This is a genomic window from Ralstonia psammae, from assembly GCF_958405935.1.
Lineage (GTDB): Bacteria > Pseudomonadota > Gammaproteobacteria > Burkholderiales > Burkholderiaceae > Ralstonia > Ralstonia psammae.
In genome coordinates this window covers 57672-173014 of sequence record NZ_CATZBU010000004.1, presented here as the reverse complement: position 1 = coordinate 173014, position 115343 = coordinate 57672, and the positions used below count along the sequence as shown (strand labels likewise).

The following is a 115343-nucleotide window of genomic DNA, read 5'->3' as shown; positions in this document are numbered from 1 at the left end:
TGGTGTCATTGCGTCCCCACACTGCCAGCAGCGGCGGGCGGTGCGCGCGGAAGTACGCGTGCAGCGCCGGATACAGCGCCACGTTGCTGGCGTAATCCAGGAACAGATCCATCTGGATGTCGAGCTGCCCCGGTCGGCTCAGGAAGTATTGATCGAGAAGATAGCCATCCGGCGCCACGCGCGTCGGGTCCGGCACGCCGTCCAGGTATTGCCACTGCGTCATCTCGTCCGAAACGATCGGATGCAGCGCGCGGCGATGCGCTTCGTCCGGGTTGTCCCAATAAGCCTTGATCGGCGCCCACGGACCTTCACCCAGCCCCTCCTCATAGCCATTGCCGTTCTGCGTGACGATGGCGCTGATGCGCTCCGGATGCGCCATCGCCAGGCGCCAGCCGACCGGCGCGCCGTAGTCGAACACGTAGATCGCGTACCGCGAGAGGCCAATCGCCCGCGTAAAGCCGTCCGCCACGCGCGCGAGGTTGTCGAAGGTGTAGCGGAAACCGCTCGGCACGTGCGTCAAGCCAAAGCCGGGAAAGTCTGGCGCCACCACGTGATAGCGCTCAGCCAACTGCGGGATCAGGTTGCGGAACATGTGCGACGCGCTCGGAAAGCCGTGCAGCAACAGCACGGCCGGCGCATCGGCTGGGCCCGCCTCCCGATAAAACACGCGCACGCCTTCGACCTCCACCGTGCGGTGGCGCACAGCAGTGGGGGCATACGCATCGACAACCAGATCAGCGGCTCGGGCAGGGGCGTTCATGGCAAGGCTCCGGAGAGGGTTTCGGGAATGGGCAGCGAAACCATCGTAACCTTTGAAATACTATTTTGCAAGTTACATGAAATTTTCCCATCGCTCGCATGCCGATTTGTGATGCCAAATAAAAACGGGCACGCCGTCTGGCGTGCCCGCGCGGGAAACGATGCAGCAGGAAAACTCAGGTGAGCCGTTCGAGCGCCTGCGCGGCGATGCGCCGCGTGATGGCTTCAGCCGAGTCTTCCGTGGCCAGCCGGCCGGCTTGGCCTGACCACAGGTTGATGAAATCGCCCGAGCCGGTCGGCTCCGTCTTGGCACGCAGCGGCGCCAATGCACCACCGGCCGTGGGGAAGGCCGGGGCCAATGGGCTCATCGGGCCGATCTCACGCATCAGCCGGTTGACGATGCCGCGCGCCGGGCGGCCGGTGAACAGATTGGTGAGTGCAGTGTCGGCATCGGTTGCCTGCTTGAGCGCCGCGCGATGGATGGCCGATGTCTTGGCCTCCGGCGACAGCATGTAGGCTGTGCCGATCTGCACCGCCGATGCCCCCAGCGCCAACGCCGCCACCACCCCACGCGCATCGCCAATGCCGCCGGCGGCAATGATCGGTACCTTCACCGCATCCGCCACCTGCGGCACCAGCGCGAACGTGCCGACCTGCGATTCGATCGTCTTGGCAAGGAACATGCCGCGATGGCCGCCCGCCTCGTTGCCCATGGCGATGATGGCGTCCACGCCGCGCGCTTCCAGCCAGCGCGCCTCTTCCACCGTGGTGGCGGCAGAGATGACCTTTGCCCCCGCGGCCTTCACGCGGGCCTGCAACCCCGGCGCCGGCAGACCGAAGTGGAAGCTCACCACCTCCGGCTTCAACTCCTCCACCAGCGCGCAGGTGGTCTCGTCAAACGGCGCGCGGTTTGCGGCCGGCGCTTGCGCGTTCAGGTCGATACCGAACTCTGCGTAGTACGGCGCCAGATGGGCACGCCATTTGGCATCCCGCTCGGGGTCCGGCTGCGGCGGCGTGTGGCAGAAGAAGTTCAGGTTGACGGGGCCGCGCACGGCCGCCCGGAACTGCTCGACCTGCTGGCGGATCTGCTCGACGCTGAGCATCGCGCAAGGCAGCGAGCCGAGGCCCCCGCCGCGCGCCACGGCAATCGCCAGCTCCACGCCGGCCACACCAGCCATCGGCCCCAACACGATGGGCACTTCGATATTGAACAACTCCAGCACGCGTGCATCGGGCCATGCGCTCATGATCATCTCCGGCAAGGAACTTGGTCGACACATGGTAATGCGGTGGCCTTTTCACCGGATGAATCCGGCAAGACGCGCATGCAACAAGTAACTGGAATAGCTCATTAAATTGGTTACAATTCCAATCATCCGCTTTCTCGCAGACCGCCATGCCCTCACCCGCTGCCGCTCCCACCGATGCGCCCCTGCTGATCGCCGACGATCCGGTGCTGGACATGCTCAACACCGTGGCCAACGTCAACGGCCAGCCGCACGATTTCTGGCAGAACGACATCGATGTCTCCGATTGGCTGGTGCGCGCCGGCTGGCTCGCTGAGCCGGTGGCAGGCCGCTATCCGCCTGGCGTGCTGCTGGCCGTGGCGCGGCACCTGCGCGAAGTGATTCGCACATTGGTGGAGGCACGCAAGACGGGCCGGGCGGCCAGCGCCGATGCGCTCAACGTGTTCCTGCGCCAGGCGCCGAGCCATCCGGTGTTGGTGTGGGAAAACGGCACCCCGCGTGTCGAGCGCCTGCGCCCAACGGATTCCGTCGAGCAATGTCTGGCGCCGCTGGCCGAAGCCGCCGCGCACCTGCTCGCCGAAGGCGATTTCCAGCTCGTGCGCGTGTGCGAACACCCCGAATGCACGCTATGGTTTTACGACCGCACCAAGTCGCACAAGCGCCGCTGGTGCAGCATGGCGGTCTGCGGCAACCGCCACAAGGTGGCCGAATACCGCAAGCGCCAGCAGGGCTGATCGCACCTTCGCTTGTTGCAATGCTGGAACGCCGCGTCGCGGGCAGGCCGGCTGCGCACATGCGGCCCAGTTCGTAATCTGTTCTCCCGAAACATTCGCCCCTTCAGGAGAACAGCATGTCTCAAACCCGATCCACACCCACACAACGCCTGGCACACCGCACGGCCATCGTGACCGGCGGGTCGCGCGGCATTGGCGCCGCCGTGGCGCAGCGGCTGGCCGCCGACGGCGCTCGCGTGGCCGTGGTCTATCGCAACAACGCCGCAGAAGCCGACGCCGTGGTCAACACCATCCGCAGCACCGGGGCACAAGCCATTGCCGTACAAGCCGACGTGAGCGACGCGTCGTCCGTCGACGCAATGGTGAGCACCGTGCGCGAGGCTTTCGGCGCCATCGACATCCTCGTCAACAACGCGGGCATTCTGGAAAACCAGCCGGTGGGCAGCATCGATCTCGCATCGTTCGACGCGCAGTTCCGCACCAATGCCTTCTCGACGATTCTCGTCACGCAAGCGGTGCTGCCGCATGTGCCGGCACGCGGGGGGCATATCGTGAACGTGTCGTCGAGCCTGGTGTACCGCCCACGCGCAGGGCTGGCAGTGTATGCAGCAAGCAAGGCCGCCGTCAGCGCCCTCACCCACGCGTTTGCCGTAGAACTGGGCGCGCGCAACATCACGGTCAACGCCGTGGCACCCGCGCTCACGCGCACCGACATGACCGCGCCGATTCCCGATGAAGTCAAGGCGCGCATGCGCGAATCGACACCGATGGGCCGGCTGGCAGAGCCGGACGACATCGCCGACGCCATCGCCTTCCTGGCCTCCGACGACGCCCGCTGGATCACCGGCCGCACCCTGATGACCGACGGCGGCTTCATCTAACAACCCGCTTCTCCTACGGACGCCGGGCCAAGACGCCACCCCAGATATACAGATGGTGTGGCCGTACCCTGCCCTAGATGGCGCCTTGGATTTTTGTCGCGGGGAGGAAAAAGAGGGGAGGCTGTCTGAGCGCAGCGAGTTTGCCTCCCCTCCCTCCCCGTGACGAAAATCCAAGGGGAAGTCGCCATCTCGGGCGCGCCTTTCTTTGCTTACCTTTCTTTGGCAAGACAAAGAAAGTAAGTCGGCCCCGCGAGGGGCCGAAACCCACCAAAAACCAGCACGATCAAGCCGCGCCCAACAATTTACTCAGCCAACTGCTTCACAAGCCGATACAGAAACTCCCGCCCGTCATACAAGCGCGCGATCTCGATACGCTCGTCCAGCCCATGCGTGCGTAGGTCAGCCGGCTCGGTAAACAACCCCGACACGCCATACATCGGAATGCCGGCATTGCGCATGAAGCGGCTGTCGGTCGCGCCCGTGCTCATGGCGGGGATGACCGGCACATTCCACATCTGCTGCGTCAGCGCCTCCACCGTCTTCACCAAATCGCCATTGAGCGGCGACGCGGGGCTCGCGAGCGGCTTGTTGACGTAGCGCACGCTGATCTTCTCGTTGCCGATCACCTGCTTCAACTGGCGATCGATATCGGCCGGATCATCATGCGGCAGGATGCGGCAATTGACGGTCGCCTTGGCCGACTGCGGCAACGCGTTCTCGGCATGGCCGGCATTGACCATGGTCGCCACGCACGTGGTGCGCAACTGCGCGTTGTAGAACGGAATGGCCGAAAGCCGATCGATCGCGGCCTGGTCCGGCTTGCCGGTGCCCACCGAGCGCATGTCGTCTGCCAGTTGCCCCGTGGCCAGCGGCGCACTGCGTGCGAAGTAGGTCTGCGTCACGTCGGCCAGCTTGACGGGAAACTGATACGCCCCCAGCCGATCCAGCGCGGCTGACAACGCATAGATCGGGTTCGTCTTCGTCGGCACCGAGCTGTGGCCGCCCACGTCGCGCACTTCCAGCTCGTACGTCGTGTACATCTTCTCGGCGACCTGAATGCGGTGGAGCACCGGCTTGCCGTTGCGCAGTTCCCCACCGCCGCCTTCGTTGATGCCAAACTCGGCCTTCACCAGCTCGGGCTTGTTGTTGACGATCCAGTACGCGCCGTTGGTCGGCACGTCGCCGCGTTCTTCGTCAGTGGTCAACGCCAGGATGATGTCGCGCGATGGCTTGAAGCCCTCCTGTTTGAGCTGCCCCAGCACCGACACGAAGGCCGAGGCCATCGCCTTGTCGTCAATCGCGCCGCGCGCGGTGAAGTAGCCGTCGGTCTCCTGCAGCTTGAAGGGGTCGGTCTTCCAGTCTTCGCGCTTGGCCTCCACCACGTCAATGTGGGCAAGCAGCAGCATCGGCTTCTTGGCGCCGCTGCCCTTGAAGCGCAGCACCAGATTGCCCTTTTTCGGGAAGGGCTCGAGCACCTGCATGTCGGCGGCGGCAAAACCTGCATCGCGCAGGCGCTTTTCCATAGCATGCGCAGCCTTGGTGGTGTCACCGGCCGAATGCGTCGTGTTGATCTCGACCAGCTCTTTGTAGATGTCGTGGTAGCGCTGCTGCTCGGGCGTGAGCGTGACGGGCGCGGGCTTGCTGGCAGGGATGGTCTGAGCGAACGCGCCGGCGCTGCAGGCCAACACGGCCGCAGACACCAAGGCCCGAACGGGAACACGACGACACTGGAAACGCATGACACCTCCGGATAATCCTGATGGGAACCGGCTCATGGTCCGTAGCGGGCGGCTCGAGGGGCGTAGCAGAACCATGAGCGGACGCTGAATGCTCCGCATAAAACAAAGCGGGGCCGACCCGAAGGCCGACCCCGCAGTGTAGCGCCGCGGCAGCCAGTTAGCTGCCGGGGCAACCCATCAGGAATCGTGCGTTACATCGCCACGCGGAACACCGCCACAGCGCGGCGCAGTTCGTTCGCCTGTTCTTCCAGCGCCTGCGCAGCGGCAGCAGCCTGCTCGACCAGCGCTGCGTTCTGCTGCGTCACGTCGTCCATCTGCGTGACGGCTTGGTTGATCTGCTCGATGCCGGTGCTTTGCTCGGCCGAGCCCGCGCTGATCTCGCCCATGATGTCGGTCACGCGCTTCACGGCCACGACGATCTCTTCCATCGTCTTGCCCGCGCGCGCCACGAGCGTCGAGCCCGATTCCACCCGCGTGGCCGAGTCTTCGATCAACGATTTGATTTCCTTGGCGGCACCCGCGCTGCGCTGCGCCAGCGTGCGCACTTCACCGGCCACCACGGCAAAACCGCGGCCCTGTTCACCGGCACGCGCGGCTTCCACCGCTGCGTTCAGCGCCAGGATGTTGGTCTGAAATGCAATACCTTCGATCACGGCGATGATGTCGGTGATCTTGCGCGACGACTCGCTGATCTCGCCCATGGTGGTCACCACGTCCTGCACCACGGCACCGCCCTGCACGGCAATCTCGGAGGCGCTCACCGCCAGCGTGCTCGCCTGACGCGCGTTGTCGGCGTTCTGCTTCACGATGCTCGTCAACTCTTCCATGCTCGATGCGGTCTCTTCCAGCGAGCTGGCCTGCTCTTCCGTGCGCTGCGACAGATTGGTGTTGCCCGCGGCAATCTGCTGCGTGGCCGAGGCGATCGACTCGCTACCGCGACGCACCGTCACCACGGTTTCCTTCAGCTTGGCTTGCATCTGCTGCAGGCCCTCCATCAGCAGGCCCATCTCGTCACGCGAGTGGATGCGCACGTCGGTGGTGAGGTTGCCGCCCGATATCTCATGGAAGTGCACCAACATCTCTTCGAGCGGGCGCGAAATGGCGCGCGACAGCACGAAATAGCAACCGGCGGCCAGCACCAGCCCGATGGCAATCACGATGCCGAAAGTCCACAGCAGCCCGCTGAAGAACGACTGCGATGCCGCGTAGCCAGCCGAGGACACTTCCTCCTGGATCGCATTGAGGCGATCGGACTGCTCCGCATAGGTGCGGAACTGCGTCGGGATTTTTTCCAGCGCGAGCACGCGCGCGGCATCCTTGTCGCCACGGCGGAGTGCATCGATTGCGCCACCGATCCCTTCCTTGATGATGAGGCTGCGCTGCTTCCCGGCCTCGCCCGCGATGCGCTCTTCCTCAGGCGTCGAGAACGGCAGGGCCAGATAGTCCTTCCACGCTTTCTCGCTGTTCTGAATCTGCACTGCGACGCGGCCAAGCGCATCTGCGCTCTTGGCGTTATCGGGGTCGAAGATGGCGCGGTCCAGCGCGGTGCGTGCCTGCGCAAGCTTGGATTCGGCCTGGCCCAGAGCGCGCGTGGACGGAAGGTTATTGGAGAAGGTTTCCTTGAGCGCCGCGTTGGAGCGCAGGTTGCCGACCAATCCCAGCACGCCGACACCCGTCAGGAATACAGCCAGAACAAACAGCACCAGCGCCAGCCGTGCCTTGATGGAGAGCGTCTTCATATCTGTCGTGCGAAGTTGGGGAGCGTGAAGTGGTTCCTCTGAGGGAACTGAATTCAGCAAAACTAACGACAGATCCTCAACAATCTTTAACTACATTACGAGGGTTTCCCCGAAGAACAACGCCCGGTGCGACTCTTGGCTCACGCCTGCATGCGCACCATCAACGCGTTGTTCAGCGGCACGCCGCGCACCGTCACGGTCTGCCGCGCGACCACTTCAAACCCGTTGCGGGCAAAGAAGGGCTCGGCGCTCAGACTCACATGCGCTTGTACACGCGGCACGTCGCCCTGCGCGGCCACCCCGAGGATGTGACCCATGAGTTGTTGACCGATGCCTCGCCGCGCGTGCGTGCCTGATACAAAGAAGTGATCGATATAGCCGGTGGCCTGCAAATCGGCATAAGCGACGGGCCGCCCGTCGAGTTCAGCCACGAAAGGCTGGATGCGGCGGATGCGCTGATCCCACTGGGCAACGTCGTAGCGGGTGGGGGCCCAGGCTTCGCATTGCTCGGGGCTGTATTGACCGGCGGCCAGCCCATGCACGGCGGAATGGAAGATCGCGTGCAAGAGCGGCTCGTCTCCGGGTCGGAAGGCGCGGATGACAACGGGCGCGTGCTGAAGCGGTGCGTTCATGATCATTGCCCCGCGTGTGGCAAGTCCATCGACGCCAGCACATCCTTGATGTGCTGCGCTGCCTGCTGGGCATTTTGCGCGGCGGGCACGGGCGGCTGTTGATCGGTCGACAAGTTGCGCACGTGGTCGTCAATGCTGATGCCGGTGCCCAGCGGCGCCAACATCGCCGCGGATTCGTGCATTGCCCATTGAAAGTCGTTGAGCGGCGCGTTGCGGGCGGCCTGCAACCCGGCCGGATTCGCTGCCATGGCACGGGCGACGACGGGCTCGCGGTTGTCGTCAGGCGCACTCAGCTCCAGCACCTGGCCAAGGTCAGGCGCACCGGCATCGCGGGCGGTAAGCGGCGTCCGGATGTCATACCGCACGCGCAGCGTCTTGATGATGGCGGTGTGGTCGTACGGTTGCGCCGCGGTCGAGCGGAAAATCGTTCCCTTGGGAATCCACGGCGACACCACCACCGCCGGCACGCGCACGCCCAGCCGGTCGAACGCGAAAAGCTGCCCCGGCTGCGGCGGGCTGGGCGGCACCACGGCGGGCGGAGGCACGTGGTCGAAACAGCCACCGTGCTCGTCGAAGGTAATGACCAGCATGGTCTGATGCCACTTCGGCGAACTGCGCAGCGCGTTGTACACCTGCGCGACGAGCGCATCGCCGTAGCCGACGTCGTGCGGCGGGTGCATATCGTTGGGCCAGTCCAGATCGGCAAAGTAGCGGGGCTCGATAAAGCTGTACGAGGGCAGCTTGCCGTTGGACGCATCGTCGAGAAAATCGTCGAACAGGTGGAAGTGGTCCAGATGCAGCCACAGCCGCGTGAGCGTGAGCGACTGCGCAAAGTCATGGTAATAGACGGCCCAATCGTCGGGCGCCACGCCTTCGAGCGCGTTGAACAGCGTCGGCATCAAGTACGGAAAGTGGACCGGCGAGTTGTTCGGATAACCGTGCGCGGTGCCGGTGTGCACGAAGAACCGGTTGGGCCACGTCTGGCACGGCGCCGAGGCAAACCACGCATCGCACACGGCGTAATTGCGCGCCAGCGTGCTGAGCGCAGGCACCTGGTCGGGCGTGAAAAAATGCATGATGTCGCGCGGGTCGCCACCGTTCTTGGCGTAGTTGGTGGTGAAACCCTGCATGCTGGGCGTCTGCCCCAGCGGCATCTGCTGGCCGAAGAGCTGCTGGTTGATGTCGGTGAAAAGCTCGCCCGGGTCGGGGTTGGGCAGCGTCATCACGTTGGGCGGCGCGGGGGTCGTCCACACGCGGATCGGCTGGCCGCCGCCATCGGGGTTGGTCTCTTCGCCCGACAGACCGTCGAACTCCGCGCTCTTTGGATACAGCGTGCCGAACAGGTTGTCGAACGACCGGTTCTCCAACATCAGCACGACCACGTGCTCGATGACGCCCAAGCCTGCCATGGTGGCCCCCTCGTTTCGTTGCGTTGCTTCGTTTTACGGGGCCGTACAGGGCGGCGCCCTGCGGGTCACTATAGAAAAGAAACAAGGGGATTGGCATTGCGCGCGCCTACGGACGTACCGCGGGCAGCACACGCCACGCAATCAGCGCGCTGCTCGCCGCCACCAGCCACACCACGGGCCATGACGACCACGCCAGCACCTGGGGCAGGCACAGCGACGTGAGCCCGAGCGCCGCAAACGCGCCCGTGTTGCCCAGACCCAGCGCCGTGCCGGCCCGCTGCGCACCGGCCAGCGTGGCCAGCTCGGTATAGCCCACGCCATGCCACGCCGATACGCAGATGCCGCCCGCCACCACGGCCGCGACCAACGCAACACGCATGACCGACATATCGATCGACAGCGCCGACGTCATCCACGCCACGCCGGCCAGCGCGACGAACAGTGCGGCGCTCAATTGGGCGCACGCGAGCAGATAGGCCCGGCGATTGCCGTGGCGGTCGGTCCAGCGACCGCTCCACACGCGCATGACTGCCGCCCCGCCCTGCACCGCCGCCATGGTCAGGCTGAGCGTGAGCACGCTGGCGTGCGCAAAGTCGCGCAGGAACACCGTAGCGAAAGCGACGACCGCCCCTTGCGGCACACACAGCAGTCCAATGGCCAGGGCCATGCGCCACAGCGTCGGATCGCGCAGCGGCCCCGTGCCCGCTGGCGCGGCGGTCTTGGCAACCGCACCCACCGTATCCGGCGCGTCATGCACCCACAGCCATGTCAGCGCCGCAGTCAACACACACGCCGCCGCCAACACGCCATAGACAGCAGCAAACCCGGCGTGCGCGGCGAGGCTCGGCAGCACCAGCGCGCCAATACCGCCGCCCAGCGGTACGGCGGTCTGGCGGATACTCATGGCCAGCCCGCGCTCACCTTCGCGAAACCAGCCCATGACCGCGCGGCCGCTCGATCCGTTCACGCTGCCGCCCAGCAGGCCGACGCTCAGCATGCCGCCCACCAGCCATGCCAACGGCGGCACGTTGCCATGCAGCGGCGCCACGCAGCACGCCATCACGAACAGCGCCAGCCCGGTCAGGCCGAGCCCCGTCAGCAGCACCGTCCGATCACCCCAGCGGTCGGTCAGCAAGCCCCAGGGCAACTCGCTGATGGCGATGCCCAGCCCCAGCGCGCCCAGCGCCACGCCCAGTTCGGCATTGCCCAGGTGATACGCCGAGCGGATGAACACGGCGGTCGTCGGGATTCCCGAGAACGCTGCCGAAAAACTCGCATTGGCCGCCACACCCACGCCCAGCACCTTCCAGCGGTGATGGCGCGACATGGGGGTCGAAGTGGCCGGCAAGCACGTCGCGGTTGTCATGATCGTCTCTCCAGAAATGCGTTTGACAGCCGCAGTCTGGCGGAGCAACATTAGTCCTAAATGACGTTAATCCCTCATTTCAAGACATCATGCGCAGAATCGGCTTTTTGGTGTTTCCGGGCTGCAGCCTGCTCGATTTCACCGGCCCGCTGACGGCCTTTGACGTGGCGAACCGGCTTGCGCCGCAGCCGGCGTATCGGATCGACGTGCTGTCCGAAGGCGGCACACTGGTGCAGAGCGCGCCGGGCCTCGTCATGCAGACACAAGGCCTGGACGACCCGGCCTTCGACACGCTGATCATCTCGGGCGGCAACGGCCCGCGCGAGGATGCGTTCTCGCCCCGGCTGATCGCCTTCGTGCAGCAAGCGGCGCAGCACTCGCGACGCATGACGAGCGTGTGTTCCGGCGCATTTGCGCTGGCGGCGGCGGGCCTGCTCGATGGCCGCCGCGCGACCACGCACTGGCGCATGGCGGCGCTGCTGCAGCGGCGCTATCCGCGCGTGCAGGTGCAAAGCGACCACATCTTCATCCACGACGGGCCTGTGTGGACGTCGGCCGGCATCTCGTCTGGCATCGATCTGGCGCTGGCGCTCATTGAGGAAGACCTGGGCGTCGACGTGTCGCGTGCCGTGGCTCGCGAGCTGGTGGTCTATCACCGGCGGCCCGGCGGGCAATCGCAGTTCTCGACCTTGCTGGAGCTGGACCCGGCATCGAGCCGCATTGCGCGTGCGTTAGGCTATGCGCGCGAGCACCTGCATGAAGCGCTGGACGTCGACCGCCTGGCCGAAGTCGCCCACCTGAGCCGCCGCCAGTTCGACCGTGCCTTTGTGGCCGAGACCGGCCAGACGCCCGCCAAGGCCATCGAAAAGCTCCGTGCCGAAATCGCCCGGCCGCGCGTGGAAGCCGGGGATGAATCGCTGGAACAGGTCGCTCGCGCCGTAGGCTTTGCCGACCCGGAACGCATGCGCCGGGCGTTCATCCGCGTGTTCGGGCAGCCGCCGCAATCGGTGCGGCGCTCGGGGCGATCGGGACGATCCGGGCACACACGCCTGGTGGCCTAGCGCGCAGCCCCACCCCAATGCATCCGCTCCCCTGGCGCACTTGAAATCCGTAGCCCTGAATTTGCACCGATGTCAGACAATCAAGTCTTGCCCCTGCTCTACAGCTATCGCCGCTGCCCGTACGCCATGCGTGCGCGCCTGGCAATGCTGCAAGCCAATCGACGGTTCCAGACGTTCGAGATCGTCATGCGCGACAAGCCTGCCGAACTGCTGGCGCTGTCTCCCAAAGGCACCGTTCCCGTCTTGCGTTTGATAGACGGCACCGTGCTGGAAGAGAGCCTCGACATCATGCGCTGGGCGTTCGAAGCACCCGACCCCGAAGGCTGGTGGAGCCGCGCGCAATCCGACGACAACCTCGCCCTGCTGCGCACCAACGATGGCGAGTTCAAACGCCAGCTCGATCGCTACAAATACCCCGACCGGTATCCGCAAGAGAGCACACCGCGCGAGACGGCCCGCGCCCGGGCAACAGAAGCCCTGCTGATACCGCTGGAATCACGCTTGCAGGTTCAGCGCTATCTTGGCGGCGCAACGCCGTGCGCGGCCGATCTGGCGATCTTCCCGTTCGTGCGGCAGTTTGCAGCGGTGGAGCCGGACTGGTTTGCCGGCCAGCCTCTGCCGGCTGTGCAGGCCTGGCTGGCCGAATGGCTCACCAGCCGTCTGTTTGAAGTCTGCATGACGAAGCAACCGGTGCAGGCCGTTGCCGTGTTTCCCGAGTATCAGCATCCCAGCTGACCGACTGATCCACCGATGGAGGCGTGTCCACGATGAGCGAACCACAGCATGCATCACCCGACAGCACCGCAGCGCGTGTCGCCCTGTGGCGTGCCTTGCATGTGCACAGCGATGCACCACCGCACGTGCTGGAAGACGAGGTAGGCCTGAGGCTGCTTGCCCCCGAACCCGGCTGGCAACAACGCGGCGACATGGACCCGCAGTTCACGCGTCCGTTTCGCGCGTCCATTGTGGCGCGTGCACGCTTTATCGAAGACCTTGTCATCGAGCAAGCAGGCCGTGGTTTGAGCCAGTATGTGATTCTCGGGGCGGGGCTGGACAGCTTTGCGCAACGCCGGCCCGATGTGGCATCGCACATGACGGTATTCGAAGTCGATCAGCCCAGCCCGCAGGCCTGGAAGCGCCAACGTTTGGCAGCGCTGGGCTTTGGCATTCCACCTTGGCTGCGCTTCGTGCCGGTGGATTTTGAGGCGCGCGAATCCTGGCAGGCTGCGCTGGTCGCGGCGGGGTTTGACGTGAGCAGGCCGGCCATCGTGGTGTCCACGGGCGTGAGCATGTATCTGTCCAAGGAAGCGAATGCCGCTACGCTGCGGCAGGTGGCATCGCTTGCGCCGGGGTCGATGCTGGCGATGACGTTCCTCCTGCCGCTGGAGATGGCGGACCCGGACGTCCGCCCTGGCCTTGAGATGGCGGAGAAAGGCGCACGCGCAAGCGGCACCCCGTTCATCAGCTTCTTCAAGCCGCCCGAGATACTCGCGCTGGCCCGCGAAAACGGCTTTCGCGATGCACAGCACATCTCGGCCGACACCCTGACGCAGCGCTACTTTGCCAACCGCACCGATGGCCTGCGCCCGCCGCGCAATGCAGAGGAACTGCTGGTGGCGACGGTCTAGCCGCGCACGCGCCTACCGCTCGCGCAGCGGCCCGGGCAGCGCCTTCAGGCCAATCCACAGCACGCCGATGACCACGTTGACAGGCACGCTCAACGCGCTGGGCACGTAGAACAGCACCGACAGGCCCGGCGTGTTGAGCCCCAGTTCCAGCACGCCGCCCACCGCGTAACAGAGCACCCCGCACCACAGCCAGCGCCGCATGTAGGCCAGCAGCCAGTGCGCGTGCGCCTGGTTGAAACGCCAGGCGGCCGCCCGTTCGAACAGGTTGCCGCGGCTGGCGTCTTTGAAGAGCCAACCGAAGAAGAAATAGCGATACAGCAGGGTGCGAAAGGCGAGCTCTTGCATGATGGCTCCCTTGGCCAAACCAGCTTCAGGCAAGCAAGTTTGGCTCCAAAATCGCGCGGACGCCATGCCCTCCAGCGTCGGGTTGATCATGACGCACCCAGGCTGCCCCGCCCGCCTCTCAGCTTGCCAGTTTCTTGAATGTCTCGAGCACGGCCTCGCCCTTGAACGGCTTGACGATCCAGCCCTTTACGCCGGCGGCCTTGCCGCGGTCTTTCATGGCAGGGCTGCTTTCGGTGGTGAGCATGATGACGTTGACGGTCTTGTTGCCAAGCTCGCCGCGCACCTTCTCGACCATGGTCAGCCCGTCCATGTTGGGCATGTTCACATCGCTGATGATGAGTTTGACGCCGGGGTTCGCCTTGATCTTGGCCAGGCCGTCCTTGCCGTCTACGGCGGTGTCCACCAGCAGGCCGTGCTTCTTCAGAAAGCCGGCCACTTCGTCGCGTACGGTGCTCGAATCGTCGACAACCAGAATCTTGCTCATGACTCTTTCCTCGTTCTCAATCTTCCAGATCAAAACAATTCCAGCTCGCCGCCGGATTCAACCTCGTCGCTCACTTCGGCCACGAAATCCAGCGGAGCATGGGCACACACGCACACCGTGGCGTCCAAGCGCACCGTGTCGTTGATGGTGACCGCGTAAGCAGCCACGTAGCCCGGCTTGAGCACATCCAGATACGGCAGGCATCGCGCGCTCACCACATAGGGCGTGGACATGCCAAGGTCGGGAAACACCTGCAGCAGTTCCTGGTTGAGCGCGCCGCAGCACAGGTTGCCGATTTCCAGGCGCGCCTCCTCAAACGAACGTCCCGTGCCTTCGCCAGTGAAGTACGTGCGCGCGGCGTCGGACTCGTCAAAGCGCAGCACCAGCAGCAGGCGGAAGGCGATGGACGAGATGGTCAGGATCAGGGCGTCCTCACCGCTCGGGGTGTCGCCTTCGGCTGCGGTGCTGATATGGCAGGTGTCTTCCGCATGTCGGGCGAGCCGCGTCCGTGCGGCCTTGCGGAAGATGCGATCGAAACTGTCTTGTGCGTTGCTGCGGATCACGTCAGACCTGCCTAGTGAAGCTGGTTCTGGAACTGGCTGGCCAGCGCCTCAACGCTCGACAGCGACGCGGTGATCATCTTGCCGCCCGCCTGGATGTCCTGGAACGTGGCGGTCGTGGTCAGATCGTTCAGGTGCAGGCTGTTGCGATAACTCTTCGACAGTTCTTCCGAACGCGCAGCCAGCGCGCGCACCTCGCTGGCGACCACGGCAAAGCCGCGGCCCGCCGTGCCCGCACGCGCCGCCTCGATGGACGCGTTGAGCGAGACGATCACCACATGCCGCACGATGGATTGCAGTTCCTGATTCTTCGCGTGCATGTCGTTGTTCTGCTCCATGAGAGAGATCATCTGCTCGTGCCAGCGCTCGAACGTCAGCGCCAGGCCACGCAGGCGCGCTGCTTCTTCTGCAATCTGCCTGGCGCGGCTCGCCCACTGTTCCTTCGCTGTCGTGGCCGACTGCAATTCGGTACGCAGTTGCTCGATGACTTCCAGTTGATCGGCAGCGGCCTCACGCATCCGGGCGATGGCGGCCTCCAGTGCGGCAACCTCACGCGTACCCGCTTCCATCAGCGCGGCGTGCTTCGCAAGATCGGCCGACAGATCAGCGATGCGGCGATCGGCATCGTCCAAGGTGCGCGCCATCGCATTTACCTTCCGCAGCTGAATCAGCCCCATCAGCACGCCTGTGACCAAGCCGCCAGCGAGCACGGCCAGAACAATCGACCCCATCACGATGCTTCCTTATCCAGATCCACGCGTGCTGCGGGTTGCGCCCCAAGCGCTGCACTCACGCTGTCGACCGCAAAGCGTTCGGGCAGACACACCACGGTCTGGAACTGGCGGAACGCTGCTCCCTTTTTGTCGTCGGTAAAGCGCAGCTCGATGCGGCCATGCTCGCGCTTGATGAACTCCAGCACGGCGTCCATGCCGACGCCGCGTCCGGACACCTCTGTCACCTTCTCTGCAGTGGAGAAGCCGGGGCGGAAGATGTACTGCGCGATGTCTTCGTCGCTGGCGTGTTGGTCTGCGCCGATCCAGCCGCGCTCCACGGCGATGCTGCGGATGCGGTCCAGCGCCAGGCCGCGGCCGTCGTCGCACAGCGTGATCTGGAGCATGCCCTGGTCAACACCCACTTCGATCTCGATCGTGCCGGCTGCCGCCTTGCCGTGCGCGATGCGTTCGTCGGCGGGCTCGATGCCGTGGTCGATGGCGTTGCGCAGCAGGTGCATGAATACGTTTTGCAGGATGCCGCGCGCCTCGGTACGCACGCGGTAGCCGTTGTCGTCGATGCGCACGGCCACGGGCGCCTTGCCCAGCTCCTGAGCCAGCGACGGCAGCGATCGCAGCGCGCCGGACAACAGCGCGTCCACCGTCTCGCTGCCCAGCAGGCGCAGCCGTTGGTAGACGGCATCGCGCATCGCCGCGAGTTCATCCAGGCTATCCGGGTTGGCCGATTCCAGCAGACGCAGGCTTTCGTGAATGCGCGCCATCACATCGGGCGCGGCTTGCACGGCGTTGCCCGGTGCCGCATCGCCCTTGCGGCCCAGCTTCACCTCGTTGATGCGGGCGTAGTTCTCGATGGCCTCGCGCACGCGCATCAGCTCTTCCATCAGCCAGCCCTGATCCCACGTGTGCTCGCTGTCGGGTTCGCGCAGCGCGTGATAGGTCTGCTCGGTCTCGTGCACCACGTTGGTCAGGTGCTGCAGGTTGTACGTGCGCGCATTGCCCTTGATGGTGTGCATGTTGCGGAACAGTGCCGCAATGGCCGCGCTGTCCGCCTGCGAATACTGGCGGATGATCCGTTCGTTCTCGTGCACAAAGGTCGTGGAGCTGTCGATGAAGTGCTGGAACTTCTCCTGGCTTACCGCCAGGATCTCGCCAATCATCTCCAGGTTGCGGCGCTGCTCGCTGGCCTCGGCGGCCAACTTGCGCAGCTCCGTCACATCGCGCACGCACAGCATCAGGCGCAGGATTGTGTCGCTCTCATCGGTGATGGCCGACCACGACAGATCGAGCGTCTTCACGCGCCCATCCGGCATGCGCTTGTCCACCTCGCTCGCCAGCAGATGCTGGTTGAACGCAAAGTTGATGATGTCCTGCCCGAGGCACGCATCGAGCGCCGCCTCCACCTGCGACAGCGTATCGGCGCCCAGGCTGGTATCGGCAAAGATCAGCTCCATCAACTTGCGGCCGGCGATCTCCTGCGTCTCAAAGATCGATTCGAGGTAGACCGAGTATTCCTCGTGCACCACGCCGCCATCGACCACGGTCAGGATGCCCTGCTGCATGTTCTGCAGCATCGCCTGAATGTCGGCCGTCTTCTGCTTGAGCAGCGCGGCGTTCTCCTGGATCTTCTCGATCATCTGGTTGAACGCGACGACCGAGTGGCCGATCTCGTCCATGCGGCCCACCGGCACACGGCGCGTAAAGTCCTGGCTGGTGGCGATCTCGCTCATCTCGGCCTGCATGCGTGTGAGCGGGCGGGTAATCTGGCGATACAGCAGCATGCCGATGGCGGTGAGCAGCACGATGGCCACGCCGCTCACCACGCCGATGGTGGTGGCTGTGCCCGCAAGCTTGCCGTTCAGGCCGGCAATGGCTTCGTCCTTCTCGCGGTTCTTCTCGATGCGCAGCGTCTCGACAATCTTCTCCAGCACGTCGCGGTAGCTCGCCACGTTGGCAAACAGGAAGGCCTGTGCCAGTTCGTCCTTGCCGGCAAGCTTCATGTCGGTGGTCTGCTGGATGGCCTCGACGTAGCTGTCGACGCTTTCCTTGGCCTGCGCAACCAGACCTTCCTGCGCGTGGCTGTTGGCGCGCTTGGCCTGCACGTCCAACGCAGCCCGCAGCGCGGCTTCCTTGGCCTTGAGGTCGTCCCGGGCCTGCGCAACGATGTTCCCGTCCGGCGCATAGACCAGCACCATCGTCGCAAGCTGCACGTCCTTGACGAGCGATACAAGGTCAGCCGACGCCAGCGCGCTCGGCACCACGCCTTCCGTCACCTGGCGGACCTCGGCCGCGCTGCCGCGGGTCTGGTAGACCGCGTATCCGCCGATGGCCGCCAGCGCGACAAACATCAGCACCACCAGCAATGTAATGCGATGACGAATGGTCATTTGAAATTCTCTCGATTCAATCACGCCCCCCTGAAAGAAGGGTGCGTTCCAATATGCTTGCCTAAACATCGGAGGCGCAATTATTGAGGCCGAAATATGACCAATCGATGACTGCCACAGGCATCGTCGGGGCATTGCATCATTGCATGTCCGCATGCGGGCATAGCGCTTCACACCCGCACCAGGCTTGGATTCGCGGCAAAACCGGCGGCAATCTCTTTTCGCACCCCACTTAAGCGGGGGAATGACGAAGGAAGGCTAAAGTTATTTTTCGAATCGCCGTTTATTTTCCGCCGCGTTATTTCCGCTTTAATTTTTCCCGTGTATTTTTCTCCTTGATTTCAAATACAACAAAAAGCCCTTTCTCAGTTTTCCATCGACACCTCGAGCGTTATCCCGCAAGCCGGCGCCGAGTGGCTACCGGCCCGTGTTCCTGCCAGAATGTTCTGCTGGGTCCACCTGGAGGCAGCCACCCATGAAGAAGCGCACGCAGGACACCGCCGCACCCGCATCCGAGCTGATCGACGCACGCATTGCAGAGCTGAACGACTGGCGCGGCGAGATGCTCGCCCGCCTGCGCGCCATCATCCACGCGGCCGACCCCGACGTCGTGGAGGAATGGAAATGGAGCGTGCCCGTGTGGTCGCACACTGGCCTGATCTGCACCGGCGAGGCCTACAAGCAGACGGTCAAGATGACGTTTGCCAAGGGCGCCTCCGTGCCCGACCCTTCTGGCCTGTTCAATTCCAGCCTGGACGGCAACACCCGCCGCGCCATCGATTTCCGCCAGGGCGACAAGGTGAACGAGAAGGCGTTGAAGGCGCTCATCCAGGCGGCCATTGCCGTGAACAAGGCCGGCGCCAAGCGTTGACGAACGTGCAAGCGCGCGCGGGGCGGGCCGGAGCCGTTAACATACGGCCCGCCTGATCAACCAATGGAAATGGAGCAACCGCAGTGATTCAACCGACCAACGTATTCAAGGACAACCTCGCCAAACTGCCCGCCATTGACGGCATCGAGCGCATCGACCTGGTCGACGGCCAGGGCGCCGTGGTGGCCGACATCGAAAGCAAGCCGGGCAAGCTAGGTTCGGTGGCGGTGTATCACTACCTCCAGCAGACGTTCGGCCAGCTCGACGCCCGCGCCGCCGAGCACGGCCTGGCCGTCTTTGCCGAGCACACCATCGACGCACGCAACCGCCCCGGCGCCCACCCGAACGTGGACCGGTTGCTGGCCATCGCGGCCGGTGGGCCCGCCCTGCGCATCCACGTCGTCAAGGCTTGATGACGCATCGCTAATGCAGGCCGCAAGTAACGAGTGAACCACCTGTTCTCTCGCTGCACTGCACACAGCGGCATCAAGCGAAGCTGAGCACCGCGCACCCTGATTGCCAGCCATGGGCACGCGGCGTAGCATGAGGCAGCCCTTCTTCGGGAGCCGCCTCATGTCTGCCCAGCACGAAGACAAGGTCCGCCAGCACCTGGCGGATGCAGTGGCCCTGGCACGCGAACGCGCGCCCGATATTGCCAACCTGTTCGAGCCGTTCCTGCGGCACTACTACGGGCTGGCAGACCCCGAAGATGTCATCTCGCGCAGCGTGGCCGACCTCTACGGCGCGGCGATGGCGCACTGGCAATTGGGTCAGAAATTCGTGTCGGGGCAACCGCGCGTACGCGTCTACAACCCGAGCCTCGAACAGCACGGCTGGTATTGCGGCCACACGGTCGTCGAAATCGTCAACGACGACATGCCCTTCCTGTTCGACTCCGTGACCATGGAGATCAACCGGCAGGGGCTTGCGCTGCATTCGGCCTTCCACCCGGTCTACCGCGTACAGCGCGACGCGGCTGGTGTGCGCGTGGCGGTATCCGCCGGCGGCGGCGTACAGCGCCCGGCGGCCCTGGCGGGCGACATGCCCGACACACCCGCCGATGCGGACAGGGAAACCCACGGCGTTGCACGCTTCGAGTCGACCATCCACATCGAGATCGATCGGTTTTCCGAGCCGGAACGCCTGCAGGCTTTGCACGACGGACTGATCCGTGTGCTGGGCGACGTGCGCGCCACGGTGGAAGACTGGAAGCCAATGCTGGCCGCCGCCCGCACCGCCATCGACGCGCTGGCCGTACGCGCCGCACAACCCTCCACCGGTGACGTGGAACGTGCCGAGATTGCCGAAACGCAGGCCTTCCTCACCTGGATGCTCGAGCGGCATTTCACCTTCCTTGGCTATCGTGATTACGAACTCATCACGCAAGACGAGGGCCATTACCTGCGCGGCATACCCGGTACCGGCCTGGGCGTGCTCCGTGAAGCCCTGCGCGACACCTCCACGCCAGACACGACGCGCCTGGCGCCGGGCGCGGCGAAGTTCATCGACGCGCCCGAGCCCATCTTCCTCACCAAGGCCAATTCGCGGGCGACCGTGCACCGGCCCGGGTATCTCGACTACATCGGCATCAAACTGTTCGATGCCGACGGCCGCGTCTGTGGGCAGCGGCGTTTCCTGGGCATGTACACGTCGAACGTCTACATGGTGCCGGCTGAAGACATTCCGCTGGTACGGCGCAAGGTGGCCGACGTCATCCGACGCACGGGCTTTCTTCCCGACGGGCATCTGGCCAAGACGCTGGTCACAATCCTGGAGCAATACCCGCGCGACGAACTGTTCCAGATCGACAGCGAAGCCCTGCACGACATCGCGCTCGGCATCCTGCGGTTGCAGGAGCGCCAGCGCACGCGCCTGTTCGTGCGCCGTGATCCGTTTGACCGCTTCGTGTCGTGCCTCGTGTTCGTGCCGCGCGAGAAGTTCAACACCGACCTGCGCGTGCGCATCCAGGGGCTGCTGCAAGCGGCGTATCACGGCACCGCAGTGGAGTTCACGCCGCTGCTGTCGGAGTCGATGCTGGCGCGCATCCACATTACCGTGCGCACGCAGCCGGGCAACGTGCCCGAGGTGGACGTGGCCGAGCTGGAGGACCGGATCGTGCAGGCAGCGCGGCGCTGGCAGGACGACCTTGCCGATGCGCTGCTCGAACGCGGCGGCGAAGAGCGCGGCAACCGCCTGTTGCGCCGCTATGCCGGCGCCTTTCCCGCCGGCTTTCGAGAAGACTACGCCGCACGCCTTGCCGTGCGCGACATCGAACTGATGGAGCCGCTGCTCAGCGCCAATGGCACCGACAACGTGCTCACCATGCAGCTCTATCGGCCGCTCGAAGCGCCGCCCGGTGCGCTGCGCTTCAAGATCTACCGGGCCGGCCAGCCGACATCGCTGTCGCACAGCCTGCCGATGCTTGAACACCTGGGCGTGCGCGTCAACGAAGAGCGCCCCTACTGCATCGAACCCGCCGACGCCGCTCCCATCTGGATGCACGACTTCGGCATGGAAACCGTCGACGGCAGCGAAGTCGATCTGGACGAAGCCCGCGCCCGCTTTGAAGACGCCTTTGCGCGCATCTGGAGCGGCGAGGTGGAGAACGACGATCTCAACCGCCTCGTTCTGCAGGCCGGCTTGACCTGGCGCGAGGTGCGCATCCTGCGTGCGTATGCGCGCTACATTCGCCAGATCGGCTCGACCTTCAGCAACGCGTATATGGAGAGCGCGCTGAACGGCAATCCGTCGATTGCCCGGGCGCTGGTGCGGCTGTTCCTGGTGCGCTTCGACCCCGCTCTTGCAGAGGCCGAACGTGCGCGTGCGAGCGAAACGCTGCGCAAGCAGATCGACGAGGCGCTCGAAGACGTGCCCAACCTGGATGAAGACCGCATCCTGAGGCAGTTTCTTGGCGTGCTGGAAGCCACGCTGCGCACGAACTATTTCCAAAGCCTGCCGGACGATGCGCAGGGGCAGCCCAAACCGTACCTGTCGTTCAAGTTCGACCCGGCGCGCGTGCCGGGCCTGCCCGAGCCGAAGCCGATGTTCGAGATCTGGGTGTATTCGCCGCGCGTGGAAGGCGTGCACTTGCGCGGCGGCAAGGTTGCGCGCGGCGGCTTGCGCTGGTCTGACCGACGCGAGGATTTCCGTACCGAGGTGCTGGGCTTGGTCAAGGCGCAGATGGTCAAGAACACCGTCATCGTGCCGGTGGGCTCCAAGGGCGGTTTTGTCGTCAAGCAGCCGCCGCCGGCCAGCGACCGCGACGCCTATCTGGCCGAAGGCGTGGCGTGCTACCAGACCTTCCTGCGTGGGCTGCTTGACCTGACCGACAACTACGTCGATGGCCGCGTCGTGCCGCCGCGCGATGTGGTGCGCTACGACGAAGACGACCCCTACCTGGTTGTCGCCGCCGACAAGGGCACGGCCACGTTCTCCGATTACGCCAACGCCATCTCCGCCGAATACGGCTTCTGGCTGGGCGATGCATTCGCTTCCGGCGGCTCGGTGGGCTACGACCACAAGAAGATGGCCATCACCGCGCGTGGCGCATGGGAATCGGTCAAGCGGCACTTCAGCGAGATGGGCGTCGATACTCAGACGCAGGATTTCACCGTCGTGGGTGTGGGTGACATGTCGGGCGATGTATTCGGCAACGGCATGCTGCTCTCGCGACATATCCGCTTGCTGGCGGCGTTCGACCATCGGCATATCTTTCTCGACCCGTCGCCCGATGCGGCCACGAGCTTTGCAGAGCGCGAGCGCCTATTCAACCTGCCGCGTTCAAGCTGGGCCGATTACGACCGGGCGCTGATCAGCCCTGGCGGCGGCATATTCCCGCGCACGGTCAAGTCGATCACGCTCTCGCCCGAGGTGCGCGCCATGCTGGATGTGACGACCACCGAGATGGCACCGAACGACCTGCTGCACGCCATCCTCAAGGCGCCCGCCGATCTGCTCTACAACGGCGGCATCGGCACCTACATCAAGGCCAGCACCGAAACGCATGCCCAGGTGGGCGACCGCGCCAACGATGGCCTGCGCGTGGACGGCGCGGAACTGCGCTGCAAGGTCGTAGCCGAGGGGGGCAACCTGGGCTGCACGCAGCTCGGGCGCATCGAATACGCGCAGCAGGGGGGGCGCATCAACACCGATGCCATCGACAACTCCGCCGGCGTGGATTGCTCCGACCACGAGGTCAACATCAAGATCCTGCTGGGGCTGGTAGTGGCCGACGGCGAGATGACGCTCAAGCAGCGCAACACGCTGCTGGCCGAGATGACCGACGAGGTGGGCGAACTGGTGCTGCGCGACAACTACTACCAGACGCAGGCGCTGTCACTTGCGCGCACGCGCACGGCGCAGTGGCTCGACCCCGAGGCGCGGTTGATGCGGCATCTGGAACGCAGCGGGCGCCTGAACCGCGCGATCGAATTCCTGCCCGCCGATGAAGACATCGACGCCCGGCGGGCAAGCGGCGGTGGCCTGACGACGCCCGAGCGCGCGGTGCTGATGGCCTACAGCAAGATGTGGCTGTACGACGTGCTGCTCGGCAGCGATCTGCCCGATCAGCCTTTCGTGGCCGATGGTCTGCCGGCGTACTTTCCGCAGCCACTGCACACGCGCTGCGCTACGTCGATCCCCCGGCACACGCTGCGGCGCGAAATTCTGGCGACGATGCACGCCAACGCGCTCGTCAACCGTGCCGGCGTGACGTTCGTGCACCGCATGGCCGAAGAAAGCGGTGCGGAACCGATTGCCGTGGTGTGGGCAAGCCTCGTTGCGCGCGCAGTCTACCGGCTCGACGCGCTGTGGCAAGAAGTCGATGCCCTGGATGCGCAGGTGCCGCACGAAACGCAAACCACCTTGTTCACGGCGCTTGCGCAGTTGCACGAGCGCGCCACGCTGTGGTTCCTGCGGCGGCGTGTGACGGACGTACCGACTGCGGTCGAACATTTCCGGTCTGCGGTCGATGCGCTCGCACCCGAAATCGACGCGCTGCAAACGGAGGACTCTGCGCAGGCCGCCGCGCAACAGCAGCAGGTCTTTACCGAAGCCGGTGTGCCGGAAGCGCTGGCACGTGTGGCGACCGGCGTGCCGGCGCGCGTGTCGTTGCTCGACATTGCCGAAGTCGCGAGCGCCGGCGGCTGCGATGCGCGACTCGCCGCACGCGTGTACTTTGCCCTCGACCAGCCGCTGGGGTACGGATGGCTGCACGGGGGCATCCTCGGCCTGCCGACGCAAACGCATTGGCAGATGCTCGCGCGCGCAACGCTGCTTGAAGAACTGGGACAACTCCGGCGGCGGCTCACGCAATCGGTGCTGCAGGATGCGGCACCCGGCGCGGGCGCGGACACGCTCATCGACACATGGCGGGCAACGCGGCAGGAAGCGCTGGCGCGCTACAACCGCGTCATCGCCGACCAAGTGGTTGCCGGCTCGGCTGACCTGGCAATGCTGTCTGTGGGGCTCAAGGCACTGGCCGAGGTGGATGCGTGATGCCCGCACGCGCGAGGGCAGCCGCAAGATCATCCTGCATGCTGGGGGGGCTGAGCGCTCACGTCGCCATTGCATTAGTGAGCCGCTGCGTGAGCCGCGGCAGCCTTCGATTTCTGCGTGCTTGACAGCACCAGCGTGAGCACAGCCGAGAGTATGAGCAAGCCGGCGACGAAGTAGAGGCCACCTGCAAAGCTACCCGTCCGGTCCTTGATCCAGCCGATCATCGCCGGCCCAAAAAAGCCTCCAAGATTGCCGATCGAGTTGATCGTGGCGATGCCGGTGGCTGCCGCCGCTCCGGACAGGAACATCGTGGGCATGCTCCAAAGCGGTGGCTTGGCGCAACTGATCCCTACGTTCACAAGCGTGAGGGCCGCAATGAGGCCAACCACCCCGTTGGCACTGCCCGCAACCACCAGACCCACGGCGGCAGCAACGCAGGCGATCACGACGTGCCAGGTTCGCTCGCCTGTCCGATCGGAATGGCGCGACCAGAAGACCATTGCGATCACGGAGACGATCGGTGGAATGGCATTCAGCAGACCGACCTTCATTGACGACATGCCCAACTGCTTGATGATCTGCGGCGCCCAGATCCCAAGCGTGTAAAGACCAGCGGACGTACCGAAATAGATCAGAGCGAGGGCAATCACACGCAGATCGGCCAGGCCACGCACCATGCTGTGATTGGCGCTTGCAGCCTGATTGTTGGACTCCTCCTGCATGGCGTTGACCAGCCACGTACGTTCGTCTTCTTTCAGCCAGGACGCCTGTTCCGGGCGATCCGTCATGTAGAAGAAAACGACTACACCGAGGATGAGTGCAGGGATGGCCTCGAGGATGAACATCCACTGCCAGCCAGCCAACCCCAGGACACCGTGCATCTCCAGCAGTGCTGCAGAAACCGGGGAGCCCAGCGCGGTGGAGAGCGGCGCGGCAGCCATGAAGAACGCGGTGACGCCTGCCCGGTGTCGAGCCGGAAACCAGTAGCTCAGATACAGGATGATGCCCGGAAAGAAGCCAGCCTCGGCCGCTCCAAGGAGGAATCGGATGACATAGAAACTGGTTGTCCCTTGGACGAAAGCCATCGCCGCCGAGATGATCCCCCACGTGACCATGACGCGGGCGATCCAAAGGCGCGCCCCGACCTTGTGCAGCACGATGTTGGAGGGCACTTCAAACAGGAAATAGCCCCAGAAGAAAATGCCCGCTCCAAAGCCAAGAATCGATGCCGTGAAGCCCAGGTCCCCTTTCATCGTCAGGGCCGCAAAACCAATGTTGACCCGATCGATATAGGCGACGAAGTACAGCAGCATGATGAACGGCACAATGCGCCAACTGATCCTGCGCAGCGTGCGCTTCTCAATCTCGAGTTCCATTTTTGTCTCCTTGGTGCTTCTTACACGCCCTATCAGCGCGCGGGCTGGTTCTTGATCCAGCTCTCATCGCAACCTGCAGGGAAAAGGGGCTGTCCGATTCATGCGCGGTAAGAGGTGTGCGCTACGAATCAGCCTCCGCCTCAGCCTCGCGCCCTTGTCAGTCCGGCAAGCCTCACGGTTCCATGGGCGCCTCCGGACTGAGCACGTGTGCCGCCACGGTAGGCATCACTGAACCTGCGCGATGCGCAGCAGATTGGTCGTACCGGCAACCGTGAATGGCAGCCCTGCAGAGATCACGATAGGCTGGCCGCTCTCGCCAAAGCGCTCCTTGAGCACGGTGCGGCTGGCGAGTTCTGTCATCTCCAGCACGTCGATGACTTCGTGGCACAGCACCGCATGCACGCCCCAGGCAAGCGCCAGCCGCCGCGCGGTGGCCATGCGTGGCGTCATGCCCAGGATCGGCACCTCGGGGCGCTCCCGCGCCATGCGCAACGCGGAGTATCCGGAACTGGTGTATGCGACCGTGGCCGGCACCTTGAGCAGCCCTGCCACATGGCGCACTGCATAGCCGATGGCATCGGCGGTGTCTGCGCGCGGTGGCGTATGGGACGCCTGGATGGCGTCGTGGTAGTGGGGATCGGATTCGGTCCGCCTGATGATGCTGTCCATCATCTTCACGGCTTCAACGGGATAGCGCCCCGATGCCGATTCCGCCGACAACATCACTGCATCCGCACCATCGTAGACCGCGGTGGCAACGTCAGACGCCTCGGCACGCGTGGGGACCGGCGCCGTGATCATCGACTCCAGCATCTGCGTGGCAACGATCACCGGCTTGCCGGCCTTGCGGCACGCTCGCACGATCTGCTTCTGGATGGAGGGCACCTGCTCGGCGGGCATCTCCACGCCGAGGTCACCGCGGGCCACCATCACCGCATCTGCTTCTTCGATGATTGCTTCCAGGCTTTGAATTGCGGCAGGCTTCTCGAGCTTGGCAACGATGCTGGCGCGCCCCTGGACGATGGCCTTGATCTCCCGAATGTCTTCGGACCGCTGCACGAACGACAGCGCGATCCAGTCGAGCCCGAGTGTCAGGCCGAAGTCGAGGTCGCGGCGGTCCTTCTCGGTCAACGCCGACAGCGGCAACACGACACCCGGCACATTCACGCCCTTGCGATCGGACAGCGTGCCGCCATTGATGACGGTGGTCTCCGCAAAATCCACACCGCAGTTGTCCACACGGAGCCGGATCTTGCCGTCGTCAAGCAAAAGCTCGGTGTCCTTGTGCAGAGCCGCGAAGATTTCCGGATGCGGCAGGCTGACACGCTCGCACGTCCCGGGGGCGTCATGGTCGAGATCGAGTCGAAATGCGGCACCAGAGGTCAGTTGAACGGGACCATCCACGAAGGTGCCAATACGCAGCTTGGGGCCTTGCAAGTCAAGCAGGACCCCGATGGGGCGACCGCGTTCACGCTCGACAGCGCGGATCGTCTCCAAGCGTTTCCGATGGTCGTCATGCGTGCCATGACTGAAGTTCAGCCGGAAGACGTCGGCACCGGCCTCGAACAGGGCGTCAATGACGTCCAGGGTCGTACTCGCAGGGCCGAGGGTGGCCACGATCTTCGCGTTGCGCAGGCGTCTCATAGGTGTTGCTCCAGATCAGGGCGCGATAAGAATCGCGCGGAAATCATTCACGTTGGTCATCGTTGGACCGGTCACGACTGCATCGCCCAGTGCCTCAAAGAAACCGTGTCCGTCGTTGCAGGCCAGCGCGTCCAGCGGACGGATGCCCAGCCGCCATGCACGCCGCAAAGTGTCGGGCGTGACAATGGCGCCGGCGATTTCCTCCAGCCCATCGACGCCATCGGTGTCGCCCGCGATCGCGTGAATGCCAGGCTGTCCGCGCAGAGCGAGCGCGAGTGAGAGCAGGAATTCGACATTGCGCCCACCTCGTCCCTTGCCACACACGGTGACCGTTGTTTCGCCCCCCGAAAGCAACACGCACGGCACCGAGAACGGTTCACCGTGGCGGGCCACCTCCAGCGCGATGCCCCCCAGGACTTTGCCGACGTCGCGCGCCTCGCCTTCAATCGCATCACCCAGAACGTATGCGGCAAGGCCAGCTTCGCGAGCCACCCGAGCCGCTGCCTGTAACGCCATGCGGGGCGTGGCGATCAACCGGGTTTCGATGCGCGGCAGGCGTGCGTCGTCTGGCTTGATGGTCTCCGCTTCTTTCGAGGCGAGGACATCGCGGACTTGCGGGGGCAACGTCATTTCGTAGCGCCGGATGATGTCGAGCGCATCGGCCAACGTGGTCGCATCGGGAACGGTGGGTCCGGACGCAATGTCGACAGGATCGTCGCCAGGAACGTCGGAGAGCAGCAAATTGCAAACGCGCGCGGGATGACAAGCGACGGCCAGCCGCCCGCCCTTGATCGCCGACAGATGGCGCCGCACGCAGTTCATCTCCGTGATGGTCGCGCCAGATGCCAACAGCGCGCGGTTCACGGCCTGCTTGTCGGCAAGCGAAATGCCCGGCAGCGGCATCGGCAGGAGCGATGAACCGCCCCCCGAGATCAGGCAGACCACCAGGTCGTCCTCAGTGAGCCCGGCCACCAGCTCGAGCATCTCGTGTGCAGACTGATGGCCAGCAGCGTCCGGCACGGGGTGCGCCGCCTCGACAATGCGAATCTGTTTGCAAGGGACGGCGTATCCGTACCGCGTCACGACGAGCCCGCTCACCGGTGCGCCCCACGCTTGTTCGAAAGCGTGAGCCATCGCGGCCGATGCCTTTCCCGCTCCGATCACGATCATGCGGCCCTTCGGGCGTTGCGGCAGGTACGTGGGCAACGTCAGCGCGGGTTGCGCAGCGGCGATCGCGGCGTCAAACATATCGCGCAGCAGCTGACGGGCGGCGTCGTCGAGCATGTCTTTTCCAAACGGGTGAGTCAGCAGCGCACGCTGGCGCAGATGAGGCGAAGCTGGGTAACCGCGCTTGTCGCCATGCCTGATGCCGGCGGCACATCCGGGCAAGCGCATGCCGGTTCCTCGGTGGGCATAACGGCCACGCCATAACGCGCCGCATTGCGATCGCCCGTGTGGGTACAAAGCCCGCCGAACACGCGTCGAGTCATTGCTGTCTCCTGTCTGCTCTGTAGATGGCACACGCTTGGCAGCTCTTTTTCGTCTGCTTCAGTCACGAGGTGCTGTGCCACGACGGCGGGTGGCCGGCCGGAAAAGGCGGCCGCCCGCCTGACGGGCCAGGGTGTCTTCCTGGCCCACCCTGCTATCAGGCGGCTTTGGCCTGTCGGTTCGTAGCGAGGTATTCGCAGACCGCTTTGGTCACCTGCACAGTGGTGGCCTTGCCGCCCAAATCGCCGGTGTGCAGCGCGGGGTTGCCCGTCACCGCTTCAATGGCGGCCATGAGTTGACGCGCGGCTTCGGTCTCACCGAGGTGTTCGAGCAGCATGACGACCGACCAGAAGGTACCGACCGGGTTGGCCAGGCCCTTGCCCATGATGTCGAAGGCAGAACCATGGATCGGCTCGAACATCGACGGGTAGCGGCGCTCGGGGTCGATGTTGCCGGTGGGCGCGATGCCCAGGCTGCCCGCCAGCGCGGCGGCCAGATCGCTCAGGATGTCGGCATGCAGGTTGGTGGCGACGATGGTGTCGAGCGTAGCCGGGCGGTTGACCATACGGGCCGTGGCGGCGTCCACCAGTTCCTTGTCCCATTTCACATCGGGGAATTCCTTGGCGATCTGCACGGCGATCTCGTCCCACATCACCATGGCGTGACGCTGCGCATTGGACTTGGTGATGACGGTCAGCAGCTTGCGCGGACGCGACTGTGCGAGCTTGAAGGCGAAGCGCATGATGCGTTCGACGCCAGCGCGGGTCATCATCGACACATCGGTGGCGGCCTCGATCGGGTGGCCCTGGTGCACGCGGCCGCCCACGCCGGAGTATTCGCCTTCGGAGTTTTCGCGCACGATCACCCAGTCGAGGTCTTTCGGGCCACAGCGTTTGAGCGGCGCATCGATGCCGGGGAGAATGCGCGTCGGGCGCACGTTGGCGTATTGGTCGAAGCCCTGGCAGATCTTCAGGCGCAGGCCCCACAGCGTGATGTGGTCGGGGATCTGCGCATCGCCGGCGGAGCCAAACAGGATGGCGTCCTTGTGGCGCAGGGCGTTCAGGCCGTCCTCCGGCATCATCACGCCGTGCTGGCGGTAGTAGTCGCCACCCCAATCGAAGTTCTCGAATTCGAAGCGGAAGCCGGTGCCTGCGGCAGCCAGCGCTTCCATGACCTCCCGACCGGCCGGCACGACTTCCTTGCCAATGCCGTCGCCGGGGATGGTTGCAATGCTGTATGTCTTCACTGCGGTCTTCATGGGGGTGTCTCCTGAGGGGAACGGCTGCGAGTCGCCGTGGGGTGTGCTGCGATTCTCAGGCGTGGACACGGTTGCGGATCGGCTCTAAAGTTAATCCATTCTTAACTGTGAGTTAAAGGTAGAACGGTGTCGGCTCCTGGCGTCCAACCCGCAGAACTTGGCTTTTTCGTGGCGCTGGCCACTGCCGGCAGCCTGAGTGCGGCGGCGCGCAACCTGGGCATCACCACGCCCGCCGTCAGCAAGCGGCTGACGCAGATGGAAGCGCGTATCGGCATGCCGCTCGTTACGCGCACCACCCGGCGGATGAGCCTCACTTCCGAAGGCGAGGTCTTTCTGGAACGGGCGCGCCGCATCCTGGGCGAGATCGACGATCTGGACCAACTGCTCACGCAAGCCAAGGGGCGCCCCAGCGGCCTGCTGCGCGTGAATGCCACGCTCGGCTTCGGACGCATGCATATAGCGCCGGTCATCTCGGAATACGTGAAGGCCTATCCGGACGTGGACGTGCAACTGCAGCTCTCCGCGGATCCGCCGCCGCTGAATGAGGACCTGTTCGATGTGTGCGTGCGCTTTGGGGTGCCGCCCGACGCGCGCATCATCGCGCGCAAGGTTGCATCCAACCGACGCCTGCTCTGCGCCTCGCCCACCTACCTGCGCGAGCACGGCACACCCGTCACGCCGGTGGAGCTGGCGCGCCACAACTGCATCGGCATCCGCCAGGGCAGCGATGCCTATGGCGTGTGGCGGCTGACGTCAGGCAAGGGGGCCAAGCGCCGGACGGAATCCGTGCACGTACGCGGCAACCTCACCACCAATGACGGCGAGATCGCAGTGAGCTGGGCGTTGGAAGGGCACGGCATCGTCATGCGCGCCGAGTGGGATATCGAGCGCTACCTCAAGAGCGGTCGGCTCGTGCAGGTGCTGCCGCAATACGCAACGCCCGAGGCAGACATCTACGCCGTGTACCACCAGCGCCATCAGCTCTCATCGCGCATCCGGCTGTTCGTGGAGTATCTGGCGGGCAGGTTTGAAAAGATCCGTGTGGGATGACGCCCGGCTCGCTGGCGTTGCCATGTGCGAGCCCTCGGGCGCCAAGGTCCGCTGACGCGGGCACGTCACCCGCCGCCTGAGCTTTGCGCTCCGGCAGCGACCGGTTGCAGTGCAATAAGGAAGAACTGACTAGTGAGACGCGGCCACCGCGCGGCGGCCGCTGGGGCGAACGTGTCCGGAAGCCTTGAGCAGGATGTAGCCCTGCAGGGTTACCCGGGCATAGCAGTGGTCGGGGCCACGGCGCTCCAGCGTGACGAGCTGTCGCTCGATGAGCGCTTCCACATCGGCGCGATCCAGATCGTCGGATTCGGCACCGTCGTTGACGAGCAGCAGAACGGCAAATTCATGGGGACTCAGCACGGTTGGCTCCAGCTTTTCTGTTGGCCACGGTATGCAACCGTGACGGGGGGTGGGCTTGGTTTTTTCACTGACACCATGAGCACTGCAAGAGCCGCCGAGAACACCGAGAGAGAAGCAACTGGGCTTGCAGGAGAAGCCAGCATAGGCATGCCCGCAGCGGCATTCAAGAGGGCAAATCCCGTGCCTCGTGCGCCTAGCTCTCCGACCCCAGGGTCGATGATGGTGCGCCAACCGTTTGGCGTGCTGTACTGCGCACGGGCGGCAACGATTGCGCAAGGCGGAGAAGTCCGCCCTCGTCTATTTGCGCTAAATCAATTGCGCAAAAGAATGCGCCCCGGTGACTCGCATCACCGGGGCGCTGAGCGCCGCAATCTGGAGCAGCCTTACACGTCGTCGGCGACGATGTTGGCGCGGCGGCCGAAGCCGTGCAGCGGGTCAACGCGCTCAACGCGCTGGAGTCGCGCGTACGGATCCTCCAGTTGTGCATGCGCACCAAACGCATGCAGCGCGCGATGGCGTTCCGTCACCCGGTCCGCTGCTTGCACTGCAGCACGACCATGCACCATGGCCGTCACGCTGCCATAGTGACGGGCCATGCCCGGGCGCATCGCATACGTCTGGGCCGGCGATTGCGGCGATTGGGACGATTGGGGCGATTGCGGCTCGACCCAATCGTTACGGCCCAAGCGGCCGCGATAGCCAAAGCGATGGAAGCCCGCGGCATCGGCCGTCACCGCATCCACGGCCTTCACTACGTCGCGCGGTTGCTGTGCAGGTGCATCAACGCGTGCCAGCGAGGGCTCTTCGCGGCCCATGTTCTTCTTCAGCACGATCGCTTCGCTGACGGGGCGAGAGCCCAGTACCGGCTCTTCCGGGTCGTATTCCGGGCTGCGGTTAAACGGCGTGGGGGGCGTGGCGGTGCCTGCAGGTGCCGGGCGGCCCGCCCACTCCTGCCACGAGCGCACATGGGTAATATCGCCGTCATCGTCGTGATCGACCACCAGCAGGCGCGTGTTGCGCGGGCGATGCCAGGCGGGTTGCTGCGCATGCAACGCCGCACGCGATGCGCGGGCGGAAGCTTGAGCGGCTGCAGCCGGCGTACGCGCCATCCCGCGGCGGATGGCGCGGTCCAGCCGCGACAGGACCATCCACACCACGAGCACGCCGCCCATGCCGGCGATGATGTTGCCGTACATGCGCAGTTGCTCGAACGGCAGGCCGCTCGGGCCGACGCTGCTGATGGAGTACCCCACGTACAGGCCCAGCAGGGCCCAGATCGAGATCACGAGGACCGGCCGGAAGATGCGGAACCACAGCACGTGGTGCACGGTGCCGAAAACGCCCTTGTCCGAAAACGACTGCCGGATCGAGTTTCGTGAAACATCAATGACGAGCATGGTCATGGCGAATTCCCCTGTTGTTGTATGCCCCGGTCAGGGCTGGTCCAGCGGGCACGCGCACGCGTACGCTGGAAGGCGACGGCCGGAAAGCCGACCACCGTGGTGACAAGGTTCAGAATCCAGAACGCAACCGGATACCAGACCGTGTCGATGAAGTAGCGCAGGATGTTGTCGTCGTAGCGCCGGTCGATAAAGCAGCCGATCAGCAACTGCAGCACGCACGTGATGAAGAGCAGCGTGCCGTGCCAGCGTGGGAAGGCTTCCATGCGCCAATCGGGCGGCAGGCTGACGAAGAAGCCGAGCACTGACCACGAGATGACGAGCAGCATGCTGTACGCCCACACCACCGACAGCGCGTACTCAAAGAAGATCGGCCACATCATCGATTGCCGCAGGCTCAGCATGGCCGGTGCGTACTTGAACAGCGCCTGGATGCCGCCCTTGGCCCAGCGCAGGCGCTGCTTGTACAGGCCGCGGAAGGTCTCGGGCATCAGGATCCACGACAGCGCGCGCGGCTCGTAGCGGATCATCCAGCCACCCACCTGCAGCTTCCAGCTGATGTCGATGTCTTCGGTGAGCATGTCGCTACTCCAGTAGCCGACATCTTCAATGGCTTGCTTGCGGAACATCACCACCACGCCCGACACCGTGAGCAACCGGCCGTACACCTGCTGCGTTCGCTTGATGAGGCCCACGATCGACGAGAACTCACCCACCTGCATGCGCCCCAGCAAGGTGGAACGCGTGCGGATGCGCGGGTTGCCCGTCACCGCGCCAATGGTCGGGTTCTCCATCAGGTGTCGGATCATCCAGGCAATCGCATCCACATCCAGGATCGAATCGCCATCAATGCACATCAGGTACTCGGCGTCGGTCACCTGCGCGGCCGTGGTGAGGCCAATCGCCTTGCCCTGGTTGGACGACTGGTGGATCACCACCAGTTGCGGGTATTCCGCCGCCAGTTCGTTGAGGCGCTCGCCGGTGCGGTCGGAGCTGCCGTCGTTCACGGCGATGATGTCGTAGTTCGGATAGCGCATGCGTGCAAGGTGGCTGATCACCTCGCGCACATTGGCCTCTTCGTTATAGCAAGGCACGATGATCGACACCTTGGGGTAGCTCTTCACCCCGAGGAGCGCCAGCGGATGCCGCACGTTCTGCGTGCCCCGTTCGAGCAAGAAGTAATGCAGCAGCCCGCCGATCATCCAGAAATACGACATGAAGAACGGGTAGTAGAAGACGAAGCCCGAGATCCAGCGCTTGGCGATGAGTGCGTCCACCATCTCAGCCTCCCGCCTTGTTGGCGCGGGACGGCGCTGCCGCTTCGGTCGTCGCGGGCTGCTTGTCCGCACCGGCATTCGGCGGCTGGCTCTGCGGCAGAGCACTGTTGTCAAGCTTCTCGACGCTGCCCTTATCGCCGCCTGGCGGCTTGCGTGTCTCGATATACGTCTTGAGCGACATCACATCACGCAGCACCTCGGTATCGGGCCGGCCAGCAATGAAGTCGTCCGGGTAGTAGCCGTAGTTGAGGGCACCTGCCGTGCGCAGCGCACGCATCTGGTCACGCAGTTCGGTCGTCGGGATCGGCCTGTCCTGATTGCGCCAGTCCACCGCCTGCAGCTCGAAGATGGTCTTCTTCAGGCCGCCCTTGTGCTTGGCCACCGCGGCAGTCAGCTTCTTCATCCAGTCCTTCGGATCCTTGGCTTCTTCCATGTACGGCATGGCTTCGAGCGCCACGTAGTCGTACGCCTCCAGGAAGTCGTCATAGTTCTGCGCCGTCCAGGCCTCGGCCTTCGGATCAAGCACCGGCCCCGAAAAGATGTTGCGCGCCGTCAGCATGTCGCGGCCGTTCTGATAGCCCTGCGCCACCGAGATCAGCTCTTTCGAGAACGAGATCAGCGCAGCAGTCTTGGCCCGCGTCCACTTCTGCATCAGCTCGGGCGACTGGCGGATCTTGTTGATGTCACCCGGCAGGCCCATGGCCTCGTAGGCCTTGAGCGCGGCGGGGCTGGCATCTTCGTAGTCGTCGAGTACGCCGTCGTCGTGGAAGAGGATGCCGTCGATGGTGGCGTTCTTGGCCAGGTCTTCATAGATGTCGCTGATCATCTGGCGCGCCTGCGGATCGAACGGCGACAGTCGCGGCGGCTTGACCGTGCCCGGCTTCTGCGCAGCCCCCGGCAACGACTGCACCAGGTGCGTGGCCGCCGGATTGTTGGCCGGCAGCTTGAACGACAGCATCGGCAGCCATGCGTACACCTCGACCTTGGCGCGCGTCTTCAACTGCCACGACACCCGCGAGAACAGGTCTGCACGCATCGGCATGTGGCGGTTCGGGAAGTACACCGCATCCACCGCGCCGTTGCCCTTCGGATCGGCAAAGGCCTGCAGGTAGACCACGCGCGGCGCGAGGTCCTTGATACGGTCGATCAGCTTGCCGAGGTTGGCTTCCTGCTGTTTCGGGTCCGGGTCGTAGATGTAGTCCATGTCGACCTGCACCACGCGCTGCACGGGGTTGATCTCGCCGTGGTGGGTCACGGGCTCGCGCAGCGAGCGCTCAAGATCGCCGGTGTTGGTGTCGTAGCCCATCAGGCTCCGGCGGATGGCGGTCAGGGGCACGTCAGGCGTGTTCGGGCCCGGCTCCAGCGTGAGCATGTACTTCAGGCCCACGTTGGCGGCTTCCTGGTCGAGCATCAAGTTGTGCGCACCGTACGGCCACACCACGGTCTGCACCTTGGTGCCCACGTTCTTCTCAATGATGGCGATGCTGCGTTGCAGATCGTCGCGCACGCGTTTGCGGTACTCGTCATCGGTTTCATACCGGCCGAGATTGCGCAGGTATTGGTGCGTGCTGGCTGCCGGCATCTCGTTGCCCTGCGGGTTGCCCAGCGCACCGTGGTGCATGTCCTGCGTGTGGGTGGCGAACTCTGCCAGGCCCGAGGCCTGCATCTCGCGGATCTGGTTCCAGTTCATGAAGAAGTCCCGCGGAACGATCTGCTTGTCCGACAGCTTGACCTTGGCCCCCGGGGGCGCGTTGGTCCACTCCGTCACCAGACCGAACACGGCCGGGAAGCGGAACTGCTTGAGCAACGGGAAGACCTTCGTGTAGTGGCTTTCATAGCCGTCATCGAACGTCAGCAGGATCGGGCGCTTGGGCAGCGGCTTGCCGCCATGGCGCGCCTCGTCAATCTGCGCGAGGGTGACCGGGTGGTAGCCGTTGGCCTGGATCCAGCTGAACATGTTCGTCAGCATCTTGGTGTCGACGGCAAACCCGTCGGGCAACGTCTCGAAACTGGCGCGCAGATTGTCACGGATGTCGTGAAAGCACAGCACGCGGAAGGTCTTGCCGTCCTCCGGATCAGGCTTTGGCAGGAAGTCCACCTGGACGGCGGCGGCTGGGCGAACGGCAGCAAGCAAGGCCAACATCAGGGCCAGCGCCATCCTCGGTGCCATCCAGGTGATGAATCGTCGCAACGAAGGTAGTCGGGAATCTTGCATGGGCATGAGCGCCATCACAGCGGAATGTTGAGGTTCAGGTACAGGAACTTGCGGTTCTCGGGCTGGCCGTCGTAACGATGGCGCCCAAAGCCGATGCCGTAAGACACCTGCGTCTTGCGACTGATCTGCCACACGTGCTCGAGCCGCGCTTCGTACATCGGGCTGTTGCCGAACGACTGCTGGTTGTACATGCCGCCGGTCAGGTACAAGCGCTGCGTGAACGACTTGTCGGCATAGCGCCAGGGCGTCCACGACCAGATGGCCGTGGCCTGGCCGCTGTAGTCGCGTGACGGCGTGAAGTAGTTCAGGCCGGTCATGGTGTTGGTGCTCGTGTCGGCACCGAACAGCACGCCCACCGTGTGGCGCGGCGACGTAAAGACCTGCTGATAGAAATTCGCGGCCCAGCGCTTGCGCAGGTTGTCGTCGGTGTAACGCGACACGCCGTACGTGAGGGATGCGTAGCGCGTTTCATCCCACGTGTAGCGCACGTTTCCGCTGACGGTCTTGCCGGTCACGCCCACCTGGTACGCCTTGTAGGGCACTTCAAGGTCATCATTCGTGACCATGCCCGACACCTTCCAGTGATCGCTCGGGACCCACGTCGCATCCAGGGTGCCGCCCGTCTTGCCGGCCGCGCCCACGGACTGGTGCACCTCGCCGTTCACCTCGACACCGGTGTCGAACCACTGCAGGCCAGCGCCGTTGCGCACGCGGCTCTGCGATGCGCCGTCAAACTGCGCGCGGCCCGCAAAGTTGTGGAAGAACAGGCGATAGTGATCGGCAAACGGCCCGGTGTAGGCCTTGGTGTCGATGCCGTACTCGTTGTTGGCGAACACCGAATTGCCCTTGTCCGCCGTCGACTGAATGATGAGCTGCGGGCTCTGGTAGACGTCCAGATCCTTGCGCAGCGCACGCACCGAGCCGTTCTCCGGAAAGCGCTCGTCCAGCCCGCTGGCGACATCCTTGGCGGTCTTCAGATCGTCCAGCGCCAGCGACGAGCGGCCATAACCGGCCACCACGCTCAGGTCATCCGGGTGCTCAGCCAGCGCGGTCTTGTACATGTCGCGCGAGCGATACGGCTCGGTCTGCACCATGGCGCCGTCGGCACGTGCGCTGACGAGCGACGCGGCGAACGGTGCTTCGTGGCGCCACTTGTCCAGCTCGGCAATGCCCTGGTGCGTGCGGCCCGTCAGGATCAGGTACTGCGCTTCCAGACGTTTGATGCGCGAGTAATCCGGATTTGGCGTGCCGGCCTCCGGCGCCAGGCGCACGTATTCCGGGTTGTCGGCCTTCATCTTGTCGAGCAGCGCGCGGGCGTCTTCAAAGCGGCCCGTATCCAGCATGGCGTAGAACAGGCCTTCCTGAACGTCGCCGGTTTCGATCTCGCCGGGGCCCGCATCCTTGAGCGCACGGCTGTACGCATCGGCAGCCTTGTCAGGCGTATCGAGATACGCGTAAGCATCCCCCGCGGCCACACGCGTGTAGGCCGGCACCTTGCCCGTCTGCGCCATGGCTTCGTAGCGCTTGACGGCGTCTTTCATGCGACCGCGCGAAGCCAGTGCCACCACTTCGTCCGCCACGATCTCCTGGCGGAACTCTGCGTTCTCTGGCGTATCGGGCACCTTCTTGAGCAGCGCTTCGATCTCGGCCACTGCCTGATCGATGATGACGAAGCGTTCCGGCCCGTTGATGACCTTCAACTGCTGGCGCCCCCAGCGGATGCGTTGTGCGGCGGCGGCATGGTCGACGTGCCACGATTCGCTTTCCTTGAACCAGTCCGGGTGCTGGCGCAGGTGCTCTTGCGCCAGCGTGGCAGCGCCCTCGCGCGACTCGCGCAAGACCTCGTCGTGAAATGCCTGGCGGTCGGTCGGCATCGGGCCGACGGGCGCGTTGTCGGGCGCATTGCCGGTGGCGTGAGTGGCCGCTGCATTGGCCGCTTCCGGCGACACCGGTAGCGGTTCAAGCGCGCCCGGACCCTGAGCGTTCGGGCCCAAAGGCCTGACTGGGGCCTGAGCGGCCGCATCCGGTGCAGGCGCGCCCGGCGGCAGGATCACCGTGGGCGATGGCGGAGCAGCCGGGGGTGCCGCCTCAACAGCTGGCATCGGCGATGTGGCGGCCGGCGCGGTTGCCGGGGGCGATGTTGTGACCGAAGAATCGGCTGGCGGCACCGCCTGCTGCGCAACCAGCAGCGTGCTCGCCGGAGACGCCGGCACGGTATCACCGCCAGCGATGACGGTGGCGGATGCAAACGTGGCCGGGCCCTTGGCTGCGGCGTCGGCCAGTTGCGTGTCGATCAAGCGGCGCGTGGCCGCATTGGAAGCGTCGTCGATTGCAGCCTGCGCACACATCGGCACCGTGCCCACCACCACAACGGTGGCAGCGGCAATAGCGCAGCGGCGAGGGTGCCATGCCGCGGCCGCGCTGGTGCGCTCGGCCGGCAGGCTCCAAGAGATGGGCTCGTGGGTTGTCATTGTTGTCATGTCCAGTGGGCGGCGCGTGCAGGGCGCACGTCATCCGCATTGCATGAAGAAGCTGCCCGGGCCGAGTCAGCCGAGGCGCGCCGTACCGTTGGCGGTGCGCACCGGGGCGCGCATCGGCTTGGTAGGCGTCACGCCGGACACGCCCCCAAAGGCGCGTGTCATGGCGGCCCAACGGGATTCCGCGCCCGATTCAGCACCGGATTCAGCACCCGATGCGGCCACCGATGCGGTGGTCCGGTCAGGCGCCCCCGGCTGGGGGGAGGAAGGCACCATCACCGCGTCTCGGGCCGGTGTGCTGGCCTGGAGCGGATACGGCCCGCGTGCAGCGGTTTGCACGAACACGTCTGCGTGTTCCGCATTGCCAGACACCTGGACCGATGTCTGTGCAGATGCGGCGCTGGTCGTGGCGGCAGCCCCGCCCTGCAGTTCCAGCGGAATACCCAGGCGCATGGCGGCGTACACCGCTTCGCTCTTGTTGCGCACGTTCAGGCGTCGATACAGCGTGCACGCGTGCGTCTTGACGGTGGCTTCCGAAATGCCCAACAGGCGACCGACGCCCTTGACGGAGTGGCCGCGCGACAGCAGCACCAGCACTTCGTACTGTCGTAGCGAAACATTCAGCCGCTGCGCCGCTTCCGATGCATCAAGCGAGAGCATCGTCGTGGCTGCATTGGCCGCACGCGGCATCAGTGCCGGATACGACTGGCCGCCCGCCAGCACGAGCCGCAGCGTGGCCAGCAAGACCTCCGGCGATTGCGATTTGGCACAGTAGGCGTCCACACCGCACGTCATGGCGACGTGCGCCTCTTCAACAGACAGGCTAGCGGCCAGCAGAACCACATGGCTGGCCTCGCTGGTGTCGATGGCCTCGCGCAATTGGGCAGCGAATTGGCCAGCGCTTTGGCCAGCGTCGGTCGGGCCATCAGCCTCGTCCAAGCCGATGACGAGCAGATCGGCTCGTTCATCGCAAGCAGGCAGTTTGCCCGGGACGCCAGCAGGCAGTGCCGGGGCAATGACCTCCAGGCCGAGGGTGGGATGCGCGAGCAACTGCGCAAGCCCGGCTCGCAGCAACGGATGATTCTCCAGCAGGACTGCTTTCATGGTTTCCTCGTTTTCTTGTGAAGCGATTCCGGTCAAACGCGCGCAGGCCAGCCGCTGCGGGCGAGCACGCATATGACCGTCGAAACCCCGGGACCGTCCGAGAGAAGCGCCCTGCCGCCGGCCATGTGCCGGCGCTGGAGAAGCGAAGTGCGAATGCCGTGGGGACCGTGGGGACCGTGGGGACCAATCCGGTTCCGGATTCGCTTATTGGAAAAACATGTTCTGCATGAGGCGGAACCGCCTTGCGCATGCAGAGTGACCGCACGACATAGAGCAAGCATCGGGCCACGTCCGTGCAGCGCAACATCTGCTTACACTTGCGGCACAACTGAGGGCGTGCGGAAGGCGGCCGAAACCGGCACTGGCAAAGGATTACCGGGCAGCGGTATCGATTGGTGCGACGCCGCAATTTCACGCGTTTTCTGTAACGATTTAGTTACGAGTTCGCGGCGTGTGATGGAAAACCGATCATTCCGTCGGTTGTCCACTGAACGTTTTTACAACCTGTTTTAAAACTTACCGAGCGAGCGCGGCAGGCGCCACATCACGGGTGATGCGGCGCTGTGCAGATGACCGATGCGCCCCTTCAGGGCTTATGGCGCATGGCAAAGAGGAACAGGCTGTCGATGGCGCCCACCATGAAGATGAGGCCGGCAGCCATATGCAGCATCCAGGCACCATCGGCAAAGGGCAGTTGGATCGACGTGTGCGGAATGGCCGCTACCACGGCCGCGGCAACCGACGTGCGCAGCACCGGCACCCACCACGTGCGCTTGGCGGGCAGCGGGTCGTCACGGTGACGCGGCGCGGGATCGGGCGTCGAAGAAGGCATGCGGCAGGGACGGGAAGTGATGGCCATGCTGCATTGTTGAACACAACTGATCGAAGCGAAACAGAAAACAGCACCGTGGTATGCCCGCAATTCCCCTTATACCGCTGCCTAGGCGGGGTGCGCGGCCAGGTACGCAAGGTTCTGCAGCATGTCTGTCGTCATCTCCGCCAGACCGTATTCGGGCTTCCAGCCCCAGTCGCGCCGGGCAACCGAATCGTCGATGGAGTTGGGCCAGCTGGCCGCGATCTGCTGGCGAAAATCCGGCGCGTACGCCACCTCGAACGACGGACAATGCCGGCGGATCTCCGCCGCCAGTTGCTCCGGCGTAAAGCTCACGCCTGCCAGGTTGTAGCTGCCGCGCTCGCTGATGCGCTCGGCCGGCGCCTCCATCAACTCGATGGTGGCGCGCACGGCGTCGGGCATATACATCATGGGGAGCGCCTCGTCGTGCTCAAGGAAGCACGTATAGCGCTCGCCCTTCACGGCCGAATGAAAGATGTCGATGGCGTAGTCGGTCGTGCCGCCGCCGGGTGCGGTCTTGTACGAGATCAGGCCCGGATAACGCAGGCTGCGCACATCCACGCCGTGGTGCTCGAAATACCAGCGGCACCAGCCCTCGCCCGCCAGCTTGGAAATGCCGTAGACGGTCTTGGGCTCCATGATCGTGCTCTGCGGCGTGTTGTCCGCAGGCGTGGTGGGCCCGAACGCGGCAATCGAGCTGGGCCAGAAGATGCGTTCAAGCTGATGATTGCGCGCCGCTTCCAGCACGTTCAGCAGGCCGTTCATATTGAGCTGCCAGCCCCACGTGGGCGATTGCTCGGCGGCGGCCGACAGCGCCGCCGCCAAGTGATAGATCTGCGTGATGCCGTGGCGATCGATAATCTCGCGCAACTGGCCGCGATCGGTCACATCCAGCGTTTCGTGGCGGATCTGCGGGTGGCGGCCCCGGGGCACCATGTCGCTGGTCACGACGTTGCCGTTGCCGTAGCGCTCGGCCAGCGCGGCGGCCAGCTCCGTTCCCAATTGCCCGTTGGCGCCGATGATGAGGATGCGCGGCGCCGTTCCAAAATTCGCGCTGGTGCCTGTGCTCATCGGAGAATCCCCAGTTCCTTGCCGGCGGTTTCAAACGCCTTGAGCGCGGCATCGAGTTGCGTACGCTCGTGCACCGCGCTGATCTGCACGCGGATGCGCGCCTGCCCCTTGGGCACCACCGGGTAGAAGAAGCCGACCACGTACACGCCCAGCTCCAGCAGGCGTTTGGACAGCGCCTGCGCCTTCTGGGCGTCGTACACCATGATCGGCACGATGGGGTGGTCGCCCGGCTTGATATCGAAACCCAGCTCGACGATCTTGCGGCGGAAATACAGCGCGCTCTCTTCAAGCTTGTCGCGCAGCGCGGTGTCGGCTTCCAGCAGATCGAGCACCTTGATGGTTGCCCCGACAATGGACGGCGCCACGGTGTTCGAAAACAGATACGGCCGCGAGCGCTGGCGCAGCAGTGCCACCACCTCCTTGCGCGCACTCGTGAAGCCGCCCGACGCACCGCCCAGGCCCTTGCCCAGCGTGCCCGTGATGATGTCGATCTTGCCGAACACGCCCCGGTGCTCGTGCGAGCCGCGCCCGCGCTTGCCGAGGAAGCCCGTGGCATGACATTCGTCAATGCCGAGCAGCGCACCGAACTCGTCGCAGATGGCGCGGATTTCATCCAGCCGCGCGATGGTGCCGTCCATCGAGAACACGCCGTCGGTAAAGACGAGCTTGAAGCGCGCACCCGCCGCATCGGCTGCCTTCAGTTGCGCGCGCAGATCGTCGAGATCGTTGTGCTTGTAGCGATAGCGCTGCGCCTTGCACAGACGAATGCCATCGATGATGGACGCATGGTTCAGCTCGTCGCTGATGACAGCGTCTTCCGCTCCGAGCAGCGTTTCGAACAGCCCGCCATTGGCATCGAACGCCGAGCCATAGAGGATGGTGTCTTCCGTGCCGAGAAACGTCGCCAGCCGCGCTTCCAGCGTCTTGTGCAAGTCCTGCGTGCCGCAGATGAAGCGCACCGAACTGAGGCCAAAGCCATGCGTATCGAGCGCCTCGTGCGCAGCCTTCAGCACCTCGGGGTGCGACGACAATCCCAGGTAGTTGTTGGCGCACAGGTTGATGACCTCCTTGCCGTCAGCCGTGCGGATGACGGCGCCCTGCGGCGAGGTGATGATGCGCTCGGTCTTGTAGAGACCGGCTTCCTCGATCGCCTCCAGTTCGCGACGGATGTGCGCGTAAAAGGCGTCGGTGGAAGCATTGGCTTGCGTTGTCCCCATGGTGCTGCTCCTGTAGACTGCGTTGATCGATAAATCGAACAAGTTCGATATATCGAATAATTCGTTCAATTTACAAGATACCAACCGATGGCACAAGCCCCCGCCACCGATGTCCTCGCCGGCGGCCCCCCGGCCGTGGGCGCCAAGCTGCAGACGCTGCGCCAGGCGCGCAAGCTGTCACTCGATGAACTGTCGCGGCGCGCAGGCGTGTCCAAATCCATGCTCTCGCAGGTCGAGCGCAATCTGGCCAATCCGACCGTCGCCGTGTTGTGGCGCCTGGCCACCGCGCTCGGCGTGGGGCTGGCGGATTTCCTCTCGCCCGAAGGCGCAGCCGATGCGGCACCCGCCGTGACGGTCATTCCCGCTCACTCCATCCCAGTCATCAAAAGCCCGGATGGCAAGTGCGAATTGAAGATTCTTGGCCCCGTCGACCTGGCGGCGCGCTTTGAATGGTATGAATTGGCGATCCAGCCCGGCGGCGTGCTGGCGTCAGAGCCGCACGAGCTGGGCTCGAAGGAGCACATCTCTGTGCTGAGCGGCACGGTGACCGTGCAATCCGGCCCGAGTGAGAAGAAGGTGCGGCACGGGGAATCGGCGCGCTATCCGGTGGATGTGCAGCACGCCATCTCAAACGCCGGCAAGACGGTGGCGACGGCGCTGCTGGTGGTGGAATACGCGCAGCAGTAAGTGTTGCAGGTTGACGCTGCCTAGGCTGCCTGCAACTGAGGCGCGCGCCACACGCGCGGCAGCAGCATCCCGAGCATCAGCCCACGCAACGCCATAAACCCCAGCATCGCCAGCCACAGCCCGTGGTTGCCCCACAGCGGCTGCAGCGTGACCGACAGGCCCCAGAACGCGGCAGCCGCCACGGCCATTGTCACCAGCAGTTCACGCGTGCGCGTCGCGCCGATGAACACCCCGTCAAATTGGAAGCCCCACACCGACACGATCGGCAGCAGCGCCGCCCACACCAGATAGTGGTGCGCGGCTTCGCGCACTGCCGTCTGATCGGTCAGCACGCCGATGATGCCCGCGCCTGCCAGCGCGTACACCACGGCAAACAGCCCGGCTCCCAACACCGACCAGAGCGTCGACACGCGAACCGCCATGCGCAGCGCGGCACGGTCCCGCGCGCCCATGGCAGCGCCCACCAGCGCCTCGGCCGCGTGCGCGAAGCCGTCCAGCCCATAGGCCATGAAGGTCAGGAAGTTGAGCAGCAGCGCGTTTGCCGCCAGCACCACATCGCCCTGCTTGGCGCCCGCGTGGGCAAACCAGCCGAAGGCGGCCAGGAGGCAAAGCGTGCGCAGGAAGATGTCGGTGTTCAGGCCCATCAGGCGGCGCCAGGCGTCACGGGCGAGCAATTCGGCGCGCGTCAGCGGCGGCAAACCCATCGGCCGTTGCAGCCAGAGCAGCATCATGCCCAGCCCGAACCCAGCAATATCGGCCAGCGCCGTTGCCGCGCCAATACCGCCAACGCCCATGCCGGCACCCAGCACCAGGGTCAGCACCGCCAGCATGTTCACGGCGTTGATCAAGACCTGCAGCAGCAGCGCACGCCGCACCTGCTGGCGCCCGAGCAGCGTGCCGAGCACCACATAGTTGGCTAGCGCAAACGGCGCCGACCAGATTCGCGTGTGGCAATACACCTCGGCCATGCGGGTCACGGATTCGCTCGCGCCCAGCAGCGCCAGCGTGATGCGGATGGCCGGTACCTGCAACACCAGCAATGCCGCTCCAATGGCAAACGCCAGAAGCAGCGCGCGCACCACGCTCGCCCGTAACGCCTGCGTGTCGCCCGCGCCGTGCGCCTGCGACACCAGCCCAGTGGTGCCCATGCGCAGGAACCCAAACCCCCAGAACACGAAGTTGAAGAACACCCCGCCCAGCGCCACGCCGCCGATGTATTCCGGCCCCGGCAAATGCCCCGCCACGGCCGTATCCACGGCCGAGAGGATCGGCTGGGTCAAATTGGCCAGCACGATGGGAAACGCCAGCGTCAGCACGCGCCGGTGCCACTGCGCAGGTGACGCAGGTGCAACCGAAGTGGCGAAAGATGACTCCATGGGGAGAAAAAACTGCGAGGAACGATGAAAAAGGCGGTGCAACCGCCCACGATTTCGCTATCATTGCGCCCCATTGCGGGCTCCGGAATCGGGCGGCAAGTGCGGCACCCCGCACAACGTCGCCGATGACTATACGCGAATCCCCCCGGAAGGCAGACACCGTGTTTTGCCTTTCATCGCGGCCGGACGGGTGCGGTTGATGCTACGCGTCATCCAGCACACGCATGTCCTGGGCTGGTGACACCCACCACATGGGACGGCGGGCGGCGCCCAAACAGCGTCGCCTCGGTAGAACTAAGCGGACTGGTAAGCAAACCGCGATGCCCTGTCGAACTTCCGACTCGCCGGGGCGGAGACTCCTCTTGGAAAAAAACGTACAACGCAATCTCGGCGCCTGGGCACTGATGTTGACTGGGCTGGGTTCGATCATCGGTTCGGGCTGGCTCTTCGGCGCTGGCCACGCTGCAAAGGTAGCGGGCCCCGCTGCCATCTTCACCTGGATCATCGGCGCCGTCGTCATCCTGGCGATTGCCCTGACGTATTCCGAACTGGGCGCGATGTTCCCGGAATCGGGCGGCATGGTGCGCTATGCGCGCTACTCGCATGGCTCGCTGGTGGGCTTCGTAGCCGCTTGGGCCAACTGGATCGCCATTGTCACCGTCATCCCCATCGAGGCCGAGGCGTCCATCCAGTACATGAGCAGCTGGCCGTGGCCCTGGGCGCAATCGCTCTTCCAGCACGGTGAGCTGACGCCGCCTGGGCTGGTGCTGTCGGCGGTGCTCGTCGTGGTGTACTTCCTGCTGAACTACTGGGGCGTGAAGGTGTTTGCCAAGGCGAACAACGCCATCACGATCTTCAAGTTCATCATTCCGGCCGCGACTGCGGTGGCGCTGGTTGCAGCGGGCTTCCACCCGGGCAACTTTGGCGTGAGCACTGGCGCGAATGTGGCAGGACAGGGCTTTGCGCCGTACGGCTGGTCTGCGGTGCTGACCGCCATTGCCACCAGCGGCATCGTGTTCGCGTTCAACGGTTTCCAGAGCCCGATCAACCTCGCGGGCGAGGCGCGCAACCCGGGCCGTAACGTGCCCATCGCGGTGATCGGTTCGATCCTGTTGGCCGCGGTGATTTACGTGGCGCTGCAGGTGGCCTTCCTGGGTGCGGTGCCGCCTGAGTCGCTGGTGGGTGGCTGGCATGGCATTGATTTCCACTCGCCGTTCGCCCAGCTGGCGATTGCGCTGAACCTGAACTGGCTGGCTGTCGTGCTGTACATCGACGCGTTCGTCAGCCCCTCGGGCACCGGCAGCACGTATATGGCGACCACCACGCGCATGATCTACGCGATGGAGCGCAACAACACCATGCCGGCGATCTTCGGCCGCGTGCATCCGCTGTTTGGCGTGTCGCGTCCGGCCATGTGGTTCAACCTGGCGGTGTCGTTCATCTTCCTGTTCTTCTTCCGTGGCTGGGGCGCGCTGGCTGCCGTCATTTCGGTGGCGACCGTCATCTCGTACCTGACGGGGCCGATCAGCGTGATGTCGCTGCGCCGCACGTCGCCGCAACTGCATCGTCCGCTGCGTCTGCGGGGTCTCTCGCTCATCGCGCCGTTCGCATTTGTGTGCGCATCGCTCATCCTGTACTGGGCCAAGTGGCCGCTGACCGGCGAGATCATCGTGCTGATGCTGGTGGCACTGCCCGTGTACTTCTATTACCAGGCCAAGGCCGGCTGGCCCGACTTCAAGACGGAACTCAAGGGCGCATGGTGGATGATCGCCTACCTGCCGACCATCGCCGCGCTGTCGTACTGCGGCAGTACGGAGTTCGGCGGCCACGGCTACATCCCCTACGGCTGGGACATGGGCATCGTGGCGGTACTCTCGCTGTTCTTCTACCACTGGGGTGTGGCCAGCGGCTGGCACACGCGCTATCTGGCTGAGGTGGACAACGTGCATGAAGACACCGAGGTGCGCAGCCCCAAGCGCGCACCGCGCGGAGTCCCGCAAGGCGTCTGACACACCACTGTTGCACGCTGAAAAAAACGCCCGACCGGTTCCGCCGGCGGGCGTTTTTTCTTGCCCCGACGCTCACGGGATCTGCTCAGCTGTGTGCGCTAGACTGCGCCGCACCGCCCCCGACTTTGCGTACCACCCAACGCCGTTTCATCTGCCCATGACTCGATTCCTCGGTCTGCTCCTGATCGCGCTGTCCCTGAGCGCTTGCAATAAGAAAGAAGAATCCGGCCCCGGCGGCGGCGTATCGCCCCCGATGATGGCTGCCGCGCCGGCGGAAAGCGCCAAGATGGCCGAGCGCACCGAGCAGCGCTTTCTCGCCTACGAACACCGCGTCTCGTTGGAAGTCGATGCCCCGCAACTGGAGCGCCTGTACCGCGAACTGCAGGACGCCTGCGTGAACGAGGCCACGTGGCACTGCACGGTCATGGATGCCAGCATCCAGCTCGAACGCGGCCAGCGCGGCGGCACCGCACACCTGAACCTGCGCGCCAGCCCCGAAGGCGTCCGTGCCGTGCGCAAGCGCCTGGCTGACAGCGGTGGCGTCGTCAGCCAGGGCACCCACGTGGACGACCTCGGCCAGCCGATTGCCGAAGTCGGCAAGCGCCTGGAGATGCTGAAGAACTACCGTGCGAGCCTGCTGGACCTGCAGCGCAAGGCGACCAAGGTGGAAGACCTGATCCTGATCGCAGAAAAGCTGTCGGAAACGCAATCGGAACTGGAGGCCGCCACCGGCCAGAACACGCACCTGATGGACCGCGTGAACCGCGAGGTGCTCTCGATCGACCTGAGCACTCGGCAGACGGCAGCGCGCAGCCTGTGGGCGCCCATCGGCAAAGCGTTCCGTGAGTTCCTGCCCGCGCTGGTGCGCGCCAGTGCGAGCGTGATCGAAGCGGTGGCCTACCTGCTGCCGTGGGGGATCGCGCTGGCGGTGTTGGTGGCAGTGTGCATCAAGCTGCGGCGCAAGTGGCGCCAGCGCAGGACGACCCCTTGAGCCATTCTGCGAGTCGCTAGACCGGGGCAGGTTGACCCGGTGGCGCGGCCGTCGCCCCGGCCGCGCCCTGGCGCTCGATCAATTCGAAGAAGAACACCGATGCAGACCGCACTCGCCTGGCTGCTGCACCGCTCGCCAAACATTCTGGTGATCCCGGGCACCTCGTCGGTCGCACACCTGCGCGAGAGTCTCGGCGCGGCGGCGATGACGTTGCCGGAAGATGCGATGCCCGAACTCGACGCCGTCGCGCTGTCCACGGACGAGGCCGGCGCCCCGGTCGATTCCGTCGGGGCGCTGCTCTATCATTGCCGACGACCAGACTGCGCGGGACCATCATGGAGCTTCGGCATCTTCGCTATTTCATCGCTGTTGCCGAGTTGCGCAGCGTGCGGGCCGCCTCGGAGCAGTTGCACGTCACACAGCCGGCCATCTCGCGCCAGATCCAGGACCTCGAAGACGCCATCGGCGCGGCGCTGTTCGAGCGCTCACCGCGCGGCCTGAAACTGACGGCCGCCGGCAGTGCGTACCTTGACGAGGCGCGCGATATTCTCACGCGCGTCGACGCGGCCAACCGTCTTGCGCGGCGCATTGCAGACGGCGTGCACGGCCATCTGCGGATCGGCTTTGTCGAGAACGCGGCATGGCTCGGCATCGTCTCGCAGGCGTTCGGCGCCTTCCAGCAGACCGCGCCCGACGTCGCGCTCGAACTCACGCCGATGAACTCGCCGGAGCAGTTCGACGCGATGGCAGCGGGCCACATCGACGGCGGCTTCTGCTACCGCATCGGCACGTTGCCTCAGGGCATCACCGGCGTGCCCGTGCTGGAACAGAACGTCGTGCTTGCGGTGCCGCAGGCGTGGACCCTCGGCAGCGAAGACGCCGTGCTCGCCAGCGAGCTTGCTGGCACCCCCTTCATCGCATTCCCGCGCCGGATCTATCCCGCCTACTACGACCGCCTGTTGTCAGCCTGCGCCGAACGCGGGCTCACGCTCGATATCCGCCAGGAGGCATCGACCGAAACCGCCATCCTGTCGCTGGTGTCCGCCGGCATGGGCGCGGCCATCGTCAATGCCGCCAACCGGCATCGGCCGCCGGCGCGCGTGCGATTCGTCGAACTGCGCGACCTCTCGGTGCCGCTGCCGCTGGAATTCTGTTTCCTTTCGGCGCACACCAACGCAGCACTCAAGCGTTTCATCGAGCAGTTGCACTAGGTCCCAAGCGCACACCGGACGCGATGCCTGCAAGGCATCGCCCGCCGCAGAAATCGGCATTGGCCGCGCTTTCCGGCGTCGGCGATAGTGAAGACACCTCGTCTTCATGCTTGCCGCCATGACAACTTCTGCCTCGCTCATCGCCACCGACATCGACTTCGAGCGCATCGGTTTCCAGACCGGGACGCTGCGCCTGCCCTGGTCGCATGACCGCTCCGCCTATGGGCATATTCCGATCCCGATTGCGGTGCGCAATGCCGGCGCCGATACAGGCCCGAGCGTCCTGCTCACAGGCGGCAATCACGGAGACGAATACGAAGGCCCCGTCGCCCTGATGAAGTTGCTTCAGCGGCTGCCGTCCATGGCCATACGAGGCCGCTTGATCGTGATTCCCGGCCTGAATTTCCCGGCCTTCCTCAATGGCTCGCGCACCTCGCCGATCGACCGGGGCAACCTGAACCGCATGTTTCCTGGTGTACGCAACGGGCAGCCGACCGAAATGATTGCGCACTATGTCGAGACCGAACTGCTGCCACGTGCAGATGTCGTGATCGACCTTCACGCCGGCGGCGCATCGTTCAACCACCTGCCGACGCTGCTGGCATCGCCGCCCACGCAAGCGGAACGGCGCGCGCTGTACCTGGATCTGGTTCACGCGTTCGGTGCGCCGCACACCATGATCATGGATCTGCTTGGCGAAGACCGGACCTTCGCCGCGGCTGCCGAGCGCCACGGCAAGCTGTTCTTCTGTGGCGAGTTCGGAGGCCACGCCGGCTGCGATGCCGGCAACCTCGCGATCGTCGAAGCCGGTTTGCAGCGCGTGCTGCATCGGCTCGGGGTGATACCCGAGTCCACGGCACCAGCGCCGAAACAGACACGCTTTCTGCGCGTGGAAGGCGCGCGCCACTACGTGTACTCACCGCATGCCGGCGTGTTCGAGCCGACCTTCGCGCTGGGGGACCAGGTCCGCGCCGGTCAAATCGCTGGGCGCCTCTTCGACCCGCACCGCCCGTGGGCAGCACCCGAGGACATCCCGTTTCAGGGCGACGGCACCGTCATGTGCATGCGTACGTTTGCCCGTGTCGAGCCAGGCGACTGCATCGCGCTGCTCGCTGCCGAAGCCAATCTCGACTGAGCGGGCAGCCATTCGATTCGCAGATCCACATAACAATACGGAGACCAACCATGCGTACCCAGACCCTTTCAACGGAGGCGCCCGACGACGTTGCGCCACAGACTGTGGCAGGCAATGTCGGCCATCCGGTCTACATCGTCCTGCTGTTCTTTGTGTGCTTTGCTTTCTCGTATCTGGACCGGCAGGTCGTCAGCATTCTTGTGCAACCGATCAAGCAGTCGCTCGCGCTCTCCGATACGCAGATCGGCCTGCTGCAAGGCTTCTCTTTCACGATGTGCTATGCGACGGCGGGCGTGTTCGTCGCCCGGCTCGTCGACCGGGCCAATCGCGTCAAGCTGATCGCCGCGTGCATCGCCATCTGGGCCATCTCGACCACCGCATGCGGATTCGCGACGAATTTTCCGGAATTGCTGGTCGCGCGCGCCGGCACCGCCATTGCCGAAGCAGCATTGAGCCCAGCCGCGCTATCGATCTTCAGCGACATCTTCGCGCCGCGCCGGGTTGCGCGTGCCAGCAGCATCTTCATGCTCGGACCGTACGTGGGCGGCGGCCTGGCGCTGTTCGGCGGCGGCATGCTGTTGTCGGCGGCCGCGGCGGGCGGCGGAAATGCCTGGCTTGCCGCCCACGACATCGCGCCATGGCAGGCGGTGTTCATCGCGGTGGGCCTGCCCGGACTCGCGCTGGCCGCACTTGTTGCGCTGACCGTGCGCGAGCCGCAGCGGCGCGAAGTGCTGGCACATGCCGCACGCGCCGAAGACAACATGCCATCGCTCAAAGACGTGCTGGCCGAGCTGTTCGTGCGCAACCGCTTCTGCCTCGCCTACTTTGCAGCATATGTCGCGCTCATCACGCTGTTCTACTCGCACGCGGCGTGGTTTCCGACGCTGCTGATGCGCCGGTTTCAGCTTGCGCCCAATCTGGTCGGCCAGATGGCGGCGCCCGCTTACATGATCGGTGGCATGCTGGGCGTCGCGTGCGCCGGCATGCTGGCCACGCGCGTCAGCGACGAGACGGCATTGCGGCGCGTGCTGGGCTTCTCGGCATGCGCTGTTGCAGTACTGGTGCCGGCAGCCATTGCGATGCCGCTGGTTGGCGACAGCAGCGTGGCGGTGGTGCTCTACGGCACCTGCGCGTTTGCAGCCAGCATTGCAATGGGCCTGGCGCCCGTGCCGCTGCAGATCGCCATGCCAAACCGCATGCGCGGCCGGTCGCTTGCATTGCTGGTGTTCATGACCAACGCGATCAGCGGCGGTGTCGGTCCGCTTTCCGTTGGCTACCTGAATGAGCGCCTGGGGCAAACTGGTCCCAGCCTGGGCGTAGCACTTGCGGTGGTCGGCGGGGTCTCTGCGCTCGTCAGCGCGGTGCTTTACGCCATCGCCATGCGGCGGGTGCCGGTTGCCAACGCTCAATGACTTTCGGAGAACCATCATGCTGGTGAAATCCGCATCACCCGTTCATCACGTTGGCGCAGCCACCATCACGCGCGTCGATGAGACCGATTTTGCGCTGGCGCCCGAACGGCTGTTCCCGCGATGGAGCGAAGATGCGGGCCGCGCGATCGAAGCGCGCTTTGCCACCGAGAGCCTCGATCTGACCAACCGCCGGGTGCCGCTGAAGACCCATCTGTGGGTGGTGCAGGTCGAGGGGCTCACCATCGTCGTCGATACCGGCATCGGCAACGGCAAGTCCCGGCCGTTCAGCGCGCTGTTCGACCGGCTCGACAATCCCGTGCTCGAGCGTTTTGCGGCGGCCGGTTTTCGGCCGGAACAAGTCGACTACGTACTGTTGACGCACCTGCATGTCGACCATGTCGGCTGGAACACGCATTGGCAGGACGGGCGGTGGGCGCCTGTCTTCCCCAACGCAACGTACGTGTTCGGCCAGCGTGAGCAGGACGTCTTCGCCATGCCTGAAGGCGCGCCGCGGCGCATGGTGTTCGAAGACAGCGTGCTGCCGCTGATTGAAGCCGGGCAGGCCCGCGCGGTGGGCGACGCGGGTGAAGCGATTCTCGACGGCGTGCGCTTCCTGCCCACGTTCGGGCACAGCTTCGGCCATATGGCGATCGAGATGAGATCGCGTGGTGAAACGGCGCTGTTCTCCGGAGACGTCATGCACAGCGCGATCCAGGTGCATCGGCCGGAGTGGAACTCGGTGTTCTGCCTGGATCAGGCCCAGGCGTGTGATTCGCGGCGCTGGCTGCTGGACCGTGCGGCAGAAGCGGATGCGACAGTCTTTGCTGCCCATTTTCCGGAAACATCGGCGGGTAAGGTGCGGCGCTCCGGAAACGGTTTCGACTGGTGCTACGTGCAGGCGCAGGTGTAGTGCTGGCAACGGGGTTCGCCACGCGCTGCCCGCCGATTACAGTCGACGAAGTGGGCGCGGCCTAACGCGGGCTCAGCCCGGCTGGGACTGCAAAGCCAGCGCCGCCGCGGCCGCGCGCGTCTCCACACCCAGCTTCTCGAAAATGTGCTCAAGGTGCTTATTAACAGTACGCGGGCGCATACCGAGGATGTCGCCGATGTCTCGATTTGTCTTGCCACGTGAAATCCACAGCAGTACCTCTGCCTCACGCGCTGTCAGGCGAAACCTTGCTGAGAGACGGTCGCCCACCTTGCGGTCGTCGTGCTCTTCCAACTGGATCACCCACGCGCTGTGCGGCGCGGGGCCAGCCAGTTTTGCCACCAGCCGCACGCCCTCGCCCACCTCGGCCAGCCGGCCTGCCTCCGGTGCGCCAACCGGGTCCACACTGTGCGCCAGCCACTGATGCAAGACCGACGGCAAGCGCCGCATGTCGCCGTGGTCCGGATAGAAGCGTGCGAACAATGCGGCGACCTTCGAACTGCGCCAGTGGATCATGCCGTGCACATCGGCCACCAGGGCTGCACGCCCGCCCAAGCCGACGATCTCGTCTGCCTGGCGGTGCGCACGGGCGCGCTCCAGATGTGCAGCCACGCGCGCGAGCACCTCTTCCGGGCGAATGGGCTTGGTGATGTAGTCGATACCCCCGGCACGAAAACCGCGCACAACGTGCTCGCTTTCCGTCAGCCCTGTCATAAAGATCACGGGAATCTGCGCGTGGCGCGCATTGGCTTTGATGTGCTCGCAGGTTTCAAAGCCGCTGATGCCGGGCATGACGGCGTCCAGGAGGATGATGTCGGGGGTCAGACGTTCGATGCGATCCAGCGCGCTGGGGCCATCCAGCGCCACCAGAACGGTGTAGCCGACGGCATCGAGCGCATCGGACAGCAGCGCCAGATTGTCCGGCGTATCGTCAACGATGAGCACGATGCCGGAGCCCGCAGCGGTGGCACCTATCGCCTGCGAGGCCGTCGGCATGTGCAGCGCCGCCGCGCCCCCATGGTCAATCCATGCTGTGTTCATCTGAAGGGACTCCTTTGAGCAAGCGATCCAGTTCAGCCAACCGGAAGCGCCGCGCGGCCGATCGTACGGGCTGGAGCGCGCCGGCAAGGTCGGGATCGCGCTGTTCGGCTTCGTCCAGCAGTTCAATGAGCCCCCGGATGTATCCGATCTCGAGCAACGGCCGCAACTGCGCGACCAGCGCTGCGGGCAGCGGCGCCTGCGAGCGCGCGGGTGGGGGCGTTTCGGCCGCCGCTTCGCTGTCGACGATCCATTCGAGCTTGAGCAGATCGCCCACTTTGTCGAGCAGATGCGGCAGGTGGACAGGCTTGGCAAGATAGTCGTCGCAACCGGCGGCGGCACCCCGTGCGCGGTCACCGGCGAAGGCATTGGCCGACACCACCAGGATCGGCGCGGCACTGAGTGCATGCTGGCGGATCAGCCGGCTGGCCTCGAAGCCGTCCATTGATGGCATCGAGACGTCCATCACGATCAGATCCACCTGCAACGTGCCGAGCTGGCGCATCGCCTCGGGCCCGCTGGCGGCTTCTACCAGCGTGAAGCCGAGCGGCGCCAGCGCCCCGACCACGATACGGCGCTGCTCACGTTGGTCATCCACCACCAGCACGGTCCGCCGCATACCGCGATAGCCGCTGACGTGGCGAATGCGGCCCACGGTACGCGGCTCGCGCACCTCCGGCAGAAACAATCGCACGATGAAGCGCGTGCCCTGGCCGGGCACACTGTCCACGCTCAGTTGGCCGCCCATCAGCGTGGTCAGCATGCGGCAGATGGTCAAGCCCAGGCCCGCGCCGTTGTCCTGCGCGTGCGCTGCGGCGCCCCGCTCGAACGGCAGGAAAATGCGCTCCAGCTCGTCCGAGGCAATGCCGATGCCGGTATCGAGAATTTCGAAGGTGGCAATCTCGCGCGCGTAGGCCACGCGCAGCGATACCGTGCCGCTGTCCGTAAAACGCACCGCATTGCCCAGCAGATTGATCAGGATCTGGCGCACGCGCTTTTCGTCCATGCGTACCGCTTCGGGAATGCGGCCCACATGCTCCATGCGAAAGGCCAGTCCCTTCTCGGTCGCGTGCGGCTCCATCATCGCTTCGATTTGCGTCAGAAACGCTGGAAACACCACTTGGCTCACGTCGAGTTGCAGCTTGCCAGCCTCGATGCGGGCAACGTCCAGCAGACCATCGACCAGCGCCAGCAGGTGCTCGCCGCTGCGGAAGATGGTGGCAAGGCCTTCGCGGCGCGCAGGTGCAATCGACGGATCGCGCATCAGCAGTTGCGCATAGCCGAGGATGCTGTTGAGCGGCGTGCGCAGTTCGTGGCTCAAGCCTGTCACGTAGCGGCTCTTGGCCCGGTTGGCAGACTCGGCGGCTTGCTTGGCCTGCTGCAGCATGGCATCGGTCTTGCGGTGCGCTTCGATCTCGCGCATCAGCAGCATGGTCTGCCGGTTGGACTCCTCCTGCGCAACTTTGCGGCTCTCCTTGGCCAGGACCAGCCACCAGGCGCCCACGCAGCCGACCAGCGCCAGCGCAAAGAACGCTTTGATGTAACCGCGCGCCAGCAATTGCAACGGCGATTGCGCGGCGCTCAGGGTGACGGCGGTCTGGTAGTAGATCAGCGTCAGTACGCCTGCCAGCAAGCCCAGCACGATGAGCAGCACGGCGGCGTACTGCGCCACGCGCACGTGCAAGCGCGGCAGTTCGGTGTTCGGGAACCATCGGCGCCAAGCCTGCGCAACTTGCGCAGACAGCCTGCCGTGCGGCTTACAGGCGTCGCCACAGCGCGCGTCCAGCGAGCAGCATAGCGAGCAGATGCTGCCGGCGTAGGCCGGGCAATGCGCCATATCCTCTCGCTCGAACACGTTCTCACAAATCACGCAGCGCATCGCGCCGGCGTGTGCGTGTTCGACGTCGGGCGGCTCATGCACGGTGCGGGCCAGATAGAACCGCCCGCGCGTGGCCACGGCGATGAGTGGCGCACAAAGGAAGGCGGTTCCCAGCGCGACGAACGGAGAAAGCGCTTCTGTTACGGCGCCGAACAACCCGAGGTGCGCCAGCGTCGCAACAACCGAGGCGATCAGCATGGCACCCACGCCCACTGGATTGACGTCGTACAGGTAAGCGCGCTTGAACTCGATGTGTGCGGGGCTGTATCCCAACGGCTTATTGATGACGAGGTCCGCTACCAGTGCACCGATCCATGCGATGGCCACGTTGGCGTAGAGCGCCAGCACTTCGTTGAGCGCTTCGAACACGCCCAACTCCATCAGCAGCAGCGCGATGAGCACGTTGAAGACGAGCCAGACCACACGCCCCGGATGGCTGTGCGTGAGGCGCGCAAAGAAGTTCGACCACGCCAGTGAACCGGCGTAGGCATTGGTGACGTTGATCTTGATCTGCGACACCGCCACGAACAGCGCCATGGCGGCCATCGCCAACGCGGGCGAGCCAAACACGTACTGATAGGCCACCAGGTACATCTGCGTGGGCTCGACGGCGCGCGCCGTACCCACCTCGTGCTGAACAGCCAGGAAGACGAGAAAGGAGCCGCCCAGCATCTTGAGCGCGCCCGGTACCACCCAGCCAGGTCCGGCCGCGAGCAAAGCCAGCCACCACTTGCCCCGGTTGGCGCGCGTCTTCTCCGGCAGGAAGCGCAGGTAGTCGACCTGCTCGCCAATCTGCACGATCAACGCAAAGGCCACCGTGCAGCCCGCGCCGAAAGCCAGCAGGTTGAAATCGCGCCCCGACTCCGACAGGCCGCCAAAGCTGGGCCAATCTGCAAATGCACGCGGATTGCGCAGCAACACCGCGGTGTAGGGCAGCACCAGCAATACCAGCCACAGCAACTGGGTCCAGCTCTGCAGCCGGTTGATCGCCGTGATGCCGTGCGTCACCAACGGGATGATCACCAGCGAGCACAGCACATAGGCGATGGGTAGCGGCAGCCCGAAGTAAAGCTGCACGGCCAGCGCCATGATGGCCGCCTCCAGCGCCAGGAAGATGAACGTGAAGGTGGCATAGACGAGCGAGGTGACCGTCGAGCCGATGTAGCCGAAACCCGCACCGCGCGTGAGCAGGTCCATGTCGACGCCAAAGCGCGCGGCGTAGTAGCTGATCGGCAGGCCCGTCAGGAAGATCAGCACGCTCACCACCACAATGGCCCAGAACGCGTTGGTGAAGCCGTAGTTGATGGCCAGCGAACCGCCAATAGCCTCCAGCGCCAGGAACGACGTGGCTCCCAGCGCGGTATTGGCCACGCGGAATTCCGACCATTTGCGGAAGCCCCGCGGCGTGTAGCGCAATGCGTAGTCTTCCAGCGTCTCGTCGGCGACCCACGTGTTGTAGTCACGACGGATCTTGACGATGCGCTGGGTGCCAGATTGGTGCACGAACGCTCCCCGTTTCGGTGAACCGCGCCTGGGCTTCATGCCCTAAGCGAGCAGGCGCGGCGTGCGATGCAAGTTCCGTTCCGCCCGGCGCTCACCCGGTTGTGTCCCGTTCTGTCGCTGTGCTCCTGCTCGCAGATGATTGCGCCGTGCAATGCGGCTGCGCTGTACGTCGGTTGACGTATTCCGGCAATCGTGGCCCCCGCCTAGGCTTTGCCCCATGCCTGTTCACACCGACCACCATCCGCAACCGGGAGAAACAAAGATGCCACGCCACCCCTCGCGCCTTCGGCGCCTCGCCTTGTGCCTTGCCATCACGCCGCTGCTGGCGACGCCGCTGGCCGCGCTCGCGCAGTCGTATCCGACCGCCAAGATCAACACCACCAAGCTGGCCGTGACCGACAGCGAGGTCACCGTTGGGCAACTGCATTCGGCAACCGGCACCATGGCGATCAGCGAGACCGGATCGATCCAGGCTGAGCGCCTGGCAATCGACCAGATCAATGCCGCGGGCGGCGTGCTGGGCCGCAAGATCAAGATCATCCAGGAGGACGGCGCATCGGACTGGCCAACCTTTGCCGAGAAGGCGAAGAAGCTGCTGGAGTCCGACCGCGTCGCGACCGTGTTCGGCTGCTGGACCTCGGCCTCGCGCAAGGCCGTGCTGCCCGTGTTCGAGAAAGACAACGGCCTGCTGTACTACCCCACCTTCTATGAAGGGCTCGAGCAATCCAAGAACGTGATCTACACCGGGCAGGAAGCCACGCAGCAGATCCTGGCCGGGCTCGATTGGGTGGCCAAGGAGAAGAAGGCCAAGACGTTCTATCTGGTGGGGTCCGACTACATCTGGCCGCGCACGTCGATGAAGATCGCGCGCAAGCACATCGAAAACGTGCTGCATGGCGAAGTGGTCGGCGAAGAGTACTACCCGCTGGGCAACACGCAGTTCGGCTCGCTCATCAACAAGATGAAGCTCAAGAAGCCGGACGTGATCTTCGCTGCCGTGGTGGGCGGCTCCAACGTGGCCTTCTACAAGCAGATGAAGGCGGCCGGTGTGACCGCCGACAAGCAGACGCTGCTGACGCTGTCCGTGACAGAAGATGAACTGCTCGGCATCGGTGGCGAGAACATGGCCGGCTTCTATGCCTCCATGAAGTACTTCCAGAGCCTGGACAACCCCAACAACAAGAAATTTGTCGAGGCCTTCAAGGCCAAGTACGGCGCCAAGGCCGTCATCGGCGACGTTACGCAGGCGGCCTACCTTGGCCCGTGGCTGTGGAAGGCAGCCGTGGAAAAGGCCGGCAGCTTTGACGTCGACAAGGTGGTCGCGGCCTCGCCCGGCATCGAGCTGAACACCGCGCCGGAAGGCTACGTGAAGGTGCATGCCAACCACCACTTGTGGAGCAAGACGCGCATCGGCCAAGTCCAGACCGATGGCCAGTTCAAGGTCGTCTACGAGTCCGGGCTGATCGAGCCGAATCCGTTCCCGAAGGGTTACCAGTAACCCGCCTCAGACGCGCCGTCCGTCCGGCATCGAGGTTCGAAGCCGGACGGGCCGCTTCCCACCGTATCCATCGTCTTCGTGGAGCCGCCATGACCTCGTTGTCGGAATTCGGGGCGATCTTCGCCATGCAGGGCTTCAACGGCCTGTCATTCTTCTGCGTGCTGCTGCTGATGGCACTGGGACTGGCCATCATCTTTGGGCAGATGGGCGTGATCAACATGGCCCACGGCGAGTTCCTCACCATCGGCGCCTACACCACCTACCTGCTGTCCACGCTCACCGCCAGTTACGCGCCGGCACTGCAGCCGTACTACTTCTTCGCGGCAGTGCTGCTGTCGTTCGTACTGGCTGCAGCCATCGGTTACGCCGTCGAGCGCTTGATGATCTCGCGGCTTTACAACCGCCCGCTCGACACGCTGCTCGCCACCTGGGGCCTGAGCCTGGCCATGCAGCAGGCTTTCCGCTCCATCTTTGGCGCCAAGGAGGTCAGCCCCACGCTGCCCGATTGGTTGATGGGCTCGTTCTCGCCGGGCGGCGGGATCGATATCCCGATCAACGGCCTGTTCGTGATGGCGCTGACCACGCTGCTGACAGGTGGGCTGTTCCTCCTGCTGTTCCGCTCCCGCTGGGGCCTGCAGGTGCGCGCCACCGTGCAGAACCGCGTCATGAGCGGTGCGGTCGGCATCGACACCCGACGCATCGACCGCATGACCTTCGCCTTGGGCTGTGGCGTGGCTGGGGTGGCGGGAGCGGCGTTCACCACCATTGGCTCGACGGGCCCGACCTCGGGGTCGCTGTACATCGTCGACACCTTCCTGGTCGTGGTGTTCGGCGGCGCACAAAGCCTGCTGGGCACCATCGCATCGGCCTTCACCATCGCTCAGACGCAGTCGACCACCGAGTTCTTCCTGACAGGCTCAATGGCCAAGGTACTGACGCTCTCGGCAGTGATCGCGATCCTGATGATGCGGCCGCAGGGGCTGTTCTCGGTCAAGGTCCGCAAATAAGGAGTCCGACATGAACCCCACGCTTCATTCATGGCTAGAGCGCAAACGCGATTGGCTCGGTCTGGCCGTGCTCTGCGCCGTCATCCTCGTCGTCATGCCGCTGGCGTTCGACGTGTTCCGCCTGAACCTGATCGGCAAGTACCTCAGCTATGCCTTCGTAGCGGTGGGCCTGGTGCTGTGCTGGGGCTACGGCGGCATCCTGAGCCTGGGCCAGGGCGTGTTCTTCGGGCTCGGCGGTTACTGCATGGCGATGTTCCTCAAGCTTGAGGCATCCGACCCGGTCAGCACCAAGATCCAGTCCACCCCCGGCATTCCCGACTTCATGGACTGGAACCAGTTGACCGCCCTGCCGTTGTTCTGGGAGCCGTTCCGCCACTTCGGCTTCGCGGTCGTCGCAGTGGTGCTGGTGCCCACGCTGCTTGCATTGCTGATCGGCATCGCGATGTTCAAGCGGCGCGTGGGCGACGTGTATTTCTCCATCGTCACGCAGGCCATCGCCGCCATCCTGTCGATCCTCATCATCGGGCAGCAGGGGTGGACGGGCGGCGTCAACGGCATCACCGACTTGAAGACGTTGCTCGGCTGGGACATCCGCACCGACTCCGCCAAGCTGATTCTCTACTTCGTCACCGCCGGTCTGCTGGTGGGCTGCATCGTGCTCGGGCGCTTCATCCTGCGCTCCAAGCTCGGCCGCCTGCTGATGGCGATGCGCGACAAGGAAGAACGCGTGCGCTTCTCCGGCTACGACGTCGCCAGCTTCAAGGTGTTCGTGTTCTGTGTGGCGGCGGCCATGTCGGCCATCGGCGGGGCGATGTTCACGCTGCAGGTGGGCTTCATGTCACCGTCGTTCGTCGGCATCGTGCCGTCGATCGAGATGGTCATCTATGCCGCGGTGGGTGGACGCTTGTCGCTGCTGGGCGCGGTGTACGGCACGCTGCTGGTCAATTTCGGCAAGACGTATTTCTCTGAATCCTTCCCGCAGTTGTGGCTGTTCCTGATGGGCGGCTTGTTCATCGCCGTGGTCATGTACTTCCCCAACGGTCTGGCAGGCCTGTACGACAGCCATGGTCGCAAATGGCTCTCTCGGCTGCGGCAAGGCCGCCGCGGCGCGGCAAAGCCTGCATCCGGCGCCACCGCGCAAAGCTAACTCAGGAGCCCACCATGACCCAACCGATCGGCGTGGAAATGCCCAAGCCCGTGCTGGCGATCGAAGACCTGACGGTATCGTTCGACGGCTTCAAGGCGGTGGACAGCCTGAACCTGTACGTAGACCGCAATGAAGTGCGCGTGGTGATCGGCCCCAACGGGGCCGGCAAGACCACGGTGCTGGACCTGATCTGCGGAAAAACGCGCGCCACCTCCGGCAGCATCCGCTTCAACAACCTGGAGCTGACGAAGATGCGCGAGCACGACATCGTGCGCGCGGGTGTCGGGCGCAAGTTCCAGACCCCCTCCATCTACGAAAACCTGACGGTGTTCGAGAACCTGGAGATGTCGTTCCCGCGCGGGCGCAAGGTGCTCGGCGCGCTCGCCTTCCGCCGCACGCCCGACGTGGTGGAGCGCGTGGAAGCCGTGGCGCGCGACATCTTCCTGCACGACCTGCTGCACCAGCAGGCGGACCTGCTCTCGCACGGGCAGAAGCAGTGGCTGGAGATCGGCATGCTGCTCATGCAGGAGCCGGAACTCGTGATGCTGGATGAACCCGTTGCCGGCATGAGTGTGTCAGAGCGCGAGAAGACGGCAGAGCTGCTCGGCCGCATCAGCCAGGGCCGCTCGGTGCTGGTCATCGAGCACGACATGGAATTCGTCAAGAGCATCGCCCACCGCGTAACCGTCCTGCACCAGGGCAAGGTGCTGGCCGAAGGCAGCATGGACGCGGTGCAGACCGACCCGAAAGTCATCGAAGTCTATCTGGGCCATTGAGCCCCGGAGCCTCACATGTTCAACGTGACCGACCTCGTTTCCGGATACGGCCAGAGCCAGGTGCTCCATGCCCTGAACCTGCAGGTGGCGCCGCAGGACATCGTGGCCGTGATGGGCCGCAACGGCATGGGCAAAACCACGCTGTTCAAAACCCTGATGGGCATTCTGCCGACGCGCTCGGGCAGCGTGTCGATCGACGGCCAGGAGCTGACGGCACTGCCCTCGTTCCAGCGCGTGGCGCGCGGCATCGCCTACGTGCCGCAGGGCCGCATGATGTTCTCGAGCATGACCGTGCTGGAGAACATCCAGACGGGTCTGCCTGCGTCCGCCCGGGGGCGCGTGCCGGACGAGCTGTATGCGCTCTTTCCCGTGCTGTACGACATGCGCGCGCGCAAGAGCGGCAACCTGTCGGGCGGCCAGCAGCAGCAGCTCGCCATCGCCCGCGCACTGGCCACCAACCCGAAGGTGCTGCTGCTGGATGAGCCGACCGAGGGCATCCAGCCTTCGATCATCAAGGACATCGCGCGGGCGCTCAAGGAGATCCGCAAGCTTCGCCAGCTCACGATCGTCGTATCGGAACAGGTGCTCAGTTTCACCCTCGACATCGCCGACCGCTTTCTCGTCATCGACAAAGGCCGCTTTGTCTACGAAGAAACGCGCGACAAGGTCGATGCCGCCACCATCAGCCGATACCTCTCGGTTTGACCCACCTCACACCATAGGAGCAAGCATGCGTCACGGGGACATTTCGAGCAGCCAGGACTGCGTTGGCGTGGCCGTCGTCAACTACAAGATGCCGCGCCTGCACACGCGCGCCGAGGTGCTGGAGAACGCGCGAAACATCGGCCGAATGCTGGTCGGCATGAAACAGGGACTGCCCGGGCTGGACCTCGTGGTGTTTCCCGAATACTCCACGCACGGAATCATGTACGACGCCGCCGAGATGTATGAGACGGCGGCTACGATCCCCGGCGAAGAGACCGCCATCTTTGCCGCGGCATGCCGCGAGGCCAAGGTCTGGGGCGTGTTCTCGCTCACAGGCGAGCGTCATGAAGACCACCCCAACAAAGCGCCCTACAACACGCTCATTCTGATGAACGATCAGGGTGAGATCGTGCAGCAGTACCGCAAGATCATGCCGTGGTGCCCGATCGAAGGGTGGTACCCCGGCGGCTGCACCTACGTGTCGGAAGGCCCCAAGGGCCTGAAAATCAGCCTGATCATCTGCGACGACGGCAACTACCCCGAGATCTGGCGCGACTGCGCGATGAAGGGCGCCGAACTGATCGTTCGCTGCCAGGGGTACATGTATCCGGCCAAAGAACAGCAGGTGCTGGTCTCCAAAGCCATGGCGTGGATGAACAACGTCTACGTGGCCGTAGCGAACGCTGCAGGGTTCGACGGCGTGTACTCGTACTTCGGGCACTCAGCCATTGTCGGATTCGATGGGCGCACGCTGGGCGAATGCGGCACCGAGGAGATGGGCATCCAGTATGCCGAGCTATCGGTCGGGCTGATCCGGGATGCGCGCAAGCACCTGCAATCGCAAAACCATCTTTATAAGCTCCTGCACCGCGGCTACACCGGCACCATCAACTCGGGTGAAGCACCCGAAGGCGTGGCCGCCTGCCCCTTCGATTTCTACAAGACCTGGGTGAACGATCCGGCCGCCGCGCGTGCGCAGGTGGAGGCCCTCACCCGCCGCACTGCCGGCACGCCCGAATGCCCCATCGATGGCATCCCCCACGCCTGACGCCACTTCCTGAGGAGAAACCACCATGCAGCATTTCAAGATTCAGCCCGGCAAGCCGCTCGCAGAGCAGGCCGAACTCGGCCACAACCGCTGGCATCCGGACATCCCGTTCCTGTCCAAGGTCAAGCCCGGCGAAGAGATCATCATCGAATCGCTCGATTTTCTCGACGCGCAGATCCGCGACGACGACAAGATCGACGACGTGCGCGATGTTGATCTGACGCGCGCGCATCCGCTCACGGGCCCCTTCTACATTGAAGGTGCGGAACCAGGCGACCTGCTGGTGGTAGACCTGCTCGACATCAAGCCGGTCACGCCGATTGGCTTTTCGGGAGTGTTCGCAAAATCCAATGGCGGCGGCTTCCTGGCCGATTACTTTCCCGATGCCGACAAGGCCATCTGGGACCTGAAAGGCGTCTATGCCACTTCGCGCCATATTCCGGGCGTCAGGCTGGCAGGCCTGACGCACCCGGGGCTGATGGGCTGCCTGCCCTCGCGCGAACTGCTGGACGAATGGAACCGCCGCGAAGCACCACTGGCCGCCAAGGGCTTGGCCCAGCCGCCCGACCCGCGCACTGCCGTGCTACGCGGGGTTTCGGGTGCCGAGTTCGATCGCATGGCAGGTGAGGCCGCGCGCACCGTGCCACCACGCGAGCACGGCGGCAACACCGACATCAAGGATCTGTCGATCGGCACCCGCATCTTCTTCCCTGTGTACGTCAAGGGCGCCGGCTTCTCGATGGGCGACCTGCATTTCTCCCAGGGCGACGGCGAAATCGGTTTCTGCGGCGCCATCGAAATGGACGGTGCCACGCGTGTCGGGTTCGACCTCATCAAGGGCGGCATGGCCAAGTACAACCTGAGCGCGCCCATCTTCATGCCCAGCCCCGTCAAGCCGCGCTACGACCAGTGGCTGACCTTCGAGGGCATCAGCGTGGAAAACGGCACCAACTACTACCTGGATGCCACCGTCGCCTACCGGCAAGCGTGCCTGAAGGCCATCGACTACCTCACGCACTTCGGCTTCACCGCCAGCCAGGCCTACATGCTGCTGACGGCTGCGCCTGTGGAGGGGCGCATCGGCGGCATCGTGGACATCCCGAACTGCGCGTGCACGGTGTCGATTCCCACTGCGATCTTCGATCAGGACATCACCCCCAAGGGCATGCTGAACGATCAGTCGCACTGGGGCCGCAAGCCAGCCTAACGCCGATGACCAATACGCGCCGGCCAACGCTGCATACCGCTACGGCCGGCGCAGCAACGGAGGCATTCATGCCGCTCTACGACATCCGCTGTACCGCTTGCGAAGGCATTTTTGAGCGGCTAATTCCGGCTGCGAAACTGCACGCGCCCACCCCGTGCCCCTATTGCGACGAAGACACGCCCGCTGCACCCATGCCGACCGGTGGGCGCGTTGCCCTGAAATCGGTCGCACGCTGGCAACCGAGTTCGTTGCATGAGCAACTGGCGGGTAAGCCGATTACCGGGCCAGGCAGTGCCGGTGGCTCGGGCCGCCGCAACAGCGTCCTGCATGTCTGCGGCGGAAAGCATTGTTCGATCTGCGGTGTGTGACCCCAGACAACAGCGCTGGATGATTGCGGTCGATCTTCAGCTAGCACGCTCTGGCGCTTGGGCTGGGCCAATCCAGCGCCCAAGGCGCCTGCCTGGACGGCAGACGCCTTTGATTGCGCACTTGCCGGCTTACGCTGCCGCTTTCAGCCCCTCCATCGCCTCACGCACATAGGCGATCAGGTCCGGCCCCATCCATGGGCTGGCGGAAAGCTCGGGCTCGCGCTCCATCGCCAGGCGCACCTTGGCTTGCGTTTGCGGATCGTCACCTGCATACGAGCGGAACAACGCAATCCAATGCCGCGCAAGCTCTTGCATGGCCGGTGCATGCGGCGGCGTGCCCTTGGCCAGATGCTGCCGCACCTGCGCAATGAGGGTCGGCCACTCATTGGCACGCTTGCCGAAGTTCTCCCGCATGAACTGCAGCTCTTGCGCCGATAGATATTTCGCGTAGATCGCCAGCTTGGTCTCGTTGGCCGCCTCCATGATGAAGTCGAGCATTTCCAGGCTGATACCGGTGCGCTCCTGCAACGCCGGCTCGTTGATGTGCATCGTGTGCAGCTTGGCCGTGAGAATCGGGTCCAGCGCCGCATCCTGCGCGAGCAGTGCCATCCATTGCTTTGAGAGCGCCTGCGCCTCGCTGCTGCGTGAGGGCACCTGGCGCGTCATCGCATCCTGCACGGTCGACACCAGCGCCGCCCACCGTTCGTGGCGCGCGACATCGGCGTCCAAGCGCTCGGCGCGCGCGCGTTCTTCCTGCGAAAGATATTTGTCGTACATGGTCATCCATTCCAAGGTTGTGAGCCACTCGGTCAATTCGGGCTCCTCCTCGCGCATGAGCTGGCCGTGCAGCCGCGACAGCCGATCGCGCAGCACGCTGGCTTGCGTGATCTGCTGATCGAGCATCGCAATCTGCCGTTCCACGATCGTGGTCAGGGGGATGTCCGGATTGGCCAGGAAAGCCCCGACATCGGCCAGGGACATGCCAAAGCGCCGTAGCGCCTGGATCTGGTGCAGCCGGGCGACGTCAGCCTTGTCGTACAGCCGGTAGCCGCTGTCGGAACGGGCCGAAGGCGTGAGCAGGCCGATGGTGTCGTAGTGATGCAGCATGCGCACCGTGAGGCCGCAGCGTTTGGCGAGATCGCCCACTTTCAACAACATGGTTGCTCCTGTCTTCTGGCTTGGACACAGGCTAGGACCTCACACAGTGTGAGGGTCAAGCACGGCGTGAATGGATCGAAATGGACAGCGCCCCATGAAGACGCAGGCGCATCCGGCATTCTGAACCACGCCCCTCTGTGGTGGGGACCATGTCCCGCGAACCCGCGCCGCAGCGTGCGTCACAAAAAGTTCATTCAACTCTGTGTTCAGCGGGTCGTTTAGCGGAATGTCCGATCTTGCGTCTGCCGCCAACGTCATGTCTTTCTCACCGCTTCCCCTGCCCGCGGGCATTGCGCCAGAAATGCTGCGCACGGTATTCCAACCGATCTTCCGCCTGTCGACCACCGAGGTGCTCGGCTACGAAGCCCTGCTACGCGGGCCGGTGGACTCGGCCATGGAGTCGCCGGCGGCGCTGTTTGCCGCAGCATCGGACACAGCGGGCACGATTGCCCTGGAGACCACCGCCGCGCGCCTGGCCATCGCCAATTTCTCGGCGATGCGCCTGCCGGGCAAGCTGTTTCTGAACTTCAGCGCGCAGGGCGTACGCCAGTTGCTGCAGGACCATGCCCGCCTGTTGCACGCGATTGCCGACCACGACCTGCACCCCTCGCGCATCGTCATCGAACTGACCGAGCAGACGCCTATCGATGATCTGACCAGCTTTGCCGAGGCGCTGTCGGTGGCACGCGACTTCGGGCTGCAATGCGCGCTAGACGATTTCGGCACCGGCAATGCCAACCTGAACCTGCTGATCGAACTCACCCCCGACTTCATCAAGCTCGACAAGTATTTTGTGCGTGACATTGCCAAGCATCCGGCCAAGCTGGACATGGCGCGCACGCTGCAGCAGACGCTCAAGGGCGGCGCCACCAGCATCATTGCCGAAGGGCTGGAAACCGAAGACGAACTGGGTGTGGTGCGCGACCTGGGCATCCGCTTCGGGCAGGGTTTCTTCCTCGCGCGCCCACAAGACACACCCGCGAGCGACATGTCGAGCCACGCGGCACGCGTGCTGCAGTCTTCGCAGATTGCGGTGTTTCCGCAGGCTGTGCGCGTGGGCTGGCGTGCCATCACGGCCAGCAAGCTGCTGCGCGTGGCGCCCACCCTGCCCTTGCGCAGCAGCAACGACGACGTGCTGCACCTGTTCAACCGCCACCCCGATCTGCATGCCGTGGCGCTGCTCGATGAAGATGCACGCCCGCTCGCACTCATCGCGCGGCGCGCCTTCATCGACCGCTACGCCATGCCTTATCACCGCGAGCTGTACGGCAAGAAGCCGGCGCTGGTGTTTGCCAACCGGCAGCCGGTGCTGGTGGAAAAATCCGCCTCGCTCGAAGACATGTCGGCGCTGCTGATGAGCGAAGACCAGCGCTACCTGACCGACGGTTTCATCATCACCGAACATGGCCGCTACCTGGGCCTGGGCACGGGCGAGGAGCTGGTGCGCACCGTGACCGAAATCCGCATCGAGGCCGCGCGCTATGCCAACCCACTCACGTTCCTGCCGGGCAACATTCCGTTGAACCTGCACATTGAACGTTTGCTGGAAGCGCGCGCCGAGTTCTACGCCTGCTATGTGGACCTCAACCACTTCAAGCCCTTCAACGACCAGTACGGCTATTGGCAGGGCGACGAAATGCTGAAGATGGCCGCCGCCGTGCTGGCCACCGCATGCGAGCCCACGCGCGATTTTCTCGGCCACGTTGGCGGGGACGATTTCCTGATCCTGTTCCAGAGCGCCGACTGGCAGGCGCGCATCACGCAGGCCATGGCGGCGTTCAACACGAGTGCGCTTGCCATGTACACGCCGGCCGACCGCGCGGCGGGCGGCATCCATGCTGAAGACCGCAAAGGCCTGCCGGCGTTCTTCCGCTTCGTGACGATGGCGGTGGGCGCGCTGCACGTGCACCCCGGCGCCGCACGCAACAGCGACGACATCGGTACCGCCGCCGCCCTTGCCAAGCGGCGCGCCAAGCAGAGCGACGACGGTTTCTATCTGGAAGCCATGCACCCCACTCCGCCCATGCGGGCCATCGCCTGACACCTCCGGGACTGCGCTACAGCATCGCCGGAATCAGCCCGAGCAGTGCGGCCTTCACCACGGCATGCGTCTTGTTGGCGGCGTTGAGCTTGGTGATGGCATTGCGGATATGGAAGTTCACGTTGCGCTCGGTCATCTCCAGGATGGCCGCGACTTCGGCCGCCGTCTTGCCTTCGGCCGTCCAGTGCAGCGTCTGGCGTTCAACATCTTTCAGGCGCGTGGAGGCATCCGGCAAGACCTTATCGGCCATCAGCGCGCTGATGCTCGCGTGGGCGAGCTGGCTCAGCCAGATCATCTCCGGCTCGCTGGCGGCCAGTTCGTCTTCGGTGATGGGCGTGGCGCTGCGCACCAGGCTGAAGGTGCCGAAGACGCCGGTGTGATCCCGAATGGTGTGTGACCACCCGTGGTTGAGCCCGTGCTGGCGCGCGTCGATCCAGAACGGCGCGTCTGCCGTGGCGATGCCGGACCACAGCATTGGCTTGACGCAGCGCTGCCCAAACTGCAAGACCGGGTCGATGGCCGAATAGCCGCGCACGCGGTAGTGCTCGCGCCAGTGCTCCGGGTACGTGCTCCAGCAGAGGGTGTTGAAGCGGGTGATCGTCAGCGCTGCGCGCAGGGCGTAGGCGCAATAGTCGAAACCCAGCAGAGCTACCGCCGGTTGCAGGCAGCGGATGACAGCATCGACATCGCGCAGGGCGTTTAACTCGCGCAGCAATACCGCACGCCAGGCTGTGGCGCGGTCATGCGGCAATTGGTTGTGAGCGCCCATCGCATCGGCCTCCAGAACATACGCTGAATCGCCATGCCTATCTCAATCAAGCGGCTTCTCCCATTTCCAACCGGGCGGAAAGCGTGATCAGCCTTGCGTTTTGCTGAGGGCAATCGTTGGCGTGCTCAAACTATACATAATCCAAAACCCATTGCGCGCCATGCATCGCCAATGCAATTAGTGGATCTTCTCGAATATATGAATCGCTAATACAGCGATAAATGAATTGATAGCCAAATCGGTTTTGCGCAAAAACATACGGGTTATTTGAATGGGATGTTTATGTGCGTATGCCCGCAACCCTTGCAATCTTTCTCCCGGGAGAAGCCCTTTTTACACAGTCTGGGTAGGTGGAATTCGTATTGTTGGCTTCCGCCGCTGCTCGCCCGCGTGACTCAGGTGGACCTCCGCGCGCAATCCCCGGTCGCAGTGCCGTAAACGCCGCAAAGTGCACGCCGGCGCCACATTGCAGTGGTGCGCAAGTGCGACACCCAGCAAGGATTGCACCCCTGCCACGCGACAAAACGTCGCAGTAAAAATAACAATAGCGACGATGCACGTGCAGATTGATCGACGTTCGGAAAAATTGACATGTCAGATTTACACGCGCGTGTGGCGACTTGCTCCCACGGCGGAGAATTAGGGCAAGAACGGCTTTCTTATTGGGGTTTCGCAGCGTCAGCGAAACCCTTACAGTCTCGACCGCGACTCGCCCTCTCGATGTAGTCGAGACCCCAACAAGAAACACGACGGTACGAAGCAACAGGGTTTTTTGGCGCGTCTTCATCCTCGTCACTCCCCCGGTTTGTGGCGCTTTTTCAAATCCGGATTTCCCGGAATTGGCGGAGCTTTGCCCAAATTCAGAAATGTGACGCGGACTTAATGCGGCGATTGTCCCGCCCGACTGACCCACTTGCACAGGAAGTCCCGTTTCATGCGCTCCAATCTGATCTCTTTCAGCCGTTTTGGCCTGCTTGCAGGCGCGGCGTTTGCCCTCTTTTCGGCTGGCGCCCAGGCCAACTGCGTTGCCAATCCGCCCACGCAATCCAACACGACCTTCCCCGCCAGCCTGACCGGCAAGCTCGCGTATCACAGCTACGTCAACTACGGCGACGGCACCAGCCAGATCTTCATCTACGACTTTTCGGCACGCACGCTGCAACAGGTGTCGAAGGCGGCCTGGGGCATCCAGGACCCGATGAACGCCGTGTTCAGCCCCGACGGCAAGTGGCTCGCCTTCATGGGCATCACCAACAACGCGTGGAACGTGTTCTTCTGGCAAGTCGGTTCGACCAGCATGCCGATCAACCTGACCAACAGCACCGGCCAGACGCGCAACGAAGACCCGAAGTTCAGCGCCGACGGCAAATCGCTGTTCTTCAAGCAGAACGGCGACGTCATGCAGGCCGCGCTGTCGTACACCAGCTCGGGCCCCGTCCTCACCTCCACGGTGAATCTGACGCGCACGGCACCGACGCTGGAAAACTCGATGCCGTTTGCCACGCCTGACGGCACGGCCGTCTACTACACCACGGGCACGGGCTCGGGCATGGGCCTGTACAAGCAGACCGTGGGCAGCACCACCAAGGTGGCGTTCGACACGCCGGCGGGCCTGGCGACGTACTACCCGATCGTGCGTGCCGACGGCACCGTCTTCTACGCCCGCTGGCACGACGCGACCAGCCAGGCCGACCAGATCTACACCAAGGTCAACCCGAGCGACACGCCCAACCAGCTCACGCTCAACGACTGCAACAGCAACAACTCCGACCCGTCGCCCGTGAACAACACGAACTACGTGTTCTTCTCGTCGACAAGCGCGGGTGGCTACCAGCTTTACCTGGGCGATGCGAGCACCGGCCAGCGCTGGAGCCTGTCGCAGTTTGGCGTGAACTCGGACACGACCAAGGCCAAGCTCGGCTCGAACTACTACGCGGGCGCACCGACGGCCGCTGCACAGGCTGTCACGCTGCTCTCGCAGGGCAAGCCGGCCAGCGCATCGTCGAGCTACAGCGCGAGCCTCGGTCCGGCCTACGCGTTTGACGGCAACACCACCAACACGCGTTGGGACTCGGTGGAAGGCGTTGCAGGCGCGCAATGGCTGATGGTGGATCTCGGCTCCACCCGCACCATCACCGGCGTCGACCTGTACTGGGACGCAGGCGCCAAGGTGTACTACATCCAGACCTCGAATGACGGCGTGACCTGGACGAACATCTACTCGACCTCGAGCGGCGCTTCGTGGGGCCACACGTCGCTGGCCAACCTCAAGGGCAGCGGCCGCTATGTGCGCATGTACGGCACGCAGCGCGCCACGCAGTGGGGTTACTCGCTGGATGAAATGCAGGTGTGGGGTTACTAAGCGGCAACACCTGCATCGGCTGACATGACAAACGCCCCGATGGCTTCGGCCATCGGGGCGTTTGTCATGGATGCGATGGGCGGGCCGCATTGGGGCCTACCCCTAAATTGTCAAAAGCTGAACATTCAGCCCAGGCACGACTCGGCACGATGGCGTCTCCGCACCACGCCCGAGGATGCACGATGCCCACCCGTAACCCGCCGCACACCCCTGCGCACGGCATGAGCCGGCGCGATTTCCTCACGCTTGGCACCGCCGCTGGCCTTGGCGCGCTGGGTCTGAGCCTGCCCGAAGGCGCGCACGCCGCCGCGCATGCCCCAGACGCCAACTGGCATGCCGGCCAGCTCGCACACCTGATTCCCGCAGCCAGCCACGACCGCTTTCTCATCAAGGCATCGTTCCAGGCACCGCTTGCGCATGCGCCGTGGCTGATGGTCAACCGCAAGCGCGTCGCGGGCGAGCAAACCGATGCCGCCGGCCGCTTCTGGCGCTTCGACGTGCGTGGCCTGCAGGCCGCCACGCAATACACGCTGCGCATTGTCGATGCGGGCGGCAAGCCGCTGGCCGACGCGTGGCCGCTGCGCACCTTCCCCGCGCCCGATGCCACGCCCGCGCACCTGCGCATCCTGGCCTACACCTGCGCCGGCGGTTTTGACGGCCCGCCGGTAGCCGGCAAGACCGCGTGGCTCGATATGACCGCACGCAGCCGCCTGCTGGCGCGCGGTATGTCGTTCGCGCCCGACACCATCATCGCCAACGGCGACCACATCTACTGGGATCTGCAAACCTCGCAGAACAAGCCCTTCGCGCGCCAGGTGCGCGAGTTGATGTGGGCCAAGTTTGGCGGTGCGCTCGACACCTCCGTGCCGATGTCGCATCCGAAGAACGAAGCCATCTTCACACGTGTGTGCGACTACCAGATCAGCGGGCTGTACGGCACCACGCTGCGCTCCACGCCTGCGTATTTCCTGACCGACGACCACGACACCTTCGAGAACGACGAGTTCGACGACAAGGTTGCAACGCTGCCGCCGGAGCCGTACGGGCTGGTGGGTGCAGAGCTGACGCAGCGTCGCTACTACCCCGAGTTCCTGCCCGACGCCAACCGCCCTGTGTGGCTGCCCGGCGGTGACAAGGCCGGCATGCCGCCTGACACCAACAGCGCCTTCGGCACGCTGCGTTACGGCGCGCTGCTCGAAGCCGTGCTGTACGACTGCAGGCGCTTTCTCGACAACAAGGGCATCCACGCACGCGTGGTGCCGCAATGGGTGGAAGACTGGCTCGTGGCACGCACGCGCGCCGAAGACACCGCGCATTTCTTCCACGTGCCGTCGCTGCCATTTGCGTATTCATCGGGCAAGCTGGGCGACTGGTATCCGGACCTCCTCGACAGGAAGACCGGTCGCCTCGTGGCCAACCAGCCCAAGCCCGGCTGGCAGAGCGGCTGGCATGCTCAGCACCAGCGCCTCGTGGCCGCGCTTGCCGCGCAGAAGCAGCGTGCGGCCGTGATCGTGCAGGGCGACTTTCATGCCTCGGCCGCCGGATCGATGTCGCGCTCGCGGGACCTCGTTTTCGCACAGCCCGTGCACACGGTCATGACAGGTACGCTCGGCACCGGCGACCTCGCCTTCCCTTCGGCGTTCCGCAGCATCGAGACTACGCCGGCGCTGTCCGTCGCCATGCAGGAAGCGCTGCGCCCGACGGAGAAAAACGGCTTTACCATCATCGACGTGACGCCAGAGAAGATGACCTTCTCGCTGTTCATGTGGCGCCCGCCCGAGCCGGTGGAAGCCATCGATACGCTCCAGCCGGCCCTGGTGTACGAGGTGCCGCGCCTGGCTTGAGGTGTCAGTGCAACAACAAGGAGACGCATGACGAAGATCTGCATCGTGGGCGCCGGCTCGATCGGCTGCTATCTGGGTGGCCGTCTGCTGGCGGCCGGCGCCAACGTTACGCTGGTCGGCCGCGCGCGCATCGGTAACGAGCTGCGCGCGCACGGCCTCACCGCAACGGACTACCGCAATGGCCGCTGGCACGTGCCGCCAGCCGAGGTGCGCTACGTGACCGACCCCACCGCAGCCGCCGATGCCGATCTCGTGCTGGTCACCGTCAAATCCGCCGCCACGCAATCCGTCGCCGATGCGTTGAAGCCCGTGCTGCGCGCGGGCGCCATCGTCATCAGCTTCCAGAACGGCCTGGGCAATGCCGACGTGCTTCGGGCCACCCTGCCGCAGCAGACCGTGCTGGCCGGCATGGTGCCCTTCAACGTGATGCAGCCCGGCCCCGGCGCCTTCCATCAAGGCACGGGCGGTGCGCTGGAAGTGGCGGCATCACCCACGCTGCAAGCATTTCTCGGAGACTTCCTCCGCGCGGGTCTGCCGCTCACGGAACGTACCGACATGCGCGCCGTGCAATGGGCGAAGCTGCTGCTCAATCTGAACAACGCCATCAACGCACTGGCCAACCGGCCGCTGAAGGAAGAACTGTCGCAGCGCGCCTACCGGCGCTGCCTGGCGTTGGCGCAAACGGAAGCGCTGCGGCTGCTGTCGCGCGCAGGCATCCAACCCGCCAAGCTGACGCCCATACCGCCCACGTGGATTCCACGCCTGCTCGCCACGCCCGATGCGGTGTTTGCGCGACTGGGCGGCAAGATGCTCGCCATGGATCCGCTTGCGCGTTCGTCTATGTCCGACGACTTGGCCGCCGGACGCCTGACCGAAGTCGACTGGATCAACGGAGAGGTCGTGCGCTTGGCGCAGCGCCTGGGGCAACCCGCCCGCGTGAATGCACAACTGTGTGCGATGGTGCACGCTGCGGAATCTGCCGCCACGCGCCCGAGCTGGTCGGGCAACGATCTGCTGGCGGCCTTGCGCGCGGCACGTTAATCGGCGCCGGCTTCGCTCGCGCCAAGCAACAGCGCCATGTCTTGAATCTCGATGTGGCCATAGCGCAGGCGGATCGCACCGAGTTTGACCAACGCCTGCAGCTCCTTGCTGAGCGTCTGGCGGCTGATGCCCAACATCATCGCCAACGCATCTTGCGAGGTGGAGATGCTTGCGCGCCCTTCTGCCGATAGCGACACATCGCCGTGCGCCAGTGAAGCTATGCGCCGCGCCACGCGCGCCCGCGTACCATGCAGCGCTGCACTCGCCAGCGAGCCGTAAGCCAGGCGCAAGCGCGTCGCTACCAGTCGCGCCATCGCTCCGGCAAATGCAGCATCGCGCATCAATGCTTCAAAGCGCGCCACGCTCACACCCAGCACTTCCGAATCTTCCAGCGCGATTGCGCAATGGCCGCGCGGTTGCTGGTCCAGCGTCGACACCCCGCCAAACCAGTTGCCAGGCTCCACCAAGGTGAGGATCGCCTCGTCCCCGTCGGCATTGAAGATGGAAAGCTTGAGCGCGCCGCTGGCCACGCCAAAAAACGCGTGGGAACCGGCTTCCATCGGATCGCCCTGGCGAAAGAGACATGCGCCGGCTGCGATGTGCAGGGGTACGGTGGCGGCAAGCAGCGCATCGGCAACGTACGGCGCGAGGCTCAGAAACCAGGGGTTGGCGGCAAAGGCGTTCGTCACGATTCAGTTCCCGGCCGTCACGCCCCGCGGCCCAACACCCACCCTATCGACAACACATACCGGCTGCCACCCGCCACACGCGTCACGCTGTGCTCGCACGCATCGGGCCGGAACAGCTTGATGCGCCGCGTCTGGAAGATGGGGTTCGCGCAGACAAACTCGCCGCCCGAGCGTGGCGACTTCAGCACGATGTTCAGCCGATAGTGTCGGCCGTTGGTCACGGGATCGGTATGCGGCGGAATTTCCGAACCGTCCGGGTAGCGGATCAGGTAGCTGTCGAACGGGATGGGCCACGGCGCGGTGGCCAGCAGCATCTTGTCGTAGCCCGTGCCCTGCCGGCCGCGCTGCCAGCGGAAGGCCGTGCTGAAGAATGCGCGCAAGGAAGACATGGAAGCGAAGCAGCCCCGCAATGGAATCCGGGGATGGTAGCCGGGAACTATCGGCGCTTGTCGAATTTCTTCCAGTACTCGAACGGCTCCTGGTGGCACTCGTAGTCCAGCTCGGCCACGCGCGTGTGCAGGCGTTCCTGCACCTCTTGCACGGCGAGGTTGTAGACCACGGGGCCGATCTCTTCCAGGAAGAAACTGAGCAGCGCACCGGCCTGGATGTTGCCGATATGCTCGTCCATTTGCTCGGTGAAGTAGCGCTGGATGGATTGAACGGCCTCTTCGCGGACGTCGCGGTCAAGTTCGATGGGCATGCGCAGGGCTCGCGGTGGCGGATGAAACCGCCAGCTTACTGCCCACGACCATATGCATCCAGCAGCTTGAGCGTCACGCCGTTGGTCCAGCCGAAGCCGTCCTGCAATGGGTATTCACCGCCGCCACCGCCGGTGCCCGTTCCATCGACGATGTATTTCTCAACGAGCTTCTGCTGGCTGGCGTAGAGCCGCTCGACGCTGCCCAGAAAGCGCTCGCCGATCGCCTGGGCAAGCGGCTGCCAGCCGTATCGCTGCGCGCCGCGCAATGCGATCCATTGCAGCGGCGCCCAGCCGTTGGGCGCGTCCCACTGCTGGCCGGTCTTGAAGGTGGTAGTGGACAACCCACCCACCTGCAGCAACGCCTGCTGGGTCCATTGCAATGTCTTCCACGCGCGGTCTGGCCGTGCGGCGCCCACGAACAGCGGATACGTCATCGCGGCTGACTTGTTGTCGCGCATGCGGCCAAGCTGCCAGTCGTAATCGGCGTAGTAGCCGGCGGGGTGCCACAGGTAGCGCTCGATGGCGACGGCACGTTTTCCGGCGCGCACGGAATATTCCACCGTACACGCCAAATCGCGCGCCGCTGCGCAACCGCGCGCAATGGTCTTCTCCAGCTGGAACATCAGGCTGTTCAAATCCACCGGCACGATCGACGTGGTGCGGATGGTGCCCAGCGTGGCGTTGTCGCCAAACCAGCGCGAGCTGAAATCCCAGCCGCTTTCGGCCGCCGCGCGCAGGTCGCGCCAGATCTCGTTGGCCGGGCGCCCGGGTGTTTGCTGCGCGGTGGTCACGTCTTGCAGATAGGACTCGGGGCGGGGGGTGTCCTGGTCGTCCCAGTAGCGGTTGAGCACGGTGCCGTCACGCATGACGACGACATTGTTGCTCGCCTGCCCGGCAGGCGTGGTGGTGGCGCCGCGCATCCAGTACGCGTACTCCTTGCGCAGTTGCGGCAGGTAGCGCTTGAGCGCCGCGTCGCCCTCCTGCTGTGCGGCAAGTTCCACCATCAACGCGAAGAACGGCGGCTGGGAGCGGCTCAGGTAATACGTGCGATTGCCATTGGGAATATGGCCGAACTGGTCGATGGCATAGGCGAAGTTGTCGAGCATGTTGTCGACGAGGTCTTCGCGGCCGGCCTCCTGCAGGCCGAGCATGGTGAAGTAGGTGTCCCAGTAATAGCCCTCGCGAAAGCGGCCGCCGGGTACCACGTATGGCTTGGGCAGAGGAATGAGCGAGCTGTTGTCGGGCACGGTGGTTGTCGTGCGCGTGAGTGCCGGCCACAGCCAGTCGATGTGCGCGCGCAAGGACTGGCCCGCAGGTGGCGTGACGGGTGTATCCACCGGTGGCGTGAAGTACTGATCGACAAACGTCTTGAGCGAGAAACCCGGCACGTTCTTCTGTGCCTGATACGCCTGCAGGATGAATGCCGGCGCAGCCTTGGGTACCGCATCGACAAACGTCTTCTGATCCGGATACACCTGCGCGGTCTGCACGGCCACGAACAAGTCGCCGTAGAGCTTGTCGGGCGACGGTGGCAACGCGACACCCACGCCAACATCGGCCAACGCAGACGCCGCCGCCAAACTGAACGCCAGCCATGCGGCAACATGGGCCGCACAACGCCGGATCAAAAAGTGAGCCTGTCGATGCATCGTCATCTCCTGCCTGGTGGACTCGAAGCCAGTCCAGAAAAGGAGACGCCGACAGCGTTGTCAAATCGACAGGTTTTGCGCAAAACGGCGGCGCACCGAAGCCCCAGAAAGGGCGCCATATCGGGCTCTGCGGGCAAGCAACTTGCTGACGCACGCCGCGGCGGTTTGCATGCGAGCATGCGTGGCCTATCGTGTAACCAGCACGGTCACATCCCACGTCACGCCGGGGGCTCGCATGGGCATCGAACTGAACCACACCATCGTCTGGTGCCGCGACAAGCAGAAGTCCACGCGCTTCCTGCGCGACATCCTCGACCTGCCCGAGCCGATCCCGTTCGGCCAGATGCTGGTCGTCCCGCTATCGAACGGCGTGTCGCTCGACTTTTTCGACAGCGATAAGCCCATCGCCAAGCAGCATTACGCCTTTCTCGTCAGCGATGCCGAGTTCGAGCGCGCGTTCGAACGCATCCAGGCAAAGGGACTGGCGTACTGGGCGGACCCCGCCAAGAGGCGCCCAGGCGAAACCTATGGGCACAACGGCGGGCGCGGCCTGTACTTCGACGATCCGGATGGGCACTTTCTGGAGATCATGACGCGGCCGTATGACCTCGGTTCGTAAGCTCGCCTACCATGAGCGGTTTGATGGTCCATCTGCGCCCTCGCCAACATGGTCAATTCTCCACTTGCCCTACGCCCGCTGGGGCCGATGCTGCGGCGCTGGCGCACCCTGCACCGCATCAAGCAATTGCACGCTGCTGAACTGTTTGGCGTCACGCAGTCGACCATCTCGCGGTGGGAGGCCGGCGTGCGACACCGTCGTCATGCTGTGGGATGAATATGAAGCGGCGGCCACGCCGGAAGCACAGGCCGTGAAGGCGCTGGACAAGCTGGAGACCATCCTGCAGCACAACCAGGGCGCAAACCCGCCGGACTTCGATTACGCATTCAACCTCGGGTATGGGCAGCGCTACATGCAGGCCGCGCCGATGTTCACCACGTTGCGCGGGCTATTGGATGCGCAGACGCGCCAGCGGACGGCGGAATCGACCAACGCAGCGGGCACAGACGCCCCGCGCACTGCCCCATAGCACGCCTGCACGAGGGTGTTCTTCTACGGCACGGCGCAAGTCAGCGCTTCGGATTGCCGTGACCTTGCGTGCGACGCGACGCTACACCCCTGCGGCCGTGTTGGCAGCATCGGCAGCGCAGATCCGGTTGCGCCCCTGATGCTTGGCGTCGTACAGCGCGCGGTCTGCACGTGCGCTCAGCCGGTCGAACGATTCATCGGGTTGCCACGCCGCCACGCCACCGCTGATGCTGTAACGGCACGGCTGCGTACCGGCCAGGACAACCTGCTCGGCAGCGGCTTTGCGCAAGCGCTCTGCGAGGTGCATGGCGTTGCCGCTGTCCGTGTCAGGCAGCAGCAGCGCGAACTCTTCACCGCCAATGCGCCCGAGCACGTCGGTTGGGCGCAACTGTGCTTGCGCCATCTGCACAAATGCGCGCAACACCGCATCGCCCGAAGCATGGCCGAGGGTGTCGTTGATGCGCTTGAAATGGTCCAGATCGAGAATCAGCAATGCCAGCGGCCTGGGGTGCCGTTGCACACGGCTGACATGGCGGCGTGCCAGCGCCTCAAAGCCCTGGCGCGATAGCGCACCGGTCAGGAAATCGCGATTGGCCGCATCGCACGCGTCGGCCAGCAGTGCGTCATGCACCATCAGCATGGCCGACATTGACAGGACGGGCATGATGGCCGCCGCAACCACGAGCAACAGCACGCTGCCGGCGGTGGCAAACATGCTCGGGCTGGAGGCTGCGTCCAGCGACAGGAAATAGATGCCGCGTGCGAGCTGACAAACGCCGAACACGAAAGCGATGATGGCCGTGACCCGATACGGATAGGTCGGTCGACCGGCGGGCGAATGGCGCACCAGCATCCACACCAGTGCCATACAAAACGCGGCGGAAAACAGCGTGGTCGAAAACACCCGCATGGGAATGCTGTCAACCGCGTAGCGCCAGTAGATGACTGCCAGCCCCACCGCCGTCACGCCTGCCAGCAAGATGGGCCACTGTGGCCGGCGGCCGAGAAAACGCGCACAGCCCGCGTAGTACGCAGCACCACCCAGGGCCAACAGGACATTCGCCACGACGACCGACAGGCCATCGGGAATCTTCCCGCGCAGCAGGATCAACGGCAACGCCAGCACCACTGCCAAGTTGGCACCAAACCATTCGGCAATGCCTGCCTTGCCGGCGCGCAGCAACGACCCCAGCAGCCCCAGAAGCACGAAGCTCATCAGCGCCGACGTGGCAATGGCGACGCCTGGATCCAGCATGAGCACTCCCCGGGGTTTTGAGCGGGAGGATTCTACGTGAGGGTGTTGCTGGGCAATATCACCGGACGGGGGGGCAAACCATGTTGCGCTGATCAACGACCGCGACGGCGTGTCTTTTCGTGCGGCGTCTTCATTTCCGGTGATTTGTCAGATTTGTCAGCGCTGCGACCGGAGAACCAAGTCACCACGCCTGTCACCAGCATGACGAGCCCCATGACCAACGGGATCAGCAGAGCGCCCCACCCGCCACCTGCCCGCATCCCCTGGCTCACGCCGGACACGAGAAAGAGGAAAGCAACCAACCCCACCGCAATCAACAGCAGGCCCAGGAGCGCCGAAAGCAATCCTTTGGTTGAAGCCCTCATGGTGCCTCGCTCCAGATTGAAGAATCGAAGTGCTACGTCGCAAGCCGCACGTGCACCATCAGGCGGCCAACGCTTCGTGCATCACGCGTGGCCTGAAAGCCGCGAAACAATGGCACCCGGGTTCTTGATTGCCGGTGCCACTGTGACGCCCGTCACCCCATGCCGCTGCAACGCCTGCGCAACAAACCCCGACGCCTTCATGTCTTCGACAAAGCCGGCGACATATGCCGCCGCCTGCGCCCCCCGGCTGGTCGGCACGCCCATGGCCTGGCGAATGACCATGAAGCGCTCATCCAGCAGGCGCAGACCCGGCACGTTGGCGGCATCGGCTTCGAGCTGTTGCTTGACCCCCGCAGCCACCTCGCTATGCGAGTCCAGGAAGGTTTGCACCACGGCGGGCGATGTGGGTGCGCGGACGATCTCCGCGTGCTGCAATTCACGCGTGAGATACAGGTCGTACGCACTGCCCTTGCCGACGACGACGCGGTTGCCCGCGCGGTCCACATCGGCGTTGGTACGGATGGGCGAATCGTTGTGCACGAGGTAGTAGCCCTCGATCAGCAAATAGGGTTCGGTAAAGGAAATGCTCGCAGCGCGGCGCGGGTCGATGGCAAAAAAACCGATGTCGGCCTGCTCTTGCGAGACCACGTCGACCGACTTGCCGGCCGCATCGACCACCACCAGCTTCAACGCCACACCCAATCGTTGCGCCAGCGCGTGCGCCAGATCAACGGACACACCGGCGGCTTGTGCGTGCGCATCCAGCTTCGCCAGGATCGGGTTGCCCGTGTTGATGGCGGCGCGCAGAACAGCAGTGGGCGCAAGTGCTGCAAGCAAGGTGGCGTCGATGGGCATGGCGGGTATCGGCTAGGGGGTGAGAATGCGGCAGATCTTGGAGATGGCGTCGAGCGTGCGGTCACTGCAACGCTTGCATTCTAGTGCCACCGCACAGGGTTCAGGGCTTGGGGCCGAGATCGTCTACCGCATGTCCGCCGGCGGACTGCAACGCGGCTTCGGCGGCGTCCAACTGGGTGGGCTCGGCGTCGATGGTCAGCAGAAAGCGCCCGCCGATCACGACGTTCTGGAATTGACGCTCGTAGGTCTCGGCGTTCGCGCCGCCGGGCTGGTGGCTCAGAACAGCGCCATCTGCCGCATCCCGAACCCAATCGCTTCTTCGACCCGCATGCGTGCGTGCGTGAGCGACCCCTCGATGCCCGAGAGCGTGCCGGCCAGCCAGCGGTAAAGAAGCGGCGCCTGACCACGCGGGCTCAGGTGGATTTCACCGAGCTTCTTGCCGCGCTTGTCGCGGTAGTAGTGAGAGCGGTAGCCGCGTTCCCAATGCGTGATGGGGCCGCGCCATCGGCGCAAGCGGCGGGGTTTGGTGGGGGAGGTTTCGGCCGGTGATGCCGACACGGGTTCCTCCCAGCCGAAAGCGGGTTTGGCGAACAGCGGCAAACCATCCAGATCGGGGTAGAAATCCATCGTCGTATGCTCAGCTAGCCGCGCCGCCGCAGGCTTTGCAGACAAACACGGCGCGTAGCCCGCATGATACCTGGGTTTATGGCAGACAGCACGTGCAAACGCCCTAACGGCGCGCATCGGCACAACGTTGCGCATGCCGGAGAGTCCGCGCTTGGGTATGATGGCCGCTCCCAATCTCATGACACGCGGCAATCGACCGGTACCCAGCATGAAGAACGCCTTTAACACGTTGATGACACCCCGAATCGCCTGCGCCCTGCTGTTGGCGGCAAGCTGCGCCACCCAGGCCCACGCCCAGGAAGGCGCCTTCGCGCCGCTGCTCCGCCATCTGGCGGATCGCCTCGTCACCGCTGACCAGGTCGCGCTGAGCAAATGGGACAGCGGCCAGCCGGTCTACGACCCGGCGCGCGAAGCAAAGGTCATCGCCAATGCCTCTGCGCAGGCGTCTGCCTATGGCCTGGCGGCGGCGGATGTGAGCGATGTCTTCACAGACCAGATCGAGGCGAACAAGGAAGTGCAGTACGCCCTGCTGAACGACTGGCGCCGGGCCGGTGCCGCACCCACCGCGCAGCGGCAGAGCCTGCCGGAGGTGATCCGCCCCAAGCTGGACGAGCTGCAGAAGTCCATCCTGCAAACGTTGCGTGATGCTGCCCCGGCGCGCAGCCAGGCGGATTGCCCGGTGCAGGTGGCGAACGAAATCGGCCGCCTCGCGCATGAAAAATCGCTCGACAGCCTGCATCGCATTGCCTTGGACCGTGCAACGGCACGGCTGTGCACCACCCGTTGATCCCATGAAAAACGGCGCGGCCCTGATCGGGCACGCGCCGCAACGTCCACGACGCTCTTCTGACAGGAGATCAGGGCGTAGGCGTCCAGCTCGCGCCGTTGCCGTCCTTGAAGGCGGCGAACACCTTAGCGGTGGTGTTGAGCCCGCTCAGGTCAATGGCGCTGGTGGCGTATTGGGTATCGCGCCCCGACATGCTCAATGCATTGCCGGCGGCATCCATACTCAGCCATTCGCGCCAGCCTGCGGTGGCGGTTGGGGTGCCAGGGTACGGTGCCATGGCGCCGTTGGTGTTCGGGTCTTGCCAGCCGCCGCTTGCGATGTGCGCGCCCATCTTCGTGCCGATATACGCGGCAGTATCGCAATACAGTTGGGCATTGCCGAAACTGCCGGTGCCGGTGTACTGCTGGGTGCAGTAGCTGTTAGCGGCCTGGGTGGCCCCCGTCAGCGACCGTGCGAGATAGGTGGTACCCGCAGGCACCGTGGCATCCGCCGTCAATGCGCTGTTGAGCACCACGAAGCCCGGATAACCCGTGGCTGCACGTGCCTGGATGATGGCGTTGACCGTGTAGCCACTACCCGAGCCCGCAATCGGGTCAAACGTCGTATGCAGCTCGCTCTGCTCGAACAGTGCCGCATAGGGCGAGCCCCAGATGAAATCCACGTTGCCGGCAATGTAGGACTTGTAGTACCAGACCCAGCCCTTGGTCTGGACCGTGTCCTGCGCGCTCAGGAAGTTCATGAAGCTGGCCACCATGCGGCTGGCAGTCAACGTTGACGTGTTGTAGTAGAGCGCCTCGGCCTGGTTGTTGAAGTTCGACTGTCTGACGTGCGCGTTCTGCAACGTGAAGTTGGTGAGCTTGAGCAGGTCGGAGCCCTCCACCAGAAAGACGGATCTGCCACCGCCCAACGCGCGCCGGGTGCCGCTGCCTTCCGTGGTCAGCGTTGTGGCCGGCGCTGCCTTGCTGCCACCGGTGCCTGGGTTGTACGACTCGGAGTTGTCCTGGTAGACGATGGTGCCCGCCTGGCTCTGGCCCGAGATCGTCAGGTTATTCACGTTGCGCAGGAACAGCTGCTCGTTGTAGCTGCCGTCCTGGATCGTGATGGTCTTGCTGGCAGACGCATTCGCGCTGCTGTTGCGCATGATCCAGTCGAGCGCGCCCTGCACGGAGCGGAAGTCCGCCGTGCCGGTACTGGCAACCGTCACAGCCGTCTGGGATGCCGGCGCGGGCTTGGTCGTGAAGGTCCACGCCGTGGGCGAGGTGATGCCGGCAAACGCGGTGCCGTTCATCTTGCCGGCCAGTACGCCGTTGTCGATGGTGACGTAGTACTTGGTGCCATTGCTGAGCATGTTGTCATGCAGGCGGATGGTGGCCGTGTTGCCGGAAATCGTGACCGGCGTGTAGTACACATACCGCCACTGGGTCAGCCCGGTGTTGTTGCCCAGCGTGTCGATCTCGGTGTTGGCGGCCGGCATGTAGGTCTGCGTTTCGCCGCCGGCGGTGACCAGCGCACCGCTGATGTCGATCTGGTCGACTTGCGCGCCCGTCGTGGCATTGAAGACCTTGATCAAGCCGGTTGTGCCCAATGTGGGTGTGGCGTCAAAGCTGAGTTGCAGCCGGGTGTCGACATAGGCGGCGGTTTCTCCATTGGCAGGGACAAACCCGACCGCGCTCGTCGAGCCGGACGACGAACCGCCGGAAGACCCCGACCCGGTGGAAGCCGCTGCGACAGCCACGGACGTACTGCAACCGCCCTGGGGCGCACACCCGGACACCCCTTCGCCGGACGTCGAGACCGAGCTGGTAAGGCTACCGGCGGTGGTGGCCGTGGCCGTCAGGGTGACGGTCGCGGCGGCTCCGGCGGCGAGCCCGGCGGGAATCGTGCACGTGAGCGTACTGACCGCCGGGCCGCACGATGCGCCCTGCGCGTTCACCGCGATACCACCGACGTTGCCCGGCACCGTGGCCACCAGCGACACGGTATCCCCGGTGGCGCCGCTACCGTTGTTGACGGCAGTGATCGTCCAGATCACCCGGTCGCCGACGGCGGCCGTCGTCTGGCTGGCGGTCTCGGACACATTCACAGAGGCGAGGTTGGCCGTCGTGGCCGAGCCGCCGCTTCCGCCGGTGGCGGTGCCGGCGGTGGCGTTGCCGCCATCCCCGCCGCAGCCCACCAACAGCAGTGCTGGCAGGGCCGCAGCCAGAACTGCGTACTTGAACGTTCTTGTCATGGTTGTCTCCTCTTCTTCTTTTGGTATGAGGCCGGACGCAGCCGCGCTCAATGCATCGACATCGGCGCATTCACTGCGGGGAAGTCCACGAACGCGCTCGAACAGTCATAGGGCGCCGGGGTTGCGGTCCGGTTGTCGAAGATGTGAACGTGGTTGAGGTCCTGCCCCGCGAGCAGCAGGCTCGCAAAGGACACCGGGCCCGAACCCATGGTCAGCTCCGCATAGGACGGCACAGGATTCGTCAGCTTGGTCGTCGCCCAACCCGGCAGAGAATCGAAAACCACGTTGTCGAAGACGACGTTGTAGAGATAGTTGAACTGGCTTTGCGACTGGTAGCCGCGCAGCAGCAAGGCCGCGTTGGCGCCGTCATAGATGGAGCCGGCCACATCCAGGTAGCGGAAATTGCGCACCGTGATGTCGTGCAGGTTCGGATAGAGCGCCTTGGCCGAACCCGAGGCATCGCCGTAGTACGGGTCCATCACGATCGGCTGCTGCAGGCGCCGTGCGCACACACCGTCAACCGTCACGTTCTTGACTTCACCGCCACGGCTGTCGTCGGTCTTGATGCGAAAGCCGCTGGTGGCGCCCATATCGAAGCCATCGATGGTCAGGTCGCGGACCGTAATGCCGTTCATGCCGCTGTCGGTCTCGCTGCCGAGCGACATGCCGTGCGTGAAATAGAAGCGGTTGTGCAGGATCTGCACGTTGGAAACAGGCCCCGTGGTGCTGGCGTGCGACTTGATGGCGATGCCGTCGTCGCCGTTGCTGATGTGGTTGAACGCGATGAGCACGTTCTGCGATTGGCCTGGGTCGATGCCGTCCGTGTTCTTGACGGTGGCGGGCGTAAAGCAGGTGCTGGGCGTGGTGGTGTTGGGCGAACCCGAGACGACCGGCATCGTGTTGGCCGCGCACTGGTAGCCGGCCACCGAGTATTCGAGCGAGGGCGTCAGGACCTTGGTGCCCCAGGCGGTCACGCCGCTGACACCGCTGGTGACGACGTGGAACTTCGGCGCGTTCTGCAACGTAATCCGATACAGGCTGAAGTTGCTGCCGCCATTCACCTGGATCAGGCGCGGGTTGTTCTGGCTGGCGTTGCTCATGGTCTTGGTTAGCGCGCCGATATCCCACCACGTGAGCTTGTTGGCATACAGGCCGGAGGTCAGCACCTCGCCGCCGCGGCCGTCGATCACACCGTCGCCGACCACGCCGTTGCCATTGGGCGTCGTGGTGATGAGCGCATTGCAACCGTTGTCGCTGCTGGCGGTTTCGCCGCAGTTGTTCTTGCCGCTGATCTGGTAGTCGGAAGGCTTGCGCGAGGCGAATAGCGTCACCCCCGCATCGACCCATAGCGTGACGGAGCCCGCGAGCGTGATCGGGCCGCTCAGGAAGGCGTTCTGGCCCTGGCTGCCCTTGACCAGCTTCACAGCCTGCCCGGCAGGACAACCGTTGATGGCCGCCTGGATGTTGGCGGTGTCGGGCTGGGAGTTGGCCGGCGGGGCATCCACAGAAGCGTCGAGCAACCCCTTGCTGTTCTTGGTCAAGCTGGCGCTCAAGGTCGCGCAAACCGTGGTGGGCAGCGAGGGCTCCTTGCCTTGTACGGCCGGATCGGAAAGCGCCGTGGCGGGCCAAAGCGTATTGGAAGTTGTCGTGGATGTACCCGTCCCAGTACCGGTGCTGGTGCCGGTGCCCGTTCCTGGGCTGGTGCCCGCCCCACCACTGCTGCTTGCGATGCTGCCGCTGCTGCTGTCACCGCCCCCGCAGCCGGCCAATGCCAGGCTGACAGCCAGACAGATCAGCCCGACGCAGGCACGCGCGGGCCGCATCGCTCTCGAATGGTTCATCGTGTTGTTCTCCTCGTTCTTCGTATGGGTGTGAGTTCAGTGCGCGCGCTGCCTGCTGGACGGCCGGACAGAGCGCGTTTGACAGAGGCAGACGCGCGTGGGCATGCGGGTCGCGGATCGACGGATCAGCACGCGCCGGTGCCGCGCGACAACGTGCGTCGGGAAGGCGTGGGTAGCGAATGGGCGCGAGTGGGCGCCCACCGCCTGCGGCGGGGGTGTTCCATGTGTCTCCTCTCTGCTTTTTATGTGGGCGACTGCCGCGAGGCCTGCGTTGTTGCAAGCAAACAGCGCGCTGGGCCGCCCGTTTTCTGATATATCAAAATCTATTAATTGATATATTAGAAGTCAAGGCAGGGTTTTCCCGGCAGGCGCGCAGTGGCGGCAACGGGGAACAAAAAAAAGCCGGCCCAAGAGGACCGGCTATTCGACGCTTCGGGGAGGTGCGATGTCCCGGCGCCGCGGCGCCGGGATGTACGTCAGCCCAAATCCACAGGCACAAAGATCTTCGTGTCGTCGCGCTGCACCAGCAGGGCGACATGCTTGCCGGCACGATCCACCAGCGTGCGCAACTCCTGCACCGACGATACCGGCGTGCCGTTGAGCGACAGGATCACGTCGCCCGGTTGGATACCGACCTTGGCCGACGGGCCCGTCACGTCCATCACCACCAGCCCGCCGGGCAGGCCGTTCTGACGCTTCTCTTCCGGTTGCAGCGGTCGCACCGCCAGGCCCAGGCGGCCTTGGTCCGGCGCAGCCTTTTCACTCGACGCCACCTTGGCGTCTTTGGCGGCGCCGACGGTCACCGTCAGTGTGGTCGGCTTGCCCTGCCGGATGATCTGCAGCGGCACGGTGGACCCCGGCTTGATGTCGGCCACCTGCTCGGGCAGATCGCCCGACCGGTCGATACGTGCATCGCCAATCTGCAGGATCACGTCGCCAGGTTGCAAACCGGCCTTGGCCGCGGGGCCACCGTCTTCCACCGAGTTGACCAACGCGCCTTCTGGCTTGGGCAGCTTGAAGGAATCGGCCAGCGACTGGTCGACCTCCTGCACCGCAATGCCCAGGCGGCCGCGCGTGACCTTGCCGGTGGACACAAGCTGCTGCTCCACCTTCATCGCCACATCAATCGGCACGGCAAACGACAGCCCCTGGTACCCGCCGGTCTGGCTGTAGATCTGCGAATTGATGCCGATCACCTCGCCGCGCTGATTGAACAGCGGGCCGCCCGAGTTGCCCGGGTTCACGGCTACATCGGTCTGGATGAACGGCACATAGGTATCGTCCGGCAGCGAGCGCGACTTGGCACTCACGATGCCCGCCGTGACGGTGTTCTCGAAACCGTACGGCGAACCGATGGCCAGCACAGGCTCACCCACCTTGGTGTTGGCGGGGCTGCCGATCTGCACCACCGGCAGATTCTTGGCCGAGATGCGCAGCACTGCCACATCGGATTGCTTGTCGACGCCGAGCACCTTGGCCTTGAACTCGCGGCGGTCGGTCAGCTTGACGTTGACCTCCTGCGCGCCATCCACCACGTGGGCGTTGGTCAGGATCAGCCCATCGGCCGAAACGATGAAGCCCGAGCCCAGACCGCGCACGATCTGGTCGCCGCGCTGCTGCGGCACCTGCGGCATGAAGCGCTTGAAGAATTCGGAGAACGGATCATCCGGGCTCATGCCGGGCGGCAGGCCCTGCATGCTGGTGCGCTGCGCATGCGCGGTGGTGCTGATGTTGACCACCGCCGGGCCGAAGCGATCGACGATGCCGGAGAAGTCCATCGGCGCGGCCACAGCGATTGGAGCCGCACCGGAAGCGGGCGCGGTCGTTGCCGTCGCGGTGGCCACGGGCGCAGCCACCGCGCGCGAAATCATGTCTTTCTGCAGATAGGCATAGCCGCCTGCAACGGCGACCACCGCAGCCAGGCCAGCCGCACTGCGTGCCAGGGTTTGACGCGTCATTGTCGTGTCCTCTCTCTTGCTTAGCACGAGGGTCACGACGTGCGGAGTCGCCTGTCGTGCCCATCGGTTGAAGGCATCGTAGGCGGGCAGACTTAAACGAGACTTAAAGGTGGACGGCGCACCCGGACATCACATGAAACAAAGTGTTTCTACGCGTTGGCCTTGAATGGAAAGCGCAGCACCACGCGCAAGCCACCGCCCTCGCGCGCTTCCAGCGCCAAGGTTGCGTCATGCGCCTGTGCGATTTCTCGGACGATGGCCAGCCCCAGGCCGCTGCCGCCCGTGGGGGCCTGCGCAGGCCGATAGAAGCGATCGAGCACGCGTTCGCGTTCCTCCGCCGGGATGCCGGGGCCATTGTCCTCAACTACGAGCTGCGCGCCGCCGTCGGACGTGTGGGCCGTCGACACATCGACGCGCGCACCGCGCGGGCAGTAGCTCAGCGCGTTGTCCACAAGGTTGACCATCAGCACGCGCAGCGCATCGGCATTGCCGATGACGGTTGCCGGTTGCGACTCCACCGCGATTCCCAGATCGATGCCCTTCTGCACGGCCGCCGGCGACAGCTCGGCAACCACGTCGGTCGCCACGGCATCGAGCGCCACCGACGCGCGTTGCGTATCGGCGGCGCCCGGCTCCTGCCGGGCAAGCGTCAGCAACTGGCCAACAAGGCGGATCATGCGTTCCACACCGCGATGCAGATCGGCATGCGCGGCACGGCGTTCGTCTTCGTTTTCAGCGCGGTCGGCCACCTGCAACTGCAGCTTGAGCGCAGCCAGCGGCGTACGCAGCGCGTGTGCGGCATCGGCAACGAACGCGCGCTGGTGCGCAAGTGCGGTGCCGAGTCGTGCAAGCAAATCGTTCAACGCATTCGTCAGCGGGCGGATCTCGTCAGGCAAACCCTGCGTGGGCAATGGCGACAGCGCCGCCGCATCGCGCGCCTGCACCTGCTTGGCCACGGAGCCCAATGGCGCCAGCCCACGCCCGACCGCCAGCCACACGATCCAGCCCAGCAGCGGCAACAGGATCAACAGCGGCGCCACCGTGCGCAGCGCCATGCGTGCTGCCACCTCGTGCCGCGCGCTATATGGCTGTGCGATCTGCACCACGGCGGGCCCGAAGGCGACGCTGTAGATGCGCCACGGGCCCTCCGGCGTGTTCGCGTCGGAAAAGCCCAGCTCCGCCTGGTCCGGCAGATCGGGCCGCGCGTGCGAGAGATACAGGCTGCGGCCGGTGCCGTCCCAGATGCGGATCACGACATCGTCGTCACGCGCAATGCCGGCGAGCGCCGGCGGCGGCGGGTCGATCCACTGGCTCGGAAGCGCGGCGGCCACCTGCTGCATTTGGTAGTCAAACAGCGCGTTGGCTTCCTGGCGCGCCTGCGCGTAGATCAGGCCGGTGGCGATGACGATGCCCGCCAGCAGGCCGCCGGCCAGCCACCACAGCAGGGTTTTACGGATCGATTGCATGGGTTATTGGTGCGCGTCGCCGTCAGCAGGTTCCGCAGGCGACGTTGACGCGGCATGATCAGGAGACGCGAGCGTCTCACGCGGAATCACATACCCCACGCCGCGGATGTTCTGGATGAAATGGCTGCCGAGCTTCTTGCGCAGCGCGTGGATGTAGACCTCGACCGTGTTGCTGCCGACCTCCTCATCCCAGCCGTAGAGATTGTCCTGCAGCTGCGCGATCGACCAGACCTTGCCCGGCCGCGCGAGCAGCGCATGCAGCACCGCAAACTCGCGTCCCGACAGCTTGACCGGCACACCGGCGCGCAGCACCTCACGGGTGACAGGGTTGAGCAGCACCTCGCCATGGCGCATGAGGGGATCGGCGCGGCCGCCTCGCCTGCGCAGCAGCGCGTGCATGCGTGCCGCCAGTTCCTGCAGGTCGAAGGGCTTGACGAGGTAGTCGTCTGCGCCGGCATTGAGACCGGCCACGCGGTCGGCCACCGCATCGCGCGCGGTCAGGATCAGGATGGGGATGGCGATGCCGCGCTGGCGCAGCTCGCGCACCACGTCGAGCCCGTCGCGCTTGGGCAGGCCGAGGTCGAGCAGCATGAGGTCGAACAGGGTGGTGCCGGGCTCTGCACCGGCGGCGCCAGGCGCCGTGACGGCGTGCACAGCGGCCTCGCCGTCGCGCACCCAATCGATGGCAAAACCGTCGTGGCGCAAACCCTTGCGCACGCTGTCGCCGATCATGTCGTCGTCTTCCACAAGAAGCACACGCATCGCTGTTTACCTGGGGTATTCGAGAAACCTACACTGGAGCCTACGTGCTGGCATGCATCCATGCCACCTCGCCCTCATGCCGCCGAACGCATCATAGCGCTGTCGGTGTGCACGCCGTCTGCGACGGGCCTGCCTCCGTACGGCGGTGTCGATCGCGTACCCGACACGCCAGCCGCGTCTCTGGCGCCTCTGACGACACGCTGCCATCACCTCCGCGTTCCCCGCCACCCCAACCGAGTTGTGTTTGCCGCCCTGGAAAAACACCGGCCCGCCCCGTGGAAGCCGACCCGTGCCAATGTCGTGACGCTTGGCACCTGTTTGCCAGTGGAGGCGAGTGCCACGATGACGTCGTAGGCGACCTTCAATTGCATGCGCCTTAACGTCAAAGGAGAACCAAGATGCCGCGCAGACTCTCGGACCAAACCTTGAAGAAGGGCAACGGGGAAATCGCAATCACCTTCCTGCAAGACGGCTTCGGCAACTTCCAGGCAACCAGCACCAATGACGCAGGTGACGGCTCGGAAGCGTGCACGGTCACGTTGCATTACACAGGCGGCTCTATCGAGGGCAAGACTGGCAACGGCCACGGACACGCAGAAATGGACGCCCTGCACCAGTTGTGGGTGGACGTCTGCAATAAGAATGTGGATACCTTCGTGACCTACTCGCGCAACCTCAAGCTCGACTGCGTCGACAAGCCGTGTTGCGTCAAATGCTCGACGGTGCTTGGATGGATGGGGGTTGTGCCGCGCACCACCGCGACGGAGAAAACCCCGTACACGATGGGCAAAACGTCATGGAACGTCAGCACTGACGTACTGAACCTGATCCGCGAAATTACGAGGGTGCCCACCGATGCCTTCCGCCAGTTCGCCAACATGAGCCAGTCTGACGTCCGCAAGCATCTCTAGCAGCACGGCCGCGTCACCCCGGGTCCGCCGCGTCGATGCCGGAGCCAATCAAGGCCAAGCCAATCAGTGCCCTTGCAGCGGACGGACCCGGTTATCAAGTGCGGAGGTGTCGACGGCGTCTTGAATCAAAAATAGGCCGGAAGGGCTCTTTGTGGAACGGCTGTGCGGGCGGCTCGCGCTGTGTGCAAGACCCCCCGCCACATCACCCCCGCATCAGAACCCGCCGGATTTGATCAACTGGTTCAACGCGCCGATGTTCAGGCTGCCCCAGCCCGTCGGGTAATCCCAACCCTGGGCCGCGGTGTAACCGTATCCCTGGTAGCCGTTGTTGCCCGAGACCACGTCATAGCGCAGCAGCGACGCGTTGGCCGGAATCGCGCTGTACAGGCGCGCCGCCGGGAAGCCCAGGTTGCCGTTGGCCGCCAGCAGCCGTGCCCAGAAGCCGACAAAGATCGGCGATGCCAGGCTCGTGCCGCCGATCTGCTGCAGTTGCCCGTAGTTGTAGATGTAGGCGCCGGTGCTCTGCGCCGCGTCGAACGACACATCGGGCAATAGGCGCGCATTGCCGCCCTGCCAGCTCGGCGCCGGCAAGATCTGGCTGATGCCGCCGCCCGTGGCCCAGAGCTTGCCGTTGCCGTCCAGCCCTTCGTTCCACACGGTCTCGCTGGCGAAGCTCGAGCCACTGGTGTAGAGCGTGGTGCCGCCAATGGCCAGCACGTGCGGCGACGATGCGGGCCACGACACGCTGTAGTTGCCGCCGTCCGGATAGCCGCGGTTGTTGCACTCGTAGACGCCCTCGTCGCCGGAAGATACGGAGAACGTCTGTCCCTGCGCGGCGGCTGTGGTGAAGATGGCCTCTTCGGCGTCGAGCGTGCCGTCGGCGCTGGCGTCGTTCTCGCACCAGCCGAGCGACACGTTGATGATCTTGGCGGTGTTGTCGGTCACCGCCTTGTTGAAGGCCTTGGTCAGGCCCGTGTTGCCCGGCGCGTTCAGGTCGGCCATGTAGAAGGCCAGCCTGCCGACCGCGCCGCCGGCCGCTCCCACGATGGACTGGCTGTCGAGGTTCCACTCGCCCTGCCCTTCCTGATCATCGGTATAGTTGCCGCCGGTGCCATTGGTCTTGATCGTGGTGGTGGATACCGTGGCGTAGCCGTTGTTGCTCGTGAACGTGCGCAGGTCACGCAGCGTTTGCGATACACCGCCGATGGTGATGACGCCGACGGTCGTGCCCGCCGCCGTCGGCACACCGGTCGCCCCATACAGCGCCGGGAATTCCTTCGGGTAATGGCCCGTTGCGGTGCCCGCAGCCAGCGTGCGCGGCTGCGCCACATCGCCCACGCGAAGCAGCGGACGCGCACGCGCCACGTTCTGCAGCCCCAGCACCGAGCCGACGATGCCGCCCAGCGCGCGCGGCACCTGTGCCTTGCCGCTGTTTGCAAACCCGCTGCGGCCAGCAAGCTGGTAATGCACCAACGGCGTGTTGAACGCCGCCTTGACCGTGCCCGCCGTACCGCGCGCCGACACCAACAGCCGGTTGGGTGCCACATCAATGTCGATAAAGCCGTTCTGCCGCAGATAGCCCACCACGGCATCCACCTGCGCCTGCGTGGGCGCATGGTCGGCCAGGAACTGCTCGCTCGTCAGGTACTTGCGGTAGTGCGGACTGCGCGGGTCGTTCACGTCGTGCGCGAGCGTCTTGAGCTTGGCCTCGTTGCGCAGCTTGAGGCTGATCAGCACGTCGGTGGTCTGGCCGGGCGCGACCTCGCTGGCGGCGCCGCGCGCCATGAGCTGCGGGCCGGTGACGAAAGCCTTGGTGTGGGTGTCGACCCAATCGGTGGCCGCATGCAGAGGCCCGGCCGCGAGCACCAGCGGCCAGGCATAAGCCAGACGACGGCACAGGGTGGAAGAACGCTGCGTGAGGAGAGCGGTACGGAGCATCGGATGTCCTTTTGAGGAGTACGACGTTGCAGAACCACGCCGCTTGTGACGACGTGGGCGTCGTTCACCGTATCCAACGCGCTGCCCTCTCAACAGTGCAAAAACAGTCAGTTGCAGCCGGAGCGCACTGCATCTAGCAACCCCTCGCCGGGCGGTTGCGCAAGGCTGCGCTTGCCTTTATCGTGATGCGATCCGCCATTCGAACCCGCGCGCAGATGAGCGCCCAGCAAGCCACTTCCTCCGCCACCCCTGATGCACCAACCGACCTGCGCGAGCGCATTCGCGCGGCGCGCCCGTCGCTGTCTCCGGCCGAACGCCAGGTGGCCGACTGGGTGCTGCGCCAGCCCGGTACCGTGCTGAGCCTGCCGGTGGCGGCCATTGCGCGTGAAGCCGGTGTCAGCCAGCCGACCGTGATCCGCTTCTGCCGCTCGATGGGCTGCCATGGCCTGTCGGATTTCAAGCTGCGGCTGGCGCAAGGCAACGTCGTCCGCGATACCGCGCCGGCCCGCATCGCCTCCCCCTCGGGCATGCGCGTCCTGCAGAACGCCATCGATTCGCTCACCACGCTGCAGGACCGCTTCGACCCGCGTACGCTCGATGCAGCGGTGGCGCTGGTCGACAGCGCCCAACGCATCGACCTCTACGGCTTCGGCAGCTCTGGCGTGGTGGCGCTCGATGCACAGACGAAGTTCTTCCGCTATGGCATTCCCGCGAATGCGTACAGCGATCCGTATCTGGTGTCGATGTCGTTGAACGTGTTGCAGGCGGGCGACGTGGTGATCGCCATTTCCAAATCGGGCGCGTTGCCCGAACTGCAGACAGCGGTGGAGCGCGTGCGCGAACTGGGCGTGCGCGTGATTGCCGTCACAGCGCCCGGCAGCCCGCTCGCGGCCCTCGCCGATGTCGTGCTGCCGGCCGGGGTGGACGACGCCGTGGCCGACCGTTCGATGGTCGCGCGCCTGTTGCACCTGGCGCTGCTCGATGCGCTGGTGCTGGAAGTGGCGCTGCGCAAGGGCAGCGCACTCCAGCGCGCCGATCAACCTGAATAAAGCTGCGTCAGTGTCCCTGGGCCACCGCGTGGTCCAGGGCAGCACAGAGCCCGATCAGCCCCGGGTACGGTGAATGAATCACGTACACCGGGATCGATGCCACATAGGCCGAGAAGCGGCCCTTGTCTTCAAAGCGACGCCGGAACGGTGAGTTGGCAAACGCCGGCCCCAGACGCGGCACGATGCCGCCGCCGATGTACACGCCGCCGCGCGCACCCAGCGTGACCGCCAGGTTGGCGGCGATGGTGCCGAGAAACGCGCAGAACGTATCGACGGCATAGCGGCAACGTGCGTGGTCGCCGGCGGTGTCCTCCATTTCGCCGAGTGCGATGGCGGTGATGTCGGCGGCGCGGCGCAAGGTGGGGCCTTGCTGCCAGAGGTCGAAGCACGCACCGAGCGCCTCGTAGATCAACTCCAGGCCCATGCCGGAAATCAGCCGCTCGGCCGACACATGACCGAAGCGCTCGCGTGCGAAGCGCCAGATGACAACTTCCTCGTCGTTCATCGGCGCAAAGGCAACATGCCCCCCCTCGCCGGCCACGGCAATGTAGCGGCCCTCCGGGGTGGGCACCAGCGACGCAACGCCCAGGCCCGTGCCGGCGCCCAGCAGCGCCCGTGGTGCATCGGCCACGCTGGCGCCCCCGCCCACCTGCTCCAGCTCGTCTGCCGGCAAATACGGCAACGCGTGCGCCAGCGCGGCAAAGTCGTTGAGCACGACGAAGGTGTCGAAGCCCAGCGACTGGCGCATCGCCTCGATCGAGAACGCCCAGTCGCGGTTGGTCATGCGAATCTGGTCGCCCAGCACCGGGTTGGCGATGCCGATGGCGGCATGGCGCACGCCAACGGCTGCGATCTCCGGCGGCAGCGATGCCAGGTACGCGCGCATGGCCGCTTCGAGCGAAGGGTAGTCATCGCCGGCCAGCACACCAATGTGGGCCAGGCGCATGGGCGCCATCTCCAGTGCAAAGCGCACGTTGGTGCCACCCACGTCGGCCACCAGCCGCGGGTAGGCCAGCATGTCGGCCAATCGGCCGGCCCCAGTGCCCGCGTTCACTTCATGCAGTCCAATAGACATCGAGCGGCACCTCCCGCTGATGAATGACGTAGCTCACCGGCAGCGCGCGCTGTGCCGCGCCTTGCGCGGCCTCGTCGAACACACTGCGCTTGACCGGCCCCGAGATCGACAGGAACAACCGCCGCGCTGCACACAGCGCAGACAGATTCAGGCTGATACGCCGATGCGGCGCGGCGCCCGGGCGTACCGGCAGATACGCCGGCGCATGCGTGCGATCGATGCCCTCGTTCAATTCAGGCGCGTCAGGAAACAGCGATGCCGTATGCCCATCGTCGCCCATGCCGAGAATCACTACGTCAGGTTGCTGAAACGGATCATTGGCGGTCGCCACGCATGCATCCACGTCAACCGATTCGCCATGCACGTGCGGTGACAACACCAGCGGAAAAAAGCGCGCCGCTGCCGCCGCATCCTGCAACAGGTGCTCGCGGACCAGACGCGCGTTGCTGTCGGCGTGCCCGGGCGGCACGGCACGCTCGTCGACCAGCGTGATCGATACATCGGCCCAGCGCAGCGGCAACACGCGCAGCGCGGCAAACAGCGCAATGGGCGAACGCCCGCCCGAGACCGCCAGGCACACGCTGCCCTGCGCGTTGATCACGTGGGTGAGCGTGCTCGCAATGGACTGGGCGAGCGCCTGAACCTGCGCGGTGGCGTCCGGAACTGCGTGCCAGCGCACTGGACTCATGTCACATCTCCTCGTGCCAGGCCGCGTTGTCGCGCGAGAGCAGCGCGCTCGATGCCGCCGGCCCCCAACTGCCCGCGGTGTAGCCCTTGGGTGGAATGCGGGCTTCGTTCCACGCTTCAATGATCGGCTCGACCCAGCGCCAGGCTTCAGCCTGTTCGTCGCGGCGCACGAACAGACCGAGCTTGCCGTTGACGGCGTCCATCAGCAGACGCTCATACGCGCCGGCGTGGCGCACGCCGCCGTGGTCGGTAAAGTCCAGGTCCAGCGTGGACGGCTGCAAGCCCAGCGCCGGGCCGGGCGTCTTGGTCAGGAACTGCAGGCGGATGCTTTCTTCCGGCTGCAGTCGAATGACGAGACGGTTCTCCGGAAACTGGATCAGCGGCTTGGGAAACAGCGCGTGCGGCACATCGTGAAAACGCACCACGATCTCCGCCAGCCGCTGCGGCATGCGCTTGCCGGTGCGCAGATAGAACGGCACGCCCGCCCAGCGCCAGTTGGCAATTTCGGCCTTGATCGAGACGAACGTTTCGGTACGGCTGTCCGGCGGAATGCCCTGCTCGCGCAAGTACCCCTGCACCGGCTGCCCCGCGATGGCGCCTTCGAGATACTGCCCGCGTACGGTCTTTTCGGGTACCTCTTGCAGCGGGATCGGCTTGAGCGCCTTGAGAATCTTCAGCTTTTCGTCGCGGATGGCGTCTTGCGACAGGCTCGACGGCGGCTCCATGGCGACGATGCACAGCAGTTGCAGCAGGTGGTTCTGCACCATGTCGCGCAACGCGCCGACGCCATCGTAGAAGTCGCCGCGCTTTTCCACGCCAAGCTGCTCGGCAATGGTGATCTGCACGTCCTTGATCCACTCGCGGCGCCACAGCGGCTCGAACAGCGCGTTGCCAAAGCGGATCGCCATCAGGTTCTGGACGGACTCTTTCCCGAGGTAGTGGTCGATCCGGTAGATCTGGTCTTCGGCAAAGAACTCGGCCACGGCGGAGTTGATGCGCTCGTTCGAGGCGAGATCGGTGCCCAGCGGCTTTTCAAGCACCAGCCGCACATTGGGCGTGTTCAGCCCGACGCGGGCGAGCTGCGCGCAGATGTCGACGAAAATGCCCGGTGCGGTGGCAAGGTAGCAGACCGTTACCGGGGCGCGGTCCTCGCCCAGCGCAGCGGCCAGTGCATCGAACTGCTCGGGTTTGCGGGCATCGACCTGGCTGTAGACGATGCGCTCGGCAAACGAGGCCCAGGCGTCGTCGGAGACGGGCGCGCCGGAGTACAGGCGCATGGTCGGGCGCGTTTCGCGCTCCAGCAGGGCGAGGTAGCCGGCTGTCTCCAGCGGCTGCGTGCCAATGGCGAAGATCCGCCCGCGCGAGTGCAGTTCGCCGCCCTGATGCGCATCGAACAAGGCCGGAATCAGCTTGCGGCGGGCAAGATCGCCCGTACCGCCGAACAACACCATGTCGAATGCGGGCACCGACATCGTCATCTCCTGTGTGTGAGCCATCGATTAGGCTAGCCTAGCTGACTAGCAAGACAACACGCGTTTTAAGCTCATTTTGTAGTATTACTACATCGTGAGCAAGGCGTTCGTGAAACTGCCCGGGCAAGCGTTTCTCGCGAAACTTTTGCCGCAGGGCATGGGCTCTGGCGTGTCTTCTGGCACGCAATTCGCGTGCTCGGCCCTGCGATTGGCGCTGCATCGGATGCGGTACCTGTGGAAAACCCTGCACCACATCCGGCCCATTTGTAGGAAAATTACAGCATTCCGTCCCGCCCGGACCCATCCCCCAGGAGAACCCGCATGGCCCTGCACCGCACTTTGGCCGCCGTCACCCAGCGCATCATCGACCGTAGCCGCGGCCCCCGCCAGGCCTATCTGGACGTCACCCGCAAGAACGCCGGCCGCAGGGTCGAGCGTACGCTGCTCTCGTGCACGAACCTCGCCCACGGTTTTGCGGCCATGCCCGGCGAAGCGAAGATCCGCCTGAAGGCGCTGGAGCGGCCGAACATCGGCATTGTCTCGGCGTACAACGACATGCTGTCGGCGCATCAGCCGCTGGAGGCGTTTCCGGCATGGCTCAAGCAGGCGGCGCTGGACGCCGGCGGCACCGCGCAGTTTGCCGGTGGCGTGCCCGCCATGTGCGATGGTGTAACGCAGGGGCAGGACGGGATGGAGCTGTCGCTGTTCTCGCGCGACACGATTGCCCTGTCGACGGCCGTGGCGCTGTCGCACCAGATGTTCGACGCGGCGCTCTACCTGGGCGTGTGCGACAAGATCGTGCCGGGGCTGGTGATCGGCGCGCTGTCGTTCGGCCACCTGCCCGCCGTGTTCGTGCCCGCCGGCCCGATGACCACCGGCATCAGCAATGATGAAAAAGCCCGTACGCGCCAGCTTTACGCCGAGGGCAAGCTCTCGCGCGCCGACCTGCTGGAAGCCGAGTCCAAGTCGTACCACGGCGCCGGCACCTGCACGTTCTACGGCACGGCCAACTCCAACCAGATGCTGATGGAAGTCATGGGCCTGCACCTGCCGGGCACCGCCTTCATCAACCCGAACACGCCGCTGCGCGAGGCGCTCACGCGAGAATCGGCGCGCCAGGTGCTCAAGCTCGTCTTCAGCGGCGACCAGTACACCCCCATTGCCGACGTGCTGGATGAACGTGCCTTCGTCAACGGCATCGTCGGCCTGTTGGCCACGGGCGGCTCGACCAACCACACGCTGCATCTGATTGCCATGGCGCGTGCGGCCGGCATCCTCCTCACGTGGGACGACTTCAACGAGTTGTCAGGCGTGATTCCGCTGCTGGCGCGTGTCTATCCGAACGGCAAGGCCGACGTGAACGAATTCCAGGCCGCAGGTGGTCTCTCCATCGTGATTCGCGAGCTGATCGATGCCGGCCTGCTGCACGACGACGTGACGACGATCATGGGCAAAGGCCTGCGCCGTCATTCGCAAGAGCCCTTCCTGGAGGGGGACAAACTCGTGTGGCGCGATGGCGCCGCCGCCTCGCTCGATACCAATATCGTGCGCGGCGTGGCCGAGCCGTTTTCGCCGGACGGCGGCCTGCGCGTGCTGGACGGCAACATCGGGCGCTCGGTCATCAAGGTGTCGGCGGTCAAGCCGGAACATCGTTTTGTGGAAGCACCCGCACGCGTGTTCCTTGCGCAGGACGACCTGATCAACGCCTTCAAGGCCGGCGAACTGGAGCGCGATTTTGTCGCCGTGCTGCCGTATCAGGGCCCGGCCGCCAACGGCATGCCCGAGCTGCACAAGCTCACGCCGACGCTGTCGGTGCTGCAGGAGCGCGGTTTCAAGGTCGCGCTGGTGACGGACGGCCGCATGTCGGGCGCCTCGGGCAAGGTGCCGGCCGCCATTCACATCACGCCGGAGGCGCTCAACGGCGGGCCGCTGGCGCGGGTGCGCGATGGCGACATCGTCGTGCTGGATGCGGAAGCCGGCACGTTGTCGGTACGCGTGCCAGAGGCGGAGTGGAATGCGCGCGAGGTCAACACGCCCGATCTGTCGCATTACCACGCAGGCGTTGGGCGAGACTTGTTCTCGGGCTTCCGCCGCAATGTATCCGCGGCGGAAGAAGGTGCCTGCACGTTGTTCGTGTCGGCGGGCGCCTGAGTTGATGGCAAAACGGCCGGCCCGATGCGGGGCCGGTCGCGTTTACAGCATCGATTTGTCGACCGAGATACCCAGCTCACCGGCCATCTGTTCGACAAGCGCCTGAAGCCTGGCCACCTTGTCGGCCAATTGCTTCTGCTCCGCCTTGAGCGCTTCAAACTCAGACGGCGCGATCGACTCGTCAACGGCGCCGCCCTGCCGCATGTCGGCTTGCGTGACTTCACCGCACAGCAAGTGCATCCAACGGCTTTCACGCTCCCCCGGCATACGCTGCAGCTTGACGACATAGGGCGGATCGTTCTCCGCCAGTTCATCCAGAAACGCTTCAACGGATGAGATGTCGGCAAAGGCGTGGAACCGCGCCGCATTCAGTCGCAGCTCGGCTGCGGTCTGCGGGCCACGCAGCAGCAGCACGGTAAGCAACGCGATGGATTGGCTCGGCACACCGAGCACGCGGTTCATGTTGTGCTCGAAGCGCGGCACGCGGCTGCTGCTGCCTTCCATGACGAGGCTCAGCGATTTCAGCCCGTCAATGGCCGTGAGAATCTCGGCTTCGGTGACAGACATGACCGGCGCGCGTGCGGTTTTCTGATTGCAGCCGGCCGCCAGCGCGTTGAGTGTCAACGGGTAGGTGTCGGGCACCGTGTGCTGCTTCTCGACCAGAACGCCGAGCACGCGCCCTTCAAGCGCGGTCAGGGTACGGATGGCGCGACGCTGCGGCGCGTCGGAATGGATGTTCATGATGGGACGGCGACGGATACGCTCGGTTGGGGCAAATCGGGTCGCAAGCCTGTGAGGCCGCGACCCTGGATCCCAACATCATATCCGCCATGCGCGGGCAGGAGCCTGCGCCCGCGCACGGACAACCGAAGCTCAGCCCTTGGCCGGGCCGCGCACCAGCAACACCGGCGTGGTCGCCTGGCGGATGAACTTTTCGGCCACGCTACCCAACATCGCATGCGCCAGACCACGGCGGCCGTGCGTGCCGATCACCACCACATCGGCGCCACTGCGCACCGCTTCGCCTTGCAGGGCAGCCGCCACATCCTCACCCACGTTCTGGGTTTCCACCAGCACCGTTTCCTGTTGCAAACCAGCAGAGGTGAGCGTGGCGGCAGTGTCGGCCAGCAACGCTGTGCCGGCCTGGATAAACGACTTGCGCAGCTCTGTCGGGTCGTAATAGCCGACGTCGAACAGCATGGCCGGGCTGTCGACGATATAGACCGCACGTACGGTGCTCTGGAATGCCTTGGCCAGGCGCACGGCCTCGGCCAGGGCCAGCTTGCTGGTTTCGCTGCCATCAATGGCGACCAGGATCTTCTTGTACATGGTTCAAGCCTCGCAGGAGAGTGGTTGTCGGAATACTGCGCTGGGGCGGCGCCTCGGCCACCCACACGCTATTCTGTGACATCGACCGCCCATTTGCGTTGCGCCAAATCAGATGGCCGCGACCATGCGACGCAACAATGCACCGCCATCCGCCCGTCCCTACGCCTGAGTTGATTGCCGCTTACCGCGGCGCGCGATATCGCGTCAGCGCGCCGCAGGGCGACGTGCTGCTGCGCGTCGATGCCATCAACCCATGCGTGGCCGCACTGCTCGCGCAAGCCAATGCACCATGGGCCGTCTTCGTGACGGCGCATCAGCCTTTTTCGCGCACGGTGTCTGCCGACGAGAATACTGGGCGGCAAGCCGAGCTGCTTGCCTGGGCCATCGCACGCGGCATGTCCTGGCTCTCTGGCGAGGGCGGGCCGCCGGAGGATGCGCCTGCGAACACGTGGAAGCCCGAGCCAAGCCTGCTCCTGTTCATCGAAGACCCGGCCATGGCCGACACCCTCATGCTCACGTTCGAGCAGAACGCCGTAGTGCTGTGCGATGCGCATGGATTTTGTACCTTGCGTTGGCACCCGTATCTGCCAGACTGATTTGGCATAGGGCACTTTGGCGCGCGACGCTTTGCAGCACCGTAAGTGGCGCTTCCGATTCTTAAGTGCTTGCGTAGAGACATCAGCAGGAGGTTCGTATGGAACTGCACATGCAATCGCATCATTGGGAGCGCCGCATGCCCGACTGGCTCGCGGCCAGCGTGGCAGGCATCGTGGGCGGTGCCCTGGTCATCGTGCTCGAGTTCTTCTGGTCGACCATGGTGCTCAATGAAAGCCCCTGGCGCCCGACCCACAAGATCGCCGCCATGGTTATGGGCCGGGGCGCATTGGAAGAGCTGTCGTTGTTCAGCTACAGCATCGTGGCGACGGCGCTCGTGCTGCACTTCGTGCTGGGCGCCATCATGGGGATGATTCTCGGGGCCATCATCGCGCCGTTCCATTTCGATTCGAGCCCGGGCATGCTCGCGGCCGTCGGCATGGCTTTCGGCATCGTGGCGTACGTCGTGAACTTCTACGGCATGACGGCGGTGTTTCCATGGTTTGCTTCGGAGCGCGGCTCGGGGCCACTCTTGGCAAACCTGCTGTTTGGGGTGGTGACGGCCATCACCTACGGCATGCTGGAGCGGCGCGAACGCGAACCGATGCACTGATACGCCGACCTTTTTCCTGCGGCGCCGCAAGCTAGGCGGCGCCATCAGGAGACGGCTGCCTCTGGCAACACATGCCGCAGGCGGCCGTTTTGCATTGCGGCGCAGCACGCAAATGGCGGGTTGGCGCGATCCGTACGCCGGGTGCGCCTCGTCCTTACGTTGCCTTGCACGATCCGAGTGCGCGACCTAGCCTGTCTTTAGCGTGTTGAGGGAGTCCCTCGCCCGGAGGTGCCCATGGCCCTTGCGATTGCGCTCGTGCTGATCGTCGTGCTGGCGGTGGGGTTTCACTTTGCCAGCCCGTGGTGGATCACCCCGATCGCCTCCAACTGGGTGCGCATGGACGACACGCTGACGATCACCATCGTCATCACGGGCGTGCTGTTTGTCGCCATCAACCTCTTCGTCGTCGCGGCGCTCTTGCGCTATCGCCATCGCGATGGCGAGCAAAACCAGCGCGCCGCCTACGAGCCGCACAACAGGCGCCTGGAATGGTGGCTGATCGGCATTACCACCCTGGGTGTGGCGGCGTTGCTCGCGCCCGGCCTGTTCGTCTATGCCGACTACGTACGCCCGCCACCGAACGCCCTCCAGATGGAGGTGCTCGGCCAGCAGTGGCAATGGCGCTTCCGCTTTGCCGGCCCCGGCGGCAAGCTCGGCACGACCGACGTGCGATACATGAGCAACGACAACCCGTTCGGCATGAACCCGGCTGACCCGAACGGGCGCGACAACTACCTGATCGAAACACCTGAACTGCACTTGCCGATCAACCGGCCGATCCGGGTACTGGCGCGCTCGCGCGATGTTCTGCACGACTTTTACGTCCCCCCGTTCCGGGCACGCATGAACATGGTGCCGGGCATGATCACCTCGTTCTGGTTCACGCCCACCAAGGCGGGCCGCTACGACATCCTGTGCGCGCAGCTCTGCGGCATCGGACACTCCAACATGCGCGGTGTGGTGGTCGTGGAAGACGAGGCATCGTTTGCACGCTGGCTCGCACAGCAGACCACCTTCGAACAAAGCCAGAAGGCGAAAGTGCAGGCCGCTGCCCCGGCTGGCGGTAGCGCGCAGGCACTGGCGGAGCAAGGCCAGACGCTTGCCCAGGCCAAAGGCTGCGTTGCCTGCCACAGCGTAGACGGCAGCCCGCGCGTCGGCCCCACGTGGAAGGGGCTCTACGACAAGACCGAAACCATGGCCGACGGCAGCACCGCGCACGTCGACGAGGCGTACTTGCGAGCATTCATCCGCGACCCGAAGGCCCGCGTGGTGAAAGGTTTCACGCCGATCATGCCGACGTTCGATCTGAGTGAGCAGGAGCTGTCGGCGCTGGTCGCGTACATCAAGGCGCAAGGTGGCGATGCCGCATCGACCACGGCGAAACCGTAGCGAGGAGACGCGATGTCCTACGCACACACCGACCCCCACGGCCAGGGTCACGCACCACCTCAGAGCTTCTGGACACGCTACATCTGGAGCCAGGACCACAAGGTCATCGCGGTGCAGTATTCGCTCACGGCCATCGCCATCGGGCTGGTGGGGCTCGTGCTGTCGAATCTGATGCGGCTGCAGCTGGGATTTCCGGGCAAATTCGCCTTTATCGACGCGAACCATTACTACCAGTTCGTCACCATGCACGGAATGATCATGGTGATCTACCTGCTGACGGCACTGTTCCTGGGCGGCTTCGGCAACTATCTCATCCCGCTGATGCTGGGCGCGCGCGACATGGTGTTTCCGTTTCTGAACATGCTCAGCTACTGGGTGTACCTGCTGGCCGTGCTGGTGCTGGTGGCAAGCTTTTTCGTACCGGGCGGGCCCACAGGCGCGGGCTGGACGTTGTATCCGCCACAGGCGATTCTGCCGGGCACGCCGGGCACCGAATGGGGCATCGTGCTGATGCTGGTGTCGCTGGCGATCTTCATCGTGGCGGCCACCATGGGCGGGCTCAACTACGTGACCACCACGCTGCAGGCGCGCACGCGCGGCATGACGCTGATGCGCATGCCGCTTACGGTGTGGGGCATCTTTACCGCGACCGTGCTGGCGCTGCTGGCGTTTCCGGCACTGTTTGTGTCGGCCATCATGATGCTGCTCGACAAGACGCTGGGCACAAGCTTCTTCGTGCCGGCGGTGGTGTCGATGGGGCAGCAGCTCAAGCACAGCGGCGGCAGCCCGCTGCTGTTCCAGCACCTGTTCTGGTTCTTCGGGCACCCCGAGGTGTACATCGTCGCGCTGCCCGCCTTTGGCATCGTGTCCGACCTCATCAGCACGCACGCGCGCAAGAACATCTTCGGCTACCGGATGATGGTGTGGGCCATCCTCGTCATCGGTGTGTTGTCGTTCGTCGTCTGGGCGCACCACATGTTCGTGTCGGGCATGAACCCGTACTTCGGCTTCTTCTTTGCCACCACCACGCTCATCATCGCCATCCCGACCGCGCTCAAGGTCTACAACTGGGTGCTGACGCTGTGGCGTGGCGACATCCACCTGACCGTACCGATGCTGTTTGCCATCGGCTTCATCAGTACCTTCGTGATCGGCGGGTTGACGGGGCTGTTTCTCGGCAACGTCAGCGTAGACATTCCGCTGTCCAACACGTACTTCGTGGTCGCACACTTTCATATGGTGATGGGCGTGTCGCCGATCCTGGTGGTGTTTGGCGGGCTCTATCACTGGTACCCGAAGGTGACGGGCCGCATGCTGAACGACACACTGGGCCGCGCGCATTTCTGGATCACCTTCATCGGCACGTACCTGATCTACTTCCCGATGCACTACCTGGGCGTGCTGGGCATGCCGCGCCGGTACTACGCATATGAGGGCTACAGCTTCATCCCACCCTCCGCGCAGACGCTGAATACGTTCATCACCGTCGTCGCCATCATCGTCGGCGTGGCGCAGTTGCTGTTTCTCTTCAACCTGGCGTGGAGCCTGGTGCGCGGCAAGAAGGCGGATGCCAACCCGTGGCGGGCGACCACGCTCGAATGGCAGACTCCGCAGACGCCGCCCGTGCACGGCAACTGGGGGCCGACGCTGCCGGTGGTTTATCGGTGGGCATACGAGTACAGCCCGCCCGGCCGTGCGGATGACTTCGTGCCGCAGAACGAACCGCCCACCGGCGCACCGGAAACGGAGCCGGAAGCGGGAACGCAAACCGACATCCTCCACGCCAGCGGGGTGCGCACATGACGACCCTGCCCCGCCACTTCGTGCCCGATGCGTCGCCTGTACTGCCGCACGCGGGCCGCATTGGCCTGCGCGTCTTCATGGCCGTGGTGACGGCACTGTTCTCGCTGCTGCTCCTGGCCTACGCCATGCGCATGCGCGAGCCTGACTGGATGCCGGTTCCGCACCCGGTATTACTGTGGTGGAACACCGGCGTGCTGGCGCTGGCCAGCGTGGCCATGGCGGTGGCACAGCGCACAAACGCGCGCCAAATGCTCTGGCTGCTGGCGGGTGGCGCGCTTGCAGCGCTGTTCGTCTTCGGCCAATGGACAGCGTGGCAGCAACTGTCCACCACCGGGCAAGGCGTGGCGGTCAACCCTTCCAACAGCTTTCTGTATGTGTTCACCGGCTTGCATGCGGCGCATGTCATCGGCGGCCTTGTCGTCTGGGCGGTGACGGTCGCCCGCCTGCGCAAGCACGCCGATCGCACCCAGCGTGCCATTGCCCTCTGCGCGACGTACTGGCACTTCCTGCTGGCCGTGTGGGTCGTGCTGCTGGCGGCGATGTGGTGGATCACGCCCGCATTCGTCAGCGCCATCTGCGGGCCGTTGTATGGAGCCACGCCATGAGCAATCCCACGCTCCCCACCGACTCGGCCGACGCCGTGCACGAAGGCTGGCCCGGTATCGTCAACGACTGGTCGGGCGACCGCGAAACCTTCAAGGTGCCGTGGGGCAAGGCCATGATGTGGATCTTCCTGCTGTCGGACACCTTCGTCTTCAGCAGCTTCCTGATCGGCTACATGACGGTGCGCATGTCGACCACGGTGCCCTGGCCCGACACGGCCGAAGTGTTCGGCATGAAGATCGGCAGCGTGGAGGTGCCGTTGCTGCTGATCGCCATCATGACCTTCGTGCTCATCAGCAGCAGCGGCACCATGGCCATGGCGGTCAACTTCGGCTACAGGCGCAATGCCAGGCGTGCCGCCGCGCTCATGCTGGCCACGGCGCTGTTGGGTGTCTGCTTCGTCAGCTTGCAGGCGTTCGAGTGGACCAAGCTGATCGTGATCGAAGGCGTGCGCCCGTGGGGCAATCCGCTGGGCGCGGCGCAGTTCGGCGCGTGCTTTTTCATGATCACGGGGTTCCACGGCTTTCACGTGACCTGCGGCGTGATCTACCTGTTGCTGGTCGCTCGCAAGATTCGACAGCCAGGCTTTGCCGAACACGGCAACTTCCAGATCGTGGAGATCGCGGGCCTGTACTGGCACTTTGTCGATCTCGTCTGGGTGTTCATCTTTGCGTTGTTCTACCTGTGGTGAGGCAGCCATGGACCACACCGACCCATCCCCCACGCCAGCCGCTCCCGACACCCACGGCCAGCAGCACAGCATCAGCATCTACCTGAAGATCTGGGGTCTGCTGTTCGTGCTCAGCACGCTCTCGTATCTGGTGGATTACTTTCGGGTGGAAGGCCTGACGCGCTGGGTCCTGATCGTCGTGCTGATGATCGCCAAGGCCGGACTGATCGTCTCCGTGTTCATGCACATGATGTGGGAGCGGCTGGCACTGGTGTATGCCATCCTGATGCCGCCCCTGGTCTTGCTGGTGCTGATGGTGCTGATGGCGGCGGAAGCCAACCACACCTTCGGCATGCGTGAGCTGTTCTTCCGCTGACCGTCAGGCGACGGTAATGGCATCCAGCGCCTGCGTAAAGTCCGCCAGCAGATCGGCTTCGTCCTCAATGCCGACCGAGACACGCACCAACGAATCGGCAATGCCCATCGACGCGCGGCGCTCGGCGCCCATTTCCCAATAGATGGTCGGGGCGACCGGAATCACCAGCGTGCGCGTGTCGCCCAGGTGCGTGGCGCGCACGGCGTAGCGCAGGTGGTCGAGCATGTCGACGTAGTCTGCGCCCTCCACCAGTTCGAAGCTCAGCAGGCCGCCGTAGTGGCGGAACAGCTCGGTGGCGCGGGCGTGCTCGGGGTGATCCGGCAGTCCTGGGTAGTACACGCGTGCCACCTTGGGGTGCGCGGCCAGCGTGCGTGCCAGCGCCAGCGCGTTGCTGCAGGTGCGGTCAATGCGCAGGGCCATCGTTTCAGCGCCCACGGCAATGCGATGCGCGGCATCGGCAATCAACGTCGCACCCTGGTCGCGCAGCCCCTTCTTGCGGATCTGCTGGATGCCCTGCATTTCCGGCTTGGCCTTGCGGTATGCCGGGTAGATGTTCGGATACGCCGTCCAGTCGAACAGGCCTGTATCCACCACCGCACCGCCCAGCGCGTTGCCGTGCCCGCCAATGTATTTGGACAGCGAATGCACCACCAGGCTCGCCTGCGCATCGCGCGCGCGAAACAGCCACGGCGAGGTCATCGTGCTGTCAACCACGTAGATCAGGCCGCGTGCCTTGCAGACGTCGCCGATGCCTTTCAGATCGGCCACCTGGGTGCGGGGGTTGGCAATGGTTTCCACGAAGACAAGGCGCGTGTTCGGCTGCACCGCATCGGCCACGGCCTGGGCGGATGTTGCATCGACGAACGTCACTTCCACGCCCATGTTGCGCAGCGTTTCGAACACGCTGTTGGTATTGCCGAACAGGAAGGCGCTGGAGACCACGTGGTCGCCCGCGCGCAGCATGGTCGAAAACACCGCCATGATGGCCGCCATGCCGGTGGCAAAGCATGCGGTGGCCACGCCCGCTTCCATCATCGTGATCTTGGCTTCCAGTGCGGCCGTGGTCGGATTGCCCTGGCGCGCGTAGGTGTAGCCGGGCTTGCCCTGGAACACGTCGATCAGCTCGCGTGTATCGGCATAGCCGTACGTGGTCGACGTGTGCAGCGGCTTGTGGACGGCGTAGTGCTCGACGCCGGCTTCACGGTCGGCGTGCAGGAGGGCGGTGGTCAATCCAGTCATGGCAGGGGCAGCAGAAAGGCGGCGAAGGGCAGGAAACGGCAGGAAAGTCCTGCATTATCGCGCGATTCCGGGGCCACCTGGGCAGCCGAACCCGAGCGGGCGTGGAACGTGGCTTGCCCGCAACCGGAGCGCCTGCGCGGCAGCCGGCTCTCTTTTCAGGAATCTCGCGCAGCCAGCACAAAGAGCAACAACGTGCTGGCGCACATGCACAGGGTCGCCACCCAGGCCGTGCCATGCAGCAACGGGGAGCTGCGGAACGGCCCCATCACCGCCTTGCGGCGCGACATCAACTGCAGCATCACCATGACGGGTGCGGCCGCCACGCCATTGAGCACGGCAGCCCAATACAGCAACTTGAACGGCTCGATGGGCAGGAACACCATCACTGTGGCCACGACCATCACCAGCACCAGAAAAAGGTAGAACTTTGGCGCGCGGTGCACCTTGGCCTCCAGGCTGCTGTGCCACTGGAAGGCCTCGGCAGCGGCATAGGCGGCAGAACCCGCCAGCACCGGCACCGCCAGCAGCCCCATGCCGATCACGCCCAAAGCAAACAACGCCTGCGCAAACCGGCCGGCCACCGGCTTGAGCGCTTCGGCAGCCTGCGCACAGGTTTCGATTTGCGTGACGCCGTGCGTGTGCAGCGCGTATGCGGCCGTCAGCATGATGCAGAAGGCGATCAGCGCCGACACCACCATCCCGACCGTGGTGTCCATGCGGATGCGTGCGAGCTGGTCCTTCGCCTGCCACGGCGCCTTCTTGAGCGGCGCTTCGTCTTCAGCCAACCGTGTCTCTTCGACCTCGCCGGCGGCCTGCCAGACAAACAGATACGGGCTGATGGTGGTGCCAAACACCGCCACGAGCGTCATTGCATAGGCCTTTGACCAATGCAGCTGCGGCACCACGGTGTCGTGCAGCGCGTGCGCCCAGTCCACCTTCACGACAAACGCCGTGCCCACGTACGCCAGCAGCGACAGCGCGGTCCATTGCAGATAGCGCGCATAGCGCCGATACGGCATCCACACTTGCAACACGAGCGTCAGCACGGCAAACAGGCACGCATACCAGGCAGCGGACCCACCCACGAGCAGGCGCACGCTATCGCCCATGGCAGCGATGTCTGCGCCCACGTTGATGACGTTGGCCACCGTGACCAGCGCCACGAACGCATACGCCAGCCCCGGCGAGTGATGCCGCCGGATGTTGGCGACCACGCCCTGGCCGGACACGCGCCCCAACCTCGCACTGACGAGCTGGATGGCGATCATCAAGGGCAGCGTGAGCAACAGCGTCCACAGCATGCCGGTGCCCACCTGTGCCCCCGCCTGCGCATAGGTGGCGATGCCGCTGGGGTCGTCATCCGCCGCACCGGTGATAAAGCCGGGCCCCAGCCGGCGGTACCACGGGGCGTCGTCTGCCGCGGGCACGTTGGGCTCAGCCGCGGTGGTCGGTGGGCGGTGCGTGGGGCGTCTGCTTTCCGGGGTCGTGCAGCTTGTCGCACGTGATGCCCGGCGTCACCTCACCCTGGCGCATGCTGCGCTGCGTGTCGTGCTTGCTCTTCTGGTGCTTGTCTCGCATGGCGGGCTCCGGTGTGCGTGTGCGGGTGTGCAGAATCAGCGGCGCTTGCGGATCAGGCTGACCTGTCCGTTGCGCTCCAGAATGGCGGCCTCCACACCGTCCAGCGTGCGCGTGCCCATGGTCTGGCGCACGCTCTCGTGCAGGTCGCCTACGGTGATGAGCGCCGCATCCATCTCGCCCTGGTCGAAGCGGCCTTCGCGAAAGACCTCGCGTTCGCGTCCGGCGATGAGCCGGTCGAGCTTCGGCAGCCGCACGCACGCCCACCCAAGCAGACGGTGCACCGCCACCAGCGCGAGCGACGCCGACACCGTGGCCACAAACGGCGACGCCCCCACAATCACGCGGCTCAACGTTGCCCCCAGCAACACGGCGACAACGAAGTCGAACGGCGCGCGCTGCCCGAACGAGCGCCGACCCGACAGGCGCACCAGAGCCAGCCCGATGGCGAACACCACCACCGCACGCATCGCGGTTTGCAGCGGGTTCAGATCCTTGCCTTCGCCAAACAGGAACAGCAGCATGTCCATGGCGCCTTCCGTGGTTGATGTGGAGTCTGTTCCACCAGCAGAGCAAGCGGCGTGCCGCACGGCATGCGCTCTCAAGTGCATCTCACGCCGCGTTCAGGCGCAATGGCATGCCGTGTGCTGAAAGCCGGTGTATCCACCCTCTCATAGCGAGCCCGCCATGCCAGACCAGCCACAGCAGCAACCGCCACAACATCAGGACCGCCAGCCCGGCACCGAGAGCGACATGACACCACGCCCACGCGCCGAAATGGAGAACTACATCGGCAGCGGCAAGCTGGAGGACAAGGTGGCCATCGTCACCGGCGGCGACAGCGGCATCGGGCGCGCCGTTGCCATCGGCTTCGCCAAGGAGGGCGCCGACGTGCTGATCGCCTACTTGGACGAACATGACGACGCCAACCAGACCTGCCGCCTCGTCCGCGCGACCGGCCGCCGCTGCGAAGCCATTGCCGACGACCTGGGCGACGAAGCGCATGCCCGCGCGGTGGTCACGCAGGCGGTGGCCATGTTCGGCAAGATCGACCTCGTGGTCAGCAATGCCGCAGAACAGCACCCGCAGCAAAGCCTGGCCGACATCGATGCCGCTCAACTGGAGCGCACATTCCGCACCAACGTCTTTGCGATGTTCTATTTGATCCGTGCCGCGCTGCCGCACCTGCATGAAGGCGCGCGCATCATCACGACCACGTCTGTGACGGCGTTCCGCGGCAGCGGCCATCTGGTGGACTACGCCGCCACCAAGGGCGCGATCGTGGCGTTCACGCGCTCATTGGCGCAGCAATTGGCGGACAAGGGCATCCTGGTGAACGCCGTGGCGCCGGGGCCGATCTGGACACCGTTGATTCCGTCCACCTTCGATGCCGAGCACGTCGCCAAATTCGGCAGCAAGGAGCCACTAGGCCGGGCCGGTCAGCCGGATGAAGTGGCACCCTGCTACATCTTTCTGGCGTCTGCCGATGCGAGCTACATGACGGGGCAGACGCTGCATCCGAATGGGGGGGAGATCGTCAACGGCTAAGCGCAGGGCAGATGACGACAAACGAGGGCGCCGGAGGCCAAAGCCCAGGGAGGAGCGCGGACACGTAACCGGTATCATGTGCGGGTTCCGCCTCAGACGCAGACCGCCATGGCCGCCAAAGAAGCCCAAGCACGCATCAAGATCAACAAACTGCTCGAGGAAGCCGGTTGGCGGCTCCTCGACGGCATGGGCGGCAAAGCCAACGTCATGCTGGAGGCCAACGTCAAGCTCGACGCGCTTGGTGACAACTTCGAGGCCACGAGCAACGGCTTTGTCGACTTCCTTCTGTTGGATGAGCGTGGTCACCCGGTGGTGGTCTTGGAGGCTAAGTCCGAAGACAAAAATCCGCTTGCGGGAAAGGAGCAAGCCCGAAAGTACGCACGCGGACACTGCTGCGATTTCGTCATTCTTTCCAACGGCAATCTTCATTACCTGTGGGATTTGCGGCAGGGCAACCCCGAGCTGATCGTCCGCTTCCCGTCCCCAGCGTCCATTTCAGAGCATCGTAAGTTCGAGCCAAGCCCGAATCGACTGACGGACGAAGTCGTCGGGATTGACTACATCGTCCGTACCCAATACCCGGATTACGAAAGCGACGCCTCTTACCGCAACCTTGCCGAGCGCGACGCCTTCATCCTCAAGCACGGCCTGCGCTTCCTGCGCGACTATCAAAAGCGGGCCGTCCATAAGTTGCAAGACGCAGTGGCCGAAGGACAAACCCGCTTCCTGTTCGAGATGGCAACGGGCACCGGCAAAACGTTGACCGCCGCCGCGATCGTCAAGCTTTTCTTGCGTACCTCCAATGCACACCGCGTACTGTTCCTGGTTGATCGGCTAGAGCTGGAAAATCAGGCCAAGAAGGATCTGGACAGCTATCTGAAAAACACCTTCACCACGGTCGTCTACAAAGAGCGACGGGATGCTTGGCGTGGCGCGCAGATCGTTGTGACGACAGTGCAATCGCTGCTGTTCAACAATAAGTACCGACGTCTTTTCTCGCCAACCGACTTCGACCTTGTTATCTCGGATGAAGCCCACCGGTCCATCGGTGGCAATGCTCGTGCTGTTTTTGAATACTTCGTGGGCTACAAGCTGGGATTGACCGCGACGCCGCGTGACTACCTAAAAGGATTCAATCCCGACCGGCCCAGCACCCGCGACCCACGCGAGCACGAAAGGCGACTGCTGCTCGACACTTACCAGACGTTCGGTTGTGCGTCTGGGCAACCCACATTCCGATATTCGTTGCTCGATGGCGTGCGGGAAGGCCACTTGATCAGCCCCGTTGTGGTGGACGCCCGTACGGATGTCACTGCCCGCTTGCTCGCAGACGAGGGATACGCCGTTGTGCGGCAGGACGCCGACGACCTTGACGGCGACGACGAAGACACCTTCTTCCATACCGATTTCGAAAAGACCTTCTTCTCCGATGCGACCAATCGTGTGTTCTGTGAGACGTTCCTGCAGCACGCACTGCGCGACCCGGTGAGTGGCGAGATCGGAAAGTCCATCGTCTTTGCCGTCAGCCAGAACCACGCGGCCAAACTCGCTCAGCTTCTCAATGAACTAGCGGACCTGCTCTTTCCAGGCAAGTACCAATCAGACTTTGCGGTGCAAGTCACCTCCAGCGTGAAGGACGCGCAGCAGTTCACGATCCAGTTTGCTGAAAACAAGCTGCTGGGCTCCGCCAACTTCATCGAAACCTATAAGACGTCCAAAGCGCGCGTTTGCGTGACGGTCGGGATGATGACCACCGGCTACGACTGCCCTGATCTGCTCAACATTGCGCTGATGCGTCCGGTGTTTTCGCCGTCGGACTTCGTGCAGATCAAGGGGCGCGGCACACGCAAGTACAACTTCCTGAAAACGCTGCACGACGACGGGCTCAAGCCGCTCGTGGCTGCACCAGAGAAAACGCAATTCAAGTTCTTCGACTTCTTTGCCAACTGCGAATACTTTGAAGAGACGTTCAACTACGACGAGGTGCTGCGCCTGCCCGCACGCACGGGCAATGGCGACGGGAAAGGGACTGTGGCAATGGGCGACGCCAGCACCGACCAAGTTACGTATAGCCACCTCGGCGGCGATGCTGTTTCTTTCCTGGCGCAGCAGCAAGTCGGACCCGACGGCATGAAGATCGATCGCATGTTCTTTGAGCGATTCGAGGAAGCTGCGCGCGCTGATGCAGCGCTGCGTGAACAGATCGAGAACGGCCAGTGGGATCAGGCCATTGAGTACGTGGTCAACCACCTGCTCGATAAGCCGGCCGAGTTCTTCACCCTTGATAAACTACGCCGCGCCGCCGGCGTGGACCGCCGCCTGACGCTCAAGGAAATCCTCCAGAAAGTCTTTGGCTTGATCCCCGCGTTCAAGTCCAAGGACGAAATGCTGGAAGACGCTTTCCAGGCGTTCATCCTCACAAATCAAACCCGCTTGGCCGATGGCGATGCCCAAGCCATCGAGGCCATGAAGTACTTCTTCAAGGCGTATGTGACGGATGCATCGCTGCGTTCCATCATCGACGGCAAGCAGTTCACCGAGTTGTATGTCAACCCAGCGTTTGGCATGGCCGATTTCAACGCCGTGCCCGCCGACTGGCGCAACCGGATTCCCGAGTACGTAAAAGATTACGTTTCTCTCAACCCCTTTATGTAAAGCAGCACCCCACAATGGCGGCCGCGCATCCACTCGGATGTCTTCCGCTGTTGGACGGCGCTACGGAACCCGATCAGGACCGACCGCCCCATGCTCGACGCCGATACCAAGCGCCGCATCGACACCTGCCGAGACATCCTCGTCGGCAAGGTGCCCGACCCCAAATCCCAGGTTGAGCAGATCACCATCGCGCTCATCTACAAGTTCATGGACGACATGGACACCCAGGCTGAAGTGCTGGGCGGCAAGCGCAGCTTCTTCATCAACGGCTTTGCACAATACAGTTGGCCCAAGCTGCTGTCGCCGGCGCTGGAAGGGCACGAAACGCTGTCGCTTTACAGCCAGGCCATCGGCGAGATGCGTAAGAACACGCACCTGCCGGCGCTGTTCCGCGACATCTTCAAGAACGCGTATCTCCCGTATCGGGACCCGGAAACCCTGCGCAGCTTCCTGCGCGAGATCGACGGCTTTACCTACGACCACTCCGAGCGCCTGGGCGATGCGTTCGAATACCTGCTGTCCGTGCTCGGCAGCCAGGGCGATGCGGGGCAGTTCCGCACCCCGCGTCACATCATCGATTTCATGGTGGAGGTGGTCGACCCGCAGAAGAATGAGCGCATTCTTGACCCGGCTTGCGGCACGGCCGGTTTCCTTATCTCTGCGTGGAAGCACATTCTCAAGCACAACACCGGCGAAAGCGGCCGTGTACTCGGTAATTTGCTGAGCACCAAAGAGCGGAAACAGCTTGCCGCCAACATCCATGGCTACGACATCTCGCCCGACATGGTGCGGCTGTCGCTAGTCAATCTGTACCTGCACGGCTTTACCGACCCGCATATCGACGAATACGACACGCTCACCAACACCGAGCGTTGGGGAGAACACGCAGACGTGATCCTGGCCAACCCGCCGTTCATGTCGCCCAAGGGCGGTATCAAGCCGCACAAGAAGTTCAGCATCCAGGCGACACGGTCAGAAGTGCTGTTTGTCGACTACATGGCCGAACATCTGACGTCCGAAGGGCGCGCGGCCATCATCGTGCCGGAAGGGATCATCTTCCAGAGCGGCACGGCCTATAAGAAGCTGCGCGAGATGCTGGTCAAGCAGTCGCTCATTGGTGTCGTGTCGCTGCCAGCCGGTGTGTTCAATCCGTATAGCGGCGTGAAGACCTCGATTCTTCTGCTGGACAAGAAGCGCGCCAAGCGGCAGGACAAGGTGCTGTTCGTCAAGATCGAGAACGATGGTTTCAATCTGGGAGCGCAGCGTCGGCCCATCTCGCAGAACGATCTGCCGGAAGCCAAACGCTTGATTCAGGCGTTTCTGCACTCGCCTGAGACATTCGAAGGTGGGCTGCTGGCGCATGCGGTGACGCGTGAGCGGATTGGGGCCTGTGGGGATT

General features: G+C 64.5%; 98 protein-coding genes and 3 pseudogenes (2 of these 101 cut by a window edge). 47 read left to right on the top strand and 54 right to left on the bottom strand.

Translation table 11 applies throughout. From position 1 onward, the window contains the following. Positions 1 to 760, bottom strand: partial view of an alpha/beta fold hydrolase gene (locus R2N16_RS10315; RefSeq protein ID WP_316665583.1) — the 5' portion only. 149 nt of this gene lie to the left of the window's left edge; 760 of the gene's 909 nt are visible here — the first part of the coding sequence; the start codon lies at positions 758 to 760; its stop codon lies beyond the left edge, outside the window. Between the two features lie 175 nt (positions 761 to 935). Continuing rightward, complete coding sequence (locus tag R2N16_RS10310) at positions 936 to 2006, bottom strand: NAD(P)H-dependent flavin oxidoreductase (protein WP_316665582.1); 1071 nt, start codon at positions 2004 to 2006, stop codon at positions 936 to 938. 149 nt (positions 2007 to 2155) lie between these two features. Here R2N16_RS10310 and R2N16_RS10305 point away from each other — a divergent pair, with 149 nt between their 5' ends. After that, the gene (locus tag R2N16_RS10305) at positions 2156 to 2740 is read left to right on the top strand and encodes a CGNR zinc finger domain-containing protein (RefSeq protein ID WP_316665581.1); all 585 of its coding nucleotides are present in this window, start codon (positions 2156 to 2158) and stop codon (positions 2738 to 2740) included. Between the two features lie 116 nt (positions 2741 to 2856). Further along, a complete protein-coding gene (locus R2N16_RS10300; protein ID WP_316665580.1) occupies positions 2857 to 3621 on the top strand; it encodes an SDR family NAD(P)-dependent oxidoreductase in 765 nt (254 codons plus the stop codon). A gap of 302 nt (positions 3622 to 3923) precedes the next feature. Here R2N16_RS10300 and R2N16_RS10295 read toward each other — a convergent pair whose 3' ends face one another. From R2N16_RS10295 to R2N16_RS10275, 5 genes are all read right to left on the bottom strand, one after another. Next, a complete protein-coding gene (locus R2N16_RS10295) occupies positions 3924 to 5360 on the bottom strand; it encodes a M20/M25/M40 family metallo-hydrolase (protein ID WP_316665579.1) in 1437 nt (478 codons plus the stop codon). A gap of 191 nt (positions 5361 to 5551) precedes the next feature. After that, on the bottom strand, positions 5552 to 7099 hold the full coding sequence (locus R2N16_RS10290) for a methyl-accepting chemotaxis protein (protein ID WP_316665578.1): 1548 nt from the start codon (positions 7097 to 7099) through the stop codon (positions 5552 to 5554). Between the two features lie 140 nt (positions 7100 to 7239). Then, positions 7240 to 7731 (bottom strand): GNAT family N-acetyltransferase, encoded by a 492-nt coding sequence (locus tag R2N16_RS10285; RefSeq protein WP_316665577.1) that lies wholly within the window; start codon positions 7729 to 7731, stop codon positions 7240 to 7242. 2 nt (positions 7732 to 7733) lie between these two features. Further along, entirely contained in the window at positions 7734 to 9140 is a 1407-nt protein-coding gene (locus R2N16_RS10280) for an alkaline phosphatase family protein (RefSeq protein WP_316665576.1), read from the bottom strand. A 106-nt stretch (positions 9141 to 9246) separates the two neighbouring features. Continuing rightward, complete coding sequence (locus R2N16_RS10275) at positions 9247 to 10506, bottom strand: MFS transporter (protein ID WP_316665575.1); 1260 nt, start codon at positions 10504 to 10506, stop codon at positions 9247 to 9249. An 89-nt stretch (positions 10507 to 10595) separates the two neighbouring features. Here R2N16_RS10275 and R2N16_RS10270 point away from each other — a divergent pair, with 89 nt between their 5' ends. From R2N16_RS10270 to R2N16_RS10260, 3 genes are all read left to right on the top strand, one after another. Then, positions 10596 to 11567 carry a GlxA family transcriptional regulator gene (locus R2N16_RS10270; protein WP_316665574.1) on the top strand — a complete coding sequence of 324 codons (972 nt, stop codon included), beginning with the start codon at positions 10596 to 10598 and terminating at the stop codon, positions 11565 to 11567. 69 nt (positions 11568 to 11636) lie between these two features. Then, entirely contained in the window at positions 11637 to 12302 is a 666-nt protein-coding gene (locus tag R2N16_RS10265) for a glutathione S-transferase (RefSeq protein ID WP_316665573.1), read from the top strand. A gap of 32 nt (positions 12303 to 12334) precedes the next feature. Beyond that, positions 12335 to 13195, top strand: a complete 861-nt coding sequence (locus R2N16_RS10260) for a class I SAM-dependent methyltransferase (protein WP_316665572.1) — start codon at positions 12335 to 12337, stop codon at positions 13193 to 13195. A 12-nt stretch (positions 13196 to 13207) separates the two neighbouring features. On the opposite strand, the gene R2N16_RS10255 is transcribed toward R2N16_RS10260, so the two are convergent. The 5 genes from R2N16_RS10255 to R2N16_RS10235 form a co-directional block, all read right to left on the bottom strand. Continuing rightward, complete coding sequence (locus R2N16_RS10255) at positions 13208 to 13540, bottom strand: hypothetical protein (RefSeq protein ID WP_316665571.1); 333 nt, start codon at positions 13538 to 13540, stop codon at positions 13208 to 13210. 118 nt (positions 13541 to 13658) lie between these two features. After that, entirely contained in the window at positions 13659 to 14024 is a 366-nt protein-coding gene (locus tag R2N16_RS10250; protein WP_316665570.1) for a response regulator, read from the bottom strand. Between the two features lie 29 nt (positions 14025 to 14053). Further along, positions 14054 to 14587 carry a hypothetical protein gene (locus tag R2N16_RS10245; RefSeq protein ID WP_316665569.1) on the bottom strand — a complete coding sequence of 178 codons (534 nt, stop codon included), beginning with the start codon at positions 14585 to 14587 and terminating at the stop codon, positions 14054 to 14056. A gap of 11 nt (positions 14588 to 14598) precedes the next feature. Then, positions 14599 to 15315 carry a methyl-accepting chemotaxis protein gene (locus R2N16_RS10240; protein WP_316665568.1) on the bottom strand — a complete coding sequence of 239 codons (717 nt, stop codon included), beginning with the start codon at positions 15313 to 15315 and terminating at the stop codon, positions 14599 to 14601. Continuing rightward, positions 15315 to 17699 carry an ATP-binding protein gene (locus R2N16_RS10235; RefSeq protein WP_316665567.1) on the bottom strand — a complete coding sequence of 795 codons (2385 nt, stop codon included), beginning with the start codon at positions 17697 to 17699 and terminating at the stop codon, positions 15315 to 15317. The genes R2N16_RS10240 and R2N16_RS10235 overlap by 1 nt, the downstream gene beginning before the upstream one ends. A gap of 475 nt (positions 17700 to 18174) precedes the next feature. Here R2N16_RS10235 and R2N16_RS10230 point away from each other — a divergent pair, with 475 nt between their 5' ends. The 3 genes from R2N16_RS10230 to R2N16_RS10220 all read left to right on the top strand — a co-directional run bounded on the left by R2N16_RS10230 (position 18175) and on the right by R2N16_RS10220 (position 24066). After that, positions 18175 to 18570 (top strand): DUF1801 domain-containing protein, encoded by a 396-nt coding sequence (locus R2N16_RS10230; RefSeq protein WP_316665566.1) that lies wholly within the window; start codon positions 18175 to 18177, stop codon positions 18568 to 18570. Between the two features lie 83 nt (positions 18571 to 18653). Beyond that, a complete protein-coding gene (locus R2N16_RS10225; protein WP_316665565.1) occupies positions 18654 to 18983 on the top strand; it encodes a DUF2322 family protein in 330 nt (109 codons plus the stop codon). 160 nt (positions 18984 to 19143) lie between these two features. Then, positions 19144 to 24066, top strand: coding sequence for an NAD-glutamate dehydrogenase (locus R2N16_RS10220; protein WP_316665564.1), 4923 nt, complete (start codon positions 19144 to 19146; stop codon positions 24064 to 24066). 74 nt (positions 24067 to 24140) lie between these two features. On the opposite strand, the gene R2N16_RS10215 is transcribed toward R2N16_RS10220, so the two are convergent. From R2N16_RS10215 to R2N16_RS10195, 5 genes are all read right to left on the bottom strand, one after another. Next, entirely contained in the window at positions 24141 to 25442 is a 1302-nt protein-coding gene (locus tag R2N16_RS10215; RefSeq protein WP_316665563.1) for an MFS transporter, read from the bottom strand. Between the two features lie 225 nt (positions 25443 to 25667). After that, positions 25668 to 27086, bottom strand: a complete 1419-nt coding sequence (gene pyk / locus R2N16_RS10210; RefSeq protein ID WP_316665562.1) for a pyruvate kinase — start codon at positions 27084 to 27086, stop codon at positions 25668 to 25670. Positions 27087 to 27101: 15 nt separating this feature from the next. After that, complete coding sequence (locus tag R2N16_RS10205; protein ID WP_316665561.1) at positions 27102 to 28370, bottom strand: glycerate kinase type-2 family protein; 1269 nt, start codon at positions 28368 to 28370, stop codon at positions 27102 to 27104. A 20-nt stretch (positions 28371 to 28390) separates the two neighbouring features. After that, positions 28391 to 28576 carry a hypothetical protein gene (locus R2N16_RS10200; RefSeq protein WP_316665560.1) on the bottom strand — a complete coding sequence of 62 codons (186 nt, stop codon included), beginning with the start codon at positions 28574 to 28576 and terminating at the stop codon, positions 28391 to 28393. A gap of 155 nt (positions 28577 to 28731) precedes the next feature. Next, positions 28732 to 29820 carry a tartrate dehydrogenase gene (locus R2N16_RS10195; protein WP_316665926.1) on the bottom strand — a complete coding sequence of 363 codons (1089 nt, stop codon included), beginning with the start codon at positions 29818 to 29820 and terminating at the stop codon, positions 28732 to 28734. 138 nt (positions 29821 to 29958) lie between these two features. On the opposite strand from R2N16_RS10195, the gene R2N16_RS10190 reads away from it, so the two are divergent. Beyond that, positions 29959 to 30882 carry a LysR family transcriptional regulator gene (locus R2N16_RS10190; RefSeq protein WP_316665559.1) on the top strand — a complete coding sequence of 308 codons (924 nt, stop codon included), beginning with the start codon at positions 29959 to 29961 and terminating at the stop codon, positions 30880 to 30882. A 129-nt stretch (positions 30883 to 31011) separates the two neighbouring features. Here R2N16_RS10190 and R2N16_RS10185 read toward each other — a convergent pair whose 3' ends face one another. The 9 genes from R2N16_RS10185 to kbl form a co-directional block, all read right to left on the bottom strand. Next, positions 31012 to 31242, bottom strand: a complete 231-nt coding sequence (locus R2N16_RS10185; protein ID WP_316665558.1) for a hypothetical protein — start codon at positions 31240 to 31242, stop codon at positions 31012 to 31014. Between the two features lie 383 nt (positions 31243 to 31625). Continuing rightward, positions 31626 to 32645, bottom strand: a complete 1020-nt coding sequence (locus R2N16_RS10180) for a poly-beta-1,6-N-acetyl-D-glucosamine biosynthesis protein PgaD (protein WP_316665557.1) — start codon at positions 32643 to 32645, stop codon at positions 31626 to 31628. Further along, positions 32642 to 33922 (bottom strand): poly-beta-1,6-N-acetyl-D-glucosamine synthase, encoded by a 1281-nt coding sequence (gene pgaC, locus R2N16_RS10175; protein WP_316665556.1) that lies wholly within the window; start codon positions 33920 to 33922, stop codon positions 32642 to 32644. Before pgaC ends, R2N16_RS10180 begins: the two co-directional genes overlap by 4 nt. A 1-nt stretch (position 33923) precedes the next feature. After that, positions 33924 to 36077, bottom strand: coding sequence for a poly-beta-1,6-N-acetyl-D-glucosamine N-deacetylase PgaB (gene pgaB / locus R2N16_RS10170; RefSeq protein WP_316665925.1), 2154 nt, complete (start codon positions 36075 to 36077; stop codon positions 33924 to 33926). A gap of 71 nt (positions 36078 to 36148) precedes the next feature. After that, complete coding sequence (pgaA, locus tag R2N16_RS10165) at positions 36149 to 38605, bottom strand: poly-beta-1,6 N-acetyl-D-glucosamine export porin PgaA (protein ID WP_316665555.1); 2457 nt, start codon at positions 38603 to 38605, stop codon at positions 36149 to 36151. 75 nt (positions 38606 to 38680) lie between these two features. Further along, positions 38681 to 39715 (bottom strand): LuxR C-terminal-related transcriptional regulator, encoded by a 1035-nt coding sequence (locus R2N16_RS10160; RefSeq protein WP_316665554.1) that lies wholly within the window; start codon positions 39713 to 39715, stop codon positions 38681 to 38683. A 586-nt stretch (positions 39716 to 40301) separates the two neighbouring features. After that, positions 40302 to 40547: a hypothetical protein gene (locus tag R2N16_RS10155; RefSeq protein WP_316665553.1), complete on the bottom strand. Its 246-nt coding sequence runs from the start codon at positions 40545 to 40547 to the stop codon at positions 40302 to 40304. A gap of 108 nt (positions 40548 to 40655) precedes the next feature. Continuing rightward, entirely contained in the window at positions 40656 to 41639 is a 984-nt protein-coding gene (locus R2N16_RS10150; RefSeq protein WP_316665552.1) for an NAD-dependent epimerase/dehydratase family protein, read from the bottom strand. Next, on the bottom strand, positions 41636 to 42856 hold the full coding sequence (gene kbl / locus R2N16_RS10145; RefSeq protein ID WP_316665551.1) for a glycine C-acetyltransferase: 1221 nt from the start codon (positions 42854 to 42856) through the stop codon (positions 41636 to 41638). The genes R2N16_RS10150 and kbl overlap by 4 nt, the downstream gene beginning before the upstream one ends. Before the next feature lie 87 nt (positions 42857 to 42943). On the opposite strand from kbl, the gene R2N16_RS10140 reads away from it, so the two are divergent. After that, positions 42944 to 43543, top strand: a complete 600-nt coding sequence (locus R2N16_RS10140) for a helix-turn-helix domain-containing protein (RefSeq protein ID WP_316665550.1) — start codon at positions 42944 to 42946, stop codon at positions 43541 to 43543. A gap of 20 nt (positions 43544 to 43563) precedes the next feature. On the opposite strand, the gene R2N16_RS10135 is transcribed toward R2N16_RS10140, so the two are convergent. Then, the gene (locus R2N16_RS10135) at positions 43564 to 44919 is read right to left on the bottom strand and encodes an MATE family efflux transporter (protein WP_316665549.1); all 1356 of its coding nucleotides are present in this window, start codon (positions 44917 to 44919) and stop codon (positions 43564 to 43566) included. A gap of 362 nt (positions 44920 to 45281) precedes the next feature. Here R2N16_RS10135 and R2N16_RS10130 point away from each other — a divergent pair, with 362 nt between their 5' ends. From R2N16_RS10130 to R2N16_RS10100, 7 genes and pseudogenes are all read left to right on the top strand, one after another. After that, positions 45282 to 46928, top strand: a complete 1647-nt coding sequence (locus tag R2N16_RS10130; RefSeq protein ID WP_316665548.1) for an APC family permease — start codon at positions 45282 to 45284, stop codon at positions 46926 to 46928. 157 nt (positions 46929 to 47085) lie between these two features. Next, complete coding sequence (locus R2N16_RS10125) at positions 47086 to 47919, top strand: DUF4349 domain-containing protein (RefSeq protein ID WP_316665547.1); 834 nt, start codon at positions 47086 to 47088, stop codon at positions 47917 to 47919. Positions 47920 to 48012: 93 nt separating this feature from the next. Further along, positions 48013 to 48180, top strand: a pseudogene (locus R2N16_RS10120) (aldo/keto reductase); the annotation flags it as partial. Positions 48181 to 48254: 74 nt separating this feature from the next. After that, complete coding sequence (locus R2N16_RS10115; RefSeq protein WP_316665546.1) at positions 48255 to 49130, top strand: LysR family transcriptional regulator; 876 nt, start codon at positions 48255 to 48257, stop codon at positions 49128 to 49130. A gap of 118 nt (positions 49131 to 49248) precedes the next feature. Continuing rightward, a complete protein-coding gene (locus R2N16_RS10110) occupies positions 49249 to 50265 on the top strand; it encodes a succinylglutamate desuccinylase/aspartoacylase family protein (protein WP_316665544.1) in 1017 nt (338 codons plus the stop codon). 50 nt (positions 50266 to 50315) lie between these two features. After that, positions 50316 to 51677, top strand: coding sequence for an MFS transporter (locus tag R2N16_RS10105; RefSeq protein ID WP_316665542.1), 1362 nt, complete (start codon positions 50316 to 50318; stop codon positions 51675 to 51677). A gap of 16 nt (positions 51678 to 51693) precedes the next feature. Continuing rightward, on the top strand, positions 51694 to 52587 hold the full coding sequence (locus tag R2N16_RS10100; protein ID WP_316665540.1) for an MBL fold metallo-hydrolase: 894 nt from the start codon (positions 51694 to 51696) through the stop codon (positions 52585 to 52587). Between the two features lie 72 nt (positions 52588 to 52659). On the opposite strand, the gene R2N16_RS10095 is transcribed toward R2N16_RS10100, so the two are convergent. Then, positions 52660 to 53646: a response regulator gene (locus R2N16_RS10095; protein WP_316665539.1), complete on the bottom strand. Its 987-nt coding sequence runs from the start codon at positions 53644 to 53646 to the stop codon at positions 52660 to 52662. Further along, on the bottom strand, positions 53627 to 57064 hold the full coding sequence (locus R2N16_RS10090) for a hybrid sensor histidine kinase/response regulator (RefSeq protein ID WP_428984111.1): 3438 nt from the start codon (positions 57062 to 57064) through the stop codon (positions 53627 to 53629). Before R2N16_RS10090 ends, R2N16_RS10095 begins: the two co-directional genes overlap by 20 nt. A 223-nt stretch (positions 57065 to 57287) precedes the next feature. On the opposite strand from R2N16_RS10090, the gene urtA reads away from it, so the two are divergent. The 8 genes from urtA (at position 57288) to R2N16_RS10050 (ending at position 64781) form a co-directional block, all read left to right on the top strand. After that, a complete protein-coding gene (urtA, locus tag R2N16_RS10085) occupies positions 57288 to 58523 on the top strand; it encodes an urea ABC transporter substrate-binding protein (RefSeq protein WP_316665536.1) in 1236 nt (411 codons plus the stop codon). An 89-nt stretch (positions 58524 to 58612) separates the two neighbouring features. Next, entirely contained in the window at positions 58613 to 59530 is a 918-nt protein-coding gene (gene urtB, locus R2N16_RS10080; RefSeq protein ID WP_316665534.1) for an urea ABC transporter permease subunit UrtB, read from the top strand. A gap of 10 nt (positions 59531 to 59540) precedes the next feature. Continuing rightward, the gene (gene urtC / locus R2N16_RS10075; protein WP_316665533.1) at positions 59541 to 60677 is read left to right on the top strand and encodes an urea ABC transporter permease subunit UrtC; all 1137 of its coding nucleotides are present in this window, start codon (positions 59541 to 59543) and stop codon (positions 60675 to 60677) included. A gap of 14 nt (positions 60678 to 60691) precedes the next feature. Further along, positions 60692 to 61453, top strand: coding sequence for an urea ABC transporter ATP-binding protein UrtD (gene urtD / locus R2N16_RS10070; RefSeq protein WP_316665531.1), 762 nt, complete (start codon positions 60692 to 60694; stop codon positions 61451 to 61453). A gap of 15 nt (positions 61454 to 61468) precedes the next feature. Then, positions 61469 to 62158 (top strand): urea ABC transporter ATP-binding subunit UrtE, encoded by a 690-nt coding sequence (gene urtE / locus R2N16_RS10065; protein WP_316665530.1) that lies wholly within the window; start codon positions 61469 to 61471, stop codon positions 62156 to 62158. Positions 62159 to 62183: 25 nt separating this feature from the next. Next, positions 62184 to 63206, top strand: a complete 1023-nt coding sequence (locus R2N16_RS10060) for an aliphatic amidase (protein ID WP_316665528.1) — start codon at positions 62184 to 62186, stop codon at positions 63204 to 63206. Between the two features lie 25 nt (positions 63207 to 63231). After that, positions 63232 to 64413, top strand: coding sequence for a formamidase (gene fmdA / locus R2N16_RS10055; RefSeq protein WP_316665527.1), 1182 nt, complete (start codon positions 63232 to 63234; stop codon positions 64411 to 64413). 68 nt (positions 64414 to 64481) lie between these two features. Then, complete coding sequence (locus R2N16_RS10050; RefSeq protein ID WP_316665526.1) at positions 64482 to 64781, top strand: FmdB family zinc ribbon protein; 300 nt, start codon at positions 64482 to 64484, stop codon at positions 64779 to 64781. Between the two features lie 129 nt (positions 64782 to 64910). Here the strand turns inward: R2N16_RS10050 and R2N16_RS10045 are convergent, their stop codons facing one another. Continuing rightward, complete coding sequence (locus tag R2N16_RS10045; protein ID WP_316665525.1) at positions 64911 to 65939, bottom strand: MerR family transcriptional regulator; 1029 nt, start codon at positions 65937 to 65939, stop codon at positions 64911 to 64913. 256 nt (positions 65940 to 66195) lie between these two features. Between R2N16_RS10045 and R2N16_RS10040 the strand changes: the two genes are divergently transcribed. Continuing rightward, on the top strand, positions 66196 to 67980 hold the full coding sequence (locus R2N16_RS10040) for a phosphodiesterase (protein ID WP_316665524.1): 1785 nt from the start codon (positions 66196 to 66198) through the stop codon (positions 67978 to 67980). Between the two features lie 16 nt (positions 67981 to 67996). Here the strand turns inward: R2N16_RS10040 and R2N16_RS10035 are convergent, their stop codons facing one another. Then, entirely contained in the window at positions 67997 to 68749 is a 753-nt protein-coding gene (locus R2N16_RS10035; protein WP_316665523.1) for an autoinducer binding domain-containing protein, read from the bottom strand. Between the two features lie 934 nt (positions 68750 to 69683). On the opposite strand from R2N16_RS10035, the gene R2N16_RS10030 reads away from it, so the two are divergent. The 3 genes from R2N16_RS10030 to R2N16_RS10020 all read left to right on the top strand — a co-directional run bounded on the left by R2N16_RS10030 (position 69684) and on the right by R2N16_RS10020 (position 73996). Beyond that, complete coding sequence (locus tag R2N16_RS10030; RefSeq protein ID WP_316665522.1) at positions 69684 to 71111, top strand: discoidin domain-containing protein; 1428 nt, start codon at positions 69684 to 69686, stop codon at positions 71109 to 71111. Positions 71112 to 71293: 182 nt separating this feature from the next. Further along, positions 71294 to 72955 (top strand): alkaline phosphatase D family protein, encoded by a 1662-nt coding sequence (locus tag R2N16_RS10025; protein WP_316665520.1) that lies wholly within the window; start codon positions 71294 to 71296, stop codon positions 72953 to 72955. Positions 72956 to 72982: 27 nt separating this feature from the next. After that, positions 72983 to 73996: a 2-dehydropantoate 2-reductase gene (locus tag R2N16_RS10020; protein ID WP_316665519.1), complete on the top strand. Its 1014-nt coding sequence runs from the start codon at positions 72983 to 72985 to the stop codon at positions 73994 to 73996. On the opposite strand, the gene R2N16_RS10015 is transcribed toward R2N16_RS10020, so the two are convergent. From R2N16_RS10015 to treA, 4 genes are read right to left on the bottom strand one after another with little or no spacing between them, the layout of a single operon-like run. Further along, a complete protein-coding gene (locus tag R2N16_RS10015) occupies positions 73993 to 74685 on the bottom strand; it encodes a Crp/Fnr family transcriptional regulator (protein WP_316665518.1) in 693 nt (230 codons plus the stop codon). The two genes, R2N16_RS10020 and R2N16_RS10015, sit on opposite strands and share 4 nt — an antisense overlap. Before the next feature lie 17 nt (positions 74686 to 74702). Further along, positions 74703 to 75074 (bottom strand): 2OG-Fe(II) oxygenase family protein, encoded by a 372-nt coding sequence (locus R2N16_RS10010; protein WP_316665517.1) that lies wholly within the window; start codon positions 75072 to 75074, stop codon positions 74703 to 74705. A gap of 47 nt (positions 75075 to 75121) precedes the next feature. Further along, positions 75122 to 75385 carry a DUF2164 domain-containing protein gene (locus tag R2N16_RS10005; RefSeq protein WP_316665516.1) on the bottom strand — a complete coding sequence of 88 codons (264 nt, stop codon included), beginning with the start codon at positions 75383 to 75385 and terminating at the stop codon, positions 75122 to 75124. Positions 75386 to 75420: 35 nt separating this feature from the next. Continuing rightward, positions 75421 to 77034, bottom strand: a complete 1614-nt coding sequence (gene treA, locus R2N16_RS10000) for an alpha,alpha-trehalase TreA (RefSeq protein WP_316665515.1) — start codon at positions 77032 to 77034, stop codon at positions 75421 to 75423. 235 nt (positions 77035 to 77269) lie between these two features. Between treA and R2N16_RS09995 the strand changes: the two genes are divergently transcribed. The 3 genes and pseudogenes from R2N16_RS09995 to R2N16_RS09985 all read left to right on the top strand — a co-directional run. Next, the gene (locus tag R2N16_RS09995; RefSeq protein WP_316665924.1) at positions 77270 to 77653 is read left to right on the top strand and encodes a VOC family protein; all 384 of its coding nucleotides are present in this window, start codon (positions 77270 to 77272) and stop codon (positions 77651 to 77653) included. A gap of 48 nt (positions 77654 to 77701) precedes the next feature. Beyond that, positions 77702 to 77845, top strand: a pseudogene (locus R2N16_RS09990) (helix-turn-helix domain-containing protein); the annotation flags it as partial. Continuing rightward, positions 77844 to 78122, top strand: a pseudogene (locus R2N16_RS09985) (HD domain-containing protein); the annotation flags it as partial. The pseudogenes R2N16_RS09990 and R2N16_RS09985, both read left to right, overlap by 2 nt. Positions 78123 to 78203: 81 nt before the next feature. Here the strand turns inward: R2N16_RS09985 and R2N16_RS09980 are convergent. From R2N16_RS09980 to R2N16_RS09965, 4 genes are all read right to left on the bottom strand, one after another. Continuing rightward, positions 78204 to 79376, bottom strand: coding sequence for a GGDEF domain-containing protein (locus R2N16_RS09980; protein WP_316665514.1), 1173 nt, complete (start codon positions 79374 to 79376; stop codon positions 78204 to 78206). A gap of 92 nt (positions 79377 to 79468) precedes the next feature. Further along, the gene (locus R2N16_RS09975) at positions 79469 to 79741 is read right to left on the bottom strand and encodes a hypothetical protein (protein ID WP_316665511.1); all 273 of its coding nucleotides are present in this window, start codon (positions 79739 to 79741) and stop codon (positions 79469 to 79471) included. 81 nt (positions 79742 to 79822) lie between these two features. Continuing rightward, the gene (locus R2N16_RS09970) at positions 79823 to 80596 is read right to left on the bottom strand and encodes an ABC transporter substrate-binding protein (RefSeq protein ID WP_316665510.1); all 774 of its coding nucleotides are present in this window, start codon (positions 80594 to 80596) and stop codon (positions 79823 to 79825) included. A 276-nt stretch (positions 80597 to 80872) separates the two neighbouring features. Next, complete coding sequence (locus tag R2N16_RS09965; RefSeq protein WP_316665509.1) at positions 80873 to 81223, bottom strand: hypothetical protein; 351 nt, start codon at positions 81221 to 81223, stop codon at positions 80873 to 80875. A 208-nt stretch (positions 81224 to 81431) separates the two neighbouring features. On the opposite strand from R2N16_RS09965, the gene R2N16_RS09960 reads away from it, so the two are divergent. Next, positions 81432 to 82010: a chorismate mutase gene (locus tag R2N16_RS09960; protein ID WP_316665508.1), complete on the top strand. Its 579-nt coding sequence runs from the start codon at positions 81432 to 81434 to the stop codon at positions 82008 to 82010. A gap of 70 nt (positions 82011 to 82080) precedes the next feature. Here the strand turns inward: R2N16_RS09960 and R2N16_RS09955 are convergent, their stop codons facing one another. Together R2N16_RS09955 and R2N16_RS09950 are read right to left on the bottom strand one after the other, a co-directional pair. Next, a complete protein-coding gene (locus R2N16_RS09955) occupies positions 82081 to 84240 on the bottom strand; it encodes an Ig-like domain-containing protein (RefSeq protein ID WP_316665507.1) in 2160 nt (719 codons plus the stop codon). Positions 84241 to 84287: 47 nt separating this feature from the next. After that, the gene (locus R2N16_RS09950; RefSeq protein WP_316665506.1) at positions 84288 to 85781 is read right to left on the bottom strand and encodes a glycoside hydrolase family 28 protein; all 1494 of its coding nucleotides are present in this window, start codon (positions 85779 to 85781) and stop codon (positions 84288 to 84290) included. On the opposite strand from R2N16_RS09950, the gene R2N16_RS09945 reads away from it, so the two are divergent. Next, a complete protein-coding gene (locus R2N16_RS09945; protein ID WP_316665505.1) occupies positions 85765 to 86115 on the top strand; it encodes a hypothetical protein in 351 nt (116 codons plus the stop codon). The genes R2N16_RS09950 and R2N16_RS09945 overlap by 17 nt on opposite strands. 442 nt (positions 86116 to 86557) lie before the next feature. Here the strand turns inward: R2N16_RS09945 and R2N16_RS09940 are convergent, their stop codons facing one another. The 3 genes from R2N16_RS09940 to R2N16_RS09930 all read right to left on the bottom strand — a co-directional run bounded on the left by R2N16_RS09940 (position 86558) and on the right by R2N16_RS09930 (position 90267). After that, on the bottom strand, positions 86558 to 88039 hold the full coding sequence (locus R2N16_RS09940; protein WP_316665504.1) for a DegQ family serine endoprotease: 1482 nt from the start codon (positions 88037 to 88039) through the stop codon (positions 86558 to 86560). Between the two features lie 149 nt (positions 88040 to 88188). Next, complete coding sequence (locus R2N16_RS09935; protein WP_316665503.1) at positions 88189 to 89505, bottom strand: ATP-binding protein; 1317 nt, start codon at positions 89503 to 89505, stop codon at positions 88189 to 88191. A 3-nt stretch (positions 89506 to 89508) separates the two neighbouring features. Then, entirely contained in the window at positions 89509 to 90267 is a 759-nt protein-coding gene (locus tag R2N16_RS09930; protein ID WP_316665502.1) for a response regulator transcription factor, read from the bottom strand. Positions 90268 to 90665: 398 nt separating this feature from the next. Between R2N16_RS09930 and R2N16_RS09925 the strand changes: the two genes are divergently transcribed. Beyond that, positions 90666 to 91178, top strand: coding sequence for a hypothetical protein (locus tag R2N16_RS09925; RefSeq protein WP_316665501.1), 513 nt, complete (start codon positions 90666 to 90668; stop codon positions 91176 to 91178). A gap of 213 nt (positions 91179 to 91391) precedes the next feature. Here R2N16_RS09925 and R2N16_RS09920 read toward each other — a convergent pair whose 3' ends face one another. After that, complete coding sequence (locus tag R2N16_RS09920) at positions 91392 to 93116, bottom strand: S53 family peptidase (RefSeq protein ID WP_316665500.1); 1725 nt, start codon at positions 93114 to 93116, stop codon at positions 91392 to 91394. 215 nt (positions 93117 to 93331) lie between these two features. Between R2N16_RS09920 and R2N16_RS09915 the strand changes: the two genes are divergently transcribed. Continuing rightward, on the top strand, positions 93332 to 94165 hold the full coding sequence (locus R2N16_RS09915; protein ID WP_316665499.1) for a MurR/RpiR family transcriptional regulator: 834 nt from the start codon (positions 93332 to 93334) through the stop codon (positions 94163 to 94165). 7 nt (positions 94166 to 94172) lie between these two features. Here R2N16_RS09915 and R2N16_RS09910 read toward each other — a convergent pair whose 3' ends face one another. From R2N16_RS09910 to zwf, 3 genes are read right to left on the bottom strand one after another with little or no spacing between them, the layout of a single operon-like run. Then, on the bottom strand, positions 94173 to 95240 hold the full coding sequence (locus R2N16_RS09910; RefSeq protein WP_316665498.1) for a glucokinase: 1068 nt from the start codon (positions 95238 to 95240) through the stop codon (positions 94173 to 94175). Beyond that, a complete protein-coding gene (gene pgl, locus R2N16_RS09905; protein WP_316665496.1) occupies positions 95221 to 95928 on the bottom strand; it encodes a 6-phosphogluconolactonase in 708 nt (235 codons plus the stop codon). Before pgl ends, R2N16_RS09910 begins: the two co-directional genes overlap by 20 nt. Position 95929: 1 nt before the next feature. Then, on the bottom strand, positions 95930 to 97399 hold the full coding sequence (zwf, locus tag R2N16_RS09900) for a glucose-6-phosphate dehydrogenase (protein ID WP_316665494.1): 1470 nt from the start codon (positions 97397 to 97399) through the stop codon (positions 95930 to 95932). A gap of 321 nt (positions 97400 to 97720) precedes the next feature. On the opposite strand from zwf, the gene edd reads away from it, so the two are divergent. Continuing rightward, positions 97721 to 99550 carry a phosphogluconate dehydratase gene (edd, locus tag R2N16_RS09895; protein WP_316665493.1) on the top strand — a complete coding sequence of 610 codons (1830 nt, stop codon included), beginning with the start codon at positions 97721 to 97723 and terminating at the stop codon, positions 99548 to 99550. 42 nt (positions 99551 to 99592) lie between these two features. Here edd and R2N16_RS09890 read toward each other — a convergent pair whose 3' ends face one another. Both R2N16_RS09890 and R2N16_RS09885 read right to left on the bottom strand, forming a co-directional pair. Further along, entirely contained in the window at positions 99593 to 100291 is a 699-nt protein-coding gene (locus R2N16_RS09890) for a YceH family protein (RefSeq protein ID WP_316665491.1), read from the bottom strand. A 132-nt stretch (positions 100292 to 100423) separates the two neighbouring features. Further along, complete coding sequence (locus R2N16_RS09885) at positions 100424 to 100879, bottom strand: universal stress protein (RefSeq protein WP_024977942.1); 456 nt, start codon at positions 100877 to 100879, stop codon at positions 100424 to 100426. Between the two features lie 137 nt (positions 100880 to 101016). On the opposite strand from R2N16_RS09885, the gene R2N16_RS09880 reads away from it, so the two are divergent. From R2N16_RS09880 to R2N16_RS09850, 7 genes are all read left to right on the top strand, one after another. Next, positions 101017 to 101475: a DUF3293 domain-containing protein gene (locus tag R2N16_RS09880; protein ID WP_316665490.1), complete on the top strand. Its 459-nt coding sequence runs from the start codon at positions 101017 to 101019 to the stop codon at positions 101473 to 101475. Positions 101476 to 101573: 98 nt separating this feature from the next. Then, the gene (locus R2N16_RS09875; protein WP_316665489.1) at positions 101574 to 102086 is read left to right on the top strand and encodes a hypothetical protein; all 513 of its coding nucleotides are present in this window, start codon (positions 101574 to 101576) and stop codon (positions 102084 to 102086) included. A 234-nt stretch (positions 102087 to 102320) separates the two neighbouring features. Further along, positions 102321 to 103475 (top strand): c-type cytochrome, encoded by a 1155-nt coding sequence (locus R2N16_RS09870; RefSeq protein WP_316665488.1) that lies wholly within the window; start codon positions 102321 to 102323, stop codon positions 103473 to 103475. Between the two features lie 12 nt (positions 103476 to 103487). After that, positions 103488 to 105278, top strand: coding sequence for a cytochrome c oxidase subunit I (gene ctaD / locus R2N16_RS09865; protein ID WP_316665487.1), 1791 nt, complete (start codon positions 103488 to 103490; stop codon positions 105276 to 105278). After that, entirely contained in the window at positions 105275 to 105883 is a 609-nt protein-coding gene (locus tag R2N16_RS09860) for a cytochrome c oxidase subunit 3 (RefSeq protein WP_316665486.1), read from the top strand. The genes ctaD and R2N16_RS09860 overlap by 4 nt, the downstream gene beginning before the upstream one ends. Continuing rightward, positions 105880 to 106572: a heme-copper oxidase subunit III family protein gene (locus R2N16_RS09855; RefSeq protein WP_316665485.1), complete on the top strand. Its 693-nt coding sequence runs from the start codon at positions 105880 to 105882 to the stop codon at positions 106570 to 106572. The genes R2N16_RS09860 and R2N16_RS09855 overlap by 4 nt, the downstream gene beginning before the upstream one ends. Before the next feature lie 7 nt (positions 106573 to 106579). Beyond that, complete coding sequence (locus R2N16_RS09850; RefSeq protein ID WP_316665484.1) at positions 106580 to 106927, top strand: cytochrome C oxidase subunit IV family protein; 348 nt, start codon at positions 106580 to 106582, stop codon at positions 106925 to 106927. 3 nt (positions 106928 to 106930) lie between these two features. Here R2N16_RS09850 and R2N16_RS09845 read toward each other — a convergent pair whose 3' ends face one another. The 4 genes from R2N16_RS09845 to R2N16_RS09830 all read right to left on the bottom strand — a co-directional run bounded on the left by R2N16_RS09845 (position 106931) and on the right by R2N16_RS09830 (position 110271). Then, complete coding sequence (locus tag R2N16_RS09845; RefSeq protein WP_316665482.1) at positions 106931 to 108166, bottom strand: cystathionine gamma-synthase family protein; 1236 nt, start codon at positions 108164 to 108166, stop codon at positions 106931 to 106933. A gap of 155 nt (positions 108167 to 108321) precedes the next feature. Continuing rightward, positions 108322 to 109593 (bottom strand): Nramp family divalent metal transporter, encoded by a 1272-nt coding sequence (locus tag R2N16_RS09840; protein ID WP_316665481.1) that lies wholly within the window; start codon positions 109591 to 109593, stop codon positions 108322 to 108324. A gap of 7 nt (positions 109594 to 109600) precedes the next feature. Next, positions 109601 to 109744 carry a hypothetical protein gene (locus R2N16_RS09835; RefSeq protein WP_316665480.1) on the bottom strand — a complete coding sequence of 48 codons (144 nt, stop codon included), beginning with the start codon at positions 109742 to 109744 and terminating at the stop codon, positions 109601 to 109603. Positions 109745 to 109779: 35 nt separating this feature from the next. After that, entirely contained in the window at positions 109780 to 110271 is a 492-nt protein-coding gene (locus R2N16_RS09830; RefSeq protein ID WP_316665479.1) for a DUF421 domain-containing protein, read from the bottom strand. Positions 110272 to 110428: 157 nt separating this feature from the next. Between R2N16_RS09830 and R2N16_RS09825 the strand changes: the two genes are divergently transcribed. From R2N16_RS09825 to R2N16_RS09815, 3 genes are all read left to right on the top strand, one after another. Beyond that, positions 110429 to 111289, top strand: coding sequence for an SDR family oxidoreductase (locus R2N16_RS09825; protein ID WP_316665478.1), 861 nt, complete (start codon positions 110429 to 110431; stop codon positions 111287 to 111289). A 108-nt stretch (positions 111290 to 111397) separates the two neighbouring features. Continuing rightward, positions 111398 to 113944 carry a DEAD/DEAH box helicase family protein gene (locus R2N16_RS09820; RefSeq protein WP_316665477.1) on the top strand — a complete coding sequence of 849 codons (2547 nt, stop codon included), beginning with the start codon at positions 111398 to 111400 and terminating at the stop codon, positions 113942 to 113944. 90 nt (positions 113945 to 114034) lie between these two features. Further along, positions 114035 to 115343, top strand: the 5' portion of a protein-coding gene (locus R2N16_RS09815; protein ID WP_316665476.1) for an N-6 DNA methylase. Its footprint extends 1193 nt past the window's final position; the window shows 1309 of its 2502 coding nt (coding positions 1-1309); its start codon is at positions 114035 to 114037; the stop codon falls past the right edge of the window.

Excerpts from the sequence above, each read along its gene's own strand:
- R2N16_RS10270 (WP_316665574.1), top strand. The coding sequence starts at position 10,596 with ATGCGCAGAATCGGCTTTTTGGTGTTTCCGGGCTGCAGCCTGCTCGAT.
- R2N16_RS10295 (WP_316665579.1), bottom strand. The coding sequence starts at position 5,360 with ATGCGTTTCCAGTGTCGTCGTGTTCCCGTTCGGGCCTTGGTGTCTGCG.
- R2N16_RS09910 (WP_316665498.1), bottom strand. The coding sequence starts at position 95,240 with ATGTCTATTGGACTGCATGAAGTGAACGCGGGCACTGGGGCCGGCCGA.
- R2N16_RS10250 (WP_316665570.1), bottom strand. The coding sequence starts at position 14,024 with ATGAGCAAGATTCTGGTTGTCGACGATTCGAGCACCGTACGCGACGAA.
- R2N16_RS09820 (WP_316665477.1), top strand. The coding sequence starts at position 111,398 with ATGGCCGCCAAAGAAGCCCAAGCACGCATCAAGATCAACAAACTGCTC.
- treA (WP_316665515.1), bottom strand. The coding sequence starts at position 77,034 with ATGCATCGACAGGCTCACTTTTTGATCCGGCGTTGTGCGGCCCATGTT.
- pyk (WP_316665562.1), bottom strand. The coding sequence starts at position 27,086 with ATGAGACGCCTGCGCAACGCGAAGATCGTGGCCACCCTCGGCCCTGCG.
- urtA (WP_316665536.1), top strand. The coding sequence starts at position 57,288 with ATGCCACGCCACCCCTCGCGCCTTCGGCGCCTCGCCTTGTGCCTTGCC.
- R2N16_RS10220 (WP_316665564.1), top strand. The coding sequence starts at position 19,144 with ATGTCTGCCCAGCACGAAGACAAGGTCCGCCAGCACCTGGCGGATGCA.
- R2N16_RS10200 (WP_316665560.1), bottom strand. The coding sequence starts at position 28,576 with ATGACTCGACGCGTGTTCGGCGGGCTTTGTACCCACACGGGCGATCGC.
- pgaA (WP_316665555.1), bottom strand. The coding sequence starts at position 38,605 with ATGACAACCCACGAGCCCATCTCTTGGAGCCTGCCGGCCGAGCGCACC.
- zwf (WP_316665494.1), bottom strand. The coding sequence starts at position 97,399 with ATGTCGGTGCCCGCATTCGACATGGTGTTGTTCGGCGGTACGGGCGAT.
- R2N16_RS09860 (WP_316665486.1), top strand. The coding sequence starts at position 105,275 with ATGACGACCCTGCCCCGCCACTTCGTGCCCGATGCGTCGCCTGTACTG.
- R2N16_RS10300 (WP_316665580.1), top strand. The coding sequence starts at position 2,857 with ATGTCTCAAACCCGATCCACACCCACACAACGCCTGGCACACCGCACG.
- urtB (WP_316665534.1), top strand. The coding sequence starts at position 58,613 with ATGACCTCGTTGTCGGAATTCGGGGCGATCTTCGCCATGCAGGGCTTC.
- R2N16_RS09835 (WP_316665480.1), bottom strand. The coding sequence starts at position 109,744 with ATGCGAGACAAGCACCAGAAGAGCAAGCACGACACGCAGCGCAGCATG.
- R2N16_RS10280 (WP_316665576.1), bottom strand. The coding sequence starts at position 9,140 with ATGGCAGGCTTGGGCGTCATCGAGCACGTGGTCGTGCTGATGTTGGAG.
- R2N16_RS10010 (WP_316665517.1), bottom strand. The coding sequence starts at position 75,074 with ATGTCTTCCTTGCGCGCATTCTTCAGCACGGCCTTCCGCTGGCAGCGC.
- R2N16_RS10105 (WP_316665542.1), top strand. The coding sequence starts at position 50,316 with ATGCGTACCCAGACCCTTTCAACGGAGGCGCCCGACGACGTTGCGCCA.
- R2N16_RS09965 (WP_316665509.1), bottom strand. The coding sequence starts at position 81,223 with ATGGATTTCTACCCCGATCTGGATGGTTTGCCGCTGTTCGCCAAACCC.
- R2N16_RS10100 (WP_316665540.1), top strand. The coding sequence starts at position 51,694 with ATGCTGGTGAAATCCGCATCACCCGTTCATCACGTTGGCGCAGCCACC.
- R2N16_RS10160 (WP_316665554.1), bottom strand. The coding sequence starts at position 39,715 with ATGAAAGCAGTCCTGCTGGAGAATCATCCGTTGCTGCGAGCCGGGCTT.
- R2N16_RS09825 (WP_316665478.1), top strand. The coding sequence starts at position 110,429 with ATGCCAGACCAGCCACAGCAGCAACCGCCACAACATCAGGACCGCCAG.
- R2N16_RS10235 (WP_316665567.1), bottom strand. The coding sequence starts at position 17,699 with ATGACCATTCGTCATCGCATTACATTGCTGGTGGTGCTGATGTTTGTC.
- R2N16_RS10040 (WP_316665524.1), top strand. The coding sequence starts at position 66,196 with ATGTCTTTCTCACCGCTTCCCCTGCCCGCGGGCATTGCGCCAGAAATG.
- pgaC (WP_316665556.1), bottom strand. The coding sequence starts at position 33,922 with ATGGTGGACGCACTCATCGCCAAGCGCTGGATCTCGGGCTTCGTCTTC.
- R2N16_RS10285 (WP_316665577.1), bottom strand. The coding sequence starts at position 7,731 with ATGAACGCACCGCTTCAGCACGCGCCCGTTGTCATCCGCGCCTTCCGA.
- pgl (WP_316665496.1), bottom strand. The coding sequence starts at position 95,928 with ATGAGTCCAGTGCGCTGGCACGCAGTTCCGGACGCCACCGCGCAGGTT.
- R2N16_RS10205 (WP_316665561.1), bottom strand. The coding sequence starts at position 28,370 with ATGCTCGACGACGCCGCCCGTCAGCTGCTGCGCGATATGTTTGACGCC.
- R2N16_RS09890 (WP_316665491.1), bottom strand. The coding sequence starts at position 100,291 with ATGAACATCCATTCCGACGCGCCGCAGCGTCGCGCCATCCGTACCCTG.
- R2N16_RS09880 (WP_316665490.1), top strand. The coding sequence starts at position 101,017 with ATGCACCGCCATCCGCCCGTCCCTACGCCTGAGTTGATTGCCGCTTAC.
- R2N16_RS10005 (WP_316665516.1), bottom strand. The coding sequence starts at position 75,385 with ATGCCCATCGAACTTGACCGCGACGTCCGCGAAGAGGCCGTTCAATCC.
- R2N16_RS09930 (WP_316665502.1), bottom strand. The coding sequence starts at position 90,267 with ATGCGTGTGCTTCTTGTGGAAGACGACGACATGATCGGCGACAGCGTG.
- R2N16_RS10275 (WP_316665575.1), bottom strand. The coding sequence starts at position 10,506 with ATGACAACCGCGACGTGCTTGCCGGCCACTTCGACCCCCATGTCGCGC.
- R2N16_RS09830 (WP_316665479.1), bottom strand. The coding sequence starts at position 110,271 with ATGGACATGCTGCTGTTCCTGTTTGGCGAAGGCAAGGATCTGAACCCG.
- urtE (WP_316665530.1), top strand. The coding sequence starts at position 61,469 with ATGTTCAACGTGACCGACCTCGTTTCCGGATACGGCCAGAGCCAGGTG.
- kbl (WP_316665551.1), bottom strand. The coding sequence starts at position 42,856 with ATGGGGACAACGCAAGCCAATGCTTCCACCGACGCCTTTTACGCGCAC.
- R2N16_RS10230 (WP_316665566.1), top strand. The coding sequence starts at position 18,175 with ATGAAGAAGCGCACGCAGGACACCGCCGCACCCGCATCCGAGCTGATC.
- R2N16_RS10060 (WP_316665528.1), top strand. The coding sequence starts at position 62,184 with ATGCGTCACGGGGACATTTCGAGCAGCCAGGACTGCGTTGGCGTGGCC.
- R2N16_RS10050 (WP_316665526.1), top strand. The coding sequence starts at position 64,482 with ATGCCGCTCTACGACATCCGCTGTACCGCTTGCGAAGGCATTTTTGAG.
- R2N16_RS09940 (WP_316665504.1), bottom strand. The coding sequence starts at position 88,039 with ATGACGCGTCAAACCCTGGCACGCAGTGCGGCTGGCCTGGCTGCGGTG.
- pgaB (WP_316665925.1), bottom strand. The coding sequence starts at position 36,077 with ATGGCGCTGGCCCTGATGTTGGCCTTGCTTGCTGCCGTTCGCCCAGCC.
- R2N16_RS09925 (WP_316665501.1), top strand. The coding sequence starts at position 90,666 with ATGCCGCGCAGACTCTCGGACCAAACCTTGAAGAAGGGCAACGGGGAA.
- R2N16_RS09975 (WP_316665511.1), bottom strand. The coding sequence starts at position 79,741 with ATGAGGGCTTCAACCAAAGGATTGCTTTCGGCGCTCCTGGGCCTGCTG.
- urtD (WP_316665531.1), top strand. The coding sequence starts at position 60,692 with ATGACCCAACCGATCGGCGTGGAAATGCCCAAGCCCGTGCTGGCGATC.
- R2N16_RS10215 (WP_316665563.1), bottom strand. The coding sequence starts at position 25,442 with ATGGAACTCGAGATTGAGAAGCGCACGCTGCGCAGGATCAGTTGGCGC.
- R2N16_RS10180 (WP_316665557.1), bottom strand. The coding sequence starts at position 32,645 with ATGACCATGCTCGTCATTGATGTTTCACGAAACTCGATCCGGCAGTCG.
- R2N16_RS10255 (WP_316665571.1), bottom strand. The coding sequence starts at position 13,540 with ATGCAAGAGCTCGCCTTTCGCACCCTGCTGTATCGCTATTTCTTCTTC.
- edd (WP_316665493.1), top strand. The coding sequence starts at position 97,721 with ATGGCCCTGCACCGCACTTTGGCCGCCGTCACCCAGCGCATCATCGAC.
- R2N16_RS09850 (WP_316665484.1), top strand. The coding sequence starts at position 106,580 with ATGGACCACACCGACCCATCCCCCACGCCAGCCGCTCCCGACACCCAC.
- R2N16_RS10030 (WP_316665522.1), top strand. The coding sequence starts at position 69,684 with ATGCGCTCCAATCTGATCTCTTTCAGCCGTTTTGGCCTGCTTGCAGGC.
- R2N16_RS09870 (WP_316665488.1), top strand. The coding sequence starts at position 102,321 with ATGGCCCTTGCGATTGCGCTCGTGCTGATCGTCGTGCTGGCGGTGGGG.
- urtC (WP_316665533.1), top strand. The coding sequence starts at position 59,541 with ATGAACCCCACGCTTCATTCATGGCTAGAGCGCAAACGCGATTGGCTC.
- R2N16_RS10150 (WP_316665552.1), bottom strand. The coding sequence starts at position 41,639 with ATGAGCACAGGCACCAGCGCGAATTTTGGAACGGCGCCGCGCATCCTC.
- R2N16_RS09915 (WP_316665499.1), top strand. The coding sequence starts at position 93,332 with ATGAGCGCCCAGCAAGCCACTTCCTCCGCCACCCCTGATGCACCAACC.
- R2N16_RS10305 (WP_316665581.1), top strand. The coding sequence starts at position 2,156 with ATGCCCTCACCCGCTGCCGCTCCCACCGATGCGCCCCTGCTGATCGCC.
- R2N16_RS09920 (WP_316665500.1), bottom strand. The coding sequence starts at position 93,116 with ATGCTCCGTACCGCTCTCCTCACGCAGCGTTCTTCCACCCTGTGCCGT.
- fmdA (WP_316665527.1), top strand. The coding sequence starts at position 63,232 with ATGCAGCATTTCAAGATTCAGCCCGGCAAGCCGCTCGCAGAGCAGGCC.
- R2N16_RS10115 (WP_316665546.1), top strand. The coding sequence starts at position 48,255 with ATGGAGCTTCGGCATCTTCGCTATTTCATCGCTGTTGCCGAGTTGCGC.
- R2N16_RS10135 (WP_316665549.1), bottom strand. The coding sequence starts at position 44,919 with ATGGAGTCATCTTTCGCCACTTCGGTTGCACCTGCGTCACCTGCGCAG.
- R2N16_RS09970 (WP_316665510.1), bottom strand. The coding sequence starts at position 80,596 with ATGCCCATCGACGCCACCTTGCTTGCAGCACTTGCGCCCACTGCTGTT.
- R2N16_RS09935 (WP_316665503.1), bottom strand. The coding sequence starts at position 89,505 with ATGCAATCGATCCGTAAAACCCTGCTGTGGTGGCTGGCCGGCGGCCTG.
- R2N16_RS09885 (WP_024977942.1), bottom strand. The coding sequence starts at position 100,879 with ATGTACAAGAAGATCCTGGTCGCCATTGATGGCAGCGAAACCAGCAAG.
- R2N16_RS09875 (WP_316665489.1), top strand. The coding sequence starts at position 101,574 with ATGGAACTGCACATGCAATCGCATCATTGGGAGCGCCGCATGCCCGAC.
- R2N16_RS10240 (WP_316665568.1), bottom strand. The coding sequence starts at position 15,315 with ATGGGGTCGATTGTTCTGGCCGTGCTCGCTGGCGGCTTGGTCACAGGC.
- R2N16_RS10140 (WP_316665550.1), top strand. The coding sequence starts at position 42,944 with ATGGCACAAGCCCCCGCCACCGATGTCCTCGCCGGCGGCCCCCCGGCC.
- R2N16_RS09955 (WP_316665507.1), bottom strand. The coding sequence starts at position 84,240 with ATGACAAGAACGTTCAAGTACGCAGTTCTGGCTGCGGCCCTGCCAGCA.
- R2N16_RS10265 (WP_316665573.1), top strand. The coding sequence starts at position 11,637 with ATGTCAGACAATCAAGTCTTGCCCCTGCTCTACAGCTATCGCCGCTGC.
- R2N16_RS10045 (WP_316665525.1), bottom strand. The coding sequence starts at position 65,939 with ATGTTGTTGAAAGTGGGCGATCTCGCCAAACGCTGCGGCCTCACGGTG.
- R2N16_RS10290 (WP_316665578.1), bottom strand. The coding sequence starts at position 7,099 with ATGAAGACGCTCTCCATCAAGGCACGGCTGGCGCTGGTGCTGTTTGTT.
- R2N16_RS10125 (WP_316665547.1), top strand. The coding sequence starts at position 47,086 with ATGACTCGATTCCTCGGTCTGCTCCTGATCGCGCTGTCCCTGAGCGCT.
- R2N16_RS09845 (WP_316665482.1), bottom strand. The coding sequence starts at position 108,166 with ATGACTGGATTGACCACCGCCCTCCTGCACGCCGACCGTGAAGCCGGC.
- R2N16_RS09980 (WP_316665514.1), bottom strand. The coding sequence starts at position 79,376 with ATGCTGGATCCAGGCGTCGCCATTGCCACGTCGGCGCTGATGAGCTTC.
- R2N16_RS10310 (WP_316665582.1), bottom strand. The coding sequence starts at position 2,006 with ATGAGCGCATGGCCCGATGCACGCGTGCTGGAGTTGTTCAATATCGAA.
- R2N16_RS10090 (WP_428984111.1), bottom strand. The coding sequence starts at position 57,064 with ATGAAGCCCAGGCGCGGTTCACCGAAACGGGGAGCGTTCGTGCACCAA.
- R2N16_RS10095 (WP_316665539.1), bottom strand. The coding sequence starts at position 53,646 with ATGAACACAGCATGGATTGACCATGGGGGCGCGGCGGCGCTGCACATG.
- R2N16_RS10110 (WP_316665544.1), top strand. The coding sequence starts at position 49,249 with ATGACAACTTCTGCCTCGCTCATCGCCACCGACATCGACTTCGAGCGC.
- R2N16_RS09995 (WP_316665924.1), top strand. The coding sequence starts at position 77,270 with ATGGGCATCGAACTGAACCACACCATCGTCTGGTGCCGCGACAAGCAG.
- R2N16_RS10035 (WP_316665523.1), bottom strand. The coding sequence starts at position 68,749 with ATGGGCGCTCACAACCAATTGCCGCATGACCGCGCCACAGCCTGGCGT.
- R2N16_RS09855 (WP_316665485.1), top strand. The coding sequence starts at position 105,880 with ATGAGCAATCCCACGCTCCCCACCGACTCGGCCGACGCCGTGCACGAA.
- R2N16_RS10025 (WP_316665520.1), top strand. The coding sequence starts at position 71,294 with ATGCCCACCCGTAACCCGCCGCACACCCCTGCGCACGGCATGAGCCGG.
- R2N16_RS10020 (WP_316665519.1), top strand. The coding sequence starts at position 72,983 with ATGACGAAGATCTGCATCGTGGGCGCCGGCTCGATCGGCTGCTATCTG.
- R2N16_RS09960 (WP_316665508.1), top strand. The coding sequence starts at position 81,432 with ATGAAGAACGCCTTTAACACGTTGATGACACCCCGAATCGCCTGCGCC.
- ctaD (WP_316665487.1), top strand. The coding sequence starts at position 103,488 with ATGTCCTACGCACACACCGACCCCCACGGCCAGGGTCACGCACCACCT.
- R2N16_RS10155 (WP_316665553.1), bottom strand. The coding sequence starts at position 40,547 with ATGCCTTCTTCGACGCCCGATCCCGCGCCGCGTCACCGTGACGACCCG.
- R2N16_RS10260 (WP_316665572.1), top strand. The coding sequence starts at position 12,335 with ATGAGCGAACCACAGCATGCATCACCCGACAGCACCGCAGCGCGTGTC.